Annotated in this window: 101 protein-coding genes; 43 read left to right on the top strand and 58 right to left on the bottom strand. The window is 50.0% G+C overall.

Features of this window, described 5'->3' with window-relative positions:
• The 5 genes from J0A65_RS15075 to gyrA all read right to left on the bottom strand — a co-directional run.
• The coding region (locus J0A65_RS15075) for a S1 RNA-binding domain-containing protein (protein WP_206595144.1) at positions 1-661 on the bottom strand (661 nt) is incomplete at its 3' end.
• A 96-nt stretch (positions 662-757) separates the two neighbouring features.
• Entirely contained in the window at positions 758-1,441 is a 684-nt protein-coding gene (gene cmk / locus J0A65_RS15070) for a (d)CMP kinase (protein ID WP_206595143.1), read from the bottom strand.
• 141 nt (positions 1,442-1,582) lie between these two features.
• Positions 1,583-2,866 carry a 3-phosphoshikimate 1-carboxyvinyltransferase gene (gene aroA, locus J0A65_RS15065; RefSeq protein ID WP_206595142.1) on the bottom strand — a complete coding sequence of 428 codons (1,284 nt, stop codon included), beginning with the start codon at positions 2,864-2,866 and terminating at the stop codon, positions 1,583-1,585.
• On the bottom strand, positions 2,866-3,951 hold the full coding sequence (gene serC / locus J0A65_RS15060) for a 3-phosphoserine/phosphohydroxythreonine transaminase (RefSeq protein ID WP_206595141.1): 1,086 nt from the start codon (positions 3,949-3,951) through the stop codon (positions 2,866-2,868). The genes aroA and serC overlap by 1 nt, the downstream gene beginning before the upstream one ends.
• 156 nt (positions 3,952-4,107) lie before the next feature.
• A complete protein-coding gene (gene gyrA, locus J0A65_RS15055) occupies positions 4,108-6,783 on the bottom strand; it encodes a DNA topoisomerase (ATP-hydrolyzing) subunit A (RefSeq protein WP_206595140.1) in 2,676 nt (891 codons plus the stop codon).
• Positions 6,784-7,096: 313 nt separating this feature from the next.
• Between gyrA and ubiG the strand changes: the two genes are divergently transcribed.
• The 5 genes from ubiG (at position 7,097) to yfaE (ending at position 12,620) form a co-directional block, all read left to right on the top strand.
• Positions 7,097-7,819 carry a bifunctional 2-polyprenyl-6-hydroxyphenol methylase/3-demethylubiquinol 3-O-methyltransferase UbiG gene (gene ubiG, locus J0A65_RS15050; RefSeq protein ID WP_206595139.1) on the top strand — a complete coding sequence of 241 codons (723 nt, stop codon included), beginning with the start codon at positions 7,097-7,099 and terminating at the stop codon, positions 7,817-7,819.
• A complete protein-coding gene (locus tag J0A65_RS15045) occupies positions 7,809-8,489 on the top strand; it encodes an HAD family hydrolase (RefSeq protein WP_206595138.1) in 681 nt (226 codons plus the stop codon). The genes ubiG and J0A65_RS15045 overlap by 11 nt, the downstream gene beginning before the upstream one ends.
• Positions 8,490-8,833: 344 nt before the next feature.
• Entirely contained in the window at positions 8,834-11,149 is a 2,316-nt protein-coding gene (gene nrdA / locus J0A65_RS15040; RefSeq protein ID WP_206595137.1) for a class 1a ribonucleoside-diphosphate reductase subunit alpha, read from the top strand.
• A 63-nt stretch (positions 11,150-11,212) separates the two neighbouring features.
• On the top strand, positions 11,213-12,343 hold the full coding sequence (nrdB, locus tag J0A65_RS15035) for a class Ia ribonucleoside-diphosphate reductase subunit beta (RefSeq protein ID WP_206595136.1): 1,131 nt from the start codon (positions 11,213-11,215) through the stop codon (positions 12,341-12,343).
• A 16-nt stretch (positions 12,344-12,359) separates the two neighbouring features.
• Positions 12,360-12,620: a class I ribonucleotide reductase maintenance protein YfaE gene (gene yfaE / locus J0A65_RS15030; RefSeq protein WP_232849981.1), complete on the top strand. Its 261-nt coding sequence runs from the start codon at positions 12,360-12,362 to the stop codon at positions 12,618-12,620.
• 49 nt (positions 12,621-12,669) lie between these two features.
• Here yfaE and J0A65_RS15025 read toward each other — a convergent pair whose 3' ends face one another.
• The gene (locus tag J0A65_RS15025) at positions 12,670-13,464 is read right to left on the bottom strand and encodes a DUF2189 domain-containing protein (RefSeq protein WP_206595134.1); all 795 of its coding nucleotides are present in this window, start codon (positions 13,462-13,464) and stop codon (positions 12,670-12,672) included.
• A gap of 153 nt (positions 13,465-13,617) precedes the next feature.
• The gene (locus tag J0A65_RS15020; RefSeq protein WP_206595133.1) at positions 13,618-14,136 is read right to left on the bottom strand and encodes a hypothetical protein; all 519 of its coding nucleotides are present in this window, start codon (positions 14,134-14,136) and stop codon (positions 13,618-13,620) included.
• A 231-nt stretch (positions 14,137-14,367) separates the two neighbouring features.
• Between J0A65_RS15020 and J0A65_RS15015 the strand changes: the two genes are divergently transcribed.
• The 14 genes from J0A65_RS15015 to J0A65_RS14950 all read left to right on the top strand — a co-directional run bounded on the left by J0A65_RS15015 (position 14,368) and on the right by J0A65_RS14950 (position 33,099).
• Positions 14,368-15,594, top strand: coding sequence for a pyridoxal phosphate-dependent aminotransferase (locus J0A65_RS15015; protein ID WP_206595132.1), 1,227 nt, complete (start codon positions 14,368-14,370; stop codon positions 15,592-15,594).
• 38 nt (positions 15,595-15,632) lie between these two features.
• The gene (gene yfbR / locus J0A65_RS15010) at positions 15,633-16,187 is read left to right on the top strand and encodes a 5'-deoxynucleotidase (protein ID WP_232849980.1); all 555 of its coding nucleotides are present in this window, start codon (positions 15,633-15,635) and stop codon (positions 16,185-16,187) included.
• 3 nt (positions 16,188-16,190) lie between these two features.
• Positions 16,191-17,468: an anti-phage deoxyguanosine triphosphatase gene (locus J0A65_RS15005; RefSeq protein WP_206595130.1), complete on the top strand. Its 1,278-nt coding sequence runs from the start codon at positions 16,191-16,193 to the stop codon at positions 17,466-17,468.
• A 60-nt stretch (positions 17,469-17,528) separates the two neighbouring features.
• The gene (locus tag J0A65_RS15000; RefSeq protein WP_206595129.1) at positions 17,529-19,934 is read left to right on the top strand and encodes a hypothetical protein; all 2,406 of its coding nucleotides are present in this window, start codon (positions 17,529-17,531) and stop codon (positions 19,932-19,934) included.
• A gap of 1 nt (position 19,935) precedes the next feature.
• Complete coding sequence (locus J0A65_RS14995; RefSeq protein ID WP_206595128.1) at positions 19,936-21,120, top strand: CaiB/BaiF CoA transferase family protein; 1,185 nt, start codon at positions 19,936-19,938, stop codon at positions 21,118-21,120.
• A gap of 78 nt (positions 21,121-21,198) precedes the next feature.
• On the top strand, positions 21,199-21,582 hold the full coding sequence (locus tag J0A65_RS14990; RefSeq protein ID WP_206595127.1) for a hypothetical protein: 384 nt from the start codon (positions 21,199-21,201) through the stop codon (positions 21,580-21,582).
• The gene (locus tag J0A65_RS14985) at positions 21,582-22,088 is read left to right on the top strand and encodes a YchJ family protein (RefSeq protein WP_232849976.1); all 507 of its coding nucleotides are present in this window, start codon (positions 21,582-21,584) and stop codon (positions 22,086-22,088) included. The genes J0A65_RS14990 and J0A65_RS14985 overlap by 1 nt, the downstream gene beginning before the upstream one ends.
• Positions 22,089-22,442: 354 nt before the next feature.
• Entirely contained in the window at positions 22,443-23,528 is a 1,086-nt protein-coding gene (locus tag J0A65_RS14980) for an efflux RND transporter periplasmic adaptor subunit (RefSeq protein ID WP_206595126.1), read from the top strand.
• A 17-nt stretch (positions 23,529-23,545) separates the two neighbouring features.
• Entirely contained in the window at positions 23,546-26,845 is a 3,300-nt protein-coding gene (locus tag J0A65_RS14975; protein WP_206595125.1) for an efflux RND transporter permease subunit, read from the top strand.
• Positions 26,832-29,897 carry an efflux RND transporter permease subunit gene (locus J0A65_RS14970; protein WP_206595124.1) on the top strand — a complete coding sequence of 1,022 codons (3,066 nt, stop codon included), beginning with the start codon at positions 26,832-26,834 and terminating at the stop codon, positions 29,895-29,897. The genes J0A65_RS14975 and J0A65_RS14970 overlap by 14 nt, the downstream gene beginning before the upstream one ends.
• Positions 29,898-30,028: 131 nt before the next feature.
• Positions 30,029-30,751 (top strand): DUF3108 domain-containing protein, encoded by a 723-nt coding sequence (locus tag J0A65_RS14965; protein ID WP_206595123.1) that lies wholly within the window; start codon positions 30,029-30,031, stop codon positions 30,749-30,751.
• Positions 30,752-31,103: 352 nt separating this feature from the next.
• Positions 31,104-31,313, top strand: coding sequence for a hypothetical protein (locus J0A65_RS14960; RefSeq protein WP_206595122.1), 210 nt, complete (start codon positions 31,104-31,106; stop codon positions 31,311-31,313).
• Between the two features lie 124 nt (positions 31,314-31,437).
• Positions 31,438-32,229: a serine O-acetyltransferase gene (cysE, locus tag J0A65_RS14955; protein ID WP_206595121.1), complete on the top strand. Its 792-nt coding sequence runs from the start codon at positions 31,438-31,440 to the stop codon at positions 32,227-32,229.
• 312 nt (positions 32,230-32,541) lie between these two features.
• The gene (locus J0A65_RS14950) at positions 32,542-33,099 is read left to right on the top strand and encodes a DJ-1/PfpI family protein (protein ID WP_206595120.1); all 558 of its coding nucleotides are present in this window, start codon (positions 32,542-32,544) and stop codon (positions 33,097-33,099) included.
• A 41-nt stretch (positions 33,100-33,140) separates the two neighbouring features.
• On the opposite strand, the gene J0A65_RS14945 is transcribed toward J0A65_RS14950, so the two are convergent.
• From J0A65_RS14945 to J0A65_RS14925, 5 genes are all read right to left on the bottom strand, one after another.
• Positions 33,141-35,381, bottom strand: coding sequence for a xanthine dehydrogenase family protein molybdopterin-binding subunit (locus J0A65_RS14945; RefSeq protein WP_206595119.1), 2,241 nt, complete (start codon positions 35,379-35,381; stop codon positions 33,141-33,143).
• Complete coding sequence (locus tag J0A65_RS14940; RefSeq protein WP_206595118.1) at positions 35,378-35,839, bottom strand: (2Fe-2S)-binding protein; 462 nt, start codon at positions 35,837-35,839, stop codon at positions 35,378-35,380. The genes J0A65_RS14945 and J0A65_RS14940 overlap by 4 nt, the downstream gene beginning before the upstream one ends.
• Positions 35,836-36,426 carry a nucleotidyltransferase family protein gene (locus tag J0A65_RS14935; RefSeq protein ID WP_206595117.1) on the bottom strand — a complete coding sequence of 197 codons (591 nt, stop codon included), beginning with the start codon at positions 36,424-36,426 and terminating at the stop codon, positions 35,836-35,838. Before J0A65_RS14935 ends, J0A65_RS14940 begins: the two co-directional genes overlap by 4 nt.
• Entirely contained in the window at positions 36,423-37,427 is a 1,005-nt protein-coding gene (locus J0A65_RS14930) for an XdhC family protein (protein WP_206595116.1), read from the bottom strand. The genes J0A65_RS14935 and J0A65_RS14930 overlap by 4 nt, the downstream gene beginning before the upstream one ends.
• A 72-nt stretch (positions 37,428-37,499) precedes the next feature.
• Positions 37,500-38,033, bottom strand: coding sequence for an SRPBCC family protein (locus J0A65_RS14925; RefSeq protein WP_206595115.1), 534 nt, complete (start codon positions 38,031-38,033; stop codon positions 37,500-37,502).
• 138 nt (positions 38,034-38,171) lie between these two features.
• On the opposite strand from J0A65_RS14925, the gene J0A65_RS14920 reads away from it, so the two are divergent.
• From J0A65_RS14920 to J0A65_RS14910, 3 genes are all read left to right on the top strand, one after another.
• On the top strand, positions 38,172-39,740 hold the full coding sequence (locus J0A65_RS14920) for an amidohydrolase family protein (RefSeq protein WP_206595114.1): 1,569 nt from the start codon (positions 38,172-38,174) through the stop codon (positions 39,738-39,740).
• Positions 39,741-39,824: 84 nt separating this feature from the next.
• Positions 39,825-41,138 carry an aminotransferase class V-fold PLP-dependent enzyme gene (locus J0A65_RS14915; RefSeq protein ID WP_206595113.1) on the top strand — a complete coding sequence of 438 codons (1,314 nt, stop codon included), beginning with the start codon at positions 39,825-39,827 and terminating at the stop codon, positions 41,136-41,138.
• Between the two features lie 274 nt (positions 41,139-41,412).
• Positions 41,413-41,922, top strand: coding sequence for a MerR family transcriptional regulator (locus tag J0A65_RS14910; RefSeq protein ID WP_206595112.1), 510 nt, complete (start codon positions 41,413-41,415; stop codon positions 41,920-41,922).
• Between the two features lie 108 nt (positions 41,923-42,030).
• Here the strand turns inward: J0A65_RS14910 and J0A65_RS14905 are convergent, their stop codons facing one another.
• From J0A65_RS14905 to J0A65_RS14840, 14 genes are all read right to left on the bottom strand, one after another.
• A complete protein-coding gene (locus J0A65_RS14905) occupies positions 42,031-42,897 on the bottom strand; it encodes a PhzF family phenazine biosynthesis protein (protein WP_206595111.1) in 867 nt (288 codons plus the stop codon).
• Positions 42,898-42,960: 63 nt separating this feature from the next.
• Positions 42,961-43,329 carry a GFA family protein gene (locus J0A65_RS14900; RefSeq protein WP_206595110.1) on the bottom strand — a complete coding sequence of 123 codons (369 nt, stop codon included), beginning with the start codon at positions 43,327-43,329 and terminating at the stop codon, positions 42,961-42,963.
• Between the two features lie 65 nt (positions 43,330-43,394).
• A complete protein-coding gene (locus tag J0A65_RS14895) occupies positions 43,395-44,093 on the bottom strand; it encodes a TolB-like translocation protein (protein ID WP_232849975.1) in 699 nt (232 codons plus the stop codon).
• A gap of 372 nt (positions 44,094-44,465) precedes the next feature.
• On the bottom strand, positions 44,466-44,795 hold the full coding sequence (locus J0A65_RS14890; RefSeq protein ID WP_206595108.1) for a hypothetical protein: 330 nt from the start codon (positions 44,793-44,795) through the stop codon (positions 44,466-44,468).
• 100 nt (positions 44,796-44,895) lie between these two features.
• Entirely contained in the window at positions 44,896-45,594 is a 699-nt protein-coding gene (locus J0A65_RS14885; protein ID WP_206595107.1) for a toll/interleukin-1 receptor domain-containing protein, read from the bottom strand.
• 268 nt (positions 45,595-45,862) lie between these two features.
• A complete protein-coding gene (locus J0A65_RS14880) occupies positions 45,863-46,231 on the bottom strand; it encodes a nuclear transport factor 2 family protein (RefSeq protein ID WP_206595106.1) in 369 nt (122 codons plus the stop codon).
• 73 nt (positions 46,232-46,304) lie between these two features.
• Entirely contained in the window at positions 46,305-46,808 is a 504-nt protein-coding gene (locus J0A65_RS14875; RefSeq protein ID WP_206595105.1) for a DinB family protein, read from the bottom strand.
• A gap of 64 nt (positions 46,809-46,872) precedes the next feature.
• Positions 46,873-47,283, bottom strand: coding sequence for a GNAT family N-acetyltransferase (locus J0A65_RS14870; protein ID WP_206595104.1), 411 nt, complete (start codon positions 47,281-47,283; stop codon positions 46,873-46,875).
• A gap of 70 nt (positions 47,284-47,353) precedes the next feature.
• A complete protein-coding gene (locus tag J0A65_RS14865) occupies positions 47,354-47,791 on the bottom strand; it encodes an RDD family protein (protein ID WP_206595103.1) in 438 nt (145 codons plus the stop codon).
• A gap of 3 nt (positions 47,792-47,794) precedes the next feature.
• The gene (locus J0A65_RS14860) at positions 47,795-48,274 is read right to left on the bottom strand and encodes a nuclear transport factor 2-like protein (protein ID WP_206595102.1); all 480 of its coding nucleotides are present in this window, start codon (positions 48,272-48,274) and stop codon (positions 47,795-47,797) included.
• Between the two features lie 50 nt (positions 48,275-48,324).
• Complete coding sequence (locus J0A65_RS14855) at positions 48,325-48,501, bottom strand: hypothetical protein (protein WP_206595101.1); 177 nt, start codon at positions 48,499-48,501, stop codon at positions 48,325-48,327.
• A 104-nt stretch (positions 48,502-48,605) separates the two neighbouring features.
• The gene (locus J0A65_RS14850; protein ID WP_206595100.1) at positions 48,606-49,097 is read right to left on the bottom strand and encodes a GNAT family N-acetyltransferase; all 492 of its coding nucleotides are present in this window, start codon (positions 49,095-49,097) and stop codon (positions 48,606-48,608) included.
• Positions 49,090-49,695: a DUF2238 domain-containing protein gene (locus J0A65_RS14845; protein ID WP_206595099.1), complete on the bottom strand. Its 606-nt coding sequence runs from the start codon at positions 49,693-49,695 to the stop codon at positions 49,090-49,092. Before J0A65_RS14845 ends, J0A65_RS14850 begins: the two co-directional genes overlap by 8 nt.
• A gap of 9 nt (positions 49,696-49,704) precedes the next feature.
• Complete coding sequence (locus tag J0A65_RS14840; RefSeq protein ID WP_206595098.1) at positions 49,705-50,304, bottom strand: YqaA family protein; 600 nt, start codon at positions 50,302-50,304, stop codon at positions 49,705-49,707.
• Between the two features lie 218 nt (positions 50,305-50,522).
• On the opposite strand from J0A65_RS14840, the gene J0A65_RS14835 reads away from it, so the two are divergent.
• The 3 genes from J0A65_RS14835 to J0A65_RS14825 are packed head-to-tail and all read left to right on the top strand — an operon-like array spanning position 50,523 to position 53,541.
• Positions 50,523-51,380: a mechanosensitive ion channel family protein gene (locus tag J0A65_RS14835; protein ID WP_206595097.1), complete on the top strand. Its 858-nt coding sequence runs from the start codon at positions 50,523-50,525 to the stop codon at positions 51,378-51,380.
• Positions 51,377-52,207, top strand: a complete 831-nt coding sequence (locus J0A65_RS14830; RefSeq protein ID WP_206595096.1) for a magnesium transporter — start codon at positions 51,377-51,379, stop codon at positions 52,205-52,207. Before J0A65_RS14835 ends, J0A65_RS14830 begins: the two co-directional genes overlap by 4 nt.
• Positions 52,207-53,541: a magnesium transporter gene (locus J0A65_RS14825; protein WP_206595095.1), complete on the top strand. Its 1,335-nt coding sequence runs from the start codon at positions 52,207-52,209 to the stop codon at positions 53,539-53,541. Before J0A65_RS14830 ends, J0A65_RS14825 begins: the two co-directional genes overlap by 1 nt.
• On the opposite strand, the gene J0A65_RS14820 is transcribed toward J0A65_RS14825, so the two are convergent.
• Both J0A65_RS14820 and J0A65_RS14815 read right to left on the bottom strand, forming a co-directional pair.
• Positions 53,531-53,947, bottom strand: a complete 417-nt coding sequence (locus tag J0A65_RS14820; RefSeq protein WP_206595094.1) for a GNAT family N-acetyltransferase — start codon at positions 53,945-53,947, stop codon at positions 53,531-53,533. The two genes, J0A65_RS14825 and J0A65_RS14820, sit on opposite strands and share 11 nt — an antisense overlap.
• A gap of 127 nt (positions 53,948-54,074) precedes the next feature.
• The gene (locus tag J0A65_RS14815; protein WP_206595093.1) at positions 54,075-54,632 is read right to left on the bottom strand and encodes a DUF2058 domain-containing protein; all 558 of its coding nucleotides are present in this window, start codon (positions 54,630-54,632) and stop codon (positions 54,075-54,077) included.
• A gap of 150 nt (positions 54,633-54,782) precedes the next feature.
• On the opposite strand from J0A65_RS14815, the gene J0A65_RS14810 reads away from it, so the two are divergent.
• On the top strand, positions 54,783-55,178 hold the full coding sequence (locus J0A65_RS14810; protein WP_206595092.1) for a hypothetical protein: 396 nt from the start codon (positions 54,783-54,785) through the stop codon (positions 55,176-55,178).
• A gap of 31 nt (positions 55,179-55,209) precedes the next feature.
• Here J0A65_RS14810 and J0A65_RS14805 read toward each other — a convergent pair whose 3' ends face one another.
• From J0A65_RS14805 to J0A65_RS14785, 5 genes are all read right to left on the bottom strand, one after another.
• Complete coding sequence (locus J0A65_RS14805) at positions 55,210-56,184, bottom strand: glycerophosphodiester phosphodiesterase family protein (RefSeq protein WP_206595091.1); 975 nt, start codon at positions 56,182-56,184, stop codon at positions 55,210-55,212.
• Positions 56,185-56,235: 51 nt separating this feature from the next.
• Positions 56,236-59,499, bottom strand: a complete 3,264-nt coding sequence (locus J0A65_RS14800) for a TonB-dependent receptor (protein ID WP_206595090.1) — start codon at positions 59,497-59,499, stop codon at positions 56,236-56,238.
• Between the two features lie 106 nt (positions 59,500-59,605).
• Entirely contained in the window at positions 59,606-60,535 is a 930-nt protein-coding gene (locus J0A65_RS27830; RefSeq protein WP_206595089.1) for a FecR family protein, read from the bottom strand.
• Positions 60,532-61,083 carry an RNA polymerase sigma factor gene (locus J0A65_RS14790; protein ID WP_269814675.1) on the bottom strand — a complete coding sequence of 184 codons (552 nt, stop codon included), beginning with the start codon at positions 61,081-61,083 and terminating at the stop codon, positions 60,532-60,534. Before J0A65_RS14790 ends, J0A65_RS27830 begins: the two co-directional genes overlap by 4 nt.
• A 99-nt stretch (positions 61,084-61,182) precedes the next feature.
• The gene (locus J0A65_RS14785; protein WP_206595087.1) at positions 61,183-61,695 is read right to left on the bottom strand and encodes a MarR family winged helix-turn-helix transcriptional regulator; all 513 of its coding nucleotides are present in this window, start codon (positions 61,693-61,695) and stop codon (positions 61,183-61,185) included.
• A 114-nt stretch (positions 61,696-61,809) separates the two neighbouring features.
• On the opposite strand from J0A65_RS14785, the gene J0A65_RS14780 reads away from it, so the two are divergent.
• The gene (locus tag J0A65_RS14780) at positions 61,810-63,033 is read left to right on the top strand and encodes a cyanate transporter (RefSeq protein WP_206595086.1); all 1,224 of its coding nucleotides are present in this window, start codon (positions 61,810-61,812) and stop codon (positions 63,031-63,033) included.
• A 7-nt stretch (positions 63,034-63,040) separates the two neighbouring features.
• On the opposite strand, the gene J0A65_RS14775 is transcribed toward J0A65_RS14780, so the two are convergent.
• Genes J0A65_RS14775 through J0A65_RS14760 form a run of 4 tightly spaced genes read right to left on the bottom strand, consistent with a single transcriptional unit; the run spans position 63,041 to position 65,558 of the window.
• Entirely contained in the window at positions 63,041-63,940 is a 900-nt protein-coding gene (locus J0A65_RS14775; protein ID WP_206595085.1) for an alpha/beta hydrolase, read from the bottom strand.
• A 37-nt stretch (positions 63,941-63,977) separates the two neighbouring features.
• Positions 63,978-64,463 (bottom strand): GNAT family N-acetyltransferase, encoded by a 486-nt coding sequence (locus tag J0A65_RS14770; protein WP_206595084.1) that lies wholly within the window; start codon positions 64,461-64,463, stop codon positions 63,978-63,980.
• 22 nt (positions 64,464-64,485) lie between these two features.
• Positions 64,486-64,989: an HAD family hydrolase gene (locus J0A65_RS14765; RefSeq protein WP_206595083.1), complete on the bottom strand. Its 504-nt coding sequence runs from the start codon at positions 64,987-64,989 to the stop codon at positions 64,486-64,488.
• Positions 64,986-65,558, bottom strand: coding sequence for a DUF6151 family protein (locus J0A65_RS14760; protein ID WP_206595082.1), 573 nt, complete (start codon positions 65,556-65,558; stop codon positions 64,986-64,988). Before J0A65_RS14760 ends, J0A65_RS14765 begins: the two co-directional genes overlap by 4 nt.
• Before the next feature lie 131 nt (positions 65,559-65,689).
• On the opposite strand from J0A65_RS14760, the gene J0A65_RS14755 reads away from it, so the two are divergent.
• Positions 65,690-67,852: a S9 family peptidase gene (locus J0A65_RS14755; RefSeq protein ID WP_206595081.1), complete on the top strand. Its 2,163-nt coding sequence runs from the start codon at positions 65,690-65,692 to the stop codon at positions 67,850-67,852.
• Between the two features lie 57 nt (positions 67,853-67,909).
• On the opposite strand, the gene J0A65_RS14750 is transcribed toward J0A65_RS14755, so the two are convergent.
• The 3 genes from J0A65_RS14750 to J0A65_RS14740 form a co-directional block, all read right to left on the bottom strand.
• Positions 67,910-68,392 (bottom strand): GNAT family N-acetyltransferase, encoded by a 483-nt coding sequence (locus J0A65_RS14750; RefSeq protein ID WP_232849974.1) that lies wholly within the window; start codon positions 68,390-68,392, stop codon positions 67,910-67,912.
• Positions 68,382-68,870 carry a MarR family winged helix-turn-helix transcriptional regulator gene (locus J0A65_RS14745; RefSeq protein WP_206595080.1) on the bottom strand — a complete coding sequence of 163 codons (489 nt, stop codon included), beginning with the start codon at positions 68,868-68,870 and terminating at the stop codon, positions 68,382-68,384. The genes J0A65_RS14750 and J0A65_RS14745 overlap by 11 nt, the downstream gene beginning before the upstream one ends.
• 93 nt (positions 68,871-68,963) lie before the next feature.
• Positions 68,964-69,551: a TetR/AcrR family transcriptional regulator gene (locus tag J0A65_RS14740; protein ID WP_206595079.1), complete on the bottom strand. Its 588-nt coding sequence runs from the start codon at positions 69,549-69,551 to the stop codon at positions 68,964-68,966.
• A 96-nt stretch (positions 69,552-69,647) separates the two neighbouring features.
• On the opposite strand from J0A65_RS14740, the gene J0A65_RS14735 reads away from it, so the two are divergent.
• Positions 69,648-70,583, top strand: coding sequence for an alpha/beta hydrolase family protein (locus tag J0A65_RS14735; protein WP_206595078.1), 936 nt, complete (start codon positions 69,648-69,650; stop codon positions 70,581-70,583).
• Positions 70,584-70,590: 7 nt separating this feature from the next.
• Here J0A65_RS14735 and add read toward each other — a convergent pair whose 3' ends face one another.
• Positions 70,591-71,589 carry an adenosine deaminase gene (gene add / locus J0A65_RS14730; protein ID WP_206595147.1) on the bottom strand — a complete coding sequence of 333 codons (999 nt, stop codon included), beginning with the start codon at positions 71,587-71,589 and terminating at the stop codon, positions 70,591-70,593.
• Positions 71,590-71,772: 183 nt separating this feature from the next.
• Here add and rsmF point away from each other — a divergent pair, with 183 nt between their 5' ends.
• Positions 71,773-73,191, top strand: coding sequence for a 16S rRNA (cytosine(1407)-C(5))-methyltransferase RsmF (gene rsmF / locus J0A65_RS14725; RefSeq protein WP_206595077.1), 1,419 nt, complete (start codon positions 71,773-71,775; stop codon positions 73,189-73,191).
• A 332-nt stretch (positions 73,192-73,523) separates the two neighbouring features.
• Here rsmF and J0A65_RS14720 read toward each other — a convergent pair whose 3' ends face one another.
• The 5 genes from J0A65_RS14720 to J0A65_RS14700 form a co-directional block, all read right to left on the bottom strand.
• The gene (locus J0A65_RS14720; RefSeq protein WP_206595076.1) at positions 73,524-74,048 is read right to left on the bottom strand and encodes a gamma carbonic anhydrase family protein; all 525 of its coding nucleotides are present in this window, start codon (positions 74,046-74,048) and stop codon (positions 73,524-73,526) included.
• A gap of 1 nt (position 74,049) precedes the next feature.
• The gene (gene tesB / locus J0A65_RS14715) at positions 74,050-74,910 is read right to left on the bottom strand and encodes an acyl-CoA thioesterase II (RefSeq protein ID WP_206595075.1); all 861 of its coding nucleotides are present in this window, start codon (positions 74,908-74,910) and stop codon (positions 74,050-74,052) included.
• 10 nt (positions 74,911-74,920) lie between these two features.
• Complete coding sequence (locus J0A65_RS14710) at positions 74,921-76,744, bottom strand: protein kinase domain-containing protein (RefSeq protein WP_206595146.1); 1,824 nt, start codon at positions 76,742-76,744, stop codon at positions 74,921-74,923.
• Between the two features lie 9 nt (positions 76,745-76,753).
• Entirely contained in the window at positions 76,754-77,596 is an 843-nt protein-coding gene (locus tag J0A65_RS14705) for a 23S rRNA (adenine(2030)-N(6))-methyltransferase RlmJ (RefSeq protein ID WP_206595074.1), read from the bottom strand.
• Positions 77,597-77,688: 92 nt separating this feature from the next.
• Positions 77,689-78,270 (bottom strand): hypothetical protein, encoded by a 582-nt coding sequence (locus tag J0A65_RS14700; protein WP_206595073.1) that lies wholly within the window; start codon positions 78,268-78,270, stop codon positions 77,689-77,691.
• 178 nt (positions 78,271-78,448) lie between these two features.
• Here J0A65_RS14700 and J0A65_RS14695 point away from each other — a divergent pair, with 178 nt between their 5' ends.
• On the top strand, positions 78,449-78,877 hold the full coding sequence (locus tag J0A65_RS14695) for a flagellar biosynthesis anti-sigma factor FlgM (RefSeq protein WP_206595072.1): 429 nt from the start codon (positions 78,449-78,451) through the stop codon (positions 78,875-78,877).
• 47 nt (positions 78,878-78,924) lie between these two features.
• Here the strand turns inward: J0A65_RS14695 and J0A65_RS14690 are convergent, their stop codons facing one another.
• The 5 genes from J0A65_RS14690 to J0A65_RS14670 all read right to left on the bottom strand — a co-directional run bounded on the left by J0A65_RS14690 (position 78,925) and on the right by J0A65_RS14670 (position 85,287).
• Positions 78,925-81,027, bottom strand: a complete 2,103-nt coding sequence (locus J0A65_RS14690) for a TonB-dependent siderophore receptor (protein WP_206595071.1) — start codon at positions 81,025-81,027, stop codon at positions 78,925-78,927.
• 163 nt (positions 81,028-81,190) lie between these two features.
• Positions 81,191-81,385 (bottom strand): hypothetical protein, encoded by a 195-nt coding sequence (locus tag J0A65_RS14685; protein ID WP_206595070.1) that lies wholly within the window; start codon positions 81,383-81,385, stop codon positions 81,191-81,193.
• 116 nt (positions 81,386-81,501) lie between these two features.
• Positions 81,502-83,112 (bottom strand): dihydrolipoyllysine-residue acetyltransferase, encoded by a 1,611-nt coding sequence (locus J0A65_RS14680; RefSeq protein ID WP_206595069.1) that lies wholly within the window; start codon positions 83,110-83,112, stop codon positions 81,502-81,504.
• Between the two features lie 10 nt (positions 83,113-83,122).
• The gene (locus J0A65_RS14675; protein WP_206595068.1) at positions 83,123-84,100 is read right to left on the bottom strand and encodes an alpha-ketoacid dehydrogenase subunit beta; all 978 of its coding nucleotides are present in this window, start codon (positions 84,098-84,100) and stop codon (positions 83,123-83,125) included.
• Positions 84,101-84,102: 2 nt separating this feature from the next.
• Complete coding sequence (locus J0A65_RS14670; protein WP_206595067.1) at positions 84,103-85,287, bottom strand: thiamine pyrophosphate-dependent dehydrogenase E1 component subunit alpha; 1,185 nt, start codon at positions 85,285-85,287, stop codon at positions 84,103-84,105.
• Between the two features lie 386 nt (positions 85,288-85,673).
• Here J0A65_RS14670 and J0A65_RS27695 point away from each other — a divergent pair, with 386 nt between their 5' ends.
• Entirely contained in the window at positions 85,674-89,528 is a 3,855-nt protein-coding gene (locus tag J0A65_RS27695) for a S8 family serine peptidase (RefSeq protein WP_269814674.1), read from the top strand.
• Positions 89,529-89,591: 63 nt separating this feature from the next.
• Here J0A65_RS27695 and purC read toward each other — a convergent pair whose 3' ends face one another.
• The 3 genes from purC to dapA are packed head-to-tail and all read right to left on the bottom strand — an operon-like array spanning position 89,592 to position 92,317.
• On the bottom strand, positions 89,592-90,302 hold the full coding sequence (gene purC, locus J0A65_RS14660) for a phosphoribosylaminoimidazolesuccinocarboxamide synthase (protein ID WP_206595066.1): 711 nt from the start codon (positions 90,300-90,302) through the stop codon (positions 89,592-89,594).
• A 17-nt stretch (positions 90,303-90,319) separates the two neighbouring features.
• Positions 90,320-91,426: an outer membrane protein assembly factor BamC gene (gene bamC, locus J0A65_RS14655; RefSeq protein WP_206595065.1), complete on the bottom strand. Its 1,107-nt coding sequence runs from the start codon at positions 91,424-91,426 to the stop codon at positions 90,320-90,322.
• Positions 91,427-91,435: 9 nt separating this feature from the next.
• Positions 91,436-92,317: a 4-hydroxy-tetrahydrodipicolinate synthase gene (dapA, locus tag J0A65_RS14650; protein WP_206595064.1), complete on the bottom strand. Its 882-nt coding sequence runs from the start codon at positions 92,315-92,317 to the stop codon at positions 91,436-91,438.
• Positions 92,318-92,500: 183 nt separating this feature from the next.
• Here dapA and J0A65_RS14645 point away from each other — a divergent pair, with 183 nt between their 5' ends.
• Both J0A65_RS14645 and bcp read left to right on the top strand, forming a co-directional pair.
• Positions 92,501-93,025, top strand: coding sequence for a glycine cleavage system transcriptional repressor (locus tag J0A65_RS14645; protein ID WP_206595063.1), 525 nt, complete (start codon positions 92,501-92,503; stop codon positions 93,023-93,025).
• Between the two features lie 7 nt (positions 93,026-93,032).
• Positions 93,033-93,497: a thioredoxin-dependent thiol peroxidase gene (bcp, locus tag J0A65_RS14640; protein WP_206595062.1), complete on the top strand. Its 465-nt coding sequence runs from the start codon at positions 93,033-93,035 to the stop codon at positions 93,495-93,497.
• A 56-nt stretch (positions 93,498-93,553) separates the two neighbouring features.
• Here the strand turns inward: bcp and J0A65_RS14635 are convergent, their stop codons facing one another.
• Complete coding sequence (locus tag J0A65_RS14635) at positions 93,554-94,630, bottom strand: AI-2E family transporter (protein WP_206595061.1); 1,077 nt, start codon at positions 94,628-94,630, stop codon at positions 93,554-93,556.
• A 430-nt stretch (positions 94,631-95,060) separates the two neighbouring features.
• On the opposite strand from J0A65_RS14635, the gene bepA reads away from it, so the two are divergent.
• On the top strand, positions 95,061-96,509 hold the full coding sequence (gene bepA, locus J0A65_RS14630; RefSeq protein WP_232848707.1) for a beta-barrel assembly-enhancing protease: 1,449 nt from the start codon (positions 95,061-95,063) through the stop codon (positions 96,507-96,509).
• A gap of 18 nt (positions 96,510-96,527) precedes the next feature.
• Here the strand turns inward: bepA and J0A65_RS14625 are convergent, their stop codons facing one another.
• Positions 96,528-97,016 carry a TlpA family protein disulfide reductase gene (locus J0A65_RS14625; protein WP_206595059.1) on the bottom strand — a complete coding sequence of 163 codons (489 nt, stop codon included), beginning with the start codon at positions 97,014-97,016 and terminating at the stop codon, positions 96,528-96,530.
• A 67-nt stretch (positions 97,017-97,083) separates the two neighbouring features.
• Between J0A65_RS14625 and arsC the strand changes: the two genes are divergently transcribed.
• From arsC to J0A65_RS14605, 4 genes are all read left to right on the top strand, one after another.
• Positions 97,084-97,437 carry an arsenate reductase (glutaredoxin) gene (arsC, locus tag J0A65_RS14620; RefSeq protein ID WP_206595058.1) on the top strand — a complete coding sequence of 118 codons (354 nt, stop codon included), beginning with the start codon at positions 97,084-97,086 and terminating at the stop codon, positions 97,435-97,437.
• A gap of 1 nt (position 97,438) precedes the next feature.
• Positions 97,439-98,038 carry an NAD(P)H:quinone oxidoreductase gene (wrbA, locus tag J0A65_RS14615; protein ID WP_206595057.1) on the top strand — a complete coding sequence of 200 codons (600 nt, stop codon included), beginning with the start codon at positions 97,439-97,441 and terminating at the stop codon, positions 98,036-98,038.
• Positions 98,039-98,041: 3 nt separating this feature from the next.
• The gene (locus tag J0A65_RS14610; RefSeq protein WP_206595056.1) at positions 98,042-98,431 is read left to right on the top strand and encodes a DUF2069 domain-containing protein; all 390 of its coding nucleotides are present in this window, start codon (positions 98,042-98,044) and stop codon (positions 98,429-98,431) included.
• A gap of 171 nt (positions 98,432-98,602) precedes the next feature.
• A complete protein-coding gene (locus J0A65_RS14605; protein WP_206595055.1) occupies positions 98,603-98,914 on the top strand; it encodes a hypothetical protein in 312 nt (103 codons plus the stop codon).
• A 283-nt stretch (positions 98,915-99,197) separates the two neighbouring features.
• On the opposite strand, the gene hda is transcribed toward J0A65_RS14605, so the two are convergent.
• Positions 99,198-99,899, bottom strand: a complete 702-nt coding sequence (hda, locus tag J0A65_RS14600) for a DnaA regulatory inactivator Hda (RefSeq protein ID WP_206595054.1) — start codon at positions 99,897-99,899, stop codon at positions 99,198-99,200.
• Positions 99,899-101,002 carry a DUF2066 domain-containing protein gene (locus J0A65_RS14595; RefSeq protein WP_206595053.1) on the bottom strand — a complete coding sequence of 368 codons (1,104 nt, stop codon included), beginning with the start codon at positions 101,000-101,002 and terminating at the stop codon, positions 99,899-99,901. The genes hda and J0A65_RS14595 overlap by 1 nt, the downstream gene beginning before the upstream one ends.
• 174 nt (positions 101,003-101,176) lie before the next feature.
• Here J0A65_RS14595 and purM point away from each other — a divergent pair, with 174 nt between their 5' ends.
• The 4 genes from purM (at position 101,177) to fadE (ending at position 106,142) form a co-directional block, all read left to right on the top strand.
• Positions 101,177-102,214, top strand: a complete 1,038-nt coding sequence (purM, locus tag J0A65_RS14590; RefSeq protein WP_206595052.1) for a phosphoribosylformylglycinamidine cyclo-ligase — start codon at positions 101,177-101,179, stop codon at positions 102,212-102,214.
• Positions 102,215-102,217: 3 nt separating this feature from the next.
• Positions 102,218-102,856 (top strand): phosphoribosylglycinamide formyltransferase, encoded by a 639-nt coding sequence (gene purN, locus J0A65_RS14585; protein ID WP_206595051.1) that lies wholly within the window; start codon positions 102,218-102,220, stop codon positions 102,854-102,856.
• Entirely contained in the window at positions 102,843-103,538 is a 696-nt protein-coding gene (locus J0A65_RS14580) for a DUF3108 domain-containing protein (protein ID WP_206595050.1), read from the top strand. The genes purN and J0A65_RS14580 overlap by 14 nt, the downstream gene beginning before the upstream one ends.
• A gap of 141 nt (positions 103,539-103,679) precedes the next feature.
• A complete protein-coding gene (fadE, locus tag J0A65_RS14575) occupies positions 103,680-106,142 on the top strand; it encodes an acyl-CoA dehydrogenase FadE (RefSeq protein WP_206595049.1) in 2,463 nt (820 codons plus the stop codon).
• Positions 106,143-106,471 lie beyond the last annotated feature (329 nt).

Genomic DNA, 106,471 nt, shown 5'->3' with positions numbered 1-106,471 from the left:
TGATGTGCAGCAGACCGTCAACACCGCCCAGATCTACGAATGCACCGTAGTCGGTCAGGTTCTTAACGATACCTTTAACTTCCAAACCTTCTTCCAGGTTGGCAAGCAGGCTTTCACGCTCAGCACTGTTCTCAGCTTCAATAACCGCGCGGCGAGATACCACTACGTTGTTACGCTTGGCGTCCAACTTGATAACTTTGAATTCCAGCTCTTTGCCTTCCAGGTGAATAGTGTCACGCACTGGACGTACATCAACCAAAGAACCAGGTAAGAAAGCGCGTACAGAGTTAACTTCAACAGTAAAACCACCTTTGACTTTGCCATTGATGATACCCTTGATGGTCGCTTTCTCTTCGTATGCTTTTTCCAACTCAACCCAGGCTTCGTGACGCTTGGCTTTCTCACGAGAAAGGATCGTTTCACCGAATCCATCTTCCACAGCGTCCAGTGCTACATCCACAGTGTCGCCTACTGCGATTTCCAGAACGCCTTCAGCATTTTTGAACTGTTCGGCAGGGATGGCACTTTCAGACTTGAGACCCGCATCTACTAAAACGATGTCTTTGTCGATAGCAACTACAGTACCTTTAACAATGGCACCAGGGCGAGTTTCAAGCTGTTTTAAACTTTCTTCGAAAAGTTGAGCAAAATTTTCAGTCATAGTGTGATTATTCAAGTATTGACATCCACTCAGCAGTCCCGCTAATGTGGGGTTGTTCCAATTGGCTCGACGCATCCTTACATTCGAGCTGTTTCATCATTTATTATGCAACTGTTCCTGAACATATTGCATAACAGCTTCAAGCACTTGGCTAATACTCATATGAGTAGAATCCAGCACTAATGCATCTTCAGCCGGCATCAAAGGCGCCACCGAACGATTAGTATCACGTTCGTCACGAGCCTGAATGTCGGTTAAAAGGCGCTCAATGCTAACATCGAGCCCCTTATCTTTCAACTGGTTAAAGCGACGCATTGCTCGTTCTTCGGCGCTGGCGGTCAGGAATATTTTAGCCTGCGCGCCGGGAAATACGACGGTTCCCATGTCCCGGCCATCGGCAACGAGTCCGGGCTCATCGCGAAATGCCCGCTGACGCCTCAGTAAAGCTTCACGCACACGGGGCAAAGAAGCGACTTGCGACGCCACTGCACCAACTTCTTCGGTGCGTATACTGTCAGTTACATCTTCGCCTTCCAAAATGATTCGGGTAACCCCATCACTCTGGGTTTCGAAGCTGACGTCCAGACTGGACGCGAGAGGTATCAGGCCCATTTCATCCGTTGCATCGATTTGATGATGCAAAGAGGCAACGGCTAAAACACGGTAGATCGCTCCGCTGTCTAAGAAGTGCCATCCCAACTTTTCAGCCAACATGGCGCTAATGGTGCCTTTTCCTGCTCCACTCGGTCCGTCGATGGTAATGACAGGCGCTGCTTGCATCGAATCTCCAAAACTGTCTTCGTTGTAAAAAACGCGCGCAATTATACGCGTAAAGGAGGGATAAGCAACGAAACTACCCAATCAGCATAAAGGCGTTAACTCTAAGGCCAGCGCCTCTATGCCATTGGGAAAGGACTTTAGCTATGCATGACTTATCTGCGCTAAGCGCTCAAAATAGTCTGGGAAAGTCTTCGCAGTGCAGCCTGGGTCGTTGATCACCACCGCAGTATCGCTCAATGCGACCAGCGAGAAACACATCGCCACACGGTGGTCATTGTAGGTATCGATTTCTGCAAGTTTAAGCGTCGCAGGCGGCGTTACTTCGATAAAATCGTGACCTTCCACCACATGAGCACCGACCTTACGCAGTTCGGTGGCCATAGCATGCAAACGATCGGTTTCCTTTACTCGCCAGTTGTAGATATTGCGAATTGCCGTAGTACCCGTGGCAAACAGCGCGGTGGTGGCAATGGTCATGGCAGCGTCAGGAATATGGTTCATATCCATATCAACGGCCTTCAACGGTGCGCCTTGCACTTCGACAAAGTCTGGCCCCCAATGAACCTTGGCACCCATAGCTTCAAGTACTAACGCGAAGTCCTTATCACCCTGGATACTATCACGCCCTATACCTGTTACTTTGACTTTGCCGCCTTTAATTGCGGCCGCCGCCAGAAAGTAAGAAGCAGAAGAGGCATCGCCTTCCACCAGGAAAGTGCCAGGCGCGCGATAACGCTGGCCGGCGGTAACCACAAACTTCTGATATTGGTGATTTTCCACCTGGACACCAAACTTAGCCATGGTGTCCAGGGTTATGTCGATATAAGGTTTTGACACCAGCTCACCGACTATCTCAATCTGCGTCTCGCCTTCGAACAAGGGGGCCGCCATCAAAACCGCCGTCAGAAACTGACTGGAGACACTGCCATCCACCTGAATGGTTCCGCCAGACAGGGCCTTGCCTTTTATCAGCAGTGGTGGAAAGCCTTGGTTTTTCAAGTACTGAATATCCGCACCGGCTTGTCTGAGCGCATCGACAAGCGCACCAATAGGACGCTCTTCCATACGTGGCTCACCCGTCAGTTCAAACTCACCATCGGATAACGCCAATGCGGCGCACAAAGGACGCATGGCGGTACCGGCATTGCCCAAAAACAGGCTTTGCTTGGCGGCAACTTTGAATGCATGTCCTAATCCCTGCACAGTGCAACGCGTCTTATCAGCACTTAGCTGATAACTCACACCGAGCTTAGTCAGGGCGTTAAGCATATGATGGATATCTTCGCTATCCAGCAAATTGGTCAGCTCAGTCTGACCTTCTGCCATGGCAGCCAGTAACAAGGCACGGTTCGACAAACTTTTGGAGCCGGGTAAGTTCACTTCACCATCAATACGAGCGATGGGGTTTAATACCAATTGCTCCATTAACCGTTCCTCCGGGCAAAGTCAGCCATAAAATCAACCAGCGCTTGTACACCTTCAATGGGCATCGCGTTATAAATACTGGCTCTCATTCCACCGACACTCCGATGCCCAGCCAGCGCTTTCAAACCAGCCTGCTCAGACTGCTGTAAGAAAGCTTTATCCAACTCAGGATTAGCCAACTGGAAAGGTACATTCATACGTGAACGATAGGCAGTATGAATTCGGTTCTGATAGAAATCGCTGCCGTCGATATAGCCATACAGCAATGCCGCTTTTTCGGCATTGCGTTTTTCCATCGCCTCAACACCACCTTGGGCTTTTAACCACTTAAAGACCAGGCCAGCCAAATACCAAGCATAGGTTGGCGGCGTGTTAAACATGGAGCCCTGCTCGGCCAAAATCTTATAGTTCAGAATAGAGGGCGTATGCGCCATGGACTGATCCAGCAAGTCGTCTCTGACAATCACCACAGACAGACCAGAGGGCCCGATGTTTTTCTGCGCGCCAGCATAAATCACACCGAAGCGAGAGACATCCACAGGTTTAGACAGAATATTGGATGACATATCCGCCACGAGCGGCACAGTGCCGATATCCGGGATCTCTGACATCTCGACCCCATCTACCGTCTCATTCGGACAATAGTGCAAATAAGCTGCATGGGGGTTGAGTTGCCATTCATTCTGCTCGGGAACTATCAGGCGTTCGTCCTGCCAGCGACTACTGGCAACCACATTGGGTATCAGATAACGTTTAGCTTCATCTACCGCCGCCGATGACCAGGAGCCACTGACCAAATAATCGGCCTGCGCCTGCTTACCGCCCAGGTTAAGTGGAACGGCAGAAAACTGACCGCGGCCGCCACCATGGGTAAATAACACTTTATAGTTACTGGGTATCGCCAGTAACTCGCGTAAATCGGCTTCTGCCTGCTCGGCTACCTGAATAAAATCTTTGCTGCGATGGCTTAATTCCATCACCGAGCAACCCTGTCCCTGCCAATCGACAAATTCAGCCTGTGCCTGCTGCATGACCTCTACAGGTAACATGGCAGGGCCTGCACAAAAGTTATACACCTTGTTCATTATTACACTCTTAAAAAGCAAACGAGCGGCGCAAGGATTATCTCAGGCCGCTCGTCGCTATACAGACTTCGTCGGTGAATGTTCCAGACAACACCGACATACCGTACATCCTATACATAAAGGGACATTGCTGTCCCTCGACTGGATTTCTGTCGTCTATTCGTCGTCGCCCGGCACTTGGCCTTCGTCCGAACTTGCCTGTAATGCGGGTTCTTGCCCGTCTTCTTCCATGTAGTCTTCTTCGCCCTCGACTTCGTCGATACGCTGCAAGCCAACTACATGCTCATTTTCGCCGGTGCGGATCAATCTCACCCCTTGGGTATTTCGACCAATCACAGACACTTCACTGACCCGGGTACGCACCAGCGTGCCCTGATCACTGATCAGCATAATTTCATCATTTTCGTCGACCTGAACGGCACCTACCACGGCACCATTACGCTCAGACACTTTGATGGAAACCACGCCCTGAGTAGCACGGCTCTTCGCCGGGTAATCATCCAATGGCGTTCGTTTACCATAGCCGTTTTCGGTCACAGTAAGGATGGCCCCCTCACCTTGCGGCACAATCAGAGATACCACTTTCTGACCGTCCTGTAGGCGAATACCACGAACCCCTGTTGCGGTACGTCCCATGGGACGCAGCGACAACATTTCTTCGCCGGTCTCCGGATCAAGCTTCACTTCACCGGTTTCTGCGTCGCGCTGTTTCTCATTAAAGCGCACCACTTTTCCGGCATCAGAGAACAGCATGATATCGCTCTGACCGTCGGTCAGTGCCACACCAATCAGCTCATCACCATCGTTCAGATTCACAGCAATAATACCGTTGGAACGCGGACGTGAGTATTGGGTCAAGTCGGTCTTCTTCACCGTACCGAAGGCGGTAGCCATCAGCACATATTTATCTTCCACAAACTCAGCAATTGGCAGCATCGCGGTAATACGCTCGCCTTCTTCCAATGGCAGGATGTTGACGATAGGACGTCCTCTGGCGTTACGGCTCGCCAGTGGCAACTGATAGGTCTTAATCCAATACAGTCGACCACGGGTAGAGAAGCACAGAATATAGTCATGGGTATTAGCAACCAGCAGCTTCTCAATGAAGTCTTCGTCCTTCATCTTGGTTGCAGACTTGCCTTTACCACCACGACGCTGCGCTTCGTATTCCTTAAGCTTCTGATACTTAACGTAGCCTTCATGTGACAAGGTCACGACTACGTCTTCCTGTTCAATCAGATCTTCAATATCAATGTCATGGCTGGCAGCGGTAATCTCGGTGCGGCGTTCGTCACCGTACTCGGCCTGAATTTTCTCCAACTCTTCGCGGATCACTTCCATCAAACGCTCTGGGCTGGCCAGGATATGCATCAACTCAGCAATCAGCTCCAGAAGCTCTTTGTATTCAGCCAGAATCTTGTCATGCTCAAGACCAGTCAGTTTGTGCAGGCGCAGGTCCAAAATGGCCTGGGCCTGGGCCTCGGTAAGGTAATATTTACCGTCACGAATGCCAAACTGTGGTTCCAGCCAGTCAGGACGTGCCGCATCCACACCCGCTCTTTCCAGCATGTCAGATACATCACCCAGTAACCAACCCTGCGCAACCAAGCCAGCCTTAGCTTCCGCCGGGCTGGGAGAGGCTTTAATCAGTTCAATGATGGGATCGATATTGGCCAGTGCAACTGCCAAACCTTCCAGGATGTGCGCTCGGTCGCGGGCTTTTTTAAGTTCAAATACGGTTCTGCGTGTCACCACTTCACGGCGGTGCAACACAAAGGCCTCAAGCATTTCCTTGAGGTTGAAGACCTTGGGCTGATTATTATCTAAGGCCACCATATTGATACCAAACACGGTTTGTAACTGGGTTTGGGCATACAAATGGTTTAACAGAACTTCGGCAGACTCGTTACGTTTTACTTCAATAACGATACGCATGCCGTCCTTGTCGGACTCGTCACGCAGGGCCGAAATACCTTCAATTTTCTTCTCTTTAACCAGCTCGGCAATCTTTTCTATCAGTCGGGCTTTGTTTACCTGATAAGGGATTTCATTAACGATAATGGTTTCTTTGCCGTTATCTTCAGTTTCAATTTCCGCACGGGCGCGCAGATAAATCTTGCCGCGCCCGGTACGGTAGGCTTCTTCAATGCCCTTACGGCCACTGATCATGGCGGCAGTGGGGAAATCCGGCCCCGGAATAAATTCAATCAGCTCTTCAATGCTGATTTCAGGATTATTGATAAGTGCTATGCAGCCTGTAATGACTTCGGTCAGGTTATGTGGCGGAATATTGGTCGCCATACCTACCGCAATACCGGAAGAACCGTTCACCAACAGGTTGGGTACTTTAGTCGGTAATACTTCGGGGATTTGCTCCGTACCGTCATAGTTAGGTACGAAGTTAACGGTTTCTTTTTCCAAATCAGCCAATAGCTCATGAGCAATCTTGGCCATTCTGACTTCGGTGTATCGCATCGCTGCGGCGGAGTCACCGTCCACCGAACCGAAGTTACCTTGTCCGTCAACCAGCATATAACGCAGTGAAAACGGCTGCGCCATACGTACTATAGTGTCGTATAACGCTGAATCGCCGTGAGGGTGATATTTACCGATAACGTCACCGACCACACGGGCCGATTTTTTATAAGGCTTGTTGAAGTCATTCTTCAACTCGTTCATGGCGAACAGAACACGCCTGTGTACTGGCTTGAGGCCATCGCGCACATCTGGCAGGGCCCGGCCCACAATGACGCTCATGGCATAATCAAGATAAGAATTCTTAAGTTCTTCCTCAATATTTATGGGGAGAATTTCTTTGGCGCGGTCGGTCATATACAGCCCTGTTCCCTTCTTTAATCTACGTCTTCCCAAGCGGATCTCAGTTTGTCACAAGCGACAGACAAAAACCCAGGAATTCAAGCTTTATTCGAGGTTTGTTAACCGCCCAATCCTACCACTTAAAATAAAAAATAAATAGCCGCTGCTTGTTCAGATAACAGGCATTCGAGCAAACCGCTGTGACATCTTCACAACCGAATGTTGCATCTCACCGATGTAAAAGAGGATTGGTATCCCGGGGGTGGCTGATTATACTAGGCACCAAATTCTTCCAGTGAGTTAGTCTATGTCTCAGCAGTCCGCGTCTATGACCACACCCCATCAAAATGTCGACGAACAAGAAATCGCCAAATTTTCGGCCCTGGCAAGTCGTTGGTGGGATCTGGACGGTGAGTTCAAACCCTTACATCAGATAAACCCGTTAAGGCTAGACTTTATTGCCCAGCATAGTCACGGACTGTTCGGTAAAAAGGCTCTGGATGTAGGATGCGGGGGCGGGATCCTGGCGGAAAGCATGGCTAAGATGGGCGCACAGGTTACCGGTATCGATATGGCCAAAGACTCATTGGAAGTGGCTAAGCTGCACGGCCTGGAGTCAGGTGTATCGGTCGCTTATGAACTGATTACGGTGGAAGATTTCGCCGAGACTCACGCCGGTGAGTTTGATGTGGTGACCTGCATGGAAATGCTCGAGCATGTGCCGGATCCCGATTCCATCGTGCGCGCTTGTGCCAAACTGGTTAAACCCGGTGGCCAGGTGTTTTTCTCGACCTTAAACCGCAATATCAAGTCTTATCTGATGGCAATTGTCGGGGCTGAATATGTATTGGGACTAGTGCCAAAAGGCACGCACCAGCACAGCAAATTTATCCGACCTTCAGAACTGATGAACTGGATAGATAAAACACCACTGCTATGCCGTCATATTGAAGGCCTGCACCTAAATCCACTCAGCGGTCAGTATTACCTGTCCAATAGCAATGTGGACGTTAATTATCTCCTGCATTGTCATAACCCAGATGCAGCATGAACTAGTTGCCCCAAATGGGCTGCTATTTGATTTGGATGGCACCTTGCTGGATACCGCAGACGATTTAGCTTGTGCGCTTAATCGTTTGCTTGACGAACATGGCCGCTCGACTAAAAGCCGTGAACAGTACCGCCCGATCGCCTCTCATGGCGCCATGGGTATGCTCAAACTGGGGTTCCCTGATATCACATTTGGCTCAGCGGCCTTTGAGGAGCTGAGAAAGCGCTTCTTGTTGTATTACGCCGAGCAGCTTTTCGAACATACCCGCCTGTTTGACGGTATCGGCGAACTTATCGAAACCCTGGATAGCCAGAATATTCCTTGGGGAATCGTTACCAATAAACCCACTCATCTGACCCTGCCGCTGCTAAAACAATTCAGTGAGTTTAATACGGCAGGCACGCTGATCTGCGGCGATACCCTGACCGTCAGAAAGCCGCACCCTGAACCCTTATTAGTGGCGGCATCTGAATTGAATATTCCAGTGTCACAACTCTGGTATGTGGGTGATGCCGAGCGCGATATGCAAGCGGCCAGAGCAGCCGGTATAACAGCGGTATTAGCCGAGTACGGTTATATCTGCCAGAGTGAACAACCTGAGCATTGGGTGACCGATCTGCGCATCTCGCATCCAAACACCCTAACAAAAACCGTTCAACACAAGATCTAGTGCCAACATAAACTGATAAGCACTATATATCGACAGATAATAAAGCCAGCGAGTTTAAGAAATAAAAAATTTAGCCGCGCAAAATTCTCTGATTTTTTGCTTGCATTCCTATCATCAAAGTCTTTATAGCGACTCTTCGGTGAGTCGCTACTAACCTCATAGCAACTATTGATTTGTTCGGCCATTAAACCACCAGATATTGGGTTGCATAAAGATAAAAACCTCACTATCTTGTGTCAGTGCGAATCACATGGCAAACCACAGGATTCGCTGTTTTCTTCTGCAAACAAGGGGTTGTTTGCAGGCATTTTGCGCTAACTGATAACAATAAGACGGCTACCGGCATGAATAATACGCTTCTCGTTACCAAACGCTCTGGCGAACAAGAGCCAATTGATCTCGACAAAATTCATAAAGTCATCACCTGGGCTGCAAAGGGATTACACAATGTGTCGGTCTCTCAGGTAGAAATTAAGGCTCATATTCAATTCTACGATGGCATCAGAACCTCTGATATTCACGAGACACTGATCAAGTCAGCGGCAGATCTTATCTGTAAAGACAGTCCAGATTATCAGTACCTGGCTGCCCGCTTGGCCATTTTCCATTTGCGCAAGAAGGCCTACGGTCAATTTGAACCGCCAGCGCTTTACCAGCATGTGGTACGTATGGTCGACATGGGTAAGTACGACAAGCATCTGCTTGAGGACTACACCCAAAGCGAATTTGAACAGATGGATGCTTATCTGGATCACTGGCGTGATATGAACTTCAGCTATGCCGCCGTTAAGCAGTTGGAAGGTAAATATCTGGTTCAAAACCGGGTTACCGGCGAGATCTATGAAAGCGCTCAGTTTCTGTACATGTTGGTCGCGGCCTGTTTGTTTGCCAATTACCCCAAAGAAACACGTTTGGATTACATCAAGCGTTTTTACGATGCGGCGTCCAAGTTCAAGATTTCTCTGCCGACCCCGATTATGGCCGGTGTGCGCACCCCTACCCGTCAGTTCAGCTCTTGTGTGTTGATCGAGTGCGGTGACAGCCTGGATTCCATTAATGCCACTGCCAGTGCCATTGTTAAATACGTCAGTCAGCGTGCGGGTATTGGTATAAATGCCGGCCGTATCCGTGCTTTAGGTAGCCCTATTCGCGGGGGCGAAGCTTTCCACACCGGTTGTTTGCCGTTTTATAAATATTTCCAAACCGCAGTAAAAAGCTGCTCTCAGGGCGGTGTTCGCGGCGGCGCAGCGACTCTTTTCTATCCGCTGTGGCATTTGGAAGTTGAATCCCTGCTGGTGCTGAAGAACAACCGCGGCGTAGAAGAAAACCGTGTTCGTCACCTGGACTACGGTGTCCAGTTCAATAAGCTGATGTACCAGCGTCTGATCAAAGACGAACACATTACTCTGTTCAGCCCGTCCGATGTGCCAGGACTTTATGATGCGTTCTTCGCTGATCAGGAAGAATTTGAAAAGCTGTACGTGAAGTACGAGCAAGACGCGTCTATTCGTAAGAAGCAAATTAAGGCCATCGAGCTATTTAGTTTGTTTATGCAGGAACGTGCCAGCACTGGTCGTATTTATCTGCAAAACGTTGATCACTGTAACACGCATAGCCCATTTGACCCGGCCGTTGCCCCGGTACGTCAGAGCAACCTGTGTCTGGAAATTGCCCTACCAACCAAGCCGTTGGCGCATGTTAACGACGAAAACGGTGAAATTGCACTCTGTACGCTGTCTGCATTCAACCTTGGTGCTATCGACAGCCTGGATGAACTGGAAGAGTTAGCCGACCTTGCCGTACGTGCACTGGACAGCTTGCTGGACTATCAGGACTATCCTGTACCTGCGGCTTACAATGCCACTATGGGCCGTCGTACTTTGGGTGTGGGCGTTATCAACTTTGCTTACTACCTGGCCAAGCATGGTGTGCGTTATTCAGACGGCAGTGCCAACGGTTTGGTACACAGAGCCTTTGAAGCCATTCAATATTATCTGTTGCGTGCGTCAGTGGGTCTGGCCAAAGAAAAAGGCGCCTGTCCTAAGTTTAATGAAACCACCTACGCCAAAGGTATTCTGCCCATCGATTCTTATAAAAAGGATCTGGATGCGGTCTGTAATGAACCTTTGCAATACGATTGGGAAGCACTGCGCGCGGATATCCAGAACTATGGTCTGCGTAACAGTACCCTGTCGGCCCTGATGCCGTCCGAAACCTCATCGCAGATCTCAAATGCCACCAACGGCATTGAACCACCTCGCGGCCATATCAGCGTGAAGTCCAGTAAAGACGGTGTACTTAAACAAGTGGTGCCTGAGTACGAACGTCTTAAAAACCAGTACGAGCTGTTGTGGGATATTCCATCCAACGACGGCTATCTGCAACTGGTTGCCATTATGCAGAAGTTCGTGGATCAGACCATCTCTGCCAACACCAGCTATGATCCAGGTAAATACGAAGGCGGCAAAGTACCGATGAAGTTGTTGCTCAAGGACCTGCTGACCGCTTACAAACTGGGCGTCAAGACCCTGTATTACCATAACACCCGTGATGGTGCGGCTGATACTCAGGAAGACCTGACAGCCGGTAAATCAGATGCCGTGGTAGAAACTGTTGTCGAAGAAGACGATGGTTGTGCCGGTGGCGCCTGTAAAATCTAACCCTCATGGAAAGGCCGGTCATTGACCGGCCTCTGTGCTAAATAACCTGTTGATATTGAGCCGATGAAATACACCACCTTTAACCAACAAAGCACTAACCCACTCGCTGAGCCCATGTTCTTCGGCAATCCTGTGAACGTGGCCCGTTATGATCAGCAAAAACATCAGATTTTTGAAAAGCTGATCGAAAAACAAATCAGTTTTTTCTGGCGCCCGGAAGAAGTAGACGTCAGTAAGGATCGCGTTGATTTCCAAAAGCTCAGTGAGCCTGAAAAACACATTTTCATCTCTAATCTGAAATACCAGACGCTTCTGGATTCTGTGCAGGGACGTAGCCCCAACATTGCGTTTTTGCCGATAGTTTCACTGCCTGAGTTAGAAACCTGGATTGAGACCTGGTCCTTCTTTGAGACCATTCACTCTCGTTCTTATACCCACATACTGCGCAATTTATTCGCCGATCCCAGTGAAGTATTTGAAGATATCGTGCTCAACGAAGAGATAAAGCGCCGGGCCACCGATATTTCCCGCTACTATGATGATCTGATCTTTGCCACCCAGTTATGGCAAACCCAGGGTGAAGGCGTGCATCAGGTTGACGGCCAAAGCTATACAGTTAATCTGCGTGAACTGAAGAAGAAGATGTTCCTGTGCATGAATTCAGTTAACGCTTTAGAAGCCGTGCGTTTCTATGTTTCTTTTGCCTGTACTTTTGCCTTTGCAGAACGCGAGCTGATGGAAGGTAATTCCAAGATCATCAGGTTAATTGCCCGCGACGAAAACCTGCACTTAAGCTCCACTCAGCATATTCTGAATCTGTGGGCTAAAGGCAAGGACGATCCTGAAATGGCGGAAATTGCCGAAGAGTGCAGAGAAGAAGCCAGAGATATCTTCCTTAATGCCGTTGAGCAGGAAAAGCAATGGGCTGCCTACCTGTTCCAGCACGGCTCTATGATTGGGCTGAACAAGGACATTCTGTGCCAGTATGTGGAATACATTGCCAATCACCGAATGGCTGCCATTGGTATGGATACCCCCTTTGAGGTGAAGTCCAACCCGCTGCCATGGATGAACAATTACCTCAATTCAGATAACGTGCAGGTCGCTCCACAAGAGTCAGAAATCAGCTCCTATCTGGTGGGGCAAATCGACAGTGAAGTAAGCGTGGATGATTTCGGAGACTTCGATCTCTGATGGCCAATCAATGAAAATGGACAAGCTGTACATTATCCATTTGGATGAACAGACCCAGTTAGCCTGCCACAAGGACCAGACGCTGCTGGAGAATCTTGAAGCGCACAAGGTTGAAGTCCATTTTCATTGTCGCGAAGGGTTTTGCGGAGCCTGTCGTACTAAATTAATTGAAGGCCAGGTGGAATACATTACCGATCCCCTGGCCTATATTGACGATGACGAAATACTGCCCTGTTGCTGCAAAGCCAAGTCAGATCTAAAAATTAAACTCAGCTAGCCCCCATTCCTGAATACAGGTCGCGCCAATCCGCAGGCTTTCCCCTCGATTACTCGTAGTGTCGTTCCCGCTTTAACTCAATAGTGTCGATATAGCCATGCCAGGTGGCATAACCGATAAGCGGCATCAGAATAATAAAGGCGGCAAAGCCGGTCACAAAGCCGATTCCCACTGCAGTAGCAATAATCAGGGCCCAAATCATCATGGGGACTTTATTCACCCATACCGCATTCATACTGGTTAGCACAGCTGTGGCCAAATTGACCCGTCTTTCCATTAATATGGGTTGAGTAAAGGCACTGATAAAAAACACCAACATAGTAAAACCGGCCCCCACCACAGTACCCAATGCCAGGAAAGGCAGCAGATTTTCTAAGTTTTCCTCTAAATACGGGGGATACAAGGCATGAATGAGTGATGCCACCCTTAACCAGAAAATCATCAGTACCAACAGCAGAATGCCCAGTCCCCATTCATTCACCGCATTGCGCTTAATGGCCTTAATACTGTGCCATAGTGACGGGCTATGACCTTTTTCAAGCTCCCAGCTGACGTCGTATAAGCCGGCCGCTAGAAAAGGCCCAATCAACATAAAACAGACAATCGAAGGCAATATGATTAAGTGCCAGCCGGTTAACGCCACCATATAGGTAATAAACCAGGGAATCGCGGTAAATATGATGCCATAAAAAGCAGTTAATAGCGGCGCCCGCATTATGTCACGCCATCCCAGCGCCAACCATTTCAACGGGTCGCCTAAATCCAGTTCTTTGCAAGGAATAACCCGCGCAATACCGCTATCGGTAATCGCATTGTGGGGCGTTTCTTTAAAAGAGTGGGACATAAAACCTCCGGCAATGATTTGTCTTAACAAGGCCAAGCCATTACTGATTAGCTAACAGCAAGGTGCCTTAAAAGCATAAGCAGAGATCGGTAACTTTGCCTGATTTATGCCACTAACTGCCTAAAATTCACACTGTTAGCTTGTTTTACTTGTTTACACCCCGAAGGCCGGACGCCAGCTTAGAGACTGACCAAAGTGACGGGAAACGCTGATATTTAGTTCATTGAACAAGGTGACATGTCCGACACCTGGGGTCAGGCAAGAAAGCACAAACTGATGACAGTTATTTCGCATCAAATCGTAAGCCGAATACTCAAACACTCTAGCGACAGCACGCTCTCCTGCTTGCAGATCGGCGAGGACATTACCATCGGCATCACATGCCACAAAAATCTTATCGCCACTGCGGTTAGCTAAGAATCGTTGGGGAGACACAGCCCGGATCAAGCCGTTACCGTTTAGCTCTATAATACTGCCGTCCATCCAAATGCCACTATGATCAAACACGCCAAATACCCCACAGCACACTACTGCACCATTAAGTATGGCTGCAGACTGTTGCGACTCGCCAGGATGGTGCAGCACAATGTCCCTCGAGCGTTCTCTGGCTAGGTGTTTTCCCGCAGCCAATGCCCCAAGTCCCACCCCCAACCACAAAAACGGTATCGGCATAGCATCTACTCCAACAAAATCTTCTAGTTTGTATGTATCAGTAGTGGGCTCCTTTGCCAAATCAGTGAATGTAAGCCAATGTGTCGGATAAGACGCAATATTCGTGTTAAAAAGCCCTATCAGACTTATTCAACAGGATATAAGATCGATAAAAATTTTCTTTACCGCATTGCAGACAAAGCCTGCAAGTCTGTATTACTCTGTAAGCCCGTTTTCCAACCCCTGCAGTTCATGAAACAGATTGTAAAATCCAGCAAACTCAATGACGTATGTTATGACATCCGCGGCCCCGTGTTGGCCGAAGCGAAAAGGCTGGAGGATGAAGGGCACAGAGTACTTAAACTGAATATCGGCAACCCTGCCCCCTTTGGTTTTGAAGCACCAGACGACATTCTTAAAGACGTCATCCACAATCTTCCTACCGCACAAGGCTACGCAGATGCCAAAGGCCTCTACTCTGCCCGTGTAGCCGTAATGCAGTATTACCAGCAGCAGAATGTCAAAAACATTGATATTGAAGATGTGTTTATTGGTAATGGGGTGAGTGAGCTGATTGTGATGGCCATGCAGGCCCTGTTGAATATGGGCGATGAGGTATTACTGCCAGCGCCAGATTACCCATTGTGGACAGCCGCAGTCACATTATCTTCCGGCACACCAGTACATTATCGCTGTGACGAACAGGCTGGCTGGTTTCCAGACATAGAAGATATCAAGGCCAAAATTACCCCTAACACTCGCGCTATTGTGTTGATTAACCCAAACAACCCGACCGGCGCGGTGTACAGCAAAGAGCTGTTGTTGGAAATAATTGAGGTAGCGCGTACCCACGGCCTGGTGATTTTCAGCGATGAGATCTATGACAAGATCCTCTACGACGAAGCCAAACACACCTGTATTGCCTCATTGGCTGATGACCTGTTGTTTGTCACTTTTAGTGGCTTGTCTAAAAACTATCGGGTAGCGGGCTTCCGTTCTGGCTGGATGGTACTGAGCGGTAATAAAAAGTTGGGGCGAAGTTATATGGAGGGGCTCAATCTGCTGGCCTCCATGCGCATGTGCGCCAATGTGCCCTGCCAACATGCGGTACAAACCGCATTGGGCGGCTATCAAAGTATTAACGATCTGGTCAAAGCCGACGGCCGTCTTCGTCTGCAGCGAGACACGGCATGGCGCTTATTGGAAAAGATTCCCGGTATTTCTTGCGTAAAGCCCAAAGGCGCCATGTACTGTTTTGCTAAAGTAGATGTGGCCAGATTCAACATTCGTAATGATGAGCAAATGATCCTCGATTTATTACGTCAGGAAAAAGTACTGTTGGTCCATGGCAGCGCCTTTAACTTAAGGGACGGCTGCTATTTCCGCCTGGTATTTTTGCCCCATGCCGATGTTCTCCAGTCTGCGCTGGGTAAAGTTGAGCGTTTCTTTGCCGGTTATCGTCAGGACAATGGCCAGTGAGTAGTTCTCAAAGCCACTTTTTTGCCCACTTGGCCAGGATGAAACTGATCAATCGCTGGCCTTTGATGCGTAACGTAAGCACCGAAAACGTGCAGGAACACAGTTTGCAGGTGGCCATGGTGGCTCATGCATTGGCGATGATCCGCAACCGTTTTTATGGCGGCACACTGGATCCGTTTCGCATCGCCACGCTTGCCATGTTCCATGACGTATCCGAAGTACTGACCGGAGATCTGCCAACCCCGGTCAAGTATTACAATCCGGCTATTCAGCAGGAATATAAGAAGATTGAGCAAATTGCCGAACAGAAACTCATTGAGATGGCACCTGATGCCTTTCGCCAGGATTATGCCGAACTTATCGACGGGCAATACCAATCAAGTGATGAGAAGTTCATTATCAAAGCTGCGGATATTATCTGCGCCTATCTAAAAACCCTGGAAGAGCTGTCTGCGGGTAATCATGAATTTGAACTGGCTAAGCGTCGCCTGGATAACATACTCAAAGATTATCAGTCCGATGAGGTCAATTATTTCCTTGAAGCCTATGTACCAAGCTTCTCTTTAAGTCTGGACGAAATAACACAGGAGTAGTGAATGTCCCTCTGGCTTGCACGACAACAAACGCAACCTGAAAGACAGGGGGATCACCGCTCACCCTTCCAGCGTGACAAAGCCAGAGTGTTACATTCTGCCGCCTTTCGCCGTTTGCAGGCAAAAACCCAGGTATTGGGTGTGGGTATGAACGATTTTCACCGCACCCGCCTTACCCATTCACTAGAAGCTTCGCAGATTGGTCAGGGCATAGCCGCACAACTACGTCAGAAGTATCCCCAGCAAAGTGAACAGTTGGCGTTAAACGATAATTTGATCGAAGCCTTGTGTCTTGCCCACGATATTGGTCACCCTCCTTTTGGTCACGGCGGTGAATCAGCGCTTAACTATATGATGCGTGAGCACGGCGGTTTTGAGGGCAACGGCCAGACGTTTCGTATTGTGACTAAACTCGAGCCCTATAGCCCGGATGCAGGCATGAATCTTTGCCGTCGTACGCTGCTAGGTCTGGTGAAATACCCAAACCTACAAAGTAGATTACGGCTCAGCCAACCTGCATCCGAGAAACTGACAGACTGGCAGCCGGCCAAAGGGCTGTTCGACGATGACCAGGACACCTTCGACTGGCTACTGGCGCCGCTTGAACAGCAAGATAGAGACAGGTTCTGTGAATTTTTTTCTTTTAATCAGTATCTTGCCAAAACACGTTTTAAATCGTTCGATTGTTCAATTATGGAACTGGCTGACGATATTGCCTACAGCATCCACGACCTGGAAGATGCCATAGTGACCGGCATAGTCAATCAAACAAGTTTTATCAGTGAAGTTGCTGAACCTATCAAGGCCCAGGGAATTGCGTGGCTAAGCCAGAGCATACTGGGTTTAGCAGACAAACTTTTCAGTGGTGAACATTGGGAGCGCAAAGACGCTATTGGCGCACTGGTTAATGGTTTTATCACCGCCGTTGAAATTCGTACCACCCACCCTGAGTTTATCCATCCCCTGCTGGCAAACAACGCAGCCCTTCCTCAGGACTATCACCAGGCACTGGAGGAGTTTAAAGGTTACGTCTATCGCAGAGTTATCCAACAAAGTGAAGTACAGCGTATGGAATACAAAGGCCAGCAATTGGTGATGGCGTTGTTTGACGCTTTCTGTTCTGATCCTCTGCGTCTGTTACCAGAAAATACCCGCCAACGTTGGCTAAAAGGACAATCACAAGGTCAGGCACATCGCGTTATTGCAGATTATATCTCGGGCATGACAGATGAATTCGCCTCAAGGCTTTATGGGCAGTTATTCTTACCACGAAGCAACTAAGTGACGCAGTACTCATACTGCCAAGGCATGATAATTTAAACACACGAACAGGACGGTTATATGTATCAACCAGGGATTGGCATTGTCAGCACAGACGCGCAAGTAATAAGCGCTATCGTCGGTGGCCTTCGCCCATTGTTCAATCAGCCTGATATAAGAGAATTGCATATTTATGGCGATGATCCTGGCAACAGGTTAACTATCGAGCCATTGCCTCTCTACTCTGCACTGAGGGACAAAGCCCAGTCACAGCTGACCAGCCTGGATAAGCCCTTGGCGCTAACCCTCTATATTGCAGAAAGTCTGGAAGACTTGACCAGCCTGCTACAAAATCAGCAGGCTTACTCATTAGATATGCTGCTTTTCGATAATCAGGCGGGCCTATCTCAGGTAACCCTGGTTGAAAAAACCGAGTCCTTTTATCAACACCTAAATGCACTGACAATTCAGGCGATACGCACGCCTCAATCAACCTGGTACTTAAATCCTCCGCCTGCCGACAACAGCCTGCTTTACGCCATTACCGATACCATCGAACATTATCTGGATAAGCGCCAGCCAAAATGGCAGGCTGTGTTGGCCAGTCAGGCTCTGGTGGATGTGATGGAATATTTGGTGCGATTTCATTGCAACCCGCTGTTAGCCAGAAAAGTCCGCGGGCTGCCAGCCAGGCAGGTGCATAGCTCCGCCGACTATGGCAAGCGTCCTATCAGTCTAGCCAGCTTCATGCTTGAATTTTTCTCTAACCAGGTGGATGACAACTGGCTATTTGCCTACTTTACCGGCTCTATTATCGCGCCATTTATTGATGCCATGGAGTCTGCTCTGGCGAATCGACAGGTCACTATTATCAATGGTTGCAATGAACATAGTCTGGCATGCAGCGCACTGGCTAACTGGCAGCTTTACCAGTCGCCCTATCTGATTACGGTCACCTGCGGAATGATGCTGGAGTTCAAAGGCAGCCTGCTGAATTTGAAACGCAGCCGGGCACGGGGGTTTATAGTTTGTGGTGAGGGGGAAACCACGGGCTGGTTTGCCGCACAAGGCATGATCAATGCCGAGGAAGATGTACGAAAAATCCTCGATGCGATGGACATTCCCTGGGTATACATGCAGGAACCCACCCAACTTGATGAAGACCTCAGGCAGGCTCAATATTTGTATTACAACAAACCAGGCCCTGTGGTGCTCTTGCCCACTCCCAGAGTATTGGACACTTGCCGTAGCTTACCGGCCGATCTGCTTAACGGCCCATCCGAACCTGCGGTATCAACTACAACTAACCAAGTCCCCGAAGAGATTATGCAAATCCTCAACCAGGATATGCGAAAAGTCTTATGGGTGATTGATAGCCCGCTTAGCGAGCAGGAACAGCAGGATCTGCAGGTAATCGCCGAACAGGCGGGTATCGCTTTGGCTGACTCTGTGCAGCGCCCTGGCACTGTCAGTGCATATCGACATGGCCACAAAAACCCCCAGTATTTGGGCACCTTAGGGGTCTATGGTACCAGTCGTCCAACCCTGCAATACCTTTATACCGACGGGGAACTTAACAGCAAAGACGAGCAAATTCTGTTCTTCCTTAAAAGCCGCCTGGGCCAGCCATCCAGCCCCTTCCCTTTTGGTAATTTTAAAACCCGATTAGACACAGTGCAGGTGACCAATGTTCCTGAACATATGGCACCTTACGTTAGTCGGGGTCTATGTATGGATGTTGCTGACTTCTTACATCAAGTTCGCAACTGCCTAAAGGTTGCCCCGCTCGTACTGGCGTTTCGGCAAAAGGCCTTACATGCCGCACAATCAGCACCGCCAAGTTTACTCAATCAACTGCCCAGCAGTCCTATGGCACCAGATTATTTCTACGCGCAGCTAAACCAGCTACTGACAGAGTTAATCACGCAGCAGGATTACCGCTACACAGGTTTGTTTGATGCAGGGCGATGTGGCTTTGGTGCGCTGTGCAGTGTTATTCGCACCGATGTAGGTTTCTCCAGTATTTATGGGCGCGGCTGCATGGGCGATGCACTGATGGCTTTCCCTCTCACAGCCCTGACCAGCACGGCCAATACCATCGCCTTTATCGGCGACGGGGCAAGGAGTCTGGTGCCAGATATACTGCCGTTTGTGCTGAAGAACCTCAGGGGAAGACAGACTATTACAGGCAGCGCCACCTTGTTTGTGTTCGTCAATAACAGCTTGTCCATGGTCCGTACCTATCAGGAACGGGCCATTCTCGGACATGCCGGTGCTCAGATGAACAGTGTCAACCTGAAACAACCCGATGCAACATGGCAACATCAAGGCGTGAATATTAATCTGGCCACTGTTCACCATTTCGATCCGGTACAAATGCGGCAATGGCTAACCGCAAAAAAACAGGTAAATATTATTCAGGTAATGACCGCCCATAACAATCAGGGCGAGATGTACCGTCATTTTGCCGCCGACTGGTATATCTGATATGTCAAAAAGTGCCATTTTAAAAGATGTTGTGGTACTGGAACTGGCTTTTATGGCCTCCGGCCCCATGTGTGCCACTTTGCTGGCAGACCTCGGTGCCCAGGTAATCAAGATTGAACCTCCCAAGGGCGGCGATATGTTTCGCTTTATGCCGCCTTTTGGCCAGACCGAGCATGCAGGAGAAAACGTCAACGGCGCCTTTCTCAGCATTAATCGCAATAAACGTTCGCTGGCCCTGAATTATCGCAAAGGAATAGGCAAAGACACTCTACTAAGCCTAATTCAACAAGCCGATGTGCTGATTGAAGGCTTCAAACCCGGCAGCATGGAAAAATGGGGACTGAACTATGACAGTTTGCGACAGCTTAACCCTCGCCTGATTTATTGCCATATCTCGGGTTACGGATTAACTGGCCCGGATGCAACCAGAATGCAACATGAGGGCAATCTCGCTGCCCTTAGTGGATTGATAGACAGTTTTGCCCCCGCGCCTGCCATTCCGCATCTTGCACCGGGATTGTCTATGGTAGGCGCCTATACTGCGCTTAGTGGCATTCTTGCAGCCCTATTGCACCGCACGCAAACCGGTGAAGGGCAACTGGTGGATATTGCCGTATTGGACGCGCTAATGGGGCTTCAGGCTCCGGCTGCCGGAGAACTTCACAACTGCGACCACCCCAGGCAAGGCCAGGCCTTTATGCAAGGAGAATGGCCCCGTAACGCGCTTTACCAATGCGCCTGTGGCCACTATCTGTATTTTGGTGCCGGTGAGCACAGATATTATCAGGGCTTTTTGCATCAGGTTGAGCGAGAAGATATTCTCGATATTGACGATCCCCATCAACAAACCCAGGCCCTTCGCGCCCTTTTCCTTAGCCGTTCACGCGCCGACTGGTTGGCAGACTTTGGTGACACCGACTATTGCATCAGCCCGGTCAACCGACTGGATCAAGCGCTACAGGAACCACAGGTCAAATCGCGGCAACCCTTGCAATATGTGAAAAGTGCCAAAGGTGAACATATTAGCCTTGGCACTATTATTAAACTTTCCGCCCATCAGCCCCCCATAGCCCAACCCGCACCAAAACTGGGACAACACAGCAAAATGGTGTTGCAGGAGTTTGGCATCGACGACGAGCAAATTCAGGCCCTGGAAACAACAAGGCAACTTTTACAGAAAGATTGATTAAAAAAAACACTTGCATGTTTATTTATACAGTACTACTGTTTACACAACCACTGTATAAATAAACAAGGTTTTGTTATGGCCGTTAATGCACTGCTTACTTCCCGTCACCAACCCGGCGTTTTGGAATTATCTATGTATCAAGGTGCCCAGCTACGCAGTTTGATGCAGCACTTTGAACAGCAAGGAAAATGGGTTTACCTGTTATCCAACAGTTTGAAGTTCAAACGCACTGAACATAACAGTCAGCATCTGGCCAAGCCTGATGCTGACAAAACCCTCGACTGGCTGGAAAAGCTCATTACTGCGGGTAAAACCTGCGCCTTGTTTGTAGAAGAACTATTCATTGACGAATTGAGTCGCAAGCGCTTAGAACAGTTATGCCGCCAGTTCAGTGTCACCGTAGTAAACATCAGTAAAGAAAAAAACCTGGACAGCAATCTTATTTTTGGGCCATGGTAATGGGCTTGATACTCCCTATTGCTACCTTTCCCATGACCCGACTTTGCTATTGCCACAGCCAGCAACCTTTTGCTCAATGCTGTGAACCGCTACTCAGTGGTAACTCCACAGCACCCAGTGCTGAAGCACTGATGCGTTCACGCTACAGCGCCTACGCCACGGCAAATTTTGACTATGTGCTGAATACCTACAGCCGGGAAAAGCGCGAGCATCTAACACTGGCAGACTTACAAGAGAATGCCGAGGCCACGCAATGGTTGGCGTTACAAGTAGAGTCACACAGCGCTGATGGTGAGACTGCCGAAGTGCAGTTTTGTGCTTATTTCAAAGAACAGGGCAAGCTGTATAAGTTACATGAGCTTTCCAGGTTTGTACGTGAAGAACAGCAGTGGAAGTATCATGATGGTGACATACTACCCGACACCGGCACAGTGAAAATGGGCCGCAATGATCTCTGCTTTTGTGGCAGTGAGCGTAAGTTTAAACAGTGTTGCGGCAAAGGCTGAGCTTAGTTCCAGCCTTGGTGTCATCGCTGCTCGAGCAAGATTGCAACTGATAATTCTTTTCCCCGCCTTTAAACCTTTGCCGCTCTAGCCTCAACATATACTTGCTTACAAATTCATCCTGCTCAGGGGGATTGCCCGGGTCTACACTGCCTTATGCGTCGCAGAACATTTTTTACATTTGACACAATTAACCAACATTTAGTCAAAAGTGCTAAGTGATGTGTATTTTGTTAAGCGACAGAACAATAAAAATATCTATCCAGTTGTTTTATATGAAGTATTTTTGCTGGCACGTTCAGTGCTTTACTGAATTCAGCAAACACAACGTAAAATGCAACAGTTTCGGGGACCACCATGCAATCCAGATTCGTCAAGACACTTATCGCCAGTTCCATCTTAATCAGCGCCGGACTGATGACCGGCTGCGGGGGCGCAGAGGCCACAGTTGATACCGCGCAGAAGAAGGTGGAAGTTATCGCCATTCCCGTTGAAGTCGCGCCGCTCAGCCAAGGTGATATTTCGTCCAACTACGCCACCACCGCCATTCTTGAAGCAAAAGAAGAGGCCTTTGTTGTGGCACGGGCATCAGGCATCATCCATGAGATCCTGGTTGAAGAAGGTGACTACGTTGAAAAAGGGCAAGTGCTGGCCAAACTGGAAACCGAACGCTATATCCTCAACCTCAAGCGGGCCGAAGCGAATCTGACCGGAATTGAGAAAGAACTGAACAAAGTTCGTGATATGTATGCGAAGAAACTGGTCAGCGATGATGCCTATGACAAGCTCAGTGCATCTTATGACGCGGCTAATGCAGAACTGGAGCTGGCTCGACTGGATTTGGCCGAAACCACTATTCGCGCCCCCATCGCGGGTTTTATCGCAGAACGCAATGCCAAAGTAGGTAATCTCACAGAATCATTCCAGCGTGAGCGCATGTTCCATATTGTGCAGCAAAAGCAGCTATATGGCATGGTTCACCTTCCCGAGAAAGAGCTGTCCCGCGTGCACCTGCAGCAAGCTGCCCAATTGGACATTGCCGCTGCCAATGACAACAGGGTCAAGGCCTACGTGGAACGTATCAGCCCTGTAATTGACGCCAAAACCGGCACATTCAAAGTAACCTTACGTGTTCCCAATGACGACAATTATCTTAAGGCGGGTATGTTTGCTCAGGTCAAACTGAATTATGACACCCACGCCAACGCCACCTTGTTGCCCCGCCAGGCGATTATCAATATTGACGATAAAAGCAGTGTGTTTGTCGTGCGAGACGGTATCGCTGAGAAAGTACAAGTCCAAACCGGCTACGCAGAGGGTGATGTAGTGGAAGTGGTGAATGGTCTTGATGGTTCCGAGCAGGTGGTGGTAACAGGTCACCATAATCTTAAAGACAAAGCCCCGGTTGAAGTAGTCAACGACGTACAACTGGCCAAGAGCTAAGCACAGGAGCCATTGCCATGAGTATTGTTGATGTCGCTGTTAAACGGCCGGTTACCGTGTGGATGTTCACTTTTGCCATATTGTTGTTTGGCATGGTGTCACTGTCCCGTTTAGCGCTAAACCTGTTACCCGAATTATCCTACCCTACCCTGACCATTCGCACTGACTACCCCGGCGCGGCGCCGGGTGAAGTAGAACAACTGGTCAGCAAGCCTATTGAAGAAGCCGTTGGCGTAGTCAAAGGTGTACGTACTGTCACCTCAACCTCTAAAGCGGGTCAGTCAGACGTAGTGCTGGAGTTTGAATGGGGGAGCAAAATGGATCTCGCCAGCCTGGACGTGCGCGAGAAGCTGGATATTATTCAGTTGCCCCTGGATGTGAAGAAACCGCTACTACTGCGTTTTAACCCCAATATGGATCCTATTCTGCGCATGGGTTTGGGCGCCAGCCAGGGCAATCTTGACAGCGAAGCCACCAAACGGCTTCGTACTTATGCCGAAGAAGAGTTTAAACGCAAACTAGAGTCCGTAAACGGCGTTGCCTCAGTAAAGGTAGGCGGAGGTCTGGAGAACGAGATCCAGGTTCTGATCAATCAGGACAAAGCCAGTCAGTTAAACATCAAACTGGAAGATGTCATTGCCCGTCTTAAAGCCGAGAACGTCAACACCTCAGGTGGTCGGGTGGAAGACGGTAGTCGGGAATATCTGGTACGTACCTTGAATCAATTTCAGAATCTCGACCAGATGCGGGATTTATTTATTGCGTCCCGTGAAGGCCGTAATATCCGCCTGGCCGATATTGCCGAGATTGTAGACAGCCATAAAGAGCGCGATTCGGTTACCCGCTTTGCCGGACTTGAAGGGGTAGAAGTTGCCATCTACAAAGAAGGTGATGCCAACACCGTGCAGGTTGCCGACAATGTTAAACGCCGCCTGGAACAAATCCGCAAAGACATTCCATCGCAATACCAATTGCAAGTAGTGTACGACCAGTCTTTGTTTATCGCCAATGCCATTGATGAGGTGAAATCTGCTGCCATTATCGGCGGGATCCTGGCGATGTTGGTCCTCTATCTGTTCCTAAAGAATATCTGGCCAACCCTGATTATCTCTATCAGCATTCCGGTTTCGATTATCGCGACTTTTAATCTGATGTACGGCAACGACATCAGCCTCAATATCATGAGCTTGGGTGGTATTGCCCTGGCCATCGGCTTATTAGTCGATAACAGCATAGTCGTGTTGGAAAATATCGATCGTCACAAAAAGCTGGGTACCCACGCCCATACCGCCGCGGCACAGGGCACAAAAGAAGTGTCTAATGCCATAATCGCCTCAACCCTGACCACCATGGCGGTGTTCTTCCCGCTGGTATTTGTCGAAGGGGTCGCTGGCCAATTATTCAGTGATCAGGCCTTGACGGTCACCTTTGCGCTGGCTGCATCCTTGGTCGTGGCACTGACATTAATTCCCATGCTAGCCGCCCGAGAAAAAAGGGCCGGAAGCAGTGAATCAAGTGCCCCACTGGATCTTGGCCCGAGTCATACCGTACAAGTTCCTGCCAGCAAAGCCGGTAAAGTACTTTACTACCTGGTTTGGCCATTTCGCATGCTGTTAAAAGGCCTAGGTAAACTGATTTACCTGCTGTCCCTAACTATCAGCAGCGTCATTCTGGCAGTCACTCGTCTGCTAAGAAAAGTGCTGAGCGTTGTTTTTAAACCTTTGTTGTGGATCTTTGACCTGGTTTTTAATGCCTTAGAGCATGGCTATCAAAGCCTGTTACGCCAGGCCATGCAACACCGGGCAATCACCCTGTCGGCAGTATTGGGCAGTGCCCTGCTGTCCCTGACACTGCTCCCCCGTCTGGGCGTAGAACTTATCCCGCCCATGTCTCAGGGAGAGTTTTATGTCGAGGTCAATTTGTCCACCGGCGCTCGTCTTGAAGACACCGACCATGTGCTGGAAAAACTGGCTTTGTTTACTCAGGATCTGGACGGCGTGGAGCGCACATACTCGCTAGCCGGTACGGGTAGCCTGATGAATGCATCCCCAAGCCAAGGCGGCGATTATTGGGGTAAGTTGAATGTAGTGATGCAAAACGGCACCCACGCAACCGAGGAAAATAAGGTCATGGACGCCATGCGCGAATATCTGCGCGCCCAGGCAGGCGTCACAGCAAAATTCGGCAAGCCGGAAATGTTCAGCTTTGCCACACCACTTGAGATCCAGCTAACAGGTTATGACCTGACGCTACTGGCGCGCCACGCAGACAAGTTAGTCACCCTGCTTGAAGCCGATGACCGTTTCGCTGATGTTAAATCTACCCTGCGGGACGGACACCCTGAGCTGAAAATCTATTTTGACCACGCTAAGCTGGCACAACTTGGCTTAAGCGCCGCCGATGTGTCTAAACTGATCGCGGCCAAGATTGGCGGTGAAGTTGCCAGTCGCTACGCCATCGATGATCGCAAAGTGGATATCCTGGTCAGAACCCAGACTCAGCAGCGTGATTCCATTGAAGATATTGCTCGCATGACAGTCAATCCAGGCGGCAACCCCTCGGTCCCCCTGGATGCAGTGGCAGATATTCAGATGTCGGTTGGCCCAAGCGAGATAACCCGTGTTGGTCAGGAACGTGTGGCATTAGTCACTGCCAACCTGGCGCATGGCGATTTGGGGGAAGCCGTGGCCCAAGCCAAATCAATCCTATCTGATCTAAAGCTACCTATGAGCATGCAGGCCCGCATTGCTGGTCAGAATGAAGAGATGCAAGTGTCTTTCGATTCGTTGAAATTCGCCCTGCTGCTGGCGGTGTTTATGGTTTATCTGGTGATGGCCTCGCAGTTTGAATCCCTGCTGCATCCCTTCCTTATCCTCTTTACCGTACCGCTGGCCTGTGCAGGCTCAATTTATGGGCTATTCCTGACCGGCACTAACATCAGTGTGGTGGTGTTTATCGGCCTGATCATGCTGGCTGGTATTGTGGTCAACAATGCTATCGTGCTGGTCGACAGAATTAATCAATTGCGCGAAGCCGGCAGCGACAAGCAAGCTGCAATCTTTGAAGCTGCCAGCAGCCGTCTGCGCCCTATTCTGATGACAACCCTGACCACCACCTTGGGCCTGCTGCCCATGGCCATTGGCTTGGGTGAAGGGGCGGAAATCCGCACGCCCATGGCCATCACGGTGATTTTCGGTTTGCTTTTTGCCACGGTACTGACGCTGCTGTTAATCCCGGTACTGTACAGTTTGTTTGACCGCAAGCGCTTTACCTCGCCCGCTCAGGACAGCCTGGAGGTAAGCCATGAACAAGCTTGAAAACCTCGGCGTTTACCTCACCGACTTTGCTATTCGTAAACCGGTTACCATATGCATGTTGTTCTTCTCTATGCTGCTGTTGGGGTTGTTGGCCAGCCGTATGCTGCCGCTGGAAAAATTCCCCGGTATCGACATTCCGCAAATTATGGTGGTGGTACCCTATCAGGATGCCACCCCGGCGGAAGTCGAAAAGATGATTACCAAGCCGGTAGAAGAAGCTCTGGCCACTATGGCAGACGTAAAACGCCTGTCATCCACATCCAACGAAAACAACGCTGAAATTAGCCTGGAATTCAGTTGGGGCGAAAACTTGAGTGCCAAGGGTATTGAAGCCAGGGAAAAAATTGACGCCATTCGCCATCTGCTGCCCTCAGATGTCGAGCGTATCATGGTGTATCAATTCAATACGGCCGATTTGCCTATCTTTCAGCTGCGGGTCTCCAGCGAGCGAGATCTCTCCAATGCTTACGATCTGTTGGACCGCAACCTCAAAATGCCTATCGAACGGGTACCTGGGGTATCCAAAGTTGAACTCTACGGGGTGATGAAAAAGCAAATTGCTATCCGCCTGGACGCCGAACGTATAGCCGCCCTGCATATCGACCTGAATAAGCTGGGGAAAGCGTTACGAGACGCCAATTTCTCCATGACCGCCGGGCACTTCTTTGAGTTAGACCAGAAAATCAGCGTGAATCCACAGGGTGAATTTCGCAGCAAGGAAGAGATTGAAGATCTGATCATCCAATCCGGCATCCGCCTCAAAGACATCGCCGACATCAGCTATGAAACCCCAAAACGCACCGAAGGAAGACATTTGGACCGCACCTACGCAGTGGGCCTGAATATCTATCGTGAGTCTGGCAGCAACCTGATGGAAGTCTCCCAAGCCGTATTAAAGGTAATAGACGAGGCAAACGGTAACCCTGCGTTTCAAGGTATCAACCTGTTTATCATGCAAGACGAGGCGCAAAGCGTTACCAAGTCTCTGAGTGATTTGCTGGATGCCGGCATGCTCGGGGCTTTATTGTCGGTGGTGGTGTTGTATGCGTTCCTGCGCCAATGGGCCCCCACCCTGATTGTGGTGCTGTCTGTGCCCTTTGCCATCTGTATTACCCTGGGCTTTATGTTGTTTATGGGGTACAGCCTGAATATTCTGTCCATGATGGGGCTGATGCTGGCGATCGGTATGCTGGTTGACAATGCCGTGGTGGTCACCGAAAGCATCAGCCATGAGCGGGAAACCGAAGCCGATCCTATCAAAGCCACCAAAGCCGGGGTCAGTAAAGTCAGTCTGGCCGTCATTGCCGGTACTGCCACCACCGCCATTGTGTTTTTGCCCAATATTGTCGGTGAAAAACAGGAAGTCACAGTGTTTCTCGAACATGTGGCCATTGCGATTTGTATATCACTGTTCGCGTCACTGCTGATTGCCCAAACCCTGATCCCGTTGCTGGCCAGTCGCCTTAAACAGCAAAAAGTCACAACAAAGTCAGGCCCGGGTAAATTCGCTGCTTGGTATCAGCGCATCCTGACCTGGACGCTCAACCATCAGGGCAAAACCACCCTGATTGCCATCGCCATCCTGCTTTCCACCGCCATTCCCATGGGCGTGGTCACTAACGACGGGGATAATGACAACCCCAACAACCGACTGTGGCTGAACTACAACATTGAGGGTAACTTCAACCTGGAAGAGGTGGAAAAAGAAGTAGAACGCATGGAGGCTTACCTCTATGCCAACCAGGAACGTTTCCACATCAAGCAGGTATACAGCTATTACAATCCGGGTCACGCCGTATCGGGTTTAACCCTGGAAGATGAGCTGCCCATGTCCCAGGCTGAACTGAAAGCCTTGATCAAGAAAGACATGCCCAGCTTTGTACGCAGTAAACCCAGCTTCCGCTGGAATGAGAGCAAAGGTGGGGTGCGTCTGACCCTGTTAGGCCAGTCCTCTGAAACCCTGATGGATATCGCCGACCAGATAGTTCCGGTGCTGGCCAGAGTGGATGGACTTACCGACGTGCGCACCGATATCAATGGTGAAAAAGAAGAATTGCAGATCCGTGTTGATCGGCAAAAGGCTTTCCGTTTTGGACTGTCAGCAGAAACCGTGGCAAATACCGTAGCCATGGCCCTGCGGGGAAGCAACCTCAGAACATTTCGACATGCTCAAACCGGCGAAATGGATATTCGCCTGTTGTTCGACGAATCCCTGCAACAGTCTCTGGATGAGCTAAAAAGCCTGACCATTAAACGAGATGGTCAGCAGAACATCACACTGGATATGTTGGCAGATATCGAGATCCTGCCCAGAATGTCGCAAATTCGTCGCTACTATCGGCAGACCGCCCTGGGTATTGGCGCTAACCTTGAAGAAGGAACCAGCCTGGAGCAAGCCCGCCAAGGTATTGAAAAAGTGATGGAACATATCAGTCTGCCAAGTGGTTATAGCTGGACGCTGGATGGCAGCTTCCGTAACCAGGATGAGTCGGAGGCAGTGATGCAAATTAATATGCTGCTGGCTGTCTGCATGATTTATCTGGTGATGGCCGCCTTGTTTGAATCACTGCTTTTGCCTACCGCAGTTATCACCTCACTGCTGTTCTCTTTTACCGGCGTGTTCTGGGCCTTCTTACTGACCGGCACCAATATGTCGGTGATAGGCATGATAGGTATGCTGATACTGATGGGCATAGTGGTTAATAACGGTATCGTACTGGTTGATCGTATCAATCAACTTGTCGCAGAAGGATACAGCGTGATCAACGCCATCATTGAAGGCTGCCTGAGTCGTGTCCGTCCTATTCTGATGACGGTCTCCACTACGGTACTTGGCCTGGTACCGCTGGCCTTAGGTGGCACCCAAATAGGAGGTGACGGCCCGCCCTATGCGCCCATGGCCATTGCCATTATTGGTGGGCTGCTGTTCTCTACCCTGACCAGCTTGTTCCTGCTACCCCTGACCTATCTGGGCCTGTTAAAACTGCGACGCGCCACCAGCAATATGCTGGCCGACAGTAAACGCCTGGTCAGTCGCGTCATTCCCGGCTAAAACCACCGCCTCTGTATGGGGCGGTATCTTATTTACTTGCTAAGTCTTGTTACACAAAGCCATTAGACAGACACATTTATTCGCCTTTCAATACATGCCTAATCCCCCACCATGTCGATTAAGGAAAACAAATGCGTTGTTATCTAGCCTGTGTGTTCTTGTTGTTTACCGCCACCTCCGTCAGTGCGGTAGAAAGGTTGCATGATCTGACCGTGGCAGATTACCCGCTCGGCGAACATCGATATTTGGTTTACATTGAAGACAAAGCCAGTGGCAACCTGAAAAGCGCAGCTATCTGGCAACGCAATGTCAGTGAAGCCGAATATCAGGGTCAGGCGGTGATCAAAACGGAACAACACTGGCGTAGTCCTGACGGCAAGTCCGACCGAGACATCCTTTCCTATAACCGTATTGATAACTTCCAACCTTTGTATCATCGCAGCCATTCAGCGAAAGGCGATGAAGCCTTTGTGTTCAGTGAGCAACTGATTGCAGGCGATGCCGACCTCGCCAATAATCTCAAAGCCGACTTTTCCCTCCGTCATCAACCTGGTTTACTCAACTGGGAGTTGGACATGGAGACATTTGCCTTACTTAAACTTAACCAACAACAAAGCATTACTTTGCCTTTTTATCACCCTGGCTCGAAAACCGAACCGGCGCTTTACACCTACCAGGTCAGCAGTAAAGACTATCAACCACCATATGGCGCGGCGCGACCTTGCTGGGTATTAAGTTACAGTGACGGTGAAAAGTACCAGGTGGACTTCTGGCTGGATAAGTCCAGCGGTCAGGTTATTTATATGCAGGAGCAATGGGGTAACACCCTGCGCTACAAGATCAAGATATCCTGAGTCTGTTCCGCTGTTGATGGGCACAAGTTTGTCTATGGCACAGTTATCTGGTCTACACCAGATAACTGTGAACATTGATGAACAATATCCTTTACTTACCCTAGGCCCGCTTTCTACCACCCACGAGGGCGTGAAGCCATATTAAGAGACTGGTACAGCTGGGATGAGGAATATAGCCTCAGCATTGTCCAGCACATCCGCCGCCGTGTAGCCAAAATGGCAGATAGATTATCTGATCAGCTCGGCCAATAAATATATCCAGGGTATGCAGGGCTTTGGCTTTGTGATTGCCCGCCAATCCCTTTTGCAAAAAAATGTGCAGGCCAAGCACTGACAAAATTAGACCAGGAAGATGGCATTGCAGCGCGCCAGGTATCAGCAAAATCAATGGTTGCTTTGCCAGGGCATACAAGAGTTAGGGTTTCGCTCGCTACTGCCCTTTGCACTTCATTCCTCCACCATCACTTCATTTTACCCGCCAGAGCAGGCCGGCTATAACTTCAAGACCTTTTATCTGTGTCTGCTCAGTGCTATCGCCTCTTCCCGCTATTGGCTGGATTAACCCGGCAAGGGGCTCCGGTCCCTTTTTTAATGCGTATTTGCACTGAGCCATTCCTGTTAATTACAAGACCTTTGCACCTTTGCCGCGTACAATGCCCGACACCTTTGAAAATCCAGGCTTTTTCATGCGTCATCAAATTTGGCAACAACTGCGGCTGGAAGCGGAAGATCTGATCCGTACCGAACCATTGCTGGCCAGTCACGTTTATTCGTGCATTCTCAATCACACCTGCCTGGGTAGCGCATTGAGTTTTATCGTCGCCAACAAACTCACCGATGGCGTGGTATCGGCCTTTACGTTCAGAGAGCTGTTCGACCAGGCTTTTGTGAATTGCGATAACATGCTGACCCACGTCAGTTGCGATATTAAAGCGGTTATTGATCGCGACCCGGCAGTGGATAAGTATTTAACCGTGTTGCTTAATCTAAAAGGCTTTCAAGCCATACAAGTCCATCGCTTGGCTCACTGCCTTTGGCAGCAGAACCGTCGGGATCTGGCGCGTTTTATTCAAAGCCGTAACTCCGAAGTCTTTGGCGTGGATATTCATCCGGCTTGCAAAATCGGCAAAGGCGTCATGTTCGACCACGCCACAGGCATTGTTATCGGTGAAACGGCCGTCATTGAAGACAATGTATCCATCCTGCAGGGCGTAACCCTGGGCGGTACAGGCAATGAGTGCGGTGATCGCCACCCTAAAATCCGTGAAGGTGTGATGATAGGTGCGGGAGCCAAAGTGCTGGGGAATATTGATATAGGTAAAGGTGCGAAAGTTGGCGCGGGCTCTGTGGTATTACAAGCCGTTCCGGCTCATACCACAGTGGTTGGCGTGCCCGCTAAGGTAGTTGGTCGCACCAACTGCGCCTGCCCTGCCGAAAGCATGGACCAAAGCTTTGCCGAAGCGCAAAGCGAGGCCTGATATTTCGCCACTGATTTTCGCCGGTGTTGTTCTCGTGCCTCAGTCTGGGCGCAACGGCACCGGTACATTCTGAATGTAACACCTAAAGCTTGTCTCATCTGCTGTTGGCAAGCCTATTTGAAGCCAGTTTATCCGCACATGCGGAAACTCAGATCACCTTGAAGAACGCCCGTTGCTAATTGTGTTGAAACTTGCCTACTAGTTTGGGGTCACAGAAGGTGGCACTTTGCGAATTGCAACTTAGCGAACTTGTTCGTTTGCCATTTCAGAGGAATACCCTCATAGCTTTACACATATTTCCAGGAGGAATTTATGGCCAAGATACTGATGATCACCGGTGACTTTGTTGAAGATTATGAAAATATGGTGCCCTTTCAGGCGTTGTTAGCCATGGGCCATCAGGTCGATGCCGTGTGCCCGGGCAAGAAAAAGAATGACAGCATTGCCACTTGTATTCACGACTTTGAAGGACACCAGACCTACACCGAAAAACGCGGTCACAATTTCACCTTGAATGCCGACTTTGAACAGGTCGCCGCGTCGGACTACGATGCCCTCTATCTGCCGGGCGGTCGTGCTCCGGAGTACCTGCGTTTAGATGCTAAGGTACTGGCGATTATCAAAGCCTTCGTTGCCAGCAACAAACCAGTGGCCGCCATTTGCCATGGTGCACAACTATTGACTGCCGCCAATGTAATTGAAGGTAAGAAGGTATCAGCCTACCCGGCTTGTGCTCCTGAAGTGCGCTTGGCGGGCGCAGAGTATGTCGACCTACAAATGGATGAAGCAATTACCGATGGCAAACTGGTCACTGCACCAGCCTGGCCTGCCCACCCGGCGTTGTTAAAGCAGTTAGTTGCTTTGCTATAAGCCAATAGAAAATAAAACAAGGGCGGCTCATGCCGCCCTTGTTACACCTGCATATGTTTGCTAATAGGCAAATCCCGGATCCGCTTGCCACTGGCGCGGAATATCGCATTGCATAAGCTGGCAGCAACCGGTGGTACTCCCGGCTCGCCTACGCCGCCCGGTGGCTGACTGGACTCAACAATATAACTGTGAATTTGCGGCGATTGATTGATACGCAGCAGAGGGTAATCGTGGAAGTTAGATTGCTCCACTGCCCCGGCCTTCACACTAATGTCACCCATCATCGCCAGGGACAACCCGAATATCATCGCCCCTTCCATTTGCGATTTGACCCGATCCGGGTTCACCACAGTACCGGCATCAATGGCACTGTGCATTTCCAGCACCTGTACTTTGTCTCCCTCAACCCTGACTTTGGTGGCAACCGCTACATAACTGACAAAACTACGATGCACACTAATGCCCCAGGCTTCGTTTTTAGCCGTGGGTTTTTCCACACCGGCTTTATCGGCCACCAGGTTTAGCACCCCTTTCAAACGCGCCGTATCTATGGGGAAGACCGTTTTGGATTCACCGTAATTGCCGTATTTAAAGCCTTCCGGCTCAGGATCCACCAATCGATCATCGCCCAGCAATTCCAGCCACATATCCCGTGGGCGCCTTTCCAGCTTATCGGCCAACTCGTCGACAAAGGAGCCTATAGCAAAGCCATGCTGAATATTACTTACCGAGCGAACCCAGCCAATACGCAGATGCGCCTCGGCCTTCTGGCTCTCACAAGACAAGTTATCCAGCGCAAAAGGCAGATCGCCAAAGCCTAAGTCCAGCTCAGAGCTGGACGGTTCATCCGAGGTGCCGGTAAAGGTCCAGCTGATACTGGGAAATGCCGTGCGTTGCACCCAGCTGACCACCCGGCCGGTTTCGTCCATACCCGCCTGAAAATACATGGCGGCCATAGCATGGTAATAGCCGTGCTGAATTTCATCTTCGCGGCTCCAGCTCACTTTCACCGGCTTGCCGGTATGCTTGGCCAATATCGCCGCCTCCACGGAGAAATCCGGCTTGGATTTACGGCCAAAGCCACCGCCCAGCAAGGTCACATTCACCTTAACCTTGCCAGGCTCAATACCCAGCGCATTGGCCACATTTTGTTGTGTACTTTGCGGGGTTTGTGTACAGGCCCAGATTTCGCAACTGCCGTCGTTAAACACCGCGGTCGCCGCTGGTGGCTCCATGGGCGCGTGAATCAGATAAGGCACGCTGTAGCCAGCCTCAAAGGTGTCCACTGCATTCATCATGCCAACATAGGCATCACCGACACTGCGTACCACCTTACCTTGCTGCTTGACCCGGCCTTTCAGCACTTCCAGGTAAGCTTGTGAGTCGTGCGCAGCGTGAGGGCTGTCGGTCCATTCAATAGCCAGCGCTTTACGGCCCTGCATCGCCGCCCAGCTATTAGTGGCCAGCACTGCCACACCCGGTAAAGGTTTAAACAATACCGGCTCGCTTTGCGCCGGCATGACAAAGGTATCCACTACGCCGCTAACCTTGAGCGCCGCGCTATTATCCACGGCCTTAACATTGGCCCCTACCACCGGAGTCCGCTCAATGCTGGCGTATAACATGCCAGGCAGTTGTACATCCTGACCATAGACGCTGCTGCCGGTCAAAATGGCCTGCATGTCCACAATCGGCAGGTCTTTACCTATGTAGTTAAATTCACTGGCAGATTTAAGCTTAAGCTGCTCTTTTGCAGGTGGCGTGAGCTTGGATGCCGCTTCAGCCAGTTCACCAAAACGCAGGCTGCGACCGGTTTTACCATGTAGAACCTGATGATCTTTAGCCTGCACCTCTTCTACTGACACCTGCCAGTGGTTGGCGGCCGCTTGCTCCAGCATGGTCCTGGCTGAAGCTCCCATTTCCCGCATGGTCTGATAAAAACGCCTAACCGAGCGCGACCCATCGGTATTCTGACTGCCGTACTCGGCATTGGCCAGGCCTTGCACCACTCGCACTTTTTGCCAGTCTGCCATCAACTCGTCGGCCACTACTTGCGGCAAGCCGGTGCGGATCCCCTGACCCATTTCACTGCGATGACAAATGATCTGTACCAGATCGTCGCTGCCGATACTGACAAACAAATTCAGTTCACTCAGGGCATCACCACTTTGTGCCCAGACGGGCCGAAAACCAGGCAAAAAACCACCTAAGACCAGTCCTGTAGCGCCGATGCCGGTTAGTTTAAGAAACTGCCGACGGCTGACATTGGAGATTTCGCTCATGATTTAGCCCCCAGCTTAGCCGCTGTCTTAATCGCCGCTTTAATACGCGGGTACGTGCCACAGCGACAGATATTGCCCTGCATTTGTTCATCAATGGTTTTATCATCCGGATTAGGATATTTCGCCAATAGCGCTGCCGCACTCATCATCTGCCCGGATTGGCAGTAACCGCACTGCGGCACATTATGGCTCTGCCAGGCTTGCTGCACCGGGTGCGATGCATCACTGGCTAACCCTTCGATAGTAGTTATCTGTTTGCCTTCTACCATAGACATGGGCAAGGTACAGGCACGCACAGCCTGACCATCCAAATGCACGGTACAAGCACCGCACAGGGCCATGCCGCAACCATATTTGGTGCCGGTCATACCGAGCATATCGCGCAGTGCCCACAGCAGAGGCATATCCGCCTCTGCTTCCACCGACACCGGCTTACCATTTAAGGTGAATTTCATCATGGTCTTATTCCCCTGGCTTGCTGCCATTGTTGTAATTCGTGTTGGGTATCTATATCAAGACTTGCTTCCTGCATAGGTACAGTAACAAGCTGTGAGGGCTGAGCAACCAGCAATGGCTTAGCCCCCTTGTCGCCGCGAAGTGCTGCCAGCGCACTAAAATCCTGCCTGGGAAAGATAGCCGGCACACCGGGTCCCTTGGCATAACCTGCTGCAATCCGCTGTCCAGGATATTGCTTAACCTGCGCAATGAGTTGCTGTAATTGCGCAGATTGAATATCAGGCTGATCGCCCAAACCTATCAATACATGACTAATATCCGAATGCAGCCAGCGCATTGCGCAGCCGATACTGCTTGCCATGCCCTGTTGCCAGTTGGGATTCACCACCACTTCCGTCCAATCAGGCAACACGCGCTCAATCTTGTCGGCATGGGCGCCGAGCACCACCACAGTTTGCATTTGCCCCAAATGGGCATATGCCCGCAGGCAATGCACCAGCATAGGTCGCCCATCCAGCGACGCCAGCTGTTTAATCCCCTCAAAGCGACTGGAATTACCCGCCGCCAAGATCACAACGGCCAGCGTCATGACATCAGTTCACCACTGATAGACTGGCCATCTTTGCCTTCCAGTACGGCATGAATTTCAGACAGTACCGCCAACGCGATGGACTCGGGTAATTCGCCGCCAAGACGCAAACCGATTGGGCCAAAAAAGGGTGCCTGAATATCAGCCATGACCAGCCCCGCCACAATAAAGACCCGCTCGGTGCGGTGCAAAGGACCAAGCACGCCCAGATAGCGCAGTGGTAAATTCTGGCAAAGCTTTAACGCTTGGGCATCCAGCTCAACGTTATGCGCCATCAGCACGGCAGCATCGATTTGTGTGAGCCAATCTTGTCCCGCCAAGTTATGAATGGCCCCCCAATGACAGGCAGCCTGGCCGAACCATTCGCTGCGCGCATTCGCTGGACGTGGGTCAATCACACTCACCCGCCAGCCCAGTTCATTGGCCATGGCCACCAAAGGCTTGGCATCAAGGCCCGCGCCAAACACTGCCAGATGCGGTGCCGGGCGCACCAACTGTGCAAATACCTGTCCTTCCGGACGATTAAAAATGCCCCTGGTTGCATCCAGCCAGTCAGGTTTAACCTCACACACCTGGTTAAGAGGGCGGCTCTCATTCACCGACTGCAGGTAATACACACTTTGCTGGCTGTTGAGGGCGTGATACAGGCTTTCCAATTGCAGATAGTCGTTTTGCCTATCTATTGGCTGGAGCAGAATTCTGACCATACCGCCGCAGCCAATCCCTAATTGCCAGGCCCAGTCGTCTTCATCCCGCTGATCGTATTGAATAATTCTCGCATAACCGTTATCCCAGCAGCGTCTGGCCTGGCGCATAATATCCGCCTCCAAACAACCACCACTGAGCAGGCCACGATACTGCCCCAGACTATTGATCAGCATCATGGCCCCAGCCTTACGGTAACTGGAGCCTGCCGTTTCAATAATAGTGGCCAGTATCCATTGCAACTGGTCTTTTTGTTCGTGCCAGGTGCCAAGCATCCTGGTTAATTGATTCGACATTGCGGTTAGCTCGTTCCTTTATTTCAGTGCAGCAGTCAGGCAATACACAAGCAAGGCCCATCAGACCAATGGCTAGCGACTGTTCTCCACCAACGTCTTGAGATTTGCCAGGCCCATCTCAAAATCCGGCCCCACCATGGAGTCCATCATCACGGCAAAATAGTGGTTGATAGGGTTTGCCCCCACATCACCATAATCAACCCACTGCACCCGGGTTTTGCCGTCTTCGTCGGTAAAAATAAATTCGCCGGTACTGCCCATGTCAAACTCCGGGAAATATAAGCTGTAAACTAAACGGCGGTGTGGCTCAGCGGCGATCACTTCCATCACCCCGCTGCCTTCTTGCTGACTGATCCACTCGGAGCGCATACCAACCTCAGCACGCGGACCATCGTAGTGTACCTGCATGGCAGGGTCGCGTTTAAACCACACTCCCCAATCTTTCCATCTTTCAAGATCGGCAACCTGAGCGTAAATTTTGTCGGCAGGCGCATCAATAGTGATGGACCGCTCTACCCTGAATTCAGACGGTAAGATGTAACCCACGGCGAAAAACAACGCCACCAGGGCACCTAAGGTCAGCACAATTTTTTTGATCATCCCCATTTTTATTCTCCCCACCCTACTCGGTATTTTTTATAACATATGTTTAACTTTTGACAGGGCTTTTAAATGTTTCAGCTTATGTTGTACTAATACCATCACCCTAAGCTGCCCACTCCCTGAGTAAGTAAAGGAAAAATAATGAAAAATCGCCAATTCTGCGGCTTGCTTATCGGCTTGTTGCTTGCTGTATCGGTCAGCGCCAAACCCGGTGCCAGTGCGCCAGACCGGCCAACGGGTGAGGGACAAGGCCCATACTCTCGTCTTATTTTGCGTGGTGTCACGCTAATTAACGGCGAAGGTGCACCGGCACGTGGGCCGGTGGACATTGTTATTGAGAATAATCGTATTGCCGCTATCCATAATGTTGGCAATCCCGGCGTGCCAATATTGGACAGCGCCCGACCTAAGGCTGGAGCCGGTGATAAAGAGCTTCAACTTGAAGGCCATTATGTACTGCCAGGTTTTATCGATATGCACGGGCATATCGGTGGATCTGCCGATGATATTCCCGCTGAATATGTATTTAAGCTGTGGCTGGCCCATGGCATTACCACAGTGCGAGAACCTGGCAGTTTTAATGGCGCAGAGTGGGTGCTGGACCATGTAAAACGCAGCGAAAAAAACCGGATAACTGCCCCCCGTATCATTCCCTATTTTGGTTTTGGCCTGGGTGGCGAAGGCCCTATTTACACTCCTAAGCAAGCGCGGGACTGGGTTAAGTGGTCAGCTAAGCAAGGCGCGAAAGGCATTAAGTTTTTTGGTGCGCCGCCAAAGATAATGCAAGCCGCCCTGGACGAAGCCAAACAGCAACGCCTTGGCAGCGCTATGCACCACGCTCAGTTAAATGTCATGAGTATGAACGTGCTGGACTCGGCACGCTTGGGGCTGACCACCATGGAACATTGGTACGGTTTACCCGAAGCCCTGTTTGAAAACCAGCGCATTCAGAATTATCCACCAACCTACAATTACAATAACGAGCAACATCGCTTTGCCGAAGCAGGACGGCTATGGCAACAAGCGGCCAAACCCGGCAGTGACAAATGGAACCATGTGCGGGATGAACTGTTAGGTTTGGATTTCACCTTAAACCCCACTTTGACCATTTACGAAGCCAGCCGCGATCTAATGCGCGAGCAACAAGCCATCTGGCATCAGGACTACACTCTGCCGACCTTATGGGATTTCTTTCAGCCCAATCGCTATGCTCATGGCAGTTATTGGTTTGACTGGACAACCGACGATGAAATTGCCTGGAAGGAAAACTACCGCTTATGGATGGCCTTCTTAAACGATTACAAAAACCATGGCGGGCGCGTCACCACCGGCTCAGATTCCGGCTATATCTATAAAATTTATGGTTTTGGCTATATTCGTGAACTTGAGCTTTTGCGCGAAGCTGGCTTTAACGCGCTTGAAGTGGTGCAGGCCGCCACCTTAAACGGTGCACAGGCTTTGGGGCTGGAGGACCACTTAGGCTCGGTCAGCGTCGGCAAGCTGGCCGATATGGTGATCCTGGCGGAAAATCCGCTGGCAAACTTTAAAGTACTATATGGCACCGGCCATTTTAAACTGGATGACAACAACCGCCCTACTCGCGTCGGCGGCGTAAAATACACCATTAAAGACGGCATTGTATTTGATGCCAATGCCTTGCTTGCCGATGTGCGGGAGATAGTCAAGGCCGCTAAAGCAGCGCGACAGTAGTCTAAGCAGGCTGGCGATGTAAGCACATCTTCGGTTTTGGTGAGTTGACCTATACTGGATGAGATATTTCAGCAGGAGCCCACCATGGAGCGACGTGCATTTCTTACCGGCAGCGGTTTAACCCTTGCTGCCAGCAGCCTGAATAGCTTTGCCCTGGCAGATGGCAAACAATCTGAACTCAATAGCAACACAATAGCCCCGGCGGACTGGTCGGGGCTCAGAAAGCTGTTTCCACTGACTTACGATTACATCCATTTAGCCACCTTTCTACTCGCCTCTCATCCCAAGCCGGTTGCCGATGCGATCGCCATGCACAGGCAAGCCTTTGACAGCAACCCGGCAGACTACTGGCATGAACACTTTATGACCATTGACGGGAAAATAGCCCAGGCCGCCGCGCAGTATATGGGCGGCCAGGGTCATCAGATTGCCCTGACGGATAGCACAACCATGGGTCTGGCCATGGTCTACAGTGGTTTAAAATTGAATCCCGATGACGAGATAGTGCAAACGGTTCATGACCATTACTCCACCGACTTGTCATTGCAATTACGCGCTGGTCGTACCGGCGCTAAGGTTAAACGCATCAGCTTGTACCAGGATCCCGCACAGGTTGAGGTGGAACAGATACTCAGCAACCTAAAAGCCGGTATCAGTGAAAAAACCCGCGTGGTGGCAGTCACCTGGGTACATTCCTCAACAGGGGTAAAGCTCCCAATCCGAGCCATGGCAGATCTGATTCAAGGCATTAACGCGAATCGAACAGACGCCGATCAGATCTTGTTTTGTGTAGACGGTGTACATGGTTTCGGCATTGAAAATGAAGACATCAGCCAGCTAGGTTGTGACTTCTTTATCGCCGGCACCCATAAATGGATTTTTGGCCCCCGTGGCACCGGGCTGATCTGGGCAAAGGATAGCGCCTGGCAACGGACCAACGCGGTGATCCCCAGTTTTAGCCAGTCCTATGACGTATGGATGGGCTACAGCAGCCAGGATCAGGTACCTATAGGGGAGCATATGTCACCCGGCGGCTTTCACTCGTTCGAGCACCGATGGGCCTTGCCCGAAGCATTTAAGCTACACCTGCAACTGGGAAAAGCCAATGTGCAGAGTCGCATCCATCAGTTGAATAGCCAAACCAAAGAAGGCCTGGCCCAAATGCCCCATGTCAGGCTCTATACGCCGAAAACACCTGTCTTATCCAGTGGTTTAGTCTGTTTTGATGTGAATGGCATGCATCCTGACGAGGTAGTCAAAAAGCTGCATGATCAAGGCGTTATTATGAGCTCAACCCCTTACCGCCAGTCCTATGCCCGTTTTGCACCGAGCCTGATAAATAATGAGCAGGAGATAGATATTGCCCTGGGTGCTATTGCGGCATTGGCGAAAGGCTGAACAACCAGCACTTTCTGATGCGCCTCCCAGACCTAGTTGGCGCATCAGACCCCATTATTACCCAAACGGAAATGCGCTTATCTGCAACTTAATGCATCCTATCAACACTAAGCGAATAAAAGCGAATCCCCACCAGGCAAGACGATTTTCCGAACCTCAGGTTGCCTTGCAATGCATAACGACTAACGGGCGTGAATAAGTATTAATATTAGGTATTGACCCGTCTATTAGTAACGGGTTGAGGATACTGACTCGGTCAACTTGTGGAACTGCCATGCTTACTGTTACTCAACTCGCAAAACATACTGGAATGTCTCGTACAACGATTCTGTATTACGAGCAACAACAACTGTTACTACCGGCGTACCGCTCTGAAAACGGCTATCGCTGGTATGGCGATAAAGAAATTGAACGCTTAAAGGCTATCGCCTCTTATCGTTCTTACGGTTTGTCGGTGGCCAGTATCCATGGGCTGTTAAACCGAACGGGAGAATCTCAAGCGGCACTTTTAAAAGAGCACTTTTACAAGTTGGAGCAAGAGATTCAAACCCTACGAGCACAACAAAAAGCGGTAGTTGTGCTTCTCAACGATCCGAGTCTAATGGAGGAAAATATGGTCAATAAAGCACGCTGGGTTGAAATCATGGTAGCCGCCGGTTTTAGCGAAAACGATATGGTGAAATGGCATCAAAAATTCGAGGAACTAGAACCACAGGAACATCAAAAGTTCCTTGAGTCCTTGGGTATTGCCGACGACGAAATCGCTGAGATCCGCGCTTTCTAACCCGACACAGCCTCAGGGAAGAGGCTGAGTTTTAATATCGTATTTCAAGGACGTGTAACTGCACACCACCAGGAGAAATGATTGAACATTCCCTGTCTAGCTAGTTAATTACAAACAGACTGTCTGCAGCCCTATTTCACGGGCAAAGCCGCCAACGCAGACTTTCACTATACCTTGCTCGTTTGACTCAACCGAGACAGTAATGCGCGAAACACAGCCCATGGCCCGGCCCTGCTCAAAGCTAAAGGGGCTGGCAAGCTTATCTGCCAAATGCTTGGTCAAATAACAGGCCAAAGCACCATTGGCGCTGCCGGTAGCCGACTCTTCGGGAATACCAAATAACGGTGCAAAATTCCGGCAACTGGCGGTAGGCCCGCTGTCCTTATCGCAAAGCTCAAAAGCATGAATACCAACAAGGTTATGCTGCTTACAATAGTCACTGAGTAGCGCGTTGTTTACCTGGATCTTATCCAAATACCCAAAAGGCACAGGCACAATAATATCCGGTAAGCCGGTTGAAATTATCTCAACTGGGAGCCGGGTTGAAGCCAGTAATTCGGCATCCAGACCTATCATCTCGGCGATGGTCTGGTAATCAATAACGCCAAGGTAGTCAGGTAGGGCTTGTTCCATCACTATCTGGCCATCAAATGCCACAGTTACGCCCAATAAACCGGCTTTGGTTCGCTGTATATAGCGCCCTTCACTAATCAGGCCTTGTTGATAGAGCGTTGAAAAGGTTGCTACAGTGGCATGGCCACAAAAATCCACTTCATCGGTGACGGTAAAAAAGGACAGGGCAAAATCCACTTCCTCATCCTGAGAGACAAAGGCGGTTTCCGAAAACCCCACAGTCCGGGCGATTTTCAGCTTGTCCTGGTCAGATAAATTATCGGCGTTTAATACCACCCCGGCCGGGTTACCGCCGCTGCCACTGGCGGTAAAGGCATTAACTAAAAATGCGTTAACTTCCATTAAAATCTCTTACTTCGTACAACATAAGTAGAACCGCCGGACAGCGGTTCAAGCTAAACCGAATTATTGAGCATCCACCAAGGATTGTGCTGCACCATTACTGGCGCCGACTTCAAAAGATGCCAGATCTATCCCTTCAATACAGGCCAGGTTATAGCCATATTCAGTGGGCACGCTACGGCGCTGATGATGGGTATAGATGCCGCACAGACTGCAAAAATAGTGTTTGGCAATCTTGGTATTCCATTGATACAGGCTTAACTTATCCTCACCGCGGGTAACACGCAGACGATCCAAGGTCACCCCTGCCATAATCGCGCCTTTTTTACTGCAAATAGAGCAGTTACAACGACGGATATTCTGATGCCCGTCAATCAAATCCACCTCAAACTCTACGGCCTGGCAGTGGCAGGTACCTTTTACTGTTTGCATATACTTCTTTTTGTCCTTTATTACAGCTACGGATTTAGTGCTGAGTCACGGCTTAGGCTAAGCCGTTAGTCTTTGGGCCTAAGCGTTTCAATAATTTTTGCATCCACCCAATAGGGGCTGCCCACCACATAGCGGCTGCCATCGTCGCGGGTCTTCACATCGCCCTTCCAGAAAAACAGATATTTGCCATCAGGCGTGACTTTGGGGCGCTGTTCATACAAGGGGGTGTTGATGATATCCCCCATATTGATGGCCTCGCCCCAAGAGCCATCTTGCTGGCGAAAACTGATATAAATATCCGGGGTGCTTTCGCCCTCCATCTCGGCATCCCACATTAAATAGGATTCATCCGGGGCAACAAAGGGATGGGCAATATATTTTCCCTGGTTCACTGCCGCGCTCATTTTAACCGGCGTTTCATACTTACCATCAATCAGCCTCGAATAGCTTAAATGTCCACTGCCATCCTTAAAGTCCAACACATAAAAATACTGGGTTGCGTTAGCCGCGGTGGTGTAGCCAATAACCGGAATATCCTGAAAAGGTTCAAGGCTTTTAAGCACTGATACACTGGGGCTAAAGCGCTGCTTATATTGTCGAACATCTTCAGGGGCAATGGTCTTCTCGCGCCATTGATTATCCTGATATTGCATCACAATCCATTTGGACTCTTTATAATCCCCACCGGAGCGGGTGAAAGAAAGCTCGCTCATATCAGGTAAAAACAGCACCTCAGTTTCCAGATAGTCTTCGGTGGCGACCATACCAGGGGCAAATAATTCCGGGGTTAAGCCAGGAGGATTTTGGCCTAAGTAGAGCGGTTCAGAGACTGGATTTATATCCTTTGCGTTACTAATCGCGGATATAAGAACAGTGGATAGGAGTAAGCTTGTTGGGATTCCTTTACGTTTCATAAATATCCTTTTAATCATATAGTTGAAACTATGGATGCTTTACTGCCACTAATATAGACCCCTCAAACTCAGGTGCAAGGGAGGAACTTTATCCTTTACTTCTGGCTGAGTTTTCGATTCATGTCTGTCAATGCGGAAGAAGTCTACTGCCCGGGCAGACTTGGTTTGTTAGGTGTCATCTCTACCATAATAAAAGTAGCAGCCTACTCCTATAAAAATCAGTCAGCACATTATGAACAAGATAGGATCGTCGCTGTAGGAAATCACACCATTTCGTGATGGGAGCTTACCGTAATAAATAGAAAAAATAACAGTAGCAGGCCAAATAGCTAGCACTATTCCTCTGGCGGACTTATTACCTTTTTTAGCTTTAAAAAACGATGGGGGAACTTCAACCTTTTTGGAGCCCGGTTCTGGAAGTACCCCAGCCTTTCTTCGTTCAATTTCTGTTTGAATTCTTGTGACTCTGGTTGGAAAAGTAGCTTTATCAACATGTTGCAAAGCATCCTCCAGCTCTTCTAGTGAGTACGACGAATACTCAATTTCATCCATATCTTAAGACCCTTACTAACGCACACATTTGGGGCTGGTTTGGATCAAAGCGGAAAACCAGTCCGACAACATGAGCTTGCTAGAACAATACATCACTAAATTAAGTAGCCACCAACTCAGCGATTTTTTCAGCAATCTCAGACATTGAGTCTTCCGAGGTGTCTAAACCAGATCTAGATGCCAGCAAAGGACTAACATTACGAAGAGCTTCATATGTCGTATTGTGCACGATAGGAACGAGTCGGTTTCCTGCTAATAAAGCAGATAGCTCTTTATCAGCAACACTTTCTTTTGGAAGACGCTCTATCATTGCGGGAGTTACCAAAACAAGCCCAACTTTTGAATTTGCTAAGCCCTTGTCGATAGCTCGCATCATAGGTACACCCAACCCAAGATCTTTTTCACTGAACCAAACTTTTACTCCGGCAGCTTCAAGTAAATCATGTAGCTCCTTAGCTGACTCTTTACGATCAGCCCATGCATGGCATAAAAAAGCATCACGAATATCAGGTTGGACAACAACTCTAACTTCAACAGCCTCTCTAATGGGTGTTAATGATTGAATTTGAGACGAAGTATACGAAACAGAAGAACTCGACTTAGACCAGCGGGGTTTGGAGCTTCTGGAGCTTCTGGAGCTTCCACCACTACTAGGATAGCTCGAGCCAGAGTACGATGAATATGATGGACTGTAACCGCTATAGCCACTGTACCCGCGACTTTTATAACGACATGCTGGACAATTTGCTGCAGCAGCAGCCGAACTATGTCCTCTAACTGGTGCAGTACATCTTGCCATTATGTTTTCTCCTTACTTTTATATAGTTCTAAGAGCATTAATTGACGGAACACTTCTATGTTTAAACAAGAGAAGCTATCCGTACTTCTGCATAACCATTTTGTAACACGCTTCTAACCCCTTGCCTAGCAAGAGTTTTCTTGGCTGCACCAAATCGATATCAGGGAGGGACGATAATGTTCTGCACTATGGGGTTTATATGGCTGCGGGTATGTTTAGGAAGGGAGAAACACAGCCATTATCGCTGGCAGATAACTGTGTAATCATCTCACGCCACAGCGGATGCATGGGCAGCAATAACCTGAAATTCATCGCCCTGTTTGGCCCAGATACGGGTAAACCTCAGCACTATATTGGCGGGTCGCCCAGCATAGGTGCCTTGAATATCGGCTTGTACTGTAACTATGGCCGTATCGCCAAGAGGCTCAATCTTAAGATTATCTAACTCCAGAGCGCTGATCGTTAACAGTCCTGAGCGGTGCGCTTGGATATCGTACTGTTTGGATTGAAGCTGGCCCAGATGATTGGTAAACAGCAAGTCGTCGGCCAGCAGCGTATCAAGTTCGCTGGTATCGGCGTTTAGCATGGCGTTACGCGGGCGCGCTTCTAGCGCCACAATCTTATCTTTAAGTTCCATTTGCATCCCCCTAAGTATTACGCAGCCAGGCTAGCGAAAAAACACTGCTGGTAGCAATGACAAGGCTACCTACTTAACTGACTATCTCTTCTCGTCTACCCGGCTCCACTTGATGCAAATAACGGGTAAAGGTATCGCTGGGGCGATCCAGGCCGTTACTGGCTAGCACCCTGGATGCCATACCGCGATGATTGCTGCCGTGAGTTAATAAGTGCAGCAGTATTTCCTCCACCGATAAGCGGCCGTGGCTGCCGTCAACAAACTGAAAAGCAATCTCGCGCTGTAGTTCCTGCGGCGTAGCCGATTCGGTATAGGCCACCAGCCAGCTGTCGTGCTTATCCATACGCTCGCGCAATTCAGCCAAAGTGGGAGTTTCCGCCGTGTTATCGGCCTGATATTGCTCAGGCTCACCTAAGATACGGCTGATAAACAGGCTGTCCACTACTGTGGTGTGATTAAGGATGCGAATAAAGAATGTGGCATCGGCCTCGGGTAGCTGGCTTAGCTGGCGCTCGCCAAATATCAGCAACTCAGAGTTGGCCCATTTTTTATAGCTAAAGGCACTGGCGAACAACATAATAAATCTCCGTTTATGACTATTAAATCCGCTCTGGCCACTGCCGAGTGCAAGCGATTAAGGCCTACGTATTGGGCACAAATTTTTTAGTCATGCCCTGACTGGTGGGAGCCACCAGCTGGTAGCCTAGCTTTTGATAAAAATCGGGTTTATCGGCAATCATGGAAACATAAGACCCAGGCAATACGGCACCAGCCAGGTACTGGTCAATATAGGCCATCACCTGCTTACCCAGTCCCTGCCCTTGATAATGTGGATCGACAGCAATATCCACCACTTCAAAATTACAGGCACCATCCCCCACCACCCGGCCCATGGCAATCAGCTTTTGGCCGTCACGCATACAAACGGCATATAACGAATTGGGCAAACCAATTTGGGCGGCTTGCAGGGATTTGGCTGACAGACCGGCGGCAACGCGCAGGTCACAATATTCCTGAGGGCTTGGCATGCATTCTTCGACAGTAAAAGCCATGCTCTGTAACTCCTTGAAGGCTAAACAGAACATACACAAGAAAACTGTGTAAACAAACAGTTATGGACCGCTATTGCTGATTTTGCTGATAGATAACCAGTGTACCGGCCAGCTTGTCGTGCCAGCCTTGTTTTCTGGCATCAATGCCTACCCAAAAAAGGCCCAGGCCCAGTGGAATGGTGGACACGTAATAACCCAGGTAGCGAATAATACATTGACGGGTGGATGGCGCTTGCAGGGTTTGGGCATCGACAATTTTGGCCCCCAGGGCAATTTTGCCCGGCGTGGCCTGGCGGTATAGCCAGAACAAGATCACGGCCAGAATGGGAAATACCCAGGACAGCAGAATATGCACCACTTGCGCTGCCCCGCCCTGTACGCCTTGCAGCAGTACTTCCCAACCAAATAACCAGACCATTAAAGGCCAGATAATCGCCACAATAATCAGGCTGTCCACCAACATAGCCAGCACCCTGGCCCAAAACCCTACGTAGCGCAGTTCTGTCATGCTTTACTCGCCCTTTTGCTCTGGCAGGCTATGAAATCGGCGCAAACGGGTAATTTGCCCGGCTTGGTTAAATTCCATGGATAGCAATACATCGGTTGAATACTCAACGGGCTCGGGCATATGGCTGGGATGCACTTTGGCATGCTCGCGATATTTAACAAAGGCCACATTACGCCCCAGCATCAGGTCTGTCATTTCCACAGTACAGAACGACACCTTATCCTGCATTTTATGCAGCAGGCCTTTTCTCAGTTCTGCTTTGTCTGACATCACAACATTGAACTTTACGTGTTCATCAGTGAATTCGTCAGCAAACAGGCTGATAAAATGCTCAATATCGGCAAGCTGCGTATTGGGTTGCTGCTTGGCTTGTTTGGCCTGCAAAAATCCTCGGGCCAATTGCTCAAGCTGCCCGGCGGCCAAATCGGCTTTTGCCGGCAGGCTGACCACCAAGAGTAGTGATATGATCAGGGCGCATCTCATTTTGGCTGTCCTTATTGTGGTTATCCTTACCTACTTTAACAGGCCAGCGGTTAGCGACAAGCGGGTTTTTTACTGCCGCTAATGAGTCTGCCCGAGCCCCGCAGCACGGCGGTAAAAATACCGTTCGCCACATCATTATCGTTCATTCTGTCGGGTGAATCGTTAGCCCGGTCCCTGGCACTTTCCACCGTGCCCTCGGCCATATCACAGGCAAAATGCTTAAGCATTATTGGTAGTGCAACCGCTTAACAGCACAAGCAATATAAGCGTAGCCAGGGTGCGGTACGTATTATTATTTTTCACATCAATTCCTTTGATTGGTTCACGACCATTAGTTGTGTTTAAGCAGTTTTTGCATAGAAAAATTCACCAGTATCTGGCCGCCCCGCTCTACCTGATTCTCTCTTACCAGGCTAAAGCCCTGCTTAGCAAAAAACGGCCGGGCCAGATAAGAGGCTTCCACGTATAACATAGGTAAGTGTAACGTTAGGGCCTGTGCTTGCAGATAATGATATAGCGCCGTTGCTATGCCCTGTCGTTGATGCGCCGGGTGGGAATACGCCACATCAATATGACCATCAGGCTCTAAGGTCATAAACCCCACGGGTATTCCATCCAGCACCGCCACAAAAGGCGGATGGGCAGTAAAGCGAGCCTGCCAGGCCGCATAGTTTGGCGGCAGCGGTGCCCAGGCGTTCACCTGCGCCTGACTGTAATATTGCAGGGCCGGACCATGTACCGCGGCATAAAAAATATCGGTCAGCGCCGCGGCATCTTCTGCCTGGTAAGGTCTGATTTCAATTGATAACGCTACATCAGACATGACCAATGCCTTTGGTTTGCAATTGGCGGTCATGCCAACGGCATAAACTTAGCAGTGCCACTATGGCGCCTATCAGGGCGAAGGCCATATCGGACTGGGTATCCCAAACGTAGCCCTGAGTACCCAAAAACGCCTCGGCATCTTCACCGGTAAGGGCCGCTACCCACCATTCGATCAATTCATAAAAAGCGCTGAAGGCCAGGCAAAAACACACAATCAGAAAGTTTCGCCAGGCCGCACCGTTCACCACTTGTTTGCGGATCAACAGTTCCCGGGCAATCATGGCTGGCACAAAACCCTGGGCAAAATGACCGAGTTTGTCATAGTGATTGCGCTCGAAGCCAAACCATTCTTTGAAATAATCAAACAACGGCACTTCAGCATAGGTGTAATGGCCGCCAATCATCAAAATCACGCAGTGCAACAAAATCAGAAGGTATAATAGCGGCGTCAGGCGAAAGCGTTGCCAGGTAGCCGCCAAGATCACAAAGCCGATCAATGCCGGCAATACCTCTAGAAACCAGGTAAAGCTGTCTTTTGGCTGAATACCCGACCAAACCATCACTGCCCAGAAGATAACAATCCATAAGGCTTTCATATACTTTCCTTAGTTAAAGTACTGCCACCCAACCACCAGCAAGGCCAGGGCTAACAGCGATGCTCCCAGTTTGCCGGCGTGGTTTTGCCATACCGCGGTGGCCCTTTCACCAACCAACAGCACCAGTACAGCCAAACCATAGTAGCGAAGCCCGCGCGACAAAAACGACGCTGAAGTAAACATCAGTAGCGAGTAGCCGGTTACCCCAGCCGCCAACATAGCCACCTGGAAGGGTACCGGGGTGACGCCCACCATAAACACGGCCCAGAAACCATCATCCTGTAAGGTTTGTTTAAAGGCCTCAAACTCGTCTGCGGCGCCAAGCTGAGCAATAAACCAATGACCTACCGAATCAAACAATAGCTGCCCTACCCCATAACCTAGAAGCGCGCCGGCCATACATCCGGCCAGGGCAACGCTTGCCAGCAGCCAGATGCGCTCGCGCTCTATTAGCATGTAGGGAATGAGGATCAGCTCCAGTGGAATGGGAATAATAGTGGCCTCCAGCATGGAGAGAAAAAACAGCAGCACCAACGCGTGATTGGACTGGCGCAGCTTATCCAGCCACTTTTCGGCTTTGGAAGACATCCCGGCGGGTTGCGACGACATAACACCTTCAATTCCATATGCAATGCAGACATTCTACCCTGCCTAAGCCACCGCGCAAACGCACAGAAAGGTCCAGCCATTGATATTTAACGACCCCAAACTAATCCCAACTGGGCGTAAGCCTTAACGTTTTTATCCTGACTAAACAAAACAGGGATGGAAATGCACCGCGCATCCAGCTATTTTTTGCACAAAAGCCATCTAACCACAGAGCCAGCATGACTCAAACCGTATCCACCGAGCTGCAATCAGCCGTGACCGATCTATACACCGAATTACAAACCTATCTGGTTGGCTATCTACCCCAATTATTGGGCGCTTTGCTGCTGATCCTGGCCGGTTGGATTGTGGCCTGGCTGTTATCACGCCTGACCCTATCCTTTATCCGCTTGCTCAATAGATTGCTGACGGTGTTAACCCCAGCTTCATTGCGCGACAAGGGTCTGGAGATCAAGCATCAGCATTCCCAGTTGGCCGGTAAGATCATCTTCTGGCTGGTGATGCTGTTCTTTATTGCCGCCTCCACTTCAATACTCGGCCTGGATCTATTTGCCACCTGGTTAGGTGGCCTATTGGCCTACCTGCCCAAGCTGCTAGCTGGCATTTTGATTATGCTGGGTGGCTATTTGCTGGGTAATCTGCTCAGTACTATGGCTCGCGCTACTGCTGAATCAGCAGGGCTGGCGCAGGCTGGCTGGATTGGCGCCTTTACCAAGTTTGCCGTGATCTTCACCGCCCTGGTGATTGGTATTGAACAGCTTGGTATCAATATTCACTTTATTACCACCTTAGTGATTGTGCTAACCGGCGTGTTGAGTTTTGGTCTGGCCCTGGCATTTGGGCTGGGCAGCCGTGAGCTGATTGCCAATGTGGTCGGTGCGCGCCAGGCGAGAAAACACTGCCAGATAGATGACCACCTGAAAGTAGGCGAGATTGACGGCATCTTGGTGGAAATTACCGATACCATGCTGGTGCTGGAAACCACTCAGGGCCGCGCCCTGCTGCCCGCCAAATACTGGCTTGAACAATCCAGCTGTGTGCTGAAAACCAGCCATGAACCGGAGCGTAGCGCATGAGTAGCGCCAAGCTTTCTCTGGCCCTGCACTTTTTGGAAGAAGAGCCGCTGGCAGCCGCCAGACGCCTTGAGCTGCAAGAAGCGGAGCACAGTGCAGCCATGTTAAACAAGGCGCCTGCCCCTATTGCCGCTAAAGTACTGGCCGCCATGTTGCCAGCCTTTGCCGCGCCTATACTGGCGCTGTTGGATAACGAAGATGCTGCACGACTATTAAAAGCCCTGACCAACGCCGATATCGCGGCACTGCTGCGCCAATTGCCAGACGCCGCCCGCCAGCGTTTGCTTGGTGTATTGCCACTTAAAAAGCAAACCGCCTGTCAGCTACTGCTCAGCTACCCCAACTACACTGTCGGGGCCTGGACCGAAACGGATCTTTTGGTTCTGGACAATCAAATGGATGCCGGTGACGCCCTGCTACGCCTGAAAAAACGCGCCTATTCCGAAACTCGTGATATTTACCTGGTTAATGACAAGCGCCAGATCAGCGGCAAACTGTCGGTCTATGCCATCTTACGTGCAGCCAGTAACACCCCGCTTACCCGCCTGATGCAGCCGGTAAATGAAAGTATTAGCGGTTTTACCGAGCTTAATGCGGCACTGGAACTACCGGTATGGCGCCAGCAGGATACCCTGGCGGTGGTAAACCAGCAGCAGGCGCTACTGGGTATTATTCATCACCATCAGCTTCGCCACGCCATCAGCCGCGCCGAACCAGAGGACACAGCCGAGCCGCTGCCGGGGGATATTCTGGGCGCTTATGGCGCCTCCATCAATGCGCTGCTTGAACTGCTGGCACCCAGCGCCACTAAGCCAACAGGACGCCGCTAATGAACGCAATTGAACAACGCCTGGACAGCGCCGCCGAGCAGCTTAGCCAGGCCTATATGGCCAATTATCCACAAAAAAGCGCCCGCCATCTGGAAAGTATGCCAGCCGGTGAAGCGGCCGAGCTTCTGCAAAGCCAGCCCCTGCATGTTATCGCCGCGCTATGGAAATATCTGCCGGTTGGCAGCTCCGATGCCATATTCAGTGCATTACCCGAGGATCTGGCCAGCCGACTGATAAGCTATCTGGACAGTCATCTGGCGATTGGACTATTAAGCAGACAACCCCAGGAATCTCGCGATGCGCTGCTCAATGCGCTGAACAGAGGCCATAGCACGCTGGCCAGTGAATATCGAAACCTGCTGGAGTATCCCCCCGATACGGCCGCACGCATGATGACCACCAAAGTGCAGGCCTTTTCCGCCGATATCACCGCTGCTGAAGCGCTGGCCATACTCAGGCGCAATCAAGTGCTGGCGCAGGATACGTTGTATGTACTGGATGCCAATCAACAACCCGGCGGCGAATTGTCTTTACATGAGCTGGTATTAGCCCAGCCCGGCAGTTTATTGGAGGATCTCGCCAAGCCGCTACGCACCAGCTTAAATGCCCTGGATGATAAAGACACGGTAATCGAGCGGTTCGAAGGATTTCGCTGTCGCAATATAGCCGTACTGGATCCACAAGGTCAGCTAATTGGCAGCATCGGCTACTTTGATGTTTACCAGTCCACCAAGGAAGACTTAGCCGCCGATCTGCAAACCATGGTGGGTGTGAGTAAGGAAGAAAAGGCCCTGTCCAGTAGTTGGTTTGCCTTTAGCAAACGCCAGCCCTGGTTGCAGATCAACCTGCTAACCGCGTTTGCTGCCGCCGCTGTGGTAGGTGCCTTTGAAGGTCTGATTGCCCAGGTAACAGCCCTGGCCATTTTGCTGCCGGTGGCCGCCGGACAGTCAGGCAATGCCGGAGCTCAAGCCCTGGCGGTTACCATGCGCGGGCTAACCTTACGGGAGATCACCACCAAGCACTGGCGACACGTGCTGTTTAAGGAAATGGCGGCCGGTGCCATGAACGGCATCGTCATCGCCCTGACCTGTGCTATCGGCGTCTATGTGTGGAGTCAGTCTATTGGCCTGGCACTGGTAATTGCCCTGGCTATGGTCAGTTCGCTGGTGATTGCCTGTAGCGCCGGGGCATTGGTGCCCATTGTGCTGAAAAAAGCTGGGCTGGATCCCGCCCAGTCATCCTCGATCGTACTGACGACTATTACCGATATTGCCGGTTTTATGTCGTTTTTGGGCATTGCCCTGCTGCTGTCGGATATGCTGCCTAAGGGCTAAGTGTCAGGGCCATACGAACGTAGGGGATTTCGCCTTTGTAAAACGGCTCGCCGCTTTGGCATAAACCAAAGCGGCGGTACAAACCAGAGGCACTTTGGCGCGCATCACACCAAAAACTGGCCAGGCCTAAATTACGAGCACGTAAAATGGCTTCGCTCAATACCGCCGAGCCAATCCCCTGCCCCTGATATTCAGGCAAAGTCGCAAACTTTCTAAGCCGCATGGCGTTGTCCTGCACAAATAACGACGCCACGCATACCAGTTTGTCATCTGCAAACGCCCCTAAATGACAACCACCTTCATCTTCAGCCACCCGGCAAAAGGCCAGGGGTTTATCCGGCCAAAGCACCTGATGGCGAAGGGCCATGGTCTGCTGCCAGCTAATCTCTGCAATATCTACTTTCATACTTAACGGCTGGGGCGGCCAAGCCAAACCCAAACAACACAAACAGGCTACCGCTAACGCGATTAATATTCTCTGCCGAGGCTGGGCTGGAGAGTTTTTCCCGCGCCCGACTGGCCAGCACTTGGTTTTACCACATCAGATCGTCAGGGATCTCATACTCAGCGTACCAATCATCTTCTTCGCTCTTGTCGGCCTGTTCAGGCTCTGCCTGCTTATCGGCGCGGTGCAACACCAGTTCGGCATTACGCTGAGCAATTTTATCCGCTACCGGCGTAGGAACGATTTCATAGCTCTCACCCAGCTTTACAATAGCCAGTTTGCCTTGCGTAATACGTTTATGGGTAAGTTTGTCTACATATAAGGTTTTGATCTTGCTGCCGTCGGTGAAATTACAGGCCACATCACCGTTGTTTTTGGGCTGGCAATTGACTTCAATCAGCTGCTTAATCTGCGCAGCAATGGCCTTTTTATCCGCTTCCAGCTTCAGTTGTTCGTTGAGCTCTTTGTCTTTGGCTATTTTAGCCTGACGAGCCTGCTCTGCGGCCACTTTGTTTTCGTTAACCACATCCACTTTGTGTTTTTTCTGAGCCTTGCTCTGTTTGCGTTTTTCCGCATTTACTTTTTGGGCCTTTTGTTTATCTGCCAGACCCGCTTTAAGCAGTTGTTCCTGAAGAGAGAGCGCCATGGTAGTAATTCCCGACTGCGATGAAAAATTCAGGGCGACAGTTTACATGGCAATCCGGCTGCTGTCCTCTGTGCAACTGCGACCTATTGCTTCTGCAAGAAACTGCGGTAGGCTAATCACCCGGCTGTTACTTAATAATCAAGGAAGTCCATGCAAACGCAATCCACTCAACAGGCCTTATGGCTGGTTTTGCATCAACAAGTAGAAAGTTATGAAGGCTGGGCATTGATGATTAAGTTAGCAGCATTTGCTCTGTGTACGCTGGCTATGCTGTACCATCAAACCTGGGTGGCGATGGCAATCTTACCGCTGCTGTGGTTATTGGATGCCATTTACAAAACCTTTCAGGGCAGACTGGAAAAAGAGCTGTTGAAAATCGAACAAGCTGATGCCAATGCGACGCCTCAGCTTTATTCCGACTGGCAGCAAAACCGCCCCTCTGCGCTTGGTTTAATTAGCGAGTATCTGCACGCTGCGCTCAGGCCCACGGTTGCTTTTCCTTATCCGCTATTGATCGCTGCTGTACTTATCCAGTACTTCCACTAGACACTGGCGGCCGGATAACCGGCCACCTGAATCATTGGCCGGCTGGCAGGCCCCGATAGCGAAGCACATCATCAACCTGATCGCTGATGATCCCCTGCACTTTTACCTTATCCATTAATAACGCATAGAGCGCATCGGCGCTTATTATGCCTTTCGGCAGTTTATCCAGCCGCACAGTGTAAGCATTCAGCGTTAAGCCTGCGTCACGGATGTCCTTGGCCAACTTAGTGGCACCATTGTCGTCCAACAGCATACCTATCTGTACCCCCACACCAGTGGCAAAACCGGCGATAGTTTTAAGTCCGGCCGGTGTCGTCCAAAGGTTGTCAAAATCACTACCGTTGGGATCCCACTTATTGCGCCCCAATAGCACGTTCAGCGGCAAGCGGGTTTGCCCGTGCAACTGTTGCATAAACTCAACATCAAAAGACTGCAACACCATAGGCGCTGCGCTTTGCTGATAGGGTCTGAGCGCATCCAGTAGCGCTTTTCCCATATCCAGCCCCTGACTTTGATACCAACCTGGTTTTTTCAGCTCAATTAACCAGCCCGTACGACGTTTTTGTAGCCGATTCAATTCAGCCAGCATCGCCAGTGCCTCGTCCAGAGTGACCAGCTCAAAGGCTAACTTGGCGTTAAAACGCGAAGGGTAAACCAGCGCCCCGTCAGTGGGTTTTCTACGCTCATGAAATCGCAAACTACGCAGCTCTGCCAGGGTAAAATCCTTAACCCAGAATTTCCCTTCAGCACCGCGTTTATGGGCAAATCGCACTGCCACATCAGACACCTCATCCAGAATAAGGTCGTGTAAGACCACTGGCACCCCATCGGCCGACATATTCACATCAAACTCAATCATGTCGGCACCCAGCGCATGGGCATAAGCCAGTGACGCTTTACTGTGCTCGGGCAGATAGCCAGGTACGCCGCGATGGGCAATAGCCAGAGGCACTGCCGCCTGTACCGCAGTGCAAAATAAAAAACATAGCGTAATGAAATAACGCATTTGTCTGTTCCTTTAAGAAGACGAATTGGGCGGCCAAGGCCGCCACTTTGGTTAGAAACTATGGCTGTATTGCAGGTAGTAGTAACGACCAATGGGACTATGTACGGCCCCAAAGTGACCATAGGCCTCGTCCGCCAACGGCGCTTCACGATCAAACAGGTTTTTCACCCCAACAGATAAGCTACTGTCATCCAAACCAAACTCGCGCAGTTGCACGCTGGAAAACAGGTTGACGCGATACCAGTCTTCGATTCGCCAATAGCGGATCTCATCGTCCACCGTGATAGACGCGCTGGTTTCATCAAAGGCTGAGACATACTCCAGAGTCGCCCCCGCTCGCCAGTTGCCCTGCTTCCATTTCAAGGTGGAGTTAACCTTCCATTGCGGTTTGCCATCGATACCTGCTAGCTCACCCAGATTGTCCACCGGCAGTCCCATGGTAAAGAGTTGCTGGGCTTCGCTGCCCGGTAGTTGCTCAAAACTGATCAGACGGGCGGCATTCAAGCTGTAGCCAAAAGAACCCAGGGAAGTCTGCCAATCGTAGTTCAGGGCAAAGTCCATACCGCTGATAGTGCGGGTATCCAAATTCTGATAAGGATCATAAACGCGAATAATCGTCCCAGCCGGGGTAATAGAAGTGCCAGCATACAGCTCCAACAATTCTTCGCTGGGTGCTTCACGCTCCACATTGGGATTGCTGCTACCTTGCTGGCGATAGAACAAATCCAGTGCCACCTGGTTACTGCCACTTAGCACTCCTACCACGCCTTCCTGCTTGATTTTCCAGTAGTCTGCCGTGATAACCAGCCCATCCAATGGGGTGAGTACCAGACCATAGCTGACACTGGTGGAGTCCTCAGGTTTAAGATCTGACGCGGTACGGACGTTCTCAACGTTACTGCCACCGCAGTTGGAAAAATCGCCTTGAATAATGTCTTTTTCCAGCTCAGCGGCACATTTTACGTAGTCAACGGTGCTGTTGATGCGTGCCACCCCGGAGTCGTTCACCTGTACCAGGTTAGGTGCGCGAAAGCCTTCAGACCAGGCACCTCTCAACATCAGGCTGTCATTTAGCGCCCAGGATGCCGCGACCCTGGGTGTCAGGGCACTGCCCACATCAGACAGGTTCTCGTAGCGGGCAGCTAATTGCAGTTGAATGTCCTGCATCAGCGGGATCTGCATATTGGGCGAAACCAGCGGTAAATGCATTTCAACAAACGCCGACCACACATCGCGATCACCCGAAGTATCATTGGTGGGGCTGTTACCTAGTGAATCACTTTGGGAGTACTCACCTGTAATGGCATCAATAAAAGGTGATGTGCCATCCAAACTGTCATCACGGTCATCTTTAAAGGCCTCGCGGCGCCATTCAACGCCGGTGGCAAACCCCAGCGGTCCGGCCGGTAACGAATACAGCTGGTTGTTGGATAAACGAAAGTCAGCAAGGGCCAGGCTGGTGGTGCCTTTTTTACGCACGTCGGCCTGAATACTTCTGATCACATGCTCAGGGTTAGGGGTCAAATCGCTTACTGATACACCTTCCCCATTACCTGCACCGTTAAAAGGGTTGTAGGCATCTTCGGTATCCAGTGATAAAGCTTGCTGGAACTTGGTGCTGGACACGCCGTTTTTAGTCAAATCGTCGCTAACCGCGCGTGAATATAGAATCGCCGAGTTGTAATCCCAGTTATCCCAGTTACCCCGGGTGCCAAGTAAGGCTCTATATGTGAGGTTCTTCACTATGCCACGACGCTGACCGGCATCCAGAATGCGATAATCACGCAGGATAAGATCCAAGCCCTCATCAGGTAGCTGTACTCCCTCAACCCGATTCGGATTTAATCTGCCATCGGCGAAGTACTTGGGACCAAAGGGGTTCCAGTAGTTGTGTGCCGGGATCACCATACGGGCCGTACTGAGTACCCGCGACGATTCACTGAGGCGGTCAGTTTTACCGTAATACACCCCAAGCTCGCCAAAAAGCTCCTGTTTATCGCTTAGGTCATAGCTGAATACAGAAAACAGATTAGCCCGCTCACGATCCGAGTAAAGCTGGCGGTTGGCGTCGATATCGTAGTAAAGGTTGCGATCGTCGGTGGAAGACAGAAAACCATCGTCTACACACAGACCGTCCCCCAGCGCCAGTAAACAGCCCTTGTTGCCAACAGGTTGCACATGAAAACGTCCTGACGAGTTGGTGATAGCCGTGCCATCATCAAGCAGGATCTTACCCGGCTTCAGCATGTCAAAGTAAGCAAAGCCACCAATAGAAGAGCGGTTATCGAAGGACGTGTTGCCTTCAAAGTCGGTTCCCGCTAACAGCGGCTCACGGTTAGAAGAGGCGCCTTGTGGCAGGTTGGTCGCAGGCACGGCATTGCGATGGTCATAGTCGGCAAACACAGAAAAATGCCCGCGCCCTTGGCTAAAATCGCTACCAGCATTGATGCGAAACGTACTGTCACGACGTTCCAAATCCGGCGCTTCACCGTAGCGGGCGGTCACTTTTAACCCATCAAAATCATCCACCATCAGGGTATTAACCACCCCGGCTACCGCATCAGCGCCGTATAACGCCGACGCGCCGTCACGCATTACTTCCACGGCTCGCACACCGGCAGTGGGTATGGCGTTCATATTCGGTGTGACGGCGGGCACCAGGTTCTCAGTCTGAAAGCCCGGATGCATCACCATACGACGGCCATTGATCAGCATCAGGGTGTTGCCAGTACCCACCGAGCGCAGGTTCAGCGAAGCAACATCGCCCCTGGCGGTATTGACACCACCAGCAGTGGCAGATTCATTAAAATTGACATCGCCGTTTTGCGGCAGCATGCGAAGTAAATCCATGCCATCCTGTACCCCTGCAATGTCCAATTCGTCACGACCGAGTAGCGTCATAGGCAAAGTGTCTGCCATCCGCGCGCCTTTAATATGCGAGCCCAGGGCAACAACTTCTTCCAGGCTGTCATCTTGTACTGGCTTATTTGTTGATTTACGGCTGGTTTTCTGGGGCTTTTGGATAATGACGATGGCGCCGTTGTTATCTTCCACGGCCTGCAAAGAAGTGTGCGCTAAGGCCTTTTCCAGCGCGGCCAGTACAGAAGTCTGTTCACGCACAGCTTGCACCTGAATCTGTTTGGTCTGCTCTGCCGGGGCGATAATCACCAGATCAAACTGTCTGGACAAGGTGGCAATAACCGACTCCAGGCTCTGAGCTTCAAAACTGATAGCCGTAGTCGCATGTTGAGCCTGTGTGGACGTACTCAGGGCCAGACTGACGGCCAACAAAGCAGGTTTAATACGAAAGCGCATGGATTCCCCTTTAAGTTAGTTTTTCGCCGAGCTTTTTGCGGCGTTCATGGGGATGACGAATAACCCGCGGCGGTTTTCCAGCAGCAGCTTAAGTTTCACAAAAGTTTCATATACTCAGCCAAATCACACCCTGGGCATCTTTGTGCCAGTGAATGTTATGACTTAGTTGCAGGGCATCGAGCATTTGCTCTAGTTGATCAAGGCGAAAAGCTGCCGTCAGGCGCTGTGACGCCAAGGTGGGATGACTGAGTTTCAAGGTCACATTGCTATAACGGTTTAGTACACTGATTACATCCTCCAGCGTACTATCTTGGAAATTGAATCTTTGTTGACGCCAATTGGCAAACTGGCTGTCATGCAGAAACTGCACGGCTGACATTCCCTGCTTATCCAACATCACTGCCTGGTTATTGGTAAGTAACTGAACCTGATGATTCTGGCTAACTTCCACTCGCCCATGGGCAACACCTACTGTGATTTGCTCAGCCCTTTGCTGCACATCAAACAAGGTTCCAAGTACGCGAATATGGCTATTTTTTACTGTCACTATAAAAGGTCTTGTCTCATCAGGACTGACATCAAATACCGCATCCCCTTTTTGCAGCCAGACCTGGCGGTCGGTATCGGACAGATTCACCTGAGCCAGGCTGTCGCCGCCTAAGGTCAGCGAAGATCCGTCATCCAGCCTGAATGTCTGGATTTGACCTTTTTCTGTGTGTAGTTGAAGGATGTCTGACTCAACCTGCCAAACCGGGACCAGCAAAACTGCCAATAAGGCCATGCAGGCCGCCAGCCATGCATACCTTGCATACCTGGGTTTACGAGCCTGAAGTCTGACACTAAGTGCATCGGCAACGGTTTCCGTGTACGTAGTTTGGCGCCACAGCAATTCAGCTTCCCGGTAGTGCTGCTGATGGCGGCTATCCTGCTGCAGCCAGGCTCTAAATTCCTGCCACTGGTGCTCGCTGGCCTGACCCGAATGCAGCAATACCAACCAGTGCCGCGCTTGTTGCTTTATAGGATGCTGGGTTTTCACAAATACTCTCTTTGCTGCAGTTCATATTGCTGACGACCGTCTTCCCAGGCCTGCAGTATGGTCTGTATTGTGCTGTGCGCGCGTTCGATATTGCGGCTGATATCCGCCATGGAATAGCCCGTACGAGCGGCAATCTGCTGATAGGTTTCACCGCGCAAACGGCTTGCCACAATCAGGTCCCGCTGCTTAGCGGGTAAACTGGCAACGGCCCGTTCAATCACCAGCATCTTCTCGCCCTGTAAATAACTGGATTCAACACAACTTTCATTCAGCGGTGCCAAGCCTGTTTCGACAAAAATATCGTCAATTAGCTGCTCCTGACGGGTTTGCAGACGGTGTGCATCAATAATCAGGTTACGGGCGATAGTGTAAACAAAGGCTTTGGGGTTATCCGGCGGTTGAGTAAGCTGCGTTTCGGCATATCGCATAAAGGCTTGTTGGGCGATATCTTCAGGATCCGGCGGGCCATTACCGAATTTAGCTCGAAGCAAACCACACAGCTCCTGCCAATAACTTCGATAAAATTTAGTTAAAAATGCCTGTTTCATCCCGACTGATCGCAACATCCCGACCTGGGGTTGGCATCATAGGGGCTGGCAATGACAGTTTTGTTACAGTTAGCTCAACAACAGGATTTTAGCGCCGAGTTAGTCTTGAATAGCCGCAAGCCATTGTTTTAGCGATCCTGCCAGTCGCTCTCTACTGGCATCGTCCAGATTGCCAAGCAGTTTGCGTAAGGTTTGCATATGCAGCGGGAAGACCGCTTCGATGACGTTTTTACCCTTTTCGGTTAACTGTACTTTGACACTGCGCCGGTCTTCCTGACTATGGGCCCTGGCAATAAGGCCTTTTTGTTCGAGTTTGTCCAAGCGGTTAGTCATAGCGCCTGAGCTAAGCAGCATCGACTGATGTAACTGCGAAGGCGTGAGGCAATGGGGGGCCCCCGTTCGCCTGAGGGTAGCCAGCACATCAAATTCGCCGTATTTCAGATCAAATGCCTCATGACATCGCCCTACTTCAGCTTCAATGGTTTTCATCAGACGAAACATACGACCAATCACCTTCATCGGCAGCAGATCACCTTCAATCCCTTCGGTTCGCCACTGGTGGGCAAATACATCAAGGTCGTCGTCATTCGGTTGAGTCTGAATAGTTGGCATTAGGGCGATACATTATTAATTATCTTCATATAAAGATACTTTACCCAGACCGACTAACTCAGTAAACTTCTTTTATCTTCACATAAAGATACTTTAGTTAGAGATATATTTCCCATGCATACCAACCATGCAACAGCGTCACCTCCTGCACCACCGACCTTGCTGTTTATCACCATCCTGTTGATCGCGCTGAATCTGCGCCCGATGCTGGCCTCTATCGGCCCTTTGCTGGATGCCATGAAGCAAGACCTGAGCATCAGTTATGCCACAGCCTCGATGCTGACCACCTTGCCTGTGGCAGCGATGGGTGCTGCTTGCTTTTTTGGGTTTGCCATTGCTGCACGCTTTGGTATGCGTCGTACCATCAGCTTTTCCTTACTGGTGCTGGCACTGGCCACTGGCTTGCGCTTTTTCGTAGACTCCTCTGCCAGCCTCATCCTGTCAGCCCTCGCGGCAGGGTTAGGCATTGCGTTAATACAATGTCTGGTACCGGCCATTATTAAAGGCAACTACCCCACCCGCATCGCGGCCATGATGGGGTTTTATATTACTGCGATTATGGCAGGTGCCAGTCTGGGTTCTGCGGTCTCCCCCTGGTTTGCCAGTTTCAGTGCCTGGCGGGGTGGACTGGGTAACTGGGTATGGTTGGCTATCGCGGCACTGATACTTTGGGCTGTATTTAGCCGCCGCTGGTATTTACCGGCACAATCAGTGTCCAAACACGAAAGTACAGGTTTTTGGCAATACAGCCGTGCCTGGCAATTGGCCATGATGTTTGGTCTTGGCACGGCGGCTTTTGTCTGCGTGCTGGCCTGGCTCGCCCCCTATGCCATGGAAAATGGTATGAACGCCCAGCAAGGTGGCTTGCTCATGGGTTATATGACCCTGATGGAAGTCGTGGCCGGTTTATTGTTTCCAGCCTTGGCAGGACGCAGCAATGATCGTCGCCTGGTATTGATAAGCCTGTGTTTACTGCAAGCAATAGGCTTCTTCGGCTTGATGCTGGCCCCCCATATCAGTTTGTGGTTCTGGGCCACGCTTTTAGGTCTGGGGGTGGGCGGTATGTTTCCTATGGTGATGATTGTCACCATGGATCATCAGGAAGATCCGATCATGGCTGGCAAGCTGGCAGCCTTTGTACAAGGTATTGGCTATCTGGTGGCCAGTATCGCGCCCTGGGTAGCCGGTATTATTCGTGACCAGTTAGCCAGTTTTGATATGGCCTGGCTAATGCTGGCGGTGGGTGCGTTAGTTTTATTGCTGCTCTCTTTGAGCCTGACACCAAGCAGCTACGCAAAAGCCTTTTCTCCAGCGCTGCGCCCCTGCACGCAAGCCTGAGAACCTTTCAATAAATCAGCGTTGAAACTTGCCCCCTCTGTATTTTTTGAGGGGGATAAGTAAATAACCAGTCCAGCGCGCTGATCGCCACAGTAGGAAAGGCCATCTCATGAGTGGCATCAGGGACTATCATCAATTTCACATCGAGTTGGCTAAACCGCCAGGGTGCCAACTGGCTTTTCAGACTGATAGCGTCACCGACCAAATCATGGGCGATATTGCTGCCTAAGGGCGTTTCCTTCTCGCCCACCCCGATAAACACTTTTGCTTTGGGATTTTGCTGGCGGTCAGCCCATGCAGAAACCTGATTGAGCAAGGCCTTATCGTCATACCACAGCGATGGGCTGCCAAGCACATAATGTTCAAATAATGTCGGCCGATTCAATAAAACATACAGGCCAAACAAGCCGCCGAGGGAATTCCCCATAAAGGTACGTTGTTGTGCGGTGGTTCTGAACCTGGACTCAACGAAAGGGATCACCCTTTCAGCCAGAAAGTTAAGATGACGCTCTGCGCCGCCGGTTTCCAGCTTCCAATCCGCGGCTTGGGTTGGGGTAAAATCCCGCACCCGGCTGGCGTTGCCACTGATCCCTTGCTGCCAGCTTATAGCCACCAATACCGCCTGCTCCATTTTGTTGCTGTTCATCGGGAAATGCGTTGCGCCCACCACTAAGGGGAAGCTATAAGGTGCATCGAGCATATAAATCACTGGGTAACGACGGCTGAATTGCTCAGGCTTATAGTAGCTGGCGGGCAGCTTAATGGAGATATCGTACAGTCGCCCACCATCGTCCAGCGTGAGTACCTCGGTATTTGCAATGCGATACTCGCCAGCCTGCACGGATGAAAGCATCAGTAACGCCGTTAAGGTCAACAAGCCCAGTGTGTGTCTGACGGTTATCTTCACAGCAGAGTTCCTTACAATTGCCATCGCCCAAATGCGCTCAACTCACCCTCGCCATCATATAGGCATCCACATATTGCCCCTGGCGAAACGCGTAGTTCTTCATGGTTCCCTCAACCTCAAAATCAAAGGATCTATATAAACCAGTTGCTGCATCATTGTCGGTGTAGACTTCCAGTTCCACCCGGGTGATTGCCAGCCAGTCATTTGCCAATTCAAGGGCAGCCCGGATTAATTGCTTACCAATTCCCTGCCCCTGACTGGACTCACAGACCGCCATACCCAGTCTGGCCACGTGGCGTCGTCTGGGATGATCACACTGGCTGAGGAACAATTGCCCAACCACCTTCTGCTCTTTTTCCGCCACCAAGCTATAGCTGTTTTCAGGTAACTGGGTTAATCGCGCCTGCCAATAATCCGCACTACGAAACGGCAACTGCAAGGTACCGCTATAACAGCCCGGTTGCTGATATATGGCCTGAATGGCAGCGAAGTCATCCTTTACACTATGTCTAATCCTGATCATCTGGTTACCTTATCCTTACATCCTATCCCTTGGATAATAACCAAGAAGTCAGGCTTGAAAAACTATTAACCTGTTGAATATCTTGTTTATTCCCAGCATCGTCCAAGTTCAGCCAGCAGGCGTCCAGGCCCGCTTCCAACGCCCCAATGATATCCTTTTGCAGATTGTCTCCGACCATCAGAATCTGTTCTGGTGAACAGTTAAGCTTTTTAACTATCTGCTGAAAATAGGCGCTGGCGGGCTTTTCTACCTGCAACTGTTTAAAACAAAATATCTCGCTTAGATGCGTATCCAGTCCTACACGCGCCAGCGCGCGGCGAATTTCCGCTGCATCTGAATCTTTGGCATTGGTGGCCAGATGACAAACATAGTGCGTCGACAGCACTTGCAGTGCCTGCACGGCTCCCGGCATCGCCTCAACCTTTGGCCAATTGGCCATAGGACCTATCTGACCAGGAAGGTCGCGCATCAGGGTATCGCCCCAGTCAAATAAAATATGCCGATAGTGAATAGGCGTGGTTGTCATGGTTTGACTACTTTAGGTGCAATCACTGGCTTACCATCAGGGTCAAACAACGGATTGGGCTGACCTTTGCCGGTTAATTTGGCGGTAAGCAACCGGCGGAAAATTCTCATCAACAAACGCCACTGTGTTCCTCGGCCTTCTTTGCCCGTTGGCGGCGTAGAGATGGCAAAGCGCCCGTGCACATAGCCACGCACCGATCCTTGCACTTTGTTCAAATCCTGGTCTGAGCGGACAAAACTATGTATTAGTCCAATAAAAGGCAATGAGCCGGATACGGTATTGCCGATGGGGGTATTGCAGCAATTGCAATACCAGCGAATCAGTCCTTTATCACTAAGTTTGAGGCAGCGAAGCTGATCCTGCCCCTGAGATATGGTTAACTGACAGGGTGCCAACTGATAAATATCTGTGCCGCCCCACTCATCCAACACGTCATCTCTACCCAGTTGCCTGGCAAATGCCTGGCAATCGTCACAATAGCAGACCAAGCGGGTGCCACCATCCGGGCCGGTATTTGCAGCCTGGCCCTGCACCTTCCCACACCGACAGCTTAATTCCATATTTTGCATAACGATCCCCCTTTTACTGGCCTGTAAACATTGTTGTGGTACAAATACTCAGCGGTGCTTTTTGAGCATATCGCATTAAAACAAATGCAAAGGTATATTAACCATCCTTTTACCTCTGTCAGGGAATGAAAATGAAAAAAAAATTACCCTTTTGTTTTTCACTATTAACTGCCGCCTTACTGGTTGCTTGTAATCCAGCGACACCGCCAGCACAAACCCAAGTTACCGAGCAGGCCAGCCCCAGTGTGCAGGCACCGGTAGCTGAAAAAATTGCCCATGAAATGACCATTCACGGTGACACCCGCATTGATAACTACTACTGGATGCGAGACGACAAACGTGAAGATCCTAAGGTGCTAGCTCACCTGGAAGCCGAAAACCAATACGCAGACGCGCTTTTGGCAGACACTAAGCCTCTTCAGACGCAGTTGTTTGAAGAAATGAAAAGCCGGATAAAGAAAGACGACGATTCGGTTCCCACCCGCTCAGGTCAGTATTATTACTCCTCAGAAATGCGCGGTGACAATGAATATCCGGTGTATGTACGCAGTAGCGATTTTGCGGGTACCAACAAGCAAGAGCTGCTGGATGCCAACAAACTGGCTGAGGGGCATGAGTATTACAATCTGGGCGGTTTAAGCGCCAGCCCGAACGACAAGCTGCTGGCCTATGCCGAAGATACCCTGAGCCGGAGAATTTACACTATTAAGTTCAAAGACTTAGAAACCGGTGAACTGTTGAGTGACGAATTGCAAGGTACATCCGGAACCACCTTGTGGGCCAATGACAATAAAACCGTCTACTACATCAAAAAAGATCCACAGACCCTGCTAGGCTACCAGGTATTCCGCCATACGCTTGGCACCCCCCAGGCGCAAGATGAATTGGTTTATGAAGAAACCGACAACACCTTTTACACCGGCATCAGCAAAAGCAAAGACCACAGCCTGATTTATATCCACCACTCGGCCACAGAAACCTCAGGGGTATCACTGATTGATGCCAACCAGGCAGATGCCAAGCCGATTGCCTTTGTACCCCGCGAAGCTGGCCTGGAATATGAGATTGCCAAACTGGGTGACACCTTCTATGTGTTGACCAACCTGGATGCCATCAACTTCCGTTTAATGAAAGTGGCGGCCGACCAATTAGGCGATAAGCGTAAATGGCAAGACGTTATTGCCCATCGTCCGGACGTCCAATTACAGGGCTTTGAGCTGTTTAATGACCACCTGGTATATCAGCAGCGCCAAAATGGCTTGTCAGAAATTTTTGTAAAAAAGCTGTCTGGCGGCCCGGCACATAAGCTGAATTTTAATGACAACGCCTATATGGCTCGCATGTACGGCAATAACGAGCTGGATAACCCGTCACTGCGGGTGTATTACACCAGCATGACCACACCAGGTACGCATTATGATGTGGATCTGAACAGCTTTGCCTTAACCCAGTTAAAGCAACAACCTGTGCTGGGCGACTTTGACGCGGCCAACTATGCGTCAGAACGCTTATTCGTTGAAGCCCGCGATGGTGCCAAGGTACCTGTGACCCTGGTTTATCGCAAAGACAAGTTCAAAAAGGACGGCACCAATCCGCTCTATCAGTATGGCTACGGTTCCTATGGTGCAACCATGGACCCAGGCTTTTCCAGCAATCGTCTGAGTCTGCTGGATCGCGGTGTGGTGTACGCCATTGCCCACATCCGTGGCTCACAGATGCTGGGGCGCCCCTGGTATGAAGACGGCAAAAAGCTTACCAAGAAAAACACCTTTAATGACTTTATTGATGTGACCAAAGCGCTGGTCGCCCAAGGCTATGGCCATAAAGATAAAGTCGTGGCTGCAGGTGGCAGTGCCGGTGGTTTGTTAATGGGCGCGGTAATAAACCAGGCGCCAGAGCTTTACTTAGGGGTTGCGGCTCACGTGCCATTCGTGGATGTAATCACCACCATGCTGGATGAAAGCATTCCGCTGACGACCAATGAATATGATGAGTGGGGTAACCCCAACGACAAGACGTACTACGACTATATGCTGTCTTACTCACCCTATGATCAGGTAAAAGCCCAGGCCTATCCTAACCTGCTGGTGACCACCGGCTTGCACGACTCCCAGGTTCAATATTTTGAGCCAGCTAAATGGGTGGCCAAGCTGCGTGAGATGAAAACCGACAGCAATATGCTGGTGTTCAAAACGGATATGGAAGCCGGCCACGGCGGTGCCTCTGGACGCTTTAAGCGCCTGCACGATACCGCTCTGGAATACGCCTTCTTCCTGAATTTGCTGGATAAGTAACGATCAGCGCTTTTGCCGCTCAGCTAATTTTTAGTTGAGCGGCAATCAGCTGCAAATCTAAATCCCCTGATAGCGCATCGCTACATCACAACGTTCATAGGCTGCGCCGAAACGTTGCATAATCTCTTCACTATGCGCAAAACCGTTTTTTTCATACAAGTGAATAGCGGCCTGACACTTTTTATTGGTCAGCAGAAACAAACAGGACATCTTCATTTGCTTGGCCTGGGCGATAACATATTGCAGTAATGGCTCCCCTACCTTCAACCCTCGGGCATTGGCTGTGACGCCCATCTTGGTCAGCTCATACACGCCCTCCTCCTTTTTAAGTAAGGCGCAGGTACCAGCCACCCCTAACTGAGGATGGCGAGCGAACCAAATTTTGCCGCCTGGCTTAATGACATAGTGATAAGGGTCGGTGAGCATAGCGGTATCGGCTGCTTCCATACTGAACATATCCTCAATCCATTGCTGGTTAATACTCAGAAAATACTTAGCCAATTCATCGCTATAAGGCAGAAATTCGATTTCAGTTGGCATCTTTTCGCTCCATTACCCGTTGATACAAGGATTGTTTCTGCATGGCCTGTTCCAGAGTTTGCAGCGCCTGATAGAAGTTATTCTCAAAATCGGTACAAAGAGATTTCGCCGCGGCGTCCACATCTCGCCACATGGGCTGCATATACTCAACCTGCGCCAGTCCCTCCTCGGTGAGGCCGATGACCTTACGTCTGGAATCCTGCTCACAACTAGTCAGTGCAATATAACCTTGTGCGGTAAGCTGTCGGCAAAACTGGCTGATCGCCGGTTGGCTTAGTCCCAACGCATTGGCAGCATCCACCACACTGGTCGGCCCCTGGCGGTAAATCAGCGCCAGCAAGGTAAACCAGCGGGGCTGGGCTTCTACTCCATAGGCTTTATACACAGCCGCCGCATCGGCCAGCATGCGTTCACTTAAACGCTTTAGCCGGCTACCCAGGGCAAGCTCGGCCAGATCATCTAAAAAATCCTGTTGCATTGACTTCCTCCCAAACAATATAAATATTTATATAATCACTTATGTTTATTAACAAGAAAAAGTCGCAACAAAAATAGGATTAACCAGCCAGTGCTATGGTTTGGGGAACTTTTGTATAAATAATGCGCGCAATTGCTGAGCGACTGTATCCAGCGGGGCCAGGCTTTTCTCCGCCCGACACAAAATAATGCTGCCTTCCAAAGCCGATATACTCAGAATCGCCAGACTTCTGGCCTCCTGCTCTGCCAAGCCATGTCTGGCTAACATAGCTGCCAAGGTGGCCTGCCAGTGTTTAAATGCTTCACCTGCGGCCTGTATACCGGCTTTGGCGTCATCATTGGCCGGTTCTTCCATAACCACCGCCAGTAGCGGACAGCCAGCATTAAATTCATCCTGCAGCAAACGAACACGCCACCTGGCCAGAAAGTCATCCAGCCCTTGTACGGGATCTTCAGCAAAGACTTTTTGCAAAAAACCACTAATGGACTGCTGCGTCCATTCAATCGCCTCCTGCACCATTTGGGTTTTGCCGCCTGGAAAGTAATGATAAGTAGAGCCTAATGGGGTATTGGCAAACTTGGCCAGCTCCCGCACGCTAGTGGCGTTTAAGCCTCGACGACGAATCATATCGGCAGTCGCCGCGACTAAACGTTGGCGCGTATCGTTGGCCGTTTTAACCATAAACAAACCTCTTTCTATTACAGTTGTTATAGACTATCTTTAAGACATTATAACAGTCGATATAATATCGACCAGGGGCATTATACGGAGCCTAACATGCACCCCAAACCAGAATCACGTCAGATCAGTGCCTTAGATGGATTTTCCCTTTCTAGCACCCACTATAGTGCCGAGGGTGAAGCCGAAGGGAATCTGCTTATCGCCGGTGCCACCGGTGTACCGCAACGTTTTTATCAGCGAATTGCTTTGTATGCCGCCAGTCAGGGATTAAATGTGATGACGCTGGACTACCGCGGCATAGGGCTTTCCCGCCCTGCCAGGCTAAAAGGCTTTAAGATGCATTATCTTGATTGGGCCAGGCTGGATTTGGCTGCCGCGGTTGCGTTGTTAGCCAAACAAAACTTGCCTCTGTATGTGTTGGGACACTCATTTGGCGGGCACGCCTTTGGCTTACTACCCAATCATCATAATGTCAGCCGATTTGCCGTATGTGGCACGGGCGCCGGATGGCACGGCTGGATGCCATGGCGGGAAAGCTTGAAAGTGCGAATGATGTGGCACCTGGTTCTGCCTGTGCTAACCCGAATAAAAGGCTACTCGCCCTGGTCCAAACTTGGTATCGGCGAAGACTTACCCCAGGACGTATTTTATCAGTGGCGGGCATGGTGCCAGTATCCCCATTACTTCTTCGACAACCCGGATACTCAGGACTTGCTGGACTGCTACCATAAGGTGCGCACCCCCAGCTTATTTATTAATGCTACCGATGATCTCTGGGCTATGCCTGCATCAAGGGATGCCTTTATCCGCGCCTATGCCAACGCACCTATCCATACTCTGGATATAGAATCGCAAGGCACCCCCATAGGTCATATGGGCTATTTTCGCGCCCAGCATCAAGATTTATGGCAACCCATAGTGCAGTGGCTTAAACAAGGCAGCCCGGCGTCCATTGCTGCATCACACTTACAGCAATATGCACCTGGAGAATTCAAAAAAGCGCAGTTATTGCTGCCCAATCTGGCTTTGTAGGCTCAGATCAGCCTGCTTTGCTGGCAAACAATGCGCGCTTATCTTCGGCAGATAAAAACGCCGCTTGTACGCCATTACGTTGCACTTGCTCTAACTGTTCGCGGTTAAGGCCGATAATTTCACTGGCTACCCGGTATTCATTTTCCAGGTTGATGTTCGACACAGCCGGGTCGTCAGTGTTGAGGGTGACGCAAATGCCTTTATCTAAAAACACCGGAATGGGCGAGTCTTTAATCGCCTTGATAGTAGCGGTTTGATAGTTGGAGGTCGGACAAGACTCAACGGCAATATTATTGCGGGCCATATAGTCCATCAAAGGTTCATCCTGAGTTGCCGCCACACCATGACCAATACGGGTTGCGCCTAACTGCTCAATGGCATTCCAGATACTTTGCGGACCATCGGCTTCACCGGCGTGCACAGTGATCTGCCAGCCAGCATCGCGGCCCAGATGAAAGTGCTCCAGGAACAAGGCCGCGGGAAAGCCCAGTTCATCACCGGCCAAATCCAGTGCACATATTTTATCTTTATGGGCCAGTAACGCCTTTAACTCGGCCATACAAGTTTTTGCGCCGAAGGTGCGGCTTAAAATGCCAATCAGGTTGGCTTTGATACCAAATTTCTCGCTCCCGGCACGCACGCCGTCAATCACCGCTTCCACTACATCAGCCATAGGCAGATTGTGGTTCATAGCCATGTAATACGGTGAGAAACGTAGCTCTACGTAATCCAGCCCGGACTCGTGGGCATCTTCCATATTTTCCATAGCCACCCGGTAGCAGGCATCCAGGTCAGCCAATACCGATACCCCGTAATCGAGCTTTTCCAAAAAGGCCAACAGATTGCTGGTTTGATCCTGAATTTGCGTAAGTGGCAGTAAGGCTTCAAAACTGTTTACCGGTAGCTTTATCTGATGCTGCTGCGCTAGTTCCCAAATGGTACGGGGACGGATATTGCCGTCCAAGTGACGATGTAAATCGACCAAGGGCAGATGGGGGTTTATTATCATTAGCAGTTCCCGAGAGCTGAAGGGTTGTCAGTAGTATAAACGCCATTGGACAGGATAACCCCATACTGGGGATCTGTTTGCTTAAATCCTAAGCGGCAGTAACCACATGTGCGAAAGATAATCAGCCCCTTGGTTAATAAATTCGTATAATGCCGCCTTTGACAATCAGCGGGTTTACCCATGAATACACTGCTTCCCCAGGCCTTTATTGACAAGATGGCTGCCTTGTTACCTTCCCGGCAGGAGCTGGATGCCTTTGTCAGCATTTGCCATCAAGGCCTGCGCAAAAGCATCCGGGTTAATCAGCTGAAAATTTCTGTCAGTGAGTTTAAGCAAAGAATGCAGGTGCAAGGCTGGCAACTCACTCCCATTCCCTGGTGTGAGGCTGGCTTTTGGCTGACTCGGCCTGAAGAGCAGGAAAGCACGCCACTGGGTAATACCGCCGAGCATTTGGCTGGGCTTTTCTATATTCAGGAAGCCAGCTCTATGCTTCCCCCTGTGGCGCTGTTTGCTAAGCTAAATACACCAGAGCGGGTGCTGGATATAGCCGCAGCGCCTGGTTCAAAAACCACCCAAATCAGCGCATTAATGAATAATCAGGGCTTACTGGTAGCCAACGAGCTGTCATCCAGCCGCTTGAAAGTGCTGTCAGCCACCATACAACGGCTGGGAGCAGCTAATGTAGCCATGAGTCATTTTGATGGTGAGGTTTTTGGCCAGTGGTTGCCAGAAACCTTTGATGCCATTTTGCTGGACGCCCCCTGCGGCGGTGAAGGTACAGTACGAAAAGATCCCCAGGCCATGCAGAATTGGTCTGAACAAGCGCTGCAGGATATCTCCGCAGTGCAAAAACGTTTAATTGACAGTGCCTTTTTGGCACTTAAACCCGGCGGTACCTTAGTGTACTCCACCTGCACCCTAAGCCCGGAAGAAAATCAGCAGGTAGTGCAGTGGCTGCTCGAGCAATATGATGAGGCGGTCAGTGTGGAATCCCTGGCGGATTTATTCGCTGGCGCCGAACAGGTGGTTACCCCGGAAGGTTATCTACATGTGTGGCCGCAGCGCTTTGACAGCGAAGGGTTCTTTGTTGCCAGGCTAACCAAGCATCACTCAGTCGGCGCCCCAAAGAGTAATAAGAAAGCCGGAAACTTCCCTTATCAGCCGGCATCTCGTAAGGAACAGGCAACACTTGGTGACTATCTGGCCAAGCAGTTTGCCCTGCCCTTTCCCGCAGGCTTTAGCCTGTATGTACGGGATAAGGACTATTGGCTCTTCCCTGACGCCTTTGTGGAGCTTATCGGGCGTTTTCGCTTTGACCGCATTGGGCTAAAACTGGCCACCGCGCATAAACAGGGTTTTCGATTAACCCATGAGGCGGCACTGGCTCTGACACCGTCAGCTAACAGTCCGATAGTGAATCTGAGCCTTTCGCAATTAGCTGAGTTCTATCAAGGCAAAGATCTGTTCTGCGACACCTTGCCGCAAGGGGAACTGCTGGTTTGTCTGGATGGTCATCCGGTCGGCCTTGGCAAAGGCATAGGTCAGAAACTGAAAAACTCCCTGCCCCGCGAACTGGTCAGAGACGGGCTGAGCTTATAAACACAGCCCCAAAGACTATGCAATCAAACTAAGAAAGGTTACGGAACCCGACCTGAAAAGCCTGTGGATAAACCCTGCACAAGCTGTGACCAAGCTGATGACAACGTTGCCATAAATTTTCTCTAAAATTTTGATTTAAATAGACAAAATAAATGATGAAAAAATTTGTTTATAAATTCAGCAGCGGTGTTCTACAATTATCGTCCGGCTTGAAAATTTTGTATGACACTTCTCCATTTTCCAAGCCTTGAGTTAGCGCACGGCTCTTGAAAGAGCCATTCCCCTAAGCCCAGAGCCCTCCCCGGGTCTCTGGGTCTTTTTTTATCTGAAACTCAATCTTCCAGTGCTGCCAGTTCCATCAAGTAACGTTTACCGTTTTGCACATAATGGGCAGCAGAGGCTTCCAGATTGGCACATTGTTCATCGGTTAAAGTTCGCACTATCTTAGCGGGGCTGCCCAATACCAAGCTGCGATCCGGGATCTGCATATTCTCAGTCACCAAGGCATTGGCGCCAATCAGGCAATAACGACCGATAGTGGCACCATTTAGCACCACGGCATTAATCCCAATCAGGCTGTAATCTCCCACAGTGCAGCCATGCAGCATAACCTTATGGCCGACGGTAACACCTTTGCCGAGTGTCAGTGGGTAGCCCATATCGGTGTGCAATACACTGCCATCCTGCACATTGGTATCCGGGCCAATAGTGATCAGTTCGTTATCGCCGCGCATGACCACGTTAAACCACACCGATGCCTGCTCTTCGATGGCGATATCGCCGATAATCTGCGCATCGGGCGCAATAAACACATCGCGCGCCACCCTGGGAGCCTTACCGCCAACTCTATATCTCATATCAATCCCCGATTTTTCGCATCAGGCCTTCCTGCATGGTGGATGCCACCAACTGACCGTCACGGTTAAATATCTGCCCACGCACCAGGCCACGAGCATTACCTGAGAAAGGGCTCTCCATACAATAAAGCAGCCAATCGTCAAAACGAAATGGCCGGTGGAACCACATGGCGTGATCAATGGTCGCCATCCGCACACCACGATTCATAATCGACATACCGTGGGGCTGCAATGCTGTGACTAGAAAATAATAGTCAGAAGCATAGGCCAGCGTAGTTTGGTGCTCATTTAAGTCATCGCTCAAAGGGCTGCTGGTTTTCATCCATACATAACGCATAGGCTCCATGACTTCGGGTGCCATGGGGTTAATAGCTTGCACCGTACGCATATCAATGGGTCTGTGATAAGCCAGTTTTTCCACCATGCTGGCAGGTAACTTATCCAACACATTTTCATAATAACGGATATCTGGCTGCAAACTGTCAGGCTCAGGTACCTTAGGCATCTCACCGTGCTGGTGACTTAAGCCTTCTTCAGGGGACTGGAAAGACACCGTCATAAAAAAGATGATCTTGCCACCTTGGATAGCTTTAACCCTGCGAGTGCAAAAACTGCGCCCATCACGCATGTTTTCCACATCATAGACCACAGGGTTGTGGGCATCACCGGGCAACAGGAAATAGCAATGATATGAATGTGCCACCCTGCCCGCTTCCACCGTTTGCTGCGCCGCTGCCAGCGCTTGACCCATTACCTGCCCGCCAAACAGGGCACGAAAGCCCAGATCCCAGCTTAGGCCGCGATACAAACCTTCTTCCAGTTTTTCCAGGGTCAGCAGTTCGGTGAGTTTAATATCATTCATGCTCTTTACATCAACTCTTCAGCAAGGGGTTACGAGGGTAAAACTTATCGGCCGCCGCGACAATATGATCAAAAAAGCGCGTATCTTTATAAGGTAATTTCATAAAGCCGGAAATACCCAATCCTTCAATGAGTGGGATCTGCTCAATTAACCTGGCCAGTAACTGTTTAAATTCATCTTCGCGGGCGTGATCAAGCAAAGTGTAGTAGCTGTGCACTTTTAAGTGGGTCGGCAAAGCTTCAAAAATAATACAGCCGGTGTGGTGAATATCGTTAAGCTGTTCAATGATGGCACGGATACTGGCAGGCAGTTTCAGCAGTTCATCCGGGTCTTCACCGTCTTCAAAGTATGAGTGCATGCGGCTTTGCGCTTCGGTGACCGAGATCTTACTGATCTCATAGGGAATACGCATATCAGGGGTGGGAACAAACGCTTGCTGCTCATCGCTGCGCTCCAGATGCAAGGTATCTCGAGCATTGAACATACAACTTTTAAACACCCCGACCCGATGGATAGCACGAGCCAAAGTCACCACGTTATTCACGGAGATTTCAAAGGAGCGTTTCATAGAAGGGTCATACAAATTCAGGCTTGAATCTATATAGATACCCTCGGGGTGCCAGCGCACCGCCAAGCCGCCCACCACTGGATAGCGGCCCAGCCGGCTTACCGCAGCAATAAAAGCCTTTTCGGTTTCCCCCATGCCTTGCATGTAGTTTTTATAATAACGCTCAAACTGCTCATCATTCAGATAACGCAGTTCATCTTCCACCGATTCGGCGCGCAAAAACGACTTACGTGAGCTGTACACCACAGTATCGATAGGCTTACTGGCTTTGTGAGTCCAGCACGGGATAACCGGCTGGTATTCCACCTCTTCCGGGCCACTGAAGACCAGATTGCGCATAAAACGCATATTACGCAGAAAGTAATCGCCGCCCCTTCTGCGCTCACTCGGGTCGTCACTCATCATAGCAGTTAAGGTATGCGCCAGCTCGCGGGGCAAGCCTAAGGAGTTTGGCGTAATCACATGTCTGCCAAAACGACTGGACTGTCCGGACGCCAGAGCATACAAGGTGCTGGCGACCCCCTGCTCGTCAAACCTGGGGCTGGATAACGCGCCGTCAAGCTGTTCTTCACCAATAAAATACACATCCCCCAACCTGGCATTAGTTTGCTGCAGGTCGCTGGACATCAAATCCATCACATTGTTGCCCACATGCTGCCCAGCACCATCCAATTGGGCGAACACCGACGAGCCCCAGTCAATTAGCGCGACCCTTTCGGTTTGCGGATCAAACACCAGATTAGACGGCTTGATATCCCCATGCACTATGGGCTTTATTTGATGTGGTTGGCCGTGTTCACGCAAGGCCTTAAGAATATCCGCCAATTGCACCGCAATGCGCACAATTAGACGCGCAGACAAGGGTCCCACCCGCAGCGATACTTGCTCTAAATCCTGCCCTTGCGCCCTTTCCATGACCAAAATGGCCTGCTTTTTAATACGCTGGAACTCTTCCAATTGCGGTACGCTGGGATGCTCAACTTGGCTGAGCATAAAAGCTTCTTCTTCCAGACGATCCTGGACATGCTGGGGTAGATTGATACGGGAAAACTTAAACACCAACTGGCGTTGACGCTCGTCTACGCCGGCAAAGGCAAAACCGAACGCGCCTTTACCTATAAGTTCAATATCCCGGTAGCCAAGCAGTTCAAGCTGCTCTGTACACAGGGCTATCCAGTCTTTGAGCTTTTGCGCATCCTGATGAGACAGCAGATAAATGGACTGCTCATCAGGAATGTAAAAGTGCTTAAGCTTGGAGTCTGGCAATGACACCGCTTATTCGCTCCTGGTCAACCAATTCAGTTGATAGGATGCGCCGGGCCAGTCTTTAAGTGCGTTAAGCAGTTCCGGCATTAACGCCTCTAACTGCGTATCGAATTGCCAGGGCGGATTTATCACCAACATACCCGAGCCATACATCCCCACATCCTGCTCCTGAGGGTGCAGTTTTAACTGGATATCCAGCACATCGGCACCTTGAATAGCCGCCAGAGCCTTGGTCATTTTTTCACTACGATCGCGACTTTTTGCCAGCAGCGGATACCAAATGGCAAAGATGCCGGTTTTCCATCGTTTGTACGATTCTTTAACGGCACTGACCAGCTCCTGATAGTCTGCTTCCAGCTCGTAGGAAGGATCAATCAGCACCAGTCCCCGGGCCGGTTTGGGTGGACTCATGGCCACCAGCCCCTCAAAACCGTTACGGTGGTGAGTATGCGCATTGCGCACACCTTTAAAGTTAGCTCGCAGGTTTTGCACTTCATTATTGTGCCATTCCATTAACTGCAGGCTGTCCTGGCTGCGGCACAAGCGACGAGCCAGCTCAGGGGAGCCAGGATAGCGGTTATCGCGACGATATTCGTCAACCAACTTGATGTAGCTGCGCAGATTGCTGTCCTGGCAGTTGGCGTCCAACAAGCGGTCAATACCGTCTTTATACTCACCGGTTTTCTGCGCCTGGGCACTGGTCAGATCGTAAAGACCCGCGCCACTGTGGGTATCAATATAAACAAAGGCTTTATCTTTCTCGGCCAGCTTATTAAGTAGCAGCATCTGACAAAGGTGTTTAAGCACATCGGCGTGATTACCGGCATGATAGCCGTGGCGGTAACTGAACAACGGGATATTCCTGAAAAGACAAACTGGCGTAAGTGTAAGGGATTTAAGGCAGATGCAGCAAAGCAATCTGCCCGGTAGAGGTGAAAAACTCTTTAACTACCAGGCAAAGCGGGCTCTGGTTCCTGTGCTGTTCCGGCCAATGCATTGAAATGCTCGGCCAGGGTAAAACACAGCTCTATGTACAAAATCGCCTGGGCAGAACCAACTTCAAAATCCACCGCATGCGCCACCTTATTACGTAGCCGGCGCAATTCATCAAAGAGCTTGCCTTTTTTGGTATCAATCAACTTGCCGCTGATCAACAAGTCCTGAAGTAACTTGTATCTGGTGCTGATATTCAGGTCAACCTGTGGTTGATGGACTCTGACCAAACGTTCAGCCGCATCATCTACCACGGCCCAGGATTCCAGAATCGCGGCATTTGGCAGGTTATCCGCCGATGCAATAAGCAGGGTTTTCTGATCCTGCTTCAGTTCAGGAAAAGCACCTACCGCCTGCTCTGACACGGCTTTAAGTTCGCGCCCAAACTCCAACTCCAGTTCCTTGTATTTGAGCTTTTTCATCAAAGGAACAAGTTGCGTTAAGGGCTTTCGTAGCAGACTTACCACAAACAGCACCACCAGAGGCCATACCAACTTGTCCAACAAGTCGACAATAAACTGCATCCAATCCATAGGTTTCTCTTTCCTGGCAGGTTTGCCCCTGCGCATTGATGAACACCAAGAGTACCGAATCCAGCAACCCGAATGCAATCCACTCTTAAAACCAGCCCAATGCCTGTTCAGCAAGCTGGCAAGCCACTTGCTTTGTTACAGCGATATACAAAGCGTTATCAATGATAAGGAGATCAGCATGCAAGTCAGTCAAATAAGACAGCCCTCGCCTATTTTTGCAGCCCAGCAATCTGGCAGTACAGCACATTCAGGACAGACAACCAGCTCTGCTAGCGCTGACCAGGTCAGTATCAGTGCCGCGGGCAAAGAGTTGCAGCAAAGCTGGCAATCTCTGGCCGACGGCTATGATGTCCGCAATATCTCGCAAAACGAACTGCATGCACTGTCGGATGCCTTGTATCAGGGTGGTTTTATCGGTCGTGGCGAACATCTGGTATTAGGTGCTCCCCGCTCCATGCATGCGGCACCGGATACTAAGTACGATTTGCTGGGCGAAATGCAACAGAGTTTTGGTCGCTTTGCTCAGGGAATGACTGCAGAGGAAAAACACAACTACCAGGGTGCGATAGATATTCTGCGCGATCTGGCCAGCAGCCGGCGTAGTTAGCCAGAATTAGACGGGCGCCATTAACTGATGACGCCCTCAAAGCGGGATCAGAATTGATACCGCAGGCTCACTTCGATATTACGCGGCGTGCCGAAAAAGCCCTGATTGTAGAAATCAATACTGGAATAGTACTTTTTATCAAACAGGTTACTGATATTCAGTTGGGCATTTAACTGCGCGCTGAGAGCATAGCTGGCCATCAGATTCACCAGCCAATAACTGGCTTGCTCTGACTTGTACGCATTGCCAGGACCAACCTGGTCCTTGAACATATCACTTTGCCAGTTAATATTGGCCGCAAAATGCAGCGCCTCACTGGCTTCATAGCGCCCATTCATTCTGACTAACCGCTTAGGTACATGAGTGGCAAAGGCTTCACCCTTTGCCTTTTCGGATTTAGTCTGGGTGTAACTCAGGTTGGCGGTCAGCACGTCATTGATCTCCCCTGACAGCTCCACCTCAAAACCTGTATGCTCGGTGCCTTTCACACCCACATAAGCAAAGCTGCCATCTGGTAAGGGCTCAGTCACCGTACTATCAAGTTCCGCCACATTGTCCTTTTCACCTTTAAAGACCGCGGCATTCACTAACAGCCTGTCATCCAGCCAGGTACTCTTAATACCAAGCTCCATACTGTTACCTTCAATAGGCTCCAGCTTGCGGTTATCTTTATCTGAATAATTTTGTGGGGTGAAGATTTCGGTATAGCTGGCATACAGGGATACAGCGTCGGTTGGCGCATAAATCAATCCGGCATAAGGCGTGTTGATACCACTCTGTTTGTAGTCCTTGCTAACATCCACTTCATTTTCAAATTCGTAGCGGCTAAAACGATTGCCAAGTACGGCAGTAAACTCGTCACTCAAGCTTAACTGGGTGGCAATATAGGCGCCAAGCTGGCGCTCATTGTTCTCACCTACAATAGCGGTATCACTGAAGTTTGGCTTTGCAACACTGCCGTCCCAGGTTAGAAAATTACCTATCTCCAAGCTGTCTGCCGCATAGAAGGAATCGGATTTTACTTCCTGGTCGGTTAGATTTGTGCCAATAATCAGGCGGTGCTCGCGAGCAAACAGATTAAACGGGCCACTGGCATACAGTCTGGCACTATCCAGCACCCTATCACTTTGGTAAATCATGGTGGACGCTTGCATGCCCAAGCCGGTTTGCTTGTCCGGATAGCCTGATGCATAAAGTAAATGGCCATCCATGCTGTCATCCCGGCGTTCATACTCACCTTTTACCAGCCAGCCATTATTAAAATGATGAGTCAGATTCACAAAGCCACTTTTATTATCCCTGTCCCATTTACTCCAGTTGGCTGCGGTGGTGCTGGACACATCCAGATCTGCTGCGCTTGAGCCGTCTGCATAAAACAGCGGTAAGGCTCCCCAGGTTGAGCCTTTGGGGCGACGCTTGGCATGCTCAAGCCCAACTTCCACTGTGGTACTGTCTCCCACGTCTGCCGCCAGAGTGAAATACAATTGCTGATTGTCTTCCTCGGCAAGGTTCACATAGCTGTCACTTTTTTCTTTACTGGCTGCCACTCTGGCGCGCAATTTACCGTCTTGGGTGAGCGGCGTATTGAAGTCACCTTCTATTCTAAGACTGTTCCATCGGCCAGCCTGTAAGCTTAGATAACCACTTTGCTCATATTGTGCCTTTTTTCGAATTAGGTTAATGGCCGCCGAAGGCTCGCCCGCACCCGACAGTAAACCGGTCGCGCCACGCACCACTTCGACCCGCTCAAAAAGCACGGAATCAGACACGGCTTCGGAAAAGAAACTACTATAGAAAACCGGTACACCATCATACTGAAAGTTGGTTACCGCATTCCCTCGGGCGGTAAAGAAAAAACGGCTGGTTTCCGCCGCCTGCACGGTAATCCCTGGAACCAGACCGACAATGTCCGCCACATTTTGCAGGGCAAAATCTCGCATTAAGTCGGCATCGATAATCGAGATAGACTGCGGGGTATCTTTCACTGACAACATCAGGCCGGTCGCGCTGGTGTTATATTCAAGACGCTGTCCTAATACCGAGACTTTCTCCACCTCTTGATCAGAGCTGGCACTTTCACTGGCATAAGCCTGAAGCGATAAGGCCAGCGCAACGGTCAGGGAAACAAGTGAAGGTACAGGACGATTCATAACAACTCCATGAATACTAAATGATAACAATTTGCATTTATAGTAAATTTATTCGACTGACTAAACAACAAAAATCTGCTTTACTATCCTCACTCCTTAGACAGGTTAATTTTTCACTTTAGTCAGAATGTTGCACTGCATTCTGTTTTGAAAAAAATCCCCCTCACTGTGGGGTAAAACGATATTCATACTCCAGTCCCAGGGATAACTCAGTCTCCCCACCACTATTCAGCGCACCGATAAAAACCCCCGGATAATGCTTAGCTTCTGAGGCTGAAAGCTGTGCACTAAACAAGCTAACAACACTTAATGAAGACGCCAGCAACATAGCTTTCTGAGACCCGATTCGCTTTATCATAAAACCTCCTAACAATTTGATTTAAAATATAAAATTCAACGATAAGGGTTGCAAAAAAGCGCTCTTCACAGCAAAACGACCTAGATTAAAAAACCCGCCAGTTGGCGGGTTCTCGGTTATTTCATCTCAGTTAACATGCTGAGTGGATTTTCTAAGTAGGACTTCCATAGGTTGGAGAAGCGCACCATAGTCGCACCATCAATGATCCTATGATCTCCAGACCAACTGATATGCATGATATTCACGGCTTTAACATTGTCCTGCTCGTCAAAACGCGGTAAACGCTGGATCTTGCCTAGCGCCACAATGGCAGACTCAGGTTTATTGATGACCGGCGTTGCGGTGGTACCACCTATGACGCCAACATTAGAAATACTGATGGTGCCACCTTTTAGGTCGCTGCTGCCGAGCTTGCCTTCACGGGCGAGATCAATCAGGCGACTGGCCTCTTTTGCCACCTCAAACAGTGACAGATTCTGTACCCCTTTGATATTCGGCACCAGCAAACCAATTTTCGAGTCTACCGCCATGCCAATATTGTGATCATCAAAGTAAGTAAGCTCTGTACAATCCTCATTAACCTGGCTGTTAACGATAGGGAACTGCTTGAGCGCCAGCGACATGGCCTTGATGATAAAAGGCATGAAACTGAGTTTTACGCCCTGCTTTTCAAACTCAGGCTTTAGTGCCGCTCTGGCCGCCATCAGGGCGTCCATTTCAATTTCATCGCTGACGGAGAAATGCGGAATACTAAATACCGACGCACTCATCTGTTTGGCCATGGCCGCCTTAATACCGCGGATAGCTTCGGTACGGGTACCACCGCTGATGGTCTGAACTGTCTGAGCCTTTGCCTCTTGATTGGCCACAGGTTCAGCGGCTTGTCCCTGCGAGAGCAGATCCTGCTTCATCACCCTGCCCTTTTTGCCGCTACCCTGAACCTGACTAAGATTAATCTCAAGTTCGCGAGCCAGACGTCTTACCGCCGGACTGGCCAGCGGTTTATCAGGATTAACCAGCTTAGGCTCATGTTCACCGCCGGTGAATTTATCGGTGGTGGTCGGTATGTTTTTAGCCATGCAACTTTTCACCGGCGCAGCTATTGCACTGACTGGCGTTTTGGCCGTTTGCGGAGCATGTGAGACGGCACTGTCACCAGCTTGGCCATCCGTTTTTACCTCAATAGCAAACAATGGTGTATGTACCTTAGCAATCTCGCCTTTTTGGTAATACAGCTTCACAACCTGGCCAGAAAACTTCGATGGGATCTGTACTAGGGCTTTGTCGGTCATTACATCGGCAACAGGCTGATCTTCTTCGATAACTTCACCTTCGCTGACCAACCATTCCACCAATTCACACTCGACAATACCTTCACCAATATCAGGTAAGACAAAATCTTCCACATGCGATGCGCCGGTGGCGGCTGTTGCTGTCTTAGCAACCTGTACCGGTTCTTCAGCATCTTGCGCTGGCATAGCAGGCGCTTCACCGTCAATATCCATTGCAAACAAGGGCGCATGAACTTTGGCAATATCACCTTTTTGATAATAAAGCTTGCGCACCACACCACTATGCATAGCCGGAATTTGCACTAGGGCTTTGTCCGTCATCACATCTGCGACTGGTTGATCTTCCTCAATACGCTCTCCCTCGGCGACCAACCACTCAACAAGTTCACACTCAACAATACCTTCGCCGATATCAGGCAGAATAAAATCTTTCATACACTGCCCCTTAGTAGTTCACGGTACGCTTGATGGCCTCAAAAACTTTGAGGTGATCCGGCATATATTCTTTTTCGTGGGCGAGCGGATACGGGGTATCCAAACCACAAACCCGTGCGATGGGTGATTCCAGATTCAAAAAGCAGCGTTCTTGCACCGTCGCGGCGATTTCACTGGCAAAGCCACCGGTTTGCGGCGCTTCATGGGAAATAAGCAAGCGGCCGGTTTTCACTACCGACTGACAAACGGTTTCCACATCCCAAGGTAGAATGCTGCGAAGGTCGATAATTTCACAGGAAATTCCGGCTTTATCCGCCAGCTCTGCGGCTTTTTCCATAATTTCCATCTGAGCGCCCCAGGCCAGTAAGCTGATATCCGTGCCTTCCCGCACGATGTCAGCCTTACCCAAGGGCAGCTCATAGTCTTCTTCCGGCACCTCGCCTACCGACGCGCGATACAATCGCTTGGGCTCCATAAACAACACAGGGTTGTCATCACGAATAGACGCCAGCAACAATCCTTTGGCCTGATAAGGGTTACGCGGTACGACTATTTTCAGGCCCGGGGTATGGGCAAAATAGGCTTCCGGTGATTGGGAATGATACAAGCCACCGGCAATCCCCCCTCCGTACGGCGTACGTATGGTCAGAGTACCGACACTGAACTGCCCACCGGAGCGATAACGCCATTTAGCCGTTTCGTTAACGATTTGATCAAAGGCCGGGAAGATATAATCGCCGAATTGAATTTCGGCCACCGGCACTGAGCCCTGAGATGCCAGACCATTGGCAAATCCCATGATGCCTTGCTCGGTCAGGGGTGTATTGAAACAGCGGGCCTTACCAAATTTTTCCTGCAGGTTACTGGTCGCACGGAACACGCCGCCGAAATGGCCTACGTCTTCACCAAACACCATGACTTTTTCATTTTCTGTCATGGCCAGAATCAGGGCATTATTGATGGCTTGTAGTAGATTCATTTTCGCCATGCTTATAGCCTCCCTGAGGTCTTCGGATAAGCATCCGGATATTGACTGATATGTTGCTTGAGTTCATCTAGCTGTTCTTTTAAATGCCAGGGCGGCGTGTCATAAACATCTTCAATAATGTCGTCGATAGCACAGACCGGCACTTTCTCTACACGTTTAAGCTCATTCAGCACATCCTGACGCATTTGCTCAACGTCTTTACCGTCCTGCTCTTCGTCGAGCCAGCCTTTGCTCAATAGCCAGTTGCCCAAACGCTGTATGGGATCTTTGGCCTGCCAGCGGGCTTCTTCATCTTTAGAGCGATAGCCGGTCGGATCATCAGAGGTGGAATGGGCAGCCAAACGGTACGACATAGCCTCAATCAGGACCGGGCAATTTTCTGCCAGGGCGATTTCACGCGCCTGTTTGGTGGCGGCATACACGGCAAAAGCGTCGTTACCGTCAACCCGGATAGTCTTAATCCCGTATCCTAGCCCACGGGAGGCAATACCGTCACCGGCGAACTGTTCTTCGGCAGGGGTTGAAATGGCATAGCCGTTATTGCGACAGAAGAAAATCACCGGGCAGTGCAGCACGGCTGCCATATTCAAACCGGCATGGAAATCCCCTTCTGATGCAGCTCCTTCACCAAAGTAGCAAATAGTCACGGCTGGCTGCCCAGCCATTTTCTGGCCATAGGCGTAACCGGAGGCCTGCGGAATTTGGGTACCTAGGGGCGAGGAGATAGTCATAAAGTTCAGCGCTTTGTCACCATAGTGAATCGGCATCTGACGGCCTTTATTGGGATCCTTCTCATTGCTAAACATCTGGTTCATAAAGGCTTCAGTGCTGTAGCCACGATATGCCAGGGCACCCTGCTCACGATACTGGGACATGATCATGTCCTGAGGCTCAAGCGCCGCCGCACTGGCAACGCTGGCAGCCTCTTCGCCAGTACTGGCCAGATAAAAACTAATCCGTCCCTGACGCTGGGCGGCCACCATACGTTCATCCAAAACCCGGATAAAACGCATAGTGCGGTAAATTTTCAATACGGCGTCCTGATCCAACTCCGGCAACTGTGCATCTGCATGAGGTGTACCGTCGGGCTGCAGGATCTGCAACATGGGGATGTCAACCAGGCCTTTGTCGATAACACTGACCTTGTGGGTAAGACTGACATCAGAAAGATGATTTCTGTCCTTCATACTTTGCCTTAGGGTTCTGTCGTTAGCCGGGTACCAGCCCCGGTTTTTATTATTAAGTTGGCAATATACTAGTAGAGGTTTGCTAGCAAGGCGTTGCTTTTTAAGGGAACTGCGAGAGAAAGGCAGATATGAATATCCCAAAGTCCCCTACTCAGAAAGGATAAATCAACTAATTTTTACAAAGTATCTACAGGTGATGAACATGCCTAATACAAAAAGCGGTCAAATCTACTTCTCGATGTAAAGTTTATACTGCTGACTATTTCGACAAATAAACCGACCTGAACGATGCTATGGGAAAATGCAGTTGCATTCTTTTAGGTTACACCGATAGTCTGCAAATAAATGATAAAACCCTATTCTCAGGAAGAGCCTTGGAGACTTTTATGCGCTTTGCCCTATCAAAGCTATCAATACTAACCTTGCTGGCATTCTCCGGCACTTCAATCCCCTCCCTGACTGCGGCCAAAGGTAGTGAAGATACCCCGTCCGTTTCAGGGAAATTTGTTAAGGAACCAACGCTTGCCGCCGGCAGTTACCGTTATATCGTGCAGCTGCAGGACGCCCCTATCGCCCTTTATCAGGGTGAAATTGCTGGTTACGCCGCGACCCATAAAGGCAGTATTGCGCTGCAGGGAATAAACCGTCAGCGTGGTTCAGATAACAATGCAGTGAAAAGGTATCGCGGCTATTTGCAACAGCAGCAAAAGCAGTTGCAACAGCAAGCCAAGCAGCTTGGCGTGACTGATGTATCACAGCAATTTCAACATGCCATCAATGCCATGGTGATGACCATGAGCCAGCAGCAAGCGGCCAAATTAGCCAAATCAACCAGTGTAAAAAGCATTGAAAGAGTCAAAATCGAACCTTTACACACAGATTCGGGACCGAGATGGATAGGTGCCGACCAGGTATGGCAGGGACAACCTGGGGTATTAGCCGCGCAAGGTGAAGGTATAGTGATGGGTATTATTGATACCGGTATCAACACAGATCATCCGTCTTTTGCCGATATAGGCGGCGATGGTTATAACCATGTTAACCCCTATGGCAGCGGCGTATATAAAGGTGATTGTCGTACAAGGCCACAGCTTTGTAATGACAAACTGGTTGGCGTATACAGCTATACCGAAATTACCGGTCAATACGACGACTATGCGCCAGGTACCCCAAAAACCGGCGAGGATCACAATGGTCACGGTTCACATGTTGCCTCAACAGCCGCCGGCAATGTGCTAAAAAATGTGCCGTTGCTTGATGTAGATGGTGACCCAACGCCCGACTTTGTGTTTCCCCAGATGTCCGGTGTCGCCCCCCACGCCAACATTATCAGTTATCAGGTTTGTTACCCCGGAGAAGACGACGCGGTCAACTTCTTCGGCTGTCCGACTGACTTGGTCCTGCGAGCAGTGGACCAAGCTATTATCGATGGTGTTGACGTACTGAATCACTCCATTGGAGCCGGTGCCAGTTCTCCATGGCAAGGCGCCAAGGGCACGGCATTTTTAAGTGCACGTGAAGCTGGTATTGTGGTGGTTAACTCGGCCGGTAACGACGGACCGAATAACGAAACCGCCTCTTCTAATGCTGCGGCCCCATGGGTTATTACCGTGGGCGCTTATACCCATGACAGAAGTTACAGCAATAAATCACTAACCAACTTCAGCGGCGGCAACACTTCTCTCTCCTCCATGAGCGGAGAGTCCAAAACCGGCAGCATCTCGGCGCCTATTGTGTATGCCGGAGATTTTACCAATCCAAACGATACTAGCGGTGACAGCGGACAGTGTCTTGCACCCTTCCCGGCAGGAACCTTCAGTGGCCAGATTGTGGTTTGTGACCGGGGCGATATTGCCAGGGTAGATAAAGGACGACATGTTAAGGCCGGCGGTGCTGGTGGCTTTGTGCTGGCGAATATTCCGGGTGGCGACAGCAATCTGGTGGCCGATAATCACGTGCTTCCTGCCATACAAATAGTTGCCCAGGATGCCACTCAACTGAAAACCTGGCTGGCCAGCGGGTCAAACCACAGGGCGACTATTACCGCCAGTCAGGTAACCTCAGATCCCGAGCTGGCGAATATCGCTGCTGATTTCACTTCACGCGGTCCAAACAATCAACTGCTGGATGTGATCACACCAAGCGTAGCGGCCCCAGGCGTCGAAATTTGGGCTGCCTACGCCGACGACCAACCTAGTGGTTTTAAAGAAACACCGGATCCCGCTGATTATGCCTTTCTGGACGGCACTTCAATGGCCTCTCCTCATGTGGCGGGCGCAGCAGCCTTGCTCAAGCAAGCCAATCCAAGTTGGAGTGCGGCCCAAATCCAGTCGGCACTGATGCTGACAGCGAATCAGCGAACCTTTAAGGAAAATGGCACCACCCCATCCAGTTACTTTGACATGGGTTCCGGCATGATAGATGTGGCCAAAGCCGTGCAGAGCGAACTGATTATGGATATCAGTATGGCGCAATATAGAGCCGCAAATCCAGCTTCTGGGGGTACGCCATCTAGTTTAAACCTGCCATCATTAGCGAATCAGAACTGCTTCGGTAGCTGCCAGTGGACACGCACTTTTACCGCGACCCGCTCTGGTAGCTGGCAATTAGATTTTGCTGATACCAGTGGTTCCTTGACCGCACAATTTACTCCTGAGCAGTTCAGTTTAAATGCCGGACAATCACAAACCGTTACTATCAGGGTAAATGCATCTAATGCGCTATCAAGACAATGGCAATTTGCCAACGTAGTGATCAGCGGACCAGAACAAACTCTGAACATGCCAGTAGCGGTGCGCCCGGCTTCCGGGCAACTGCCCAGCCATATTTATATTGACGCCAAGCGTGATGCTGACAGTTTACTGGTGAAAGACTTGCAAACCCTCGGCACTAACAGTTTGTCTGCACAAGCCTTTGGCTTTAGTCCTTCCCAAACCCTGGCCGGTACGGTTAAGCAGGACAGTGACAACGACGACCTATTTGACGACCTGTCCGACGGAGTTGTGCAGCATAACTTTTCAGTAGCACCAGGCAGCAAACGATTGCGACTGGAAGTCACACAAACCACAGCTACAGATCTGGACTTGTGGATAGGCATTGACAGCAACGGTGATGGCATTGCACAGGAGTCAGAATTGCTGACCAGTGCCAGTACCGAATCTGCTTACGAGCTTATCGACCTAGTGGAGCCGGAAGCCGGGACATACTGGCTGTTAGTGCACAATTGGCAAGGCTCGTCAGCTGATAGCGATACCTATCAGATAGATAGCAACATAGTGAGCAATCAAGCTATCAGCCAATTCGGCGCGCAGGTACCAGATAGCGTACAAACCCGTGAAGCATTTAATGCTTTGCTTAATTGGAATCTGGATATACCACAGGGCGACACCCGCTATGGCGTGATTGAACTTAGCAGTGGTGGCCCCTTGGCTGGCGATTTAGGCCAGATACGGGTGGATTTTGCACGTGTCGCAGATGATGTACGTTTAACTAGCGAACGTCAGGGCCGTCTGGCAGATGGGGAAACCTCACGTTTCTATATCGACATTGACGCTAATCAGAGTCACGAGGATCGCTTGTATCAGTTAACGGTCAATTTGCCTGTTGGCCTTGCTCTGGTAGATGGCTCAGCCAGCTCAGGCGCACAGATAGACGGGCAAACAATACGATGGCAGCGCAACCAACAAAGCGCAACCAGTAACAATGTACGTCTGCAGTTTAGTGCCACGGCCAATGAGAATTTAGCGGCTGGACCGGTTCAGGTCACGGTTGATTCAAGTATTGTTGGTAATAGTTATACCAAACAAGAGCGTGCACCCCTGACAACAGATCTGCAAGTGGAAGGCGCGCCCAGCGTACTGATTAACAACAACAAGCAAGCTGTTTTGTCAGCCAATGAAGGCACGACATTTGTGATAACCGCGCAAATCAGTGATCCCAATAATGATGAATTGAACATTGTATGGACACAATCCGCTGGTCCAACCGTCACACTCAATACCAGTAATCCACTGCAGCCTAGCCTGACCTTACCCACGGTCAACGCCGACACGGATCTGGTATTTAGCGTCACGGCAACAGATCCCGCCGGACTGACCGACAGCGCCACCCTGACACTTAAGGTTATCAACCAAACTACCCCACCAACATCAGGAAACACAGGTGGCGGCGGTGGCGGCAGCCTGGCTTGGTGGTGGCTGGCACTTGGCGGCCTGGGCCTGGGCCGACGTGCAAAACGCTAAAAGCGTCTGCTGAGACATAAAAAAACCTGCCGTTGGCAGGTTTTTTCTATCGACCTAAGCAGATTAGAGTGCAACACCCAAACGCTGAGCCACTTCTTCATAGGCTTCAACAACGCCGCCCAATCCCTGACGGAATCTGTCTTTGTCCAGTTTCTTGCGAGTTTCTTTATCCCACAAACGGCAACCGTCAGGTGTAATCTCATCACCCAACACCACTTCACCGTTGAACAAACCAAACTCCAGTTTGTAATCCACCAGCAACATGCCCGCTTCATCAAACAAGGCCTTAAGTACGTCGTTCACCTTGAAGGTCAGTTCTTTCATACGGGCCACGGTGGCATCATCGGCCCAACCAAAAGTACGAATGTGTGACTCGTTGACCATAGGATCGTGCAAAGCATCGTTTTTCAGGAAAAACTCAAAGGTAGGCGGATTCAGCTCTTTACCTTCTTCAATACCCAAACGACGGCACAACGAACCAGCAGCGAGGTTACGCACCACACACTCTACCGGTACCATATCCAGTTTTTTAACCAGAGATTCCGTATCAGACAGCAGTGCTTCAACTTGTGTAGGGACGCCTGCGGCTTCCAACTTAGACATGATGAAATGATTGAACTTATTGTTGATCATGCCTTTGCGATCAAGTTGTTCAATTTTCTCACCATCAAATGCCGAGGTATCATTGCGAAAATGCAGTACCAGGCGATCGGCATCGTCAGTAGCATAAACAGTCTTGGCTTTACCGCGGTATAGTTCGGCGCGCTTTTCCATCGTTTAAATCTCTTAAGTTAAATATCCAGATTACTGGCAGACATAGTTTGTGAGAATGAGGCATAGATGTTGGTGAGCAAATCTGCACTCAGAGGATTACTTTCATCATCCATCAGGGTAATGGAGGTCTTGCCACCCATTTTTGCCACCTTCAGACGATAGTCTTCCCTGTCCATGGGCAGACCTTCATTACTGCTCCACAGTCTGTCCCACCAGCTGTCTTCAGGTCCCTCATAGGACACGAACAGCAGGCCATTGGACTTGTCCAGATCTTTGACATTGAAACCCAACTTACGCAGCACTAACTGCAGACGAGTCCAGGTCAGTTCATAGTCTCCCTCAACCACAAAAGCCGGGTCGCCATCAGCGTTAAAACCTAGCTCCATGCCCATCCCCTGACGGATCTGACGGATTCGCTTGGCATCAGCAATTTTCAGTTGGGTTTCATAGTGATTGATAACCTTGTTGAGCACATCAACTTCGTTACGACGACGAGATTCTGCATCCAAATCAGCCGCTGACCGGACCTGCTCACCAATAGTTTCCATATAGTCTTTAAGCTCGACATTCAGGATGGCGGTGCGTCCATGAGGTTTGACATCTAAAATGAATTCGAAGCGACGACCCACGCTGCGCTCGGTACTGGTCCAATCGAACCAACCTGAGTCCAGTTCTTCGGTCATCAACATCCAGTCCGTTACCAACCGACCTTCTTCTTTATTGAAATCCTCAACACCGATGCCCTGCTCTTCCAGGTAGCTGATTAAACTGTTCCACACCGAGGTATCCAGCGCGACTGAATCGTCAACCTGATCAAAATAAATACTGGCGTTACGCTGCCCTTCTTCCACATGGGAACCGGTAACGAGCGGCAGTACCAAGGCCGGCGATAAGACTTCCAGACGCTCACCAACCAGCTCCCTTGGGGCATTCTCGCCTAACTTAGGAATCTCATAGTCTTTACCCCGATTAGGAGTAGCCAAACCTTCGGGAATCTGCAGACTTCCCCTCTGCTGCTCCTGAACATAATCGAAGTTACCATTGGCAACACGTCTTTCCTGAGAGGTAGAACAGCCCCCCAGACTCGCTGCAAGTACAATCGTCAGCAGAGAAATTCGAAACATCGGCACTCCTTAGGGTAACAAGCCAACTTCACGCATGACTTGTTCGATAGCATTTTGGTGGATGAGTTCCGCTTCCACCATAGGCAGACGCAATGTTGAACTGGGAATCAGCCCCATTTTGTACAACACCCACTTAGGCATAACCGGGTTTGGCTCGATGAATAATGCATCATGCAACTTGGCAATACCTGCATCTATCTCTCTGGCCAGTTCGGCCTGACCACTGGTCGCTGCTGCACATAGCTTAGCCATGCGATCCGGCACAACGTTGGCGGTTACGGAAATAACGCCATGTCCACCCGCCAGCATAAATTCGCACCCCGTGGCATCGTCACCGCTGAGCAGCACAAAATCATCAGGTAAGATGGCCTGCATCTGACGTAAACGGTTGAGGTCACCGGTAGCATCTTTAAGCCCAACAATGCGCGGATGTGCAGACAAGGCTGCTACCGTTTCAGGCAACATATCGGTAACAGTGCGGCTGGGCACATTATACAGAAGAAGGGGTAATTCACAGGCGTCAGCAACTTTCTCAAAGTGGGCAATTAAACCGCGCTGCTGAGGCTTATTGTAATAAGGTACAACACTTAACAGACCATCAGCGCCCACCTTAGCAGAGGCTTGGCTCAGTTCAATGGCTTCGTCGGTAGAGTTAGCACCACTGCCGGAAATAACCGGTATGCGGCCAGCAGCATATTCCACCACTTTTTTAACCACGTGGATATGCTCTTCAATGGGCAGTGTTGCGGACTCACCTGTTGTTCCAACCGCAACCAATCCAGCTGTGCCGGCTTTAACATGGAACTCGACAAGCTGCTGCAGGGATGGATAGTGAATTTCGCCCGTTTCGGTCATCGGTGTGACCAGCGCTACAATACTGCCTCTGAACATTCTTGCTCCCCGGAAAATTAAGCGCCTAATGGTAATGAGGTAACCCGCCAAACACAAGCGCCAATTAGGCGAGTAAGCGGCAAATTTACACCCCTTGATACAACCAACTACGACCATAATGGATATTTAAACCTGGTGTGATTGTGGTAGACTTCCGGGCCTTTAAATACCGTAACAACTCATATGAAACATCAACTTATCGTGACCATTCTGGGAACGGACAAGATCGGCATACTGAGTACCCTGGCTGCCACCGTGGGCGCCTGTAATTGCAATATACTGGACAGCCGTCAGGCTGTGTACGGGCAGGACTTTTCGCTAACTATGATATTGGAAGGCACGCAAAGCGCCATTATCAAAGCCGAGCTGCAGATCCCTCAGGTATGTCAACAGCACGAGTTGCTGTCAATGATGAAGCGAACAAAGCAACACCTGCGCCAGGACATCGCCTATCTGGCCGACGTTGAGGTGTCGGGTGTCGATTTTCTTGGTGTAATTAAGGAAATCACTGCATTTTTCGACAGCCTGGACATTACCGTTACTGCATTTCGCCAACAAACCTATACCGATCCACAAAGTGGACTGGAAATGGTGCAATGTAAAATGGTGGTGAGCATGTCCAATGAAACAGATTTAGGTAAGCTGGAAGCTGAGTTTGCTCACAAGCTGAATGAATTAAATCTGCAAGGAACCATCAAAAAACACTGAGGTGCATATGAACAGAGTTGAGGCCGGCCAGGCCGCTCCCACATTCACACTCCCGGACCAAGACGGAAACCCGGTATCGTTGTCAGAACTGCGTGGTAAAAAAGTGTTGGTTTATTTTTATCCCAAAGCCATGACACCAGGCTGTACTGTACAGGCACAATGTTTGCGCGACAGCAAAAATGCGCTGGATAAACACAATGTCGTAGTTTTAGGTATCAGCCCTGATCCGGTTAAACGCCTGCCCAAATTCATTGAGAAAGAAGGTTTAAACTTCACCCTATTATCAGATGAGGATCACGCTGTTGCCGACGCCTTCGGCGTATGGGGACCAAAGAAGTTTATGGGCCGGGAGTTTGACGGCATCCACCGCATCAGTTTTCTGATTGATGAGCAAGGTCAGGTAGAAAAGGTTTTTGATAAATTCAAAACCAAGGATCATCACGAGGTCGTGCTGGATTATCTGGCAAGCTAAGTGAGTATCCAGAATAACAAAAAAGGGCCAATGGCCCTTTTTTGTTTTGCGCCAGATTAAACCTGATCTGGCAGGGAGCGAGGCAAACTGTTTTCCGTCCAGGCTTTAAATACCGCCTTCACCAGCGTTGCCAGAGGAATGGCAAAGAACACACCCCAAAATCCCCACAAACCGCCAAAGAACAATACAGCAATAATGATATAAACCGGATGCAGACTAACGGCCTCAGAGAAGAGTAATGGCACCAACAGATTACCGTCCAATGCCTGAATAATCCCGTAGGCTATCATCAGGTACCAGAAATCCGGTGTCAGTCCCCATTGGAACAAGGCTACAGCCGCTACGGGAAATGTCACTACCGCGGCACCGATATAGGGAATCAGCACAGAGAAACCAACTAAGACGCCTAACAATAACGAATAACGCAGATCCATAAAGGCAAAGGTAATAGTGGAAACGGTACCGACAATCAGTATTTCCATTACTTTGCCGCGAATATAGTTAACGATCTGTACGTTCATTTCCCGTCCAACCTGTTTCAGCAGGCGCCTGTCTTTGGGCATAATGCCAGCAATATTGGTCAGCAGCTCTCTTCTGTCTTTGAGGATAAAAAACACCATGAGTGGCACCAGAATAAAGTAGATCATCAAGGCTACCAGGCTCACGATGGAACTTAAGGAGGCTGAAAGAATATCTTTACCCAGCCCCACTACTCTGTCATTTACGCCCGCAAGCGCATTGTCTATGTCTTGTTTGGCCAGTAAACCTGGGTAGGCATCAGGCAGCGTCAGTAACCAGGATTGTGCTTTTGACCAAATCAGCGGCATTTCGGTCAACAGATTAACCCCTTGCTGCCAAACCACCGGCACCAATGCCACTAAACAAAGAATGGTCAGACTGATAAATAGCATCAAGACCAGGCTCACCGCCCAGGTTCGTCCCATTCCATATTTATCTAACTTACTTACCGGCCACTCCAGGACATAAGCGATAACAATGGCTACCAGTACTGGCGCCAACATAGCGCCCCAGAAAATCAGTACTGTAAAGGCCACGATCACCATCACCAACAGTGTTGCACTGGCGGGATCTGAGAACTTACGCTTATACCAAAGGTTGAACTGCTCTAACATTCAGGATCCTTGACGAACGAGTCGGGGTTGGCTGGCTGATTCAACATGGTGAACACCATATTACCAAGAAGCTGATTATCCTCCGCTTAGCAGGATAGGATCAATCATAGACACAGATATTTATCCTCTCCTGTGGATAATTCACCCTAAATAGCACAAACGCGAAATCAGCCCCATACAACAATACGCACTCTCGCTAACTTGCATATAAGACAAAAGGCTAATTCATCACCAAGCAACAGAAGTAAACAAGACATCAAGGCACTTTTCGACTGTTCATCGGCATAAAGTCACCTGATAACGTTGCCGCCATGGTCATAAAGGCACGAAAACAGTTATAGTTAGGTCATGGGCAATGAGTGCCTACAAGGGAACTAATAGTCGAGTTCACCTATCCAATCCATCCCGGTTGTTGTGAGTAATGGAAACTATGCGAAGAAGTATCGTTCTGTGTCTATGTCTTTTGCCTGCCTTGGTGTTTGCGCAGGCACGATTGAACAATGACAAGAATGAACTACCTGAAATTGGTGTGGTTGCATCAAATGCCATCAGTATTGATAAGGAATTGTTAGTTGGCGAAGCCCTGATGCGCCAATTGCGTGGACGAGCACCAATCATCAACGACCCTCTGTTGGAAGAGTATATCCAAGACTTAGGTAACCGCCTGGTCGCACAGTCTGATAACGCTAAGTTTCCGTTTAAATTTTTCCCCATCGGCAACAACGATATCAATGCCTTTGCGTTTTATGGCGGCCACATTGGTATCCACACCGGTCTGATTGTTGAAGCAGACAATGAAAGTGAACTTGCTTCGGTAGTAGCACACGAAATCGCCCACGTAACCCAGCGGCACCTAGCCCGCAGTATCGAGTCGCGCCAAAAAACATCACCACTGCAACTGGTGTCCATGTTGGGGGGTGTATTACTGGCTATGGCAGACCCGGAAGCCGGGATAGCGGCAATCAGCGCCAGCCAGGCAGCGGGTGCTCAAGCGTCCATAAACTATACTCGTAGCAATGAAAAAGAGGCCGACCGTGTAGGTATTGAAACGCTGGCCCATGCAGGCTACGACCCCAGCGCTGCCGCAACCTTTTTCGGTAAACTAGCCGCTAAATATCGTCACCAGTCAAAACCACCGGCTTTTTTACTAACACACCCCTTACCCGAAAGCCGGATTGCCGACGCCAGAGCCAGACAAGCCATCTATCCCAGGATTCAGGTGGGACCGAGCTTGTCGTTTCACTTAATCAAGGCCAGGATCCAGGCCCGTTATACCGGTATTCGCACCTACGATAGCAGCTATTTTCAAGCCATGCTGGATAACGCTGAACATCCGGTTATAAAAAAGGCGGCGCAATATGGCTTAGCATTGACCTTATTGGATACCGAACAACCTGATAAGGCCAAACCTATTATTGACAGGTTATTGCAAGATGATCCGGAAAACCTGTTCTATCTTGATACCTTTACCGATATCGCACTCGCGCAAAAGCGCCACCACGAGGCGGTGGAAGTTCTCACCGAACACAGCCTGAAGCAACCCAGGAATCGGGTTCTGGCCTTGAACCTGGCCAATGCCATGATTAAAGATGGCCAGCATAATGAAGCGGTAAGAATTATTAAGGACTACCTGCTGATTAATCCAGAGCACTTGCTGTCTTATCAGCTACTTAGTGAAGCCTATGGGGAAAGCCGGCAGATGTTGGAAATGCATCAGGCCAAAGCGGAAGTCTATGCGCTGATCGCCGCCTACCCTCGCGCCATTGACGAGCTGCAAACCGCCTATAATTTTACTGCTGACAGCACCCTGGAAAAGCAACGGATCCGCGCCAGAATAGAGCAAATGCGGGATGCGGACACACGACTTAGAAACCTTTAGAAAGCTTAATGCGTGAGGCTAATTTACGGCCTCACGCTGTTGCAGCGCTTGAACCAAAGCCAACAAATCGTCTGCATGCTGCTCCCCCATTAACTGCTTAATTAATTTGCCATCTGGGCCAACAATAAAGGTAGCTGGCAGACTTTGCGGACGTTCAAGCGGCAGAGCCGGCACCGGCTCGGTTAATATAAGCGGAAAAGCAATCTCATACTTTTTGGCCAGTTGCCCCAAATCCTCTTCCGACAAGGCATCGAAACTCACACCATAGAGCCTGACCGGCATTGCAGTAATCATCTGATTAAAGCGATTTAGCTCTGGCAGTTCACGCAGACAAGGGGCACACCATTCAGCAAAATAGTTGATCACCACATACTGACCTTGCAAATCACGCCAGCGGTGCTCATCCCCATCCAGGGTATGAAAGTCAGCCTTTAACCAATAAAAACTCCCTACACCTGCCAGCATGGCTAGCATTGCCAGGACCAAAATCAGGGCTTTTTGTGGCAAACGACTGTCCTCCTTGGGTTGGTCTGGGTAGAATATCCAGCATTATTAAGCAATGTACCCTGCTAGCATGTCACAAATTCGTATACTGCATAACCCCAGATGCTCCAAAAGCCGCCAGACCTTACAGCTGTTGCAAGACAGAGGATTGAATGTAGAAGTGGTGGAATATCTTAAGGCCCCATTGTCCGCAACAGAATTGGCAGAACTGCAACAGAAACTGGCCATCACGGATATTCGCGAGATGATGCGCACTAAGGAGGATATCTATAAAGAGCTGCAACTAGGCGCAGAGACTGTAAGCGAAGATGACCTGCGTGCGGCGATAGTTGCCCACCCTATTTTGCTGGAACGCCCGGTTGTGGTCACTGACACCGGCGCGCGAATTGGTCGACCGCCAGAATCTGTGTTGGAGCTGTTATAAGTTGAATAGCTTCTCACCCTATGCTTTGGTGCTTTATTACAGCCAGGGCGGCAGCACCCAGAATCTAGCCTACAAAATTGCTCAAGGTATTGAGCAAGGTGGACTGGAAGCCCGGGTGCGCACGGTCGCCCCTGTACACAACGGACTGGAGCAACGTGCGGCCGTGCCGCAAAGCGGCGACCCCTACGCGAGCTTAGATGATCTTCGTCATTGCGGTGCGCTGGCGCTGGGTAGTCCGACTCGTTTTGGTAATATGGCCGCGGCCATGAAATATTTCTGGGACGGCACCTCTTCACTTTGGCTAAATGGTGAGTTAGCAGGAAAACCAGCCTGTGTATTTACCTCCAGCGGCAGCTTGCACGGTGGGCAAGAGTCCACACTGCTGACCATGATGGTGCCGCTTTTACATCACGGCATGCTAATTGTGGGTACTCCTTATACCGTTGCCGAACTGAACAGTACACAAAGCGGTGGCACCCCATATGGACCATCACACTACGCAGGACTGGATAACCAAAATCAGTTGAGTCAGGCGGAACAAGTCCTTTGTGTGGCGCAAGGCAAGCGTCTGAGTCAGTTGGCCATTAAATTGAGAGATTAAGCATTGAATTCGAACACCCGTTTTTTTCGTATCCTGGCATTAAGTTCCTACCTGGGTTTGCTGGGATTCAGCATCCTGTGGCACTTTGTGTTAACCAGTGAGGGGCAATATTCCTGGCTATTCCTGTTCCTGATGTGGGTCCTTCCCCTACTTCTGCCTCTACCTGGTTTGTTGGAAGGCAAGCCCTACACCCATGCATGGGCCAACTTCATCCTGATGTTTTACCTACTTCACGGCCTAACCGGCGTGTATGCTCTGGAACAGGAATATGGGTATGCAGCTATTGAAGTGGTATTGGCATCATTGGCATTTATCGGCTGCAGTTTTTTTGCCAGACTACGTGGACGCGAACTTGGGCTTGGACTAAAAAAGCTCAAGGAAAATAATCAATAAGGAAGAACTAGGCGCTACTGGTTAAGCTATTGCGGCCTGTTTTTATTAAGCGCCTGTGGTGGCGGTGGAAGCGAAAGTGCCAATGGTGATAACAGCCTTCCTCCTTCCAATAGCGCAAGTACCAGCATACAAGACCCACAAAGCGCAGAGGTCGGTCAGTCGGTGGCCTTATTGTTGTCTGCTGAAGGAGCGCTTAAAAATCTGCGATGGAAGCAGATTTCAGGGCCTTCTGTAAGCATGACCCGCCCCAAAAGTCAGGTATTGGCGTTTGATGTTCCTATCGCCGGCGCCTGCCCATTTTCACGTCTCCCTTGGCTTGGCAGCGAACATGAAAACCCATATATTCAGCGGGTATTAGCGCGCCCGATTGTGGTTCATGATTGGATGGGCGACAATTTTAAACGCTATCTTGACGAATCGGAACCAGCGCTGACCGCCGATATGCTAAAGCTGCTACGCGCCATCACTGCCGTAGTTGGTTGAGTGGATAACCCGCAAGGGCAAATTACCTGGGGACAGCGCAGTCGCCACAATCTGACTAATATCCAGCCCCGGGTGAATTATGCGGTATAAAACATACTGCCTCACCTGAACATTCCTGAGGCTAGAGAGACGATGCCAACACCGCTTTTGTTACCACCAGGCGATGCCTGGAAAGACACCCTGGTTCCTGCCGCTGTCGCTCAGGACAAAGCTGCCAGCAATGCACGGGAATCACAAGTCAGAAAGCCAGTGGACAGACCCACACCATTTAGTTGGAGAAGTTCTAAAGGCCCAAGACTTTTTTAACGAAGGGAATAGTTAGACGGTGTTTTTCCTGCAAACTGGTGGCATCCAGACGGTCTAGCACCGCCAACAATGCTGGCATATCCCGGTGACAATGATTAAGGAGAAAGCGAGCGACTTCCAGGGGCATGCCCATGCCGCGCCGGTGCGCTCGGCCACGTAGCGCCTCTACCCGGCCTTCATCGTCCAAAGGACGAAGGTGAAAACTGACTCCCCAGCTTAATCTGGAGCGTAAGTCTGCCAGGGCCAAAGGTAGTTGCGCGGGTCCCTGTAAGCCACTGACCAATAAGCGACTCCGGCCACGTTCACGCACTCTATTAATCAGATCAAAAACGGCAGTCTGCCATTGAGGATGACCTTCCAGTAAATGCACATCATCCAGACAAATAACAGACACCTGTTCCAGATCGGCTAACAAATCCGGATGCAAGTCAGTTAAATTTTTAAACCCAACGTAGGCACACGTTAGGCCAAGGGTAGCGGCCTCACTGCACAAGCTGTATTGAAGATGACTTTTCCCTGTACCTGAATCACCACTGATATAGGTTAAAAAGGGCGTCGAATTTTTGCCATTCAGCCAGTCTTGCAGATGGCTTACCACCTGCTGATTAGCTCCGGCAATAAAGCTGTCAAAGACTTCATCGTCAGGTAATTGCAATGGCAAGAACAGCTGCTTGCTCATCAAGGTACCCAGTTAAACTGCAAGCTCTCAACGGGCTGACCGAATTCATCCAATTGACGCTGGAAATGGCGTTCCAGGCTGATGGCATTGAGCAAATCCTGCTCAGTACCCAACAACCTCACCGCAAAAGTACTGATACTGTTGTTCTGTTGCTCCAGACTAACCTGCGATACCACAGACAAACTGGACAACAATTTACTGACCTGGGCATAAAGGCTCAGATCATTAATATTGTTAAACTGCAAATAGACGATGTTGCCCTGCTGCTCAACATCATTATGAATAGCATAGCGGGCAGACAGGTTGTCGGCATGCTGATCGATAAAGTCCTGTAACAGAGCTTCTGCAGACAGGCCTTGTAAACTGCCGCTATCTCGTTCGGCGCCTAAGGCAAAATTCCAATCTAGCTGCCATCCGAACTCTTGTGCTTCTTGCCCCTCTGCTAACATTTCCTCTTCCTGAGCTGGTGCTTCAGCTCGTCTTGGATAGACGCGGGCAAGCACAACACTCTCCACCTGGTAGCGACTGCTGGCATCAACCATAGAATCGATGAAACGTCCCCATACGTCGTATACCCCCACCCTGACTACATCATCTATATCCATTAAGGGTAAATTAATCGCGACACCTCGGGCCTCTGCGGCGGCCAACACTTGCTGCCGGTAGGGAGAAAGAGACTGCTCAGATACAATATTACGCTCACCATTTTCTGGGTTTTCCACCGCCAACCAAATCAGACTGGACGGACGACGACTGCCCCAGATTGGGAATCCTGCAGAGCGAATGAGTTCATCAATACGCTGGTTATCAAAAGTGGCAACAAAATAACTCTGCCCTTCCAACGTATCAAAGCGGTATTGGCTGATAAAACTCTCCGCGCTGGCGAGTTTATTCCTGATGGGCTGACTGTCGAGTATATCCCTATTGCCACGCACCTTAACCAACACCTGGCGCAACGCTTCTCTGCTGGCCTGCTGCTGTGCTTTGGGGGATTGCTGCGCAATAGGTACACGGGCGTCATACAGATTGGGAACCAAGGCAGCCTGGACTGTCAGAGCAACCCAAAACAAACAACCTGCCCAAAGCCACCAAACCTTCTTCATGCCTTGATGTCCTAATTCCATAAAGGCGCTATTGTTATTGAAAAAGCGACAAATTTCATCTTTTCTTTGCCGCCTTTTGTTCACAGCTCAGCGCACAAAGCTTGTACCCAAAGCAGGCGTAAACTGATAAAATCCGCAGCAAATTTTTTCCCGCCATTAATTTTGAGGTCCATTGTGAGCGAATCCAAACCCTCCCTGAGTTATAAAGATGCTGGTGTAGATATTGATGCTGGTAACCAGCTTGTGGAACGCATCAAGAGCGTGACCAAGAAAACCCAGCGCCCGGAAGTACGGGGTGGACTCGGTGGATTCGGCGCCCTTTGTGCCATCCCGCAGAAATACCGTAAGCCTTTACTGGTATCGGGTACAGACGGTGTCGGTACTAAACTTCGCTTAGCTATGGATCACAACCGTCATGATGGCGTGGGTATCGATTTAGTCGCCATGTGTGTCAACGACCTGATTGTACAAGGTGCAGAGCCGCTGTTTTTCCTGGACTACTATGCTACCGGCAAATTGAATGTCGACACTGCTGCTGACGTTGTTACCGGTATCGGCAAAGGCTGCGAATTGTCAGGCTGTGCATTGATTGGTGGCGAGACAGCAGAAATGCCAGGCATGTATCATGGCGATGATTATGATATTGCTGGCTTCTGTGTGGGTGTAGTTGAAGAAGAAGATCTGATTGACGGTAGCAAAGTCAGTGCCGGTGATGCGCTTATCGCTGTTGCTTCTTCTGGCCCGCATTCCAATGGATTTTCTCTGGTACGTAAAATCCTTGAAGTCAGCAAGGCCGACACGGCTGAGCAACTTGAAGGTAAAGCCATTATCGACCATCTGCTTGAGCCAACCCGCATTTATGTGAAACCGGTATTAAAGCTGATTGAAGCCTTACCTGTTCATGCTATCTCGCATATCACCGGTGGTGGTTTCTGGGAGAACATTCCGCGGGTCTTACCAAAAAACACCAAAGCCGTGATTGATGGCAGCAGTTGGCAATGGCCAGCGATCTTCACTTGGATGCAACAGCAAGGTAATGTGACCCAACACGAAATGTATCGCACCTTTAACTGTGGTGTCGGTCTGGTCATTGCCGTTCCTGCTGATAAAGCCGACCAAGCTGTTGCCCTGCTGAATGCCGAAGGCGAGAATGCCTGGTTATTAGGTAAGGTAGAAGATACTCAGGATGACAATCAGGTCGAGATTCGTTAATCCATGAAGTCCATTGTTGTTTTAATTTCAGGTAGCGGCACCAACCTTCAGTCCATTCTGGATAGTATCCAGGAAGGACGTATTGAAGGTCAGGTCAGCGCGGTTATCTCTAACCAGGCCGATGCATTCGGCCTGGAACGGGCTAAAAAGGCCGATGTACCTGCACATGTACTAAGCCATAAAGACTTTGCTGACAGGGAAAGTTACGATCAGGCGCTCATGCAGCTAATCGACGGTTACCAGCCGGATCTGGTGGTACTAGCCGGTTTTATGCGCATTCTCAGTGAAGGATTTGTGCAACATTATTTGGGGCGGATGTTGAATATCCATCCTTCGCTGTTGCCCAAGTACAAAGGCTTACATACCCACAAACGCGCTATCGAAGCGGGTGATAGGGAGCATGGTGCCACTGTGCATTTTGTTACGCCTGAGCTAGATGGTGGACCTGTGGTTATACAGTCTAAGGTACCTGTATTTGCTGATGACAATGAGGAAGACTTGTCATCCAGGGTACGCGAGCAGGAACTTCAACTCTATCCATTGGTCGTAAAGTGGTTCTGCCAAGACAGATTAAGGATGGAAAATGGTCAGGTTTTGCTCGACGACAAATTGGTACCGACCGAAGGCTATGCGGCCGATTAGCGCGCTTATCGGGTTGGGATTGTTGTTTTCGCAGTCCCTGCTCGCTTACGACTTACTTCCTTTTGATGCCCAATACAAAGCCAGTCGCAGTGGCATAAATGTAGGGCATGCCCGTCAAACCCTAACCCATTTGGGGCGCAATCAATATAAACTGGAATACCACTCCGAAGCGTCGTTTTTGTTCCTGAGCGATGTTCGTACTGAACAAAGCCTTTTCAGGTTACAAGAACAGCACATCATTCCCTACAAATACCGTTTTGCTCGCACCGGCACGGGCAAGGACAAAGGCCTCAGCCTGCAGTTTGACAGCACCAATAAGCAAATTAAGGTCAACGACAAAGAAACACTGCCCTGGCAAGGTGAAATAGATAATCAGCTCTATCAGCTTGATGTAAGAAAAAGACTGGCTGAAGGTGAAAACAATTTTGTCTATGACACAGTCAATGACCGGGGTGAGTTGCGCCAGCAGAAATTCAGAGTCATCGGACAGGAAACCCTGCTACTCCCTTACGGCGAACTAGACTGTATCAAGATAGAGAAAGTCCGCGAAGGCAGCAGCCGGGAAACCTTTGTTTGGTTCGCCCCCAGCCTTGATTACCAAATGGTACGTTTGCAGCAGTTCAAAGATGGCGATGAACAGGCTGATATTCAACTAACCCATTTCTCACGTAATCCAAGTTAGCTCTAGCCCCGTCAGCAAGGGCTATTACGCATGCAAAGTCCAACATTCCAGCGCAAAATACACCGACGCCACTTGATTTTTTGCGCTGTTCCGCCTATTTTCTCCTAACATCTGGTCTGACCTCTTATTTTCGGAGTTATCATGCAAAGTCTTCTTTGGCTGGTTTTGGTCATTGCTGCCCTCGGGGCTGCCAGTTACTGGCGATTAAAATTAAACGTATCCACACTGCTGATTGCCGCTGTATTAGCGGTTGGCAGTATTGCAGGTCAAGTTGGTCAACTAGCCTGGTTGGTGTTTCTGTTGATTGCACTGCCATTAAATATCAGCAGTATTCGTAAGCAATATCTCAGTGCACCTTTTCTGAAGATCTATCGCAAGATCATGCCGGAAATGTCTCGTACCGAGCAGGAAGCCATTGATGCAGGAACGGTATGGTGGGATGGCGAGATTTTCAGTGGTAAGCCGGATTGGCAAAAGCTGCATGCTGTCCCTGCCGCACGTTTGTCTGCCGAAGAGCAAGCCTTCTTGGACGGCCCAGTTGAAGAAGCCTGCCGCATGGCTGATGAATGGGAGATTAACCACAAGCGCGCCGATCTTCCTCCTGAATTATGGCAATACCTCAAGGACAATAAGTTCTTCGCCATGATCATTAAAAAAGAATATGGCGGCCTACAATTTTCAGCCTATGCACAATCACGTGTTTTGCAGAAGCTATCCGGCTCAGGCATTGTGTTAGCCTCTACCGTAGGTGTACCTAACTCACTAGGCCCAGGTGAATTACTGCAGCACTATGGTACGCAAGAGCAAAAAGAGCATTATTTACCAAGGCTCGCAAGAGGTGAGGAAATCCCCTGCTTTGCTCTGACAAGCCCCGAAGCCGGTTCTGACGCTGGAGCCATTCCTGATGTAGGCATTGTCTGCAAAGGAACTTGGCAAGGTGAAGAAATGCTAGGTATGCGACTGACATTCAATAAGCGCTATATCACTCTGGCCCCGGTAGCGACCATTGTAGGGTTGGCATTTAAGCTGCAAGATCCTGACGGTTTACTGGGCGATGAAAAAGACTTAGGTATTACCTGTGCACTTATTCCAGCCGATTTAGAAGGTTTGGATATTGGCCGCCGTCATTTCCCGCTGAACATTCCATTCCAGAATGGCCCCGTACGTGGTAAGGACCTGTTCGTTCCGTTGGACTTCATTATTGGCGGCCCCAAAATGGCTGGTCAAGGCTGGCGTATGCTGGTTGAGTGTCTGTCGGTGGGTCGCTGTATTACCCTGCCCTCTAACTCGGCTGGCGGTACTAAGTCCGTTGCTCTGGCTACCGGTGCTTATGCCCGCATTCGTCGCCAGTTCAAACTGCCCGTTGGCAAGATGGAAGGGGTCGAGGAAATGCTTGGCCGTATCGGTGGCAATGCCTATTTAATGGACGCCGTCACATCCATGACCACCAAAGCACTGGATATGGGCGAAAAGCCTTCGGTGATTTCCGCCATCTGTAAATATCACCTGACCGAGAAAATGCGCCAGGTCGTGATTGACTCCATGGATGTGCATGGTGGTAAAGGTATTGTACTGGGACCCAACAACTATATTGGCCGTGGATATCAGGGTGCGCCTATCGCTATCACGGTAGAAGGCGCCAACATCCTGACCCGTAATATGATGATATTCGGTCAAGGTGCTATGCGCTGTCACCCTTATGTGCTCAAAGAACTGTATGCCGCAGCCAATGAAGATCCAAAGCAGGCACTGGATGAATTCGATGATGCCCTGTTCGGACATATCGGCTTCACCATCAGTAATAAAGTACGCAGCTTCTGGTTTGCGCTTACCGGTGCACGTCTGGCTGGTGCTCCGTTCAAAGACGAAACCAAAGGCTACTACCAGTCTATTGAACGCTACGCCACCAATCTGGCCTTCTTGTCTGATGTTGCCATGGGTGTGCTTGGCGGTGAGCTAAAGCGTCGTGAGCGTTTATCTGCTCGTTTGGGTGACATTCTCAGTTATTTGTACTTAGCCACCGCAGTACTGAAACGCTATGACGATGAAGGCCGCCAGAAAGCTGACTTACCACTAGTACACTGGGCGATGCAGGATAGTTTGTTCCGCACTGAGGTGGCTATTGAAGAGTTGTTGGAGAACTTCCCGTCAAAAGTGCTGGGTAAGGCCCTAAAATTGATTGTCATGCCTTTTGGTAAGCGCTACAGCAGACCTTCAGATAAGCTGGATCATCAGATTGCCCAAATTCTGCAAACTCCTTGTGACAGCCGTGATCGTTTGGGTAAAGGCCAATACCTTAGCCGTGAGGAGAGTAATCCATTTGGCATGCTGGAGCAGGCGCTGGACGATATTCTTGCCTCAGAGCCTCTGTACGACAAAGTTTGTAAAGCAGCTAACGAACGTCTGCCCTTTATGCAGTTAGACAAAGTTGCTGAACGAGGTCTGGCGCTCGGAGTGCTGACTGAACAGGAAGCAGAACTGTTGAAACGTGCCGAGACAGAACGTCTTCGCACCATCAATGTAGATGATTTTGACAGTGTTGAATTGATGGCAGACAAGAGTTTGCTGGATAGCGGCAAAAAGAAATCGTCAAAAGCTGCCTGATAGTTTACTACGCAATTTAAGCCCTGCCTGATGCGGGGCTTTTTTTATACCCAAATTTGACCGAAGGTGTTAGGTGTTAGGTGTTAGGTGTTAGGTGTTAGGTGTTAGGTGTTAGGTGTTAGGTGTTAGGTGTTAGGTGTTAGGTGTTAGGTGTTAGGTGTTAGGTGTTAGGTGTTAGGTGTTAGGCAAATGCTATCAAGGGCTAAGCGCTTGGGAACAAAAAATCAGATATGCTAATAAAAATTAGAGTAGAAGGCTATTTAAGATAAATACTCAGAAGAGAAATTTTATGTACTAAAGTGGCGGAGCGGACGGGACTCGAACCCGCG

This window comes from Bowmanella yangjiangensis, assembly GCF_017255015.1.
GTDB classification, from domain to species: domain Bacteria; phylum Pseudomonadota; class Gammaproteobacteria; order Enterobacterales; family Alteromonadaceae; genus Bowmanella; species Bowmanella yangjiangensis.
This window is presented reverse-complemented; position numbering and strand designations above follow the sequence as displayed.

Excerpts from the sequence above, each read along its gene's own strand:
- cmk (WP_206595143.1), bottom strand. The coding sequence starts at position 1,441 with ATGCAAGCAGCGCCTGTCATTACCATCGACGGACCGAGTGGAGCAGGA.
- aroA (WP_206595142.1), bottom strand. The coding sequence starts at position 2,866 with ATGGAGCAATTGGTATTAAACCCCATCGCTCGTATTGATGGTGAAGTG.
- serC (WP_206595141.1), bottom strand. The coding sequence starts at position 3,951 with ATGAACAAGGTGTATAACTTTTGTGCAGGCCCTGCCATGTTACCTGTA.
- gyrA (WP_206595140.1), bottom strand. The coding sequence starts at position 6,783 with ATGACCGACCGCGCCAAAGAAATTCTCCCCATAAATATTGAGGAAGAA.
- ubiG (WP_206595139.1), top strand. The coding sequence starts at position 7,097 with ATGACCACACCCCATCAAAATGTCGACGAACAAGAAATCGCCAAATTT.
- J0A65_RS15045 (WP_206595138.1), top strand. The coding sequence starts at position 7,809 with ATGCAGCATGAACTAGTTGCCCCAAATGGGCTGCTATTTGATTTGGAT.
- nrdA (WP_206595137.1), top strand. The coding sequence starts at position 8,834 with ATGAATAATACGCTTCTCGTTACCAAACGCTCTGGCGAACAAGAGCCA.
- nrdB (WP_206595136.1), top strand. The coding sequence starts at position 11,213 with ATGAAATACACCACCTTTAACCAACAAAGCACTAACCCACTCGCTGAG.
- yfaE (WP_232849981.1), top strand. The coding sequence starts at position 12,360 with ATGGACAAGCTGTACATTATCCATTTGGATGAACAGACCCAGTTAGCC.
- J0A65_RS15025 (WP_206595134.1), bottom strand. The coding sequence starts at position 13,464 with ATGTCCCACTCTTTTAAAGAAACGCCCCACAATGCGATTACCGATAGC.
- J0A65_RS15020 (WP_206595133.1), bottom strand. The coding sequence starts at position 14,136 with ATGCCGATACCGTTTTTGTGGTTGGGGGTGGGACTTGGGGCATTGGCT.
- J0A65_RS15015 (WP_206595132.1), top strand. The coding sequence starts at position 14,368 with ATGAAACAGATTGTAAAATCCAGCAAACTCAATGACGTATGTTATGAC.
- yfbR (WP_232849980.1), top strand. The coding sequence starts at position 15,633 with ATGAAACTGATCAATCGCTGGCCTTTGATGCGTAACGTAAGCACCGAA.
- J0A65_RS15005 (WP_206595130.1), top strand. The coding sequence starts at position 16,191 with ATGTCCCTCTGGCTTGCACGACAACAAACGCAACCTGAAAGACAGGGG.
- J0A65_RS15000 (WP_206595129.1), top strand. The coding sequence starts at position 17,529 with ATGTATCAACCAGGGATTGGCATTGTCAGCACAGACGCGCAAGTAATA.
- J0A65_RS14995 (WP_206595128.1), top strand. The coding sequence starts at position 19,936 with ATGTCAAAAAGTGCCATTTTAAAAGATGTTGTGGTACTGGAACTGGCT.
- J0A65_RS14990 (WP_206595127.1), top strand. The coding sequence starts at position 21,199 with ATGGCCGTTAATGCACTGCTTACTTCCCGTCACCAACCCGGCGTTTTG.
- J0A65_RS14985 (WP_232849976.1), top strand. The coding sequence starts at position 21,582 with ATGGGCTTGATACTCCCTATTGCTACCTTTCCCATGACCCGACTTTGC.
- J0A65_RS14980 (WP_206595126.1), top strand. The coding sequence starts at position 22,443 with ATGCAATCCAGATTCGTCAAGACACTTATCGCCAGTTCCATCTTAATC.
- J0A65_RS14975 (WP_206595125.1), top strand. The coding sequence starts at position 23,546 with ATGAGTATTGTTGATGTCGCTGTTAAACGGCCGGTTACCGTGTGGATG.
- J0A65_RS14970 (WP_206595124.1), top strand. The coding sequence starts at position 26,832 with ATGAACAAGCTTGAAAACCTCGGCGTTTACCTCACCGACTTTGCTATT.
- J0A65_RS14965 (WP_206595123.1), top strand. The coding sequence starts at position 30,029 with ATGCGTTGTTATCTAGCCTGTGTGTTCTTGTTGTTTACCGCCACCTCC.
- J0A65_RS14960 (WP_206595122.1), top strand. The coding sequence starts at position 31,104 with ATGGCATTGCAGCGCGCCAGGTATCAGCAAAATCAATGGTTGCTTTGC.
- cysE (WP_206595121.1), top strand. The coding sequence starts at position 31,438 with ATGCGTCATCAAATTTGGCAACAACTGCGGCTGGAAGCGGAAGATCTG.
- J0A65_RS14950 (WP_206595120.1), top strand. The coding sequence starts at position 32,542 with ATGGCCAAGATACTGATGATCACCGGTGACTTTGTTGAAGATTATGAA.
- J0A65_RS14945 (WP_206595119.1), bottom strand. The coding sequence starts at position 35,381 with ATGAGCGAAATCTCCAATGTCAGCCGTCGGCAGTTTCTTAAACTAACC.
- J0A65_RS14940 (WP_206595118.1), bottom strand. The coding sequence starts at position 35,839 with ATGATGAAATTCACCTTAAATGGTAAGCCGGTGTCGGTGGAAGCAGAG.
- J0A65_RS14935 (WP_206595117.1), bottom strand. The coding sequence starts at position 36,426 with ATGACGCTGGCCGTTGTGATCTTGGCGGCGGGTAATTCCAGTCGCTTT.
- J0A65_RS14930 (WP_206595116.1), bottom strand. The coding sequence starts at position 37,427 with ATGTCGAATCAATTAACCAGGATGCTTGGCACCTGGCACGAACAAAAA.
- J0A65_RS14925 (WP_206595115.1), bottom strand. The coding sequence starts at position 38,033 with ATGGGGATGATCAAAAAAATTGTGCTGACCTTAGGTGCCCTGGTGGCG.
- J0A65_RS14920 (WP_206595114.1), top strand. The coding sequence starts at position 38,172 with ATGAAAAATCGCCAATTCTGCGGCTTGCTTATCGGCTTGTTGCTTGCT.
- J0A65_RS14915 (WP_206595113.1), top strand. The coding sequence starts at position 39,825 with ATGGAGCGACGTGCATTTCTTACCGGCAGCGGTTTAACCCTTGCTGCC.
- J0A65_RS14910 (WP_206595112.1), top strand. The coding sequence starts at position 41,413 with ATGCTTACTGTTACTCAACTCGCAAAACATACTGGAATGTCTCGTACA.
- J0A65_RS14905 (WP_206595111.1), bottom strand. The coding sequence starts at position 42,897 with ATGGAAGTTAACGCATTTTTAGTTAATGCCTTTACCGCCAGTGGCAGC.
- J0A65_RS14900 (WP_206595110.1), bottom strand. The coding sequence starts at position 43,329 with ATGCAAACAGTAAAAGGTACCTGCCACTGCCAGGCCGTAGAGTTTGAG.
- J0A65_RS14895 (WP_232849975.1), bottom strand. The coding sequence starts at position 44,093 with ATGGTCGCCACCGAAGACTATCTGGAAACTGAGGTGCTGTTTTTACCT.
- J0A65_RS14890 (WP_206595108.1), bottom strand. The coding sequence starts at position 44,795 with ATGGATGAAATTGAGTATTCGTCGTACTCACTAGAAGAGCTGGAGGAT.
- J0A65_RS14885 (WP_206595107.1), bottom strand. The coding sequence starts at position 45,594 with ATGGCAAGATGTACTGCACCAGTTAGAGGACATAGTTCGGCTGCTGCT.
- J0A65_RS14880 (WP_206595106.1), bottom strand. The coding sequence starts at position 46,231 with ATGGAACTTAAAGATAAGATTGTGGCGCTAGAAGCGCGCCCGCGTAAC.
- J0A65_RS14875 (WP_206595105.1), bottom strand. The coding sequence starts at position 46,808 with ATGTTGTTCGCCAGTGCCTTTAGCTATAAAAAATGGGCCAACTCTGAG.
- J0A65_RS14870 (WP_206595104.1), bottom strand. The coding sequence starts at position 47,283 with ATGGCTTTTACTGTCGAAGAATGCATGCCAAGCCCTCAGGAATATTGT.
- J0A65_RS14865 (WP_206595103.1), bottom strand. The coding sequence starts at position 47,791 with ATGACAGAACTGCGCTACGTAGGGTTTTGGGCCAGGGTGCTGGCTATG.
- J0A65_RS14860 (WP_206595102.1), bottom strand. The coding sequence starts at position 48,274 with ATGAGATGCGCCCTGATCATATCACTACTCTTGGTGGTCAGCCTGCCG.
- J0A65_RS14855 (WP_206595101.1), bottom strand. The coding sequence starts at position 48,501 with ATGCTTAAGCATTTTGCCTGTGATATGGCCGAGGGCACGGTGGAAAGT.
- J0A65_RS14850 (WP_206595100.1), bottom strand. The coding sequence starts at position 49,097 with ATGTCTGATGTAGCGTTATCAATTGAAATCAGACCTTACCAGGCAGAA.
- J0A65_RS14845 (WP_206595099.1), bottom strand. The coding sequence starts at position 49,695 with ATGAAAGCCTTATGGATTGTTATCTTCTGGGCAGTGATGGTTTGGTCG.
- J0A65_RS14840 (WP_206595098.1), bottom strand. The coding sequence starts at position 50,304 with ATGTCGTCGCAACCCGCCGGGATGTCTTCCAAAGCCGAAAAGTGGCTG.
- J0A65_RS14835 (WP_206595097.1), top strand. The coding sequence starts at position 50,523 with ATGACTCAAACCGTATCCACCGAGCTGCAATCAGCCGTGACCGATCTA.
- J0A65_RS14830 (WP_206595096.1), top strand. The coding sequence starts at position 51,377 with ATGAGTAGCGCCAAGCTTTCTCTGGCCCTGCACTTTTTGGAAGAAGAG.
- J0A65_RS14825 (WP_206595095.1), top strand. The coding sequence starts at position 52,207 with ATGAACGCAATTGAACAACGCCTGGACAGCGCCGCCGAGCAGCTTAGC.
- J0A65_RS14820 (WP_206595094.1), bottom strand. The coding sequence starts at position 53,947 with ATGAAAGTAGATATTGCAGAGATTAGCTGGCAGCAGACCATGGCCCTT.
- J0A65_RS14815 (WP_206595093.1), bottom strand. The coding sequence starts at position 54,632 with ATGGCGCTCTCTCTTCAGGAACAACTGCTTAAAGCGGGTCTGGCAGAT.
- J0A65_RS14810 (WP_206595092.1), top strand. The coding sequence starts at position 54,783 with ATGCAAACGCAATCCACTCAACAGGCCTTATGGCTGGTTTTGCATCAA.
- J0A65_RS14805 (WP_206595091.1), bottom strand. The coding sequence starts at position 56,184 with ATGCGTTATTTCATTACGCTATGTTTTTTATTTTGCACTGCGGTACAG.
- J0A65_RS14800 (WP_206595090.1), bottom strand. The coding sequence starts at position 59,499 with ATGCGCTTTCGTATTAAACCTGCTTTGTTGGCCGTCAGTCTGGCCCTG.
- J0A65_RS14790 (WP_269814675.1), bottom strand. The coding sequence starts at position 61,083 with ATGAAACAGGCATTTTTAACTAAATTTTATCGAAGTTATTGGCAGGAG.
- J0A65_RS14785 (WP_206595087.1), bottom strand. The coding sequence starts at position 61,695 with ATGCCAACTATTCAGACTCAACCGAATGACGACGACCTTGATGTATTT.
- J0A65_RS14780 (WP_206595086.1), top strand. The coding sequence starts at position 61,810 with ATGCATACCAACCATGCAACAGCGTCACCTCCTGCACCACCGACCTTG.
- J0A65_RS14770 (WP_206595084.1), bottom strand. The coding sequence starts at position 64,463 with ATGATCAGGATTAGACATAGTGTAAAGGATGACTTCGCTGCCATTCAG.
- J0A65_RS14765 (WP_206595083.1), bottom strand. The coding sequence starts at position 64,989 with ATGACAACCACGCCTATTCACTATCGGCATATTTTATTTGACTGGGGC.
- J0A65_RS14760 (WP_206595082.1), bottom strand. The coding sequence starts at position 65,558 with ATGCAAAATATGGAATTAAGCTGTCGGTGTGGGAAGGTGCAGGGCCAG.
- J0A65_RS14755 (WP_206595081.1), top strand. The coding sequence starts at position 65,690 with ATGAAAAAAAAATTACCCTTTTGTTTTTCACTATTAACTGCCGCCTTA.
- J0A65_RS14750 (WP_232849974.1), bottom strand. The coding sequence starts at position 68,392 with ATGCCAACTGAAATCGAATTTCTGCCTTATAGCGATGAATTGGCTAAG.
- J0A65_RS14745 (WP_206595080.1), bottom strand. The coding sequence starts at position 68,870 with ATGCAACAGGATTTTTTAGATGATCTGGCCGAGCTTGCCCTGGGTAGC.
- J0A65_RS14740 (WP_206595079.1), bottom strand. The coding sequence starts at position 69,551 with ATGGTTAAAACGGCCAACGATACGCGCCAACGTTTAGTCGCGGCGACT.
- J0A65_RS14735 (WP_206595078.1), top strand. The coding sequence starts at position 69,648 with ATGCACCCCAAACCAGAATCACGTCAGATCAGTGCCTTAGATGGATTT.
- rsmF (WP_206595077.1), top strand. The coding sequence starts at position 71,773 with ATGAATACACTGCTTCCCCAGGCCTTTATTGACAAGATGGCTGCCTTG.
- J0A65_RS14720 (WP_206595076.1), bottom strand. The coding sequence starts at position 74,048 with ATGAGATATAGAGTTGGCGGTAAGGCTCCCAGGGTGGCGCGCGATGTG.
- tesB (WP_206595075.1), bottom strand. The coding sequence starts at position 74,910 with ATGAATGATATTAAACTCACCGAACTGCTGACCCTGGAAAAACTGGAA.
- J0A65_RS14700 (WP_206595073.1), bottom strand. The coding sequence starts at position 78,270 with ATGGATTGGATGCAGTTTATTGTCGACTTGTTGGACAAGTTGGTATGG.
- J0A65_RS14695 (WP_206595072.1), top strand. The coding sequence starts at position 78,449 with ATGCAAGTCAGTCAAATAAGACAGCCCTCGCCTATTTTTGCAGCCCAG.
- J0A65_RS14690 (WP_206595071.1), bottom strand. The coding sequence starts at position 81,027 with ATGAATCGTCCTGTACCTTCACTTGTTTCCCTGACCGTTGCGCTGGCC.
- J0A65_RS14685 (WP_206595070.1), bottom strand. The coding sequence starts at position 81,385 with ATGATAAAGCGAATCGGGTCTCAGAAAGCTATGTTGCTGGCGTCTTCA.
- J0A65_RS14680 (WP_206595069.1), bottom strand. The coding sequence starts at position 83,112 with ATGAAAGATTTTATTCTGCCTGATATCGGCGAAGGTATTGTTGAGTGT.
- J0A65_RS14675 (WP_206595068.1), bottom strand. The coding sequence starts at position 84,100 with ATGGCGAAAATGAATCTACTACAAGCCATCAATAATGCCCTGATTCTG.
- J0A65_RS14670 (WP_206595067.1), bottom strand. The coding sequence starts at position 85,287 with ATGAAGGACAGAAATCATCTTTCTGATGTCAGTCTTACCCACAAGGTC.
- J0A65_RS27695 (WP_269814674.1), top strand. The coding sequence starts at position 85,674 with ATGCGCTTTGCCCTATCAAAGCTATCAATACTAACCTTGCTGGCATTC.
- purC (WP_206595066.1), bottom strand. The coding sequence starts at position 90,302 with ATGGAAAAGCGCGCCGAACTATACCGCGGTAAAGCCAAGACTGTTTAT.
- bamC (WP_206595065.1), bottom strand. The coding sequence starts at position 91,426 with ATGTTTCGAATTTCTCTGCTGACGATTGTACTTGCAGCGAGTCTGGGG.
- dapA (WP_206595064.1), bottom strand. The coding sequence starts at position 92,317 with ATGTTCAGAGGCAGTATTGTAGCGCTGGTCACACCGATGACCGAAACG.
- J0A65_RS14645 (WP_206595063.1), top strand. The coding sequence starts at position 92,501 with ATGAAACATCAACTTATCGTGACCATTCTGGGAACGGACAAGATCGGC.
- bcp (WP_206595062.1), top strand. The coding sequence starts at position 93,033 with ATGAACAGAGTTGAGGCCGGCCAGGCCGCTCCCACATTCACACTCCCG.
- J0A65_RS14635 (WP_206595061.1), bottom strand. The coding sequence starts at position 94,630 with ATGTTAGAGCAGTTCAACCTTTGGTATAAGCGTAAGTTCTCAGATCCC.
- bepA (WP_232848707.1), top strand. The coding sequence starts at position 95,061 with ATGCGAAGAAGTATCGTTCTGTGTCTATGTCTTTTGCCTGCCTTGGTG.
- arsC (WP_206595058.1), top strand. The coding sequence starts at position 97,084 with ATGTCACAAATTCGTATACTGCATAACCCCAGATGCTCCAAAAGCCGC.
- hda (WP_206595054.1), bottom strand. The coding sequence starts at position 99,899 with ATGAGCAAGCAGCTGTTCTTGCCATTGCAATTACCTGACGATGAAGTC.
- J0A65_RS14595 (WP_206595053.1), bottom strand. The coding sequence starts at position 101,002 with ATGAAGAAGGTTTGGTGGCTTTGGGCAGGTTGTTTGTTTTGGGTTGCT.
- purN (WP_206595051.1), top strand. The coding sequence starts at position 102,218 with ATGAAGTCCATTGTTGTTTTAATTTCAGGTAGCGGCACCAACCTTCAG.
- J0A65_RS14580 (WP_206595050.1), top strand. The coding sequence starts at position 102,843 with ATGCGGCCGATTAGCGCGCTTATCGGGTTGGGATTGTTGTTTTCGCAG.
- fadE (WP_206595049.1), top strand. The coding sequence starts at position 103,680 with ATGCAAAGTCTTCTTTGGCTGGTTTTGGTCATTGCTGCCCTCGGGGCT.